Here is an 82,418-nt window from a genome sequence, read left to right as displayed (position 1 = left end):
GTAATTAAATGCAAATCCACTGTTGCCGCTTTGGTTGAACGTGATGGTTAACAATGCCGGGTTATAATTGGCTATGGTGGCAGGGCCGCTAATCTGCACCCCGTTGTAAGAAAGTATGTTGCCATCCATATTGCCCAGGCCGGTAATAACAAAAGTAGCCCCCGTTCCCATGCTGCCCTGCTCGGGGTCGTCGCCATCAAGCGGAAACATGTTCCTGTAGCTGCCATCTATGGGATATGTGCCGCCACGGGTAGGAACGGGGTCTAAAGTGTAATTAAAGCTTGTGGCAGAGGGTTTTTGGTCTATGCCGAAGTTGGCGCTGGTAACCGTAGTACTTACGGCTCCCAGCGGTAAAATGCCGTTGACGGTGCCATCATTACCTGCACCAGGGCCAATATTTTCGCCGGTGTTAGCCCAACCAGCAGGTAAAGAAGCTGCAGGAATTGCTGTTTGCCATAGTGTTGCCGTACTGTTGGTAAGGTACACTGTACTGTTATACCCCGGTAAAGCCCCCAGGCTGTAAGTACCATCTGAAGCCACCGTGGTTATGGCTGATACCTTGCCTGCTGTGTTGTCGTACAGCACTGCTTTAAGCACACCGCCTGCATTGGTGCCTGTACCATTCACTATTCCTGTTGGCAGATCTTTTAAACCATTGGCATCATCATATACATTGCCGCACACATAGGCCCTTATGGTATCAGGTTTGGTTATAACGCAGCCCGTTGTGCCCACAAACCTGGCATACACGGTATAAAAAGCGGGGCTGAGGGTATTAAAGTTTACAGAGCTTTGGTAGCTGGTACCATCAAGGCTGTACTCGTATGATGAGCCAACAGGGTTGGTTACCTGTATGTTGCCGCTGGTATAGCAGCCACCACTGCCATTATTGGTAATGGTTGTGGTTATGGTTGTTTGTGGAGGTACGAGTGAGAAACTGATATCATCCAGTGCAAGGTCATTACCGCTGCCGCCGATGGCGTTATTGGATAATATGAGGTCTATTGATGTGGCTGTGGCGGTAAAGGATAAAGTGTATTGCTGCCAGCCTGATGTGGTAATATTTCCCGTGGTATTGGTTGCAAGGGTATTGTAATTGGTAGGATCCACTACTTTAAAAGTGACATTTGGCTTAATGGACCCGCCGGTATTGATATTGGCTATCCAGGCGGAAAAGTTGTAGGTTGCGCCAATCACCAGCCCGTTAAACCGGCGGCGGAAGAAGTCATTCAGGTCATATCCTGCATCTACAATCATCATATAACCTGTACCGTTGCCGCTGGTATGGTCATTTAAACTAGCGGCACCTCCAAACAAAACATTCGCGTTCCCGGATATTTTATAATAGCCTTCCCTTGTGGCAGTGGAGGTATTCATATAATGGTAGGAGGTCTGTCCTGTTAAAGCAGACCCGTAGCTGCCAGCCGTGCCGCTGCCAAAATCATCCGTATAAGCGTTTGCGCAACTGTTGGTCATGGTAAAGGGATTTACCGCACCATTGGTAAAAACAGCATGTACGGTTTCACCGGTGGATACGGTGAGGGTGGCAGTATTACCCACCACGTTATTGCTTGAGTTTGAGCTGGGATCGTACAGGGTGATACTTTGTAAATCCCAGTTGGCCGGTACTGTTTCAGTAATAGTATAAGTACCGGGTACCACAGCTACCATTTCCGAGTTGCTGTTGGTGGGGCTGGTGCGCACCCGCTCATCATCTATCCACCAGGTGGTGGCGCCATCTGATGAACGGCTGAAGATATTTCCAAAGGGGGCAACGCTCCCGCTCATCACCATCCATACCTGCTTACCGGTACCGCCTGTGAGGGCACCGGCGCTCCTGGAAGTTGCTTCTGCTGCAGACCAGGTGGTGCCGCCTGTCCATTTAAATACATAACCCACATTAGCTGTATTAGCATAGATTGCATAAATATTACCGCTTGCATCAACCCCCACATCGCCGGCGGAAACAGATGCTGCGGCTCCGGATGGCCGGCCCAAGCTGGTTTCCACCCCCGCACTGGTAATAACCGAAACATTATAAGTGGTTTTTGACACAACGACATTACCGGTTGAGGGGTCGGCATCTAAATAAAGGTTATCGTTACTGGTGCCTACCTGCGGCCATGCAGCGCTGCCGGCTGTGCCACTGCCGCTACCGCTGTACCGGTAAAGGCTGTAACCGTTCGCAATGATATAAGGACGGTTATCCCAGGTGCTGGCAACATCAGCTACTGTAGTACCCGTATACAGGGTTGTACTGGTGGTACCATCAAAAGAAATTAGTCCGCCACCCGTAGTTTGCACATAACATATACTATTTGCACCACCATCCACATTAACCGCATTGGTAATGCTGGTAACTGTCCATGTGGCGCTGCCCATATCACGGTAATACAAAATATTGTTGCTGCTCACGGCCCACAGCCGGCCGTTTTGGGAGCTGCCTATATCCCGTAAGGTTACCTGCGTGGGGTTATCGTTCAGGCTGAAATTGGGTACTGTTGTAGAGCCGCCTGAAACAGAAAAGGCAAAATCCGTGCTGGAGGATTCATCAAGGGTCTTCTTATGCACATAAATATATCCCGCCTCGGTAACAGTTGTGTTATTGCTGAACTCACTGGTACTGCCTGTGGCTGTATATTCTGTTGCTGTATTGGTAATTTGTGTAGTACCGGCTACCACTCCTTTACCCGATACATTTAAGGTGCCTGAAAAAAGACCGTTGGCATCTGCCGTTAAAGAGCCCAGGTAGGTTTTGCCTTCGCCATGTGCAACACTTAACCCATCACCACTAATGATAGCGCCATTTTGATCAGCCGGGCTGTTATCGGCTATAAAAAATTCTACCACTGCATTGGCAAAGGTTGTATTTCCGGCGGAGTTGTTACCAATGTACCCTTTAACCAAAAGATTAGTGCCTGCCAGGGCAGCGCCGGTAACTATTCCATAATCCATCAGCCGGTTGGCATTAGCACTGCCGGGCGTGCTGAGGGCACCGTCATTAGGGGTTACAGCTATATCGCCCGAAGATGAACCAATATTAATACCCAGGCCTGCATTGGCATAAATTGAATTTTGGGTAATTGTATTATCATAAACAAGGGAGCCGCTGGTTGAAGGCCTTACATTTATCCCCCGGGACGCATTATTGGCAATGATATTTTTACTTATAGTGTTATTGGTAGCAGAAATTTCCCCCGAAGACAGGTTATTTCCTGTATTGATGTAAACACCGGTACCACCGTTACCTGAGGCAGTAGTTCCATTTGATAAAATGCCTATATAATTCCCCGCAATTGTATTGTAAATGGCAGGATAGGGGCTCGTGGAATAAAATTTTTCACCTGTTATAGTTATTCCATGCGAATTGCTGTTTACAATAACATTCACCATAGCCGCATTGGTAGCAGAGCCAATGCTGTTATAAGTAGTGCCCCTGAGCGCTATGCCTGTCCCATTTTTTAAATCAGCACCTGTAGCAATGCCTGTTATATCGGTGCCTATATAATTACCCGCTATGCTATGATTGCCGTTGGCGCGGTTAACATCAGTGGTAAGGCCGTCATTATAAAAAGTGCCCCCGGATACATTACCGAAAATAACAATCGCGGAAGAACGCATACCTGTAAGCACATTTCTCTCCAGTGCATCAGAAGTGTTATTTCCATCTGTGCCAATTCTAAATCCTATGCAATCCGAAATGGATATACCATAATTTAGGGCTCCGGAAGCAGCAAATGTCTGCAAGGGCGTTACGCCATCTTTTTGTAACCCGAAAATATTTCCGGCAATAATAAAATTATCGGCAAAGAAAAACCGCAGCGGCTCTACATTGCCATAGCCGGAAGCCTGGGTAGGATGTGAAATAAGGTTGCCTTCATTGGCATCATTGGTACCATCGCCATTCGTTCCAATAATCCAGCTTTGCAAATTGGAAACACCGCCGGCAGTTGTTTTGCCATAGCAGGCAAATGCATAGCCGCTGCCGGTTGTAGAATTACCATCCGCCGCAGTATTAACGTAATTGCCCCAAAAATGCAGGCCGCTTACGGTTGCTCCCTGTGCAGCGCCTGAAGCAATCAGGTTTCCATTACCAAATATAGAAAAAGAGATACCACAGATCACCGTATTGCTGGCTTGTATATCGAAAATGTCAGCAATACTGCTGGTTGTTACAATTCTAAGCGTTAATGTTCTGGCGGAGATAGTACCCTGCGAAGCCCCGGGCTGGGTATAACCATTAATAGTTACCTGCCTTGTAATGACAGGCAATGCGGAGCCCAGCGTAATAGTTTGCAGGCCGCTACCGGAAATATTAAAGTTAATGGCATGTGGTACCGATGTATTTGCATTTGCCTGGGTAATACAATACCGCAAAGTACCGCTTGTACCTGAGCCGGTATTGGCATCGCTTATTGAATTGACAGTATAAGTAGTGGCCATTACCTGTAAGCAGGCAAATAAAACGAACAAAAGAAAAAAGACTTTTTTTACAGGAGTATTGAAGGATTTGTTCGTTTTCATAAAAATAAAATTGAATCAATACAACTTTAGTTCTGTTAATGCAAGCATCAACATAAGTGAAGAATAGGTGATTCACTCTCAAAAAACCTAAAGGAGCAAGTTTGGCACAGAATTTTTTGGAAAACTAAATTACATTTTAAGTGCTTCAAAATACAAAAAGCGACGGGTGTATTATTACTTCGTTAAGCAATTTTTAATGACGGCGTGAATGAAGTTACGTGGATGGCTTATTTTTAGTTATTGTATGGTAACTCAACAAAAAAAACCGCGCCCTTGCCATCGCTACTTTCAACCCATATACGGCCCTTATGCTCTTCCACAATTTTTTTTGCAATGGAAAGCCCCAGCCCATGAGATTCTTCGCCGGCAGTGCCCGCCCTCCGGTTTTCGGGGTCCAGCGTAAAAATTTTGTCACGCAGATGGGCCGGTATGCCAATGCCGTTATCGTGAACGGACAAAACTACAGAGGATTGATTCTTTTTCTTAAGCTGCACATTAATAACTGTATTTTCCGGGCTGAATTTGATGGCATTGTTAACAATGTTGCTGATAACCCGCCAGATTTTTTGAGCATTTATCCGCAGCATTATGCTGTCTGCTTCAAGCTTCAAAAGTTGTTTCTTTTCATTTGCTTTGTGCTGCAACATTTCCACACAGTACTCAAGCAGTTTCTCCATATCTGTAAGCTCAGCCTGCATTTTTTGCGCTTTCTTTTCCTGGTCTAGGATGTCTTTAATAAGACTCATAGAATTGATGCAGGCTTCCCTGATAAATTCAAGCGACTCTTTAATTGCTTCCGGCACATCTTTCTTAAGAATTGCATAAGCAAGGTTATTTATGGCGCTTATTGGGTTGCGGAGATCATGTGCAACAAGCCTCGTAATGCGGTTGTTTTCTTTGTGGCTCTCTTCCAGTGAAATAAATGCCTTTTGAAGATCTTCGTTACTCTGCCTTACTTTGGTATTAAGGATCATCAACTGTTTTACGTGGCTGGCTTTCTTTTTTAGATTTTGTAAAACCAGCATTAAAATAATAAAACCCAGCGCACCAATAGTTACTGAAATAACCAGGTACGTTGTTTTTATCTGGTTATCTTTCTGCAAAATATTGTTAAGTACTTTTTGTTCACTCGCTTCAAATTCACTTTTAACATTCATATCCCTGAACTGCCTTTTTCTGTTCTCTACCGTATCCTTAACAGCGTTAAATTTCAACATCGTTATAAAAGCATTGGCAGTGTCTTTAACACTCGTATAATAATCAGTCCTGGTCTTGTAATAGGCCATGGCAGCACTTGTTAAAGGAAAGCTGTCAACCATAGGAGATATTTTTCTCAGCAAAGAATCAGCCTTCCTGAACTGATTATTTTGTATGTAAATGTTGCCTAACCCGGTTAATGTGCTTAAGGTGTAAAATTTGTCCTGTGCATAGGTAACCAGGCTGCTTTCAATAAACAGTTTTTCGGCTTTATTTATTTTTTTCTGCTTACCAAGCACTTCGGCTTTGTTGCTGTAGATAACGGCTTTTGCCAATTTCATAAAGGCGCTATTGGCGGGAAAGTATTTTTTATTGTCCCTGATGCATGTAAGTGCAGAATCGAAATAATGTATTGCACTATCATATAATCCTGCTTTGGAGTAAGCGATGCCTACGTTATCAAGATTACCCTGTAATTCCGCAAACTGCTCAAATGTTGGCTTCCAGCAATACAGTAGTTCACTACAGACCTGTTTGTAATAAGGAACTGCCTGCAAAAATTTTCCCTGTGTAAACAAGAGGCTTGCAATCCTGGCTGTATATTCAAAAGCGTTACAGTTATTTTGCCTGCTTTTTGACAGAACGTTTTTACCGGTCACGAAATTCTCGAAGGCTTTGTCATAATTGAGCATACCAAAATAGGCATCCCCTTTTAGGAAGAATGCTCTGGCAAACAAAGGTGTTAATAAAGGTTCATCCTTCCGTTTTTCAAGTAACTTAACGAGGCTGTCTGTACATGTTAGAGCTTCTTGGTAATGTGTTCTTCGCTGAAGATAAAAAAGCGATTTATGAATATATTTTTTTGCTTTATCAATAACACCTGGTTGCGGAAAAGCATTGAACTCAGCATCAAGCTTTGTTACGGCTTCAATGTTATTTGAAGAGTCGAAGCTGTTGAATACGAGGTCAAAATATTGTGGGTTCTCCTCTTTTTGAGGGCTTCTGCATGAACTTATCGTCAATAAAAAAGCCACAATGGCCACAAATGGCAAGTTCGTCAAGGCAATTCTATGGATTTTTAAAAACATTATACACATTCACAATTGAGCCAAAAACTATCGCATGTAAGTGGCTATGTATGCTAAGTTAAAAATAACAGCCTTTGCAAGCGTATTAAATCCAACGTTTTCTTGTGTACATAAATATAGCAGGGTTGCATAATGCCAAATTGACATTGTTGGTTGAAAGGCTTACCATGCCTAACGATAAGATACTATTGGCGTTCCATCGCTGCCGGTACCAGTACCCAGCTTCTCACCTGTGTTTACATAACCGGAAGGTAAGGTTACCGCCGACACCGCCGTTAGACCTACGCTTACCTGCAATATGTGGACTTATGATGTAACCAAGGATGGGGATTATATGTTCCATGTCCTGAAAAACCAGCTTACGGAAAAGACAACGTGCTGCACTACCGGGTGAGGGATTGAAGCGGTTACCCCGGTGAAGCCATCGCAGCAGGGCCTTGTGCCGGAGTATGAGCGGAAAGCCCGGCCCCTTGCGCAGCTTGGGGACACCCCCAAAAGCAAGTACGAAGTTAGAAGTACGAAGTACTTATGTATGTAAGATGTTAGGTGTGGGATGTACGATGTAAATGTGAAGTGATGTCTTGTTAGGAAGGGCTTACTTACGTTAGATGGGATGTACGCGTAAAGCTTTTTAAAACAGCAAAGCCCCGTTACCGGGGCCTGCTGCTGTTAACTGCTAACATGGGGGGTATTAATAGTTGGGGTTTTGTGTTATGATGCCCTTGCTTTGGTCTACGATAGACTGTGGTATGGGCTGGTAATAATTTTTGGGGCGTGTAAACGTACGTGCCGGAACTATTACCGTACCGTTGTAAGGCTGTAAAGGAGAAGCCGCTTTGGGTTTGTTAACGATAGTATCCAGGTTAACCAACTGCTTTTTATCCCAGCGCAGCAAATCGAAATGGCGTACATTTTCGCCACCCAGCTCTACGCGGCGCTCATGCACCAGGTCAGTAAAAGTAGCGCCGGAAATTTCGCCGAGGCCGGCCCTTTTGCGTACAACGTTTATCTCTGCATCGCCGGCGCCGGGGCCGCTTGTTCTTATCTTGGCCTCTGCTACAAGCAGGTAAATATCCGCGGTGCGCAGCAGAGGTTGTTTAATGCTAAAATCCAACCCGCTGCCATCTGCTTTAAAGCCTGTGTATTTGCGTATGGAATAACCGGTGGGTGACTGGCTGGGCAGCATGCGGCCGGTTAGCTGGCCTTCTTTGCCTGCAAACATCTGGTAAGCGTCTTTGTCTGATATTTCTATCATTTGGTTTTGGTTAGGAATTGAATCGCCCACGGCCAAAACTGTGGCTTCTTTGCGTTTGGTATCGCCGGCCTCGAACGCATCCACAAAATTTTGCGTGGGATGGTGGAAGCCCCAACCGCCCCAGGCACGGTTGGTAAAATAAATATTGGCTACAGCGGAACCGAAGCCATCTTTACTCCAGATGCCGAAGAGAATTTCGGAGTTGTTGATCTGTTTGTCTACAATAAAGTTGTCGGAATATTCCGGCGCCAGCGCATAGTTGGCATTGGTGATAACTTTTTGACCGTATTCCTGCGCTTTATCCAGCTTTTCCCAGGTCATGTACAGTTTGGTAAGCAGCGCCCAGGCAGCGCCTTTGTGTACACGGCCTTTGTCTTCACCACCGTAGGTTTCGGGCAGCAGGTCGGCGGCTTTCAGCAGGTCAGCTTCAATCTGAACCCTAACTTCTTCTTCGGTTTTCTTGGGCTGGTTGTACTCGCCGTTTAATACATTTTCTTCCAGTATCAACGGTACTTCGCCATAGATGGTCTGCAAAGTGTAGTAAGCATGCGCCCTTAAAAAATAAGCTTCGCCCAATGAGCGGTTGCGGATGGCCTCATCCATTACCGGTACCTGCGGCACATAGATAATGGCGTTATTGGCACGGGCTATCTGCTCGTAAGCAAATATCCAGGTAGTGCGTATCTGGTAGTCTGATGCCAGCGGGTTAAAGCTTTCTATGCGCCAGTAATCGGCGTGGTCGCCATCAACGGAAATATCATCGCTCTGGTCTTCAAAAACATAGTTGCCATGGCCCACACCATCTTCCTGGAACATGATGTTGTAAATACCGGCGATACCAGCGAGCACATCCGTTTGGTCCCGCCAAAAGTTTTGTGTTGTATAGTTGCCTACAGGCGCTGTATCCAGTGGTTGTTTTACGCAACCGGCCATTATTACAGCAACACTGATGATACCTGCGGCTAACGGTAAATAATATTTAGGTTTCATAATTGCTTTGTTTTAAAAATTAAGGGATGCGCCTACAGTAAACGTTCTTGCAGAAGGATATTGCGCCACATCCACGCCGCGTTGCCTGTTGCCATCTGTATAACCCAGCTCTGGTGTAAAACCATTGTAGCCGGTTAGGTAAAAGGCATTAAAGCAGCTTACATAAATTCTTGCCTGGGGCAACTGGAAACCTGATACTTTAAGATTAGAGAAGGTATAGCCCAGTGTAATGTTCTTTAGCGCCAGGTAACTGCCGTCTTCAATCCACATGTCTGATGAGCGGTAGTTGTTGTTGGGGTTTCTCCTGGTAAGGCGGGGCACTGTATTGCTGGTACCTTCGCCATGCCACCTGTTAAGCTGCTCTTCGTACCAGTTAAACACGCCTGTAGCGTCCAACCCGGCTACACGGTCGGCATTGTAAAGGCTTACACCACTAACGCCGGCAAAGGAAAAGCTAAGGTCAAAATGTTTAAAACCGGCGCTGCCATTTATGCCATATACCACTTTAGGGTTGGGGTTACCCAGGTACACCCTGTCCTGGTCGTTGATAACGCCGTCTCCGTTCTGGTCAACAAACCTTACGTCGCCGGGTTTTATGTTGGCCTTGTTGCCATCGTTGGCAATGTTGGCATCGTCATCAATTTCTTTCTGGTTCTGGTAGAGGCCATTGGTTTTAAAGCCGTAGAAAGAAGAGATAGGCTGACCTTCGTACGTGCGGGAGGTTTCCAGCAACTGGCGGCCGTATATGGCAGAACCGATGTAATTCTTCTCGTCACCGTACAGCAACGTAACCTTATTCTTGATAAAAGAAGCATTGGCGCCAATAGAGTAAGTAAACTCACCTACCCTGTTCTGGTAATTCAACTCTGCTTCTATGCCCTTGTTGTTAAGTGTACCAATGTTCTGGTTGGGTATGCCGGCAATACCATAGGTTTCCACGATGGAATAAGGTATCAGCATATCTTTGGTATTCTTGTTAAACCAGGTAAGCGTACCTGTTAACCTGTTCTGCAGCAAAGCAAATTCAAGGCTTATATTCGTCATTTCCGCACGTTCCCAGGTAATGGCCGGGTTAGAAAGGCTTATAACGCCAGCGCCCTGTGCCGGGGAGTTGCCAAAATTGTAGTTAAGCCCTGTGCCCAAAATGGCCAGGTATTGCAAATCTGGCACGGCCTGGTTGCCCAACTGGCCCCAGCCGCCGCTAAGCTTTAACTCGTTGATAAAGCTTACACTGTTTTTGAAGAAATCTTCATCAGATATGCGCCAGCCGGCAGAAAAGGCCGGGAAATAACCCCATTGCTTGTTTTTGGGAAATTTGGAAGAGCCGTCTGCACGCATGGTTACCGTAAGCAGGTACCTGTTTTTATACCCATAGTTTAAACGGCCAAAGTAAGAGGCCAGGCCTGATTTAATATTTCTGCTGCCATTGTTGAACTGGTAAGCGGGGTTACCGTTGTTAAGGTTGCGCAACGGGTCAGATGGGTCATCGTACCCGTTTCTCCAGGCATTAAAGTAGCTGCCTTCAAAATTCTGGGCTGAGTAACCGCCGGTAAAGTTTACACTATGGCTTTTTGCAAATACATTGCTGTAGGTAAGCGTATATTCTTCCAGCAGCGAGCTTGATTCATTCTGTCCCTGGCTTAATGATGCCAGCGGTATAGAACGTGTTTGGTTAGGCTCTGCGGGGTTAAAAGTGTAGCCCCTGAACGTGCTGCTGCTGTAGCCGATATTGGCTTTTACCGAAAGGCCTTTTACAATATCCACCTGCAGGTAAGCATTGGTAAGCAGGTTATTGGTGCGGTTTCTTACATCCGGACTGGCGGCGGTAAACACCGGATTGTTAATATCGCCCAGCTCATTGTCCGCTTTGGATGTACCCCAGGAGCCATCTTCGTTATACACGGGTATGGCCGGGTTAAACCGCAGCGCACTCCATACCGTACCGGTTTGTGTGGACCGTGTATCTGTACTGTTTCCGTTGGTGGTTGAATACAGGAAGTTTTCGCCCAGCTTAAATATTTTCAAAAACTTGTGCTCGCTGTTAATACGGGCACTGTAGCGTTTAAAATAGGTATTTACAATCATGCCTTTTTCATCGTAGTAGTTGCCCGAAAAACTGTAGGTAGATTTTTCGTTGCCGCCCCTTACCGCAAAATCAACATTCTTTGTTTTACCGGTACCTATTAATGCACGCTGCCAGTCTGTACGCTGGGTGGCATAGTTAGGGTCGTTCCATATTCCGGATACCAGCAGCCCGTCGTTGGTAAACGCTTCTTTCTTCAGCGTTGCCAAATCCGGCGCGGTAAGTACATCCAGGTATTTGATAGCTTTAGAGCTGCCGGTATAGCCATTCAGCGATACTTTTAACTGCTCGCCAAAATTGCCCTTTTTGGTGGTTACCAGCACTACACCGTTGGCAGCGCGGGTACCATAGATGGCCGATGAGGAGGCATCTTTCAATACTTCGATGGAGGCAATGTCGTTGGGGTTTACATCGTTAAGGCTGCCGGCGGGTACACCGTCAATTACCACCAGCGGGTCGGCGCTGTTGATGGTACCCGTACCGCGGATGCGGATGGTGGGCACAGAGCCCGGCGAGCCATCGGAACGTACAATGTTTACACCTGCCGCACGGCCCTGCAATGCCTGTGCGGCATTGGAAACGGGCAGGTTCTTAAAGTCATCGCCCTTAACACTGCTGATGGTGCCGGTAACATCGCGTTTGCGCTGCGTACCATAACCTACCACCACCACATCTGTTAATGCGCCGGCAGCGGCAGACAGTGTTACATCAAAGCTGGTACCGGAGCTGATGTCAACGGTTTTTGTCTGAAAGCCTACCAGCGAAAATTCAAGCCTGGTGGCGCCGGAAGGTACAGAGAGGCTAAACGTTCCATCCAGGCCAGAGGCGGTGCCGGTTGACGTACCGGCCACATAAATACTTACGCCCTGCAGTTTGGCGCCTGTTGAATCAGACACCGTACCTGTTACTGTTTTTTGCGCATACATGGCACACGCAAAAAGCAGGCTTAGCATAAGCAACAATCCTTTTTTCTTTTTCATAAGCGTTGCTTTTTTTCGAGTTTTTTCAAAGTGGTTACACGAAGCATAATGGTTGTTTTTTTGATATATGCATAAACTTACTAACATGGTTAACCGTTTCTTTAGGGTACCGGCTACAAAGCCCTGTGGCATCTTCGTTGCGTCGCAATCACTTCATCGTTCTGTTCAATGGGCATCTTTTCAGACCCGTTTATCGCTGGTGCGTGAAGACACGCACCAAGGGGAGCAGTGCGTGAAGACACGCACCAGGGAGGAAAAACCCAATGTCAGGTTAAGTATTGTCGTGCTGAGTTTATCGAGGCATTGTCGAAACCGTTTTACGTCCGTTACTTTTTACGCATCCGCCTTCGACAGGCTCAGGCTGACATACTTAACTAAAAGACACTGACTCAGCATTGAACAACCCAACATTAAACCTTGAACCTTGAACAACCGAACATCAAACAACGCCTTCTACTGTTCACTTCTTACCACCTGCACTGCATCCCCGGCCCGGGCGGTTATGAAAAGTTTGCCTTTTGCTGCCGACAGCATCTTTACATCTCTTACATCGCCGGGCATATATAATCCTGTTGATTTATACGGCTGTGGTATAAACCCGCCTTTACCATCCCCTTTAAGCAATACGCCAATGGATGCATCCATGGGGCCGAGCTGCACACGCATTGGGTAAAAGTTGCCTGCCACCAACAGGTCGGTATTGCCATCGCCATCTATATCTGTGGGGCAAAGCCCATTCGCCATGCTTACCTGCGCTTCCATGGGCAAATGCTTTATCTCAAACTTACCGCCCTGTTTCACCAGGTAAACAGAATACAATGTCTTAACGATTGCCTGGGATGCTTTGTCCAGCTTTTCGGCCGGAAACATATCTGCCAATTGCGCATCCGCATAATCTTTATACCTGCCGAACTTTTTTTGCAGCACGGGCATTTGCTCCATCACTTCATCCCGGGAAAAATAGGGGTAGCTGCGGCCCTGGTTGTAATAGGCCAGCACGGGGTCCAGCACGCCATCGCCGTTAAAATCGGCATAAGTAACACTAAGGGGCTCCGCAACAGATGCTTTGAACTGGGTGTTAATGCCCATATTTCCAATAACCAGGTCGCTGTCGCCGTCTTTATCAAAATCGGCGGCGGCAATACGGCACCACCAGCCTTCGGTATCGGCCAGGCCGTATTCTTTTGTTTTGTTAAATAACATACCCTTGTTGTTTTCAAAAACCGTGATGGGCATAAAAAGGCCGGTGACAATAAGGTCTTTCCAACCGTCTTTGTTCAAGTCTAACCACAATGCATCTGTAACAAGGCCGGCGCCTGATAACGTCGTATCTTTTTGCTGTACATCTTTTTCAAACAGCAGGTTGTCTTTACTGCTTTTGTTGGTAAGCAATAAGCTAAGGGGCTTTTCCGGGAAACGGCCCGGCATCAGTTTACTGCCTACAAAAAGGTCGGGCAGGCCATCATTGTTCATATCTGCTGCACGGGCACAACTGCCGCTTTCGGTTTCAGCGGGCAGTGCGTTTCTAGCCCAGGTAAAAACGCCTTTGCCATCGTTTACAAAAATCTTGTCCTGGTAATTTTTGGCGTGCAGGTAATAATCCGCACCACCGCTAACCAGGTACAGGTCATTATCCCCATCCTTATCCGCATCAAAGAAAAGCACATCTGTAATAGTAATGCTCTTGTCCGAATTCCAGGGCTGGTTTGCAGCAGGAATAAACTTACCCTCCCTGGTTTGTAAATAGAGTATGGCATCCTGTCGGGCAGAGGCCCCGATAAATACATCTTCCAACCCATCGCCATTAACATCTCCGGCAGCAAGTGCCGGCCCCGTTTTAGAAGGCTGGAAGGGCAGCAATGGGGATATCTTAAAATCAACAAAAGCCGAGGAGGAATGCACAAAATTAATTCCTGCACCCGCGGTTATATCCTTAAATAAAGAAGCTGGTACAGGTTGCGGGGCTGCAGTACCTGCTAAAGCCCTGGCCTCGTCAACAGTAATAATGGCGTTACCCTTTACATTATCAAGCTTTGAGATTTTACCACCCGGCCACTGCACGGTAATACTTTGTATGATACTGTCTGCACCGGTTCCTATGTGCACCACAGGGTCAACAGACGATTGAAAACCACGGCTGGTAAACTGCTCGTATAACTGGCTGCCCTGTGCCGACTGCACGGTTATTTTAGCGCCAATGCCCATGGTGTTTTTGGCTGCCCCTTTTAATTTCAGTTTCAGGTAATTGGCTGAATCGCTTTTGGGGGCATTGTTTCTTAGTATCAGCGGCCCATCGTTAAGGCGGTTGATAATGATATCCAGGTTGCCGTCATTATCCAGGTCTGCATAAGCGCTGCCATTGCTGATGGCATTATTGCCGGAGCCCCAGCTTTTGGATACGTCGGAAAAAGTAAGGTTATGGTTGTTGCGGTAAAAATAGTTGTTGAGCCTGGTGGAAGGCATTTCCTGTATCAGTTGCCACATTTGCTTTTTATCGCCTTTTTGCCCGGTGAAGTTGTTGCTGTAGCCGGATGTATATTTTACAAAATCCAGGTTGGTAATGTCTTTGTAAATGCCGTTGGAGATGAAGATATCTTTCCAGCCATCATTGTCAAAATCGGCAAAGAGCGGGGCCCAGCTCCAGTCTGTGGCAGGAATACCCGCCAACTGGCCCACCTCGCTTAATATGGGTTGGCCGGCGGTATCGGTACCGTTGTTTAGCTGCAGGGTATTGCGCATTTGCTGCTTGTGAAAGCCGTGCTGCAACCGGGTGTTGTACTTATCGTATGTGTCGGCGCCCTTCAGCAGCTTTTGACGGTGGTTGTCTTCGGGCAGCATGTCCAGCACCAGCAGGTCGGGCCGGAGGTCGTTGTTGTAATCGGCCGCATCGGAGCCCATGGCGAATTCTGAAATGTGCCCTGCAGATTTGTCCAGCACTTCCCTGAATGTGCCGTTATGGTTATTGAGGTAAAGGAAATCGCGTTCATCATAATCATTGGTTACATAAATGTCAGTAAAGCCATCGTTATTGATATCGGTGGTGGTTACGCTTAAACCAAAGTTGAGGCCGCTGCCCGCAATGCCGGCTGAATCGCTGATATCTTTAAAAAATCCCTCCTCATTACGGTACAGGCGGTTGCCGAATTTGGGGTGGCGTGTAGCCCGCAGCTTACCCGTATTATAGAAGGGGTTGTAAAACATATCCGCATGGTTTACCAGGAACATGTCCAGGTCGCCATCATTATCCATATCAAAAAAAGAAGCGGTAGTAGAATATGTGCCCGGCGCATCCAGCCCGTACTCCTTTGCTTTTTCCTCAAAAGAGGGTATGCCGTTTTTAATACCGGTATTGATGAAGAGCTGGTTGGCACGTTCCGCATCGCTGGTGGGGCCGCTGTAACACAGGTAAATATCCAGGAGGCCATCTCCATTTACATCGCTCAATATCACGCCGGTTTTCCACTTTTGCCTGTCAGTAAAGCCAGCTTTTGCAGATATATCTTCAAAAGCCATGTTGCCTTTGTTAAGGTAAAGCCTGGATGCCACCATGTTGCCGGAGAAAACTATATCGGTAAGGCCATCATTATTAATATCACCCACGGCTACGCCGCCGCCGTTGTAGAGGTACTCGTAGGTAAGTATGTTGAAGTCGGGGGTTTCTTTTATTTCATTTTTAAAATCAATGCCGGTAGCTGAAGCTGGCAAGGCAACAAAACGGGTTTCTTCCGCACCTGGTTTACAGCCCTGGCTTAAAAGGCATAGCATGGCAATAAAGTATGGGATAACCCTGGAAGTCATAAGTAGTTTCAGTTTCGCTGCATTTCTAAGCATTGCCGGCCTTTTGTTTTGGGGAAGCCGCCAAGTTAGCGCATCCATGCCATGCGCCAGGTAAAGTTATAGTTATTAAAAGGTTGAGGTTGAAGTGGTTACCACATAACGAAGTGGCTGCCAAGGTTAGTTACAACGGCCAAAGATTACCTGTGTGGTGCACAGGTGCTGATTTTATCATTGGATACTGAAATACTAATTGCGCTTTTTTACCGGTTAATCCTGCACACTTTAATGCCGCCATGAAAACCGGGCCCCTTATTTGCCCGGGGCAGGCTACTGTGGCAATTGGCGAATAGAATTACTACAGTACAAGTGAGTGACACAACGGACCCTTAATTGAAATACCGGACCCCTGTCTCCAAAAAAATTATTTTGATTTGCCGCTTCAGCGGCAGAATACTTCCGGTAAACTGTATGTTTTGCCGGGTATTGGCCTATTTGACAATACATTACCGGCCTCTGCGTTAAAAAAGGCGGTGTATATGGCTAAATAGTGGAGCTTAAATTTCATATTTTTTGTAATCTTAGAGTGTTTTACAGCGACTTTATTTACGAAACCGGTTTCGTAAGAACCCGCATAAACATTGAGTGTATGACTATCAGGAAGCTTGCCGAGGAACTAAACCTATCTGTTGGTACCATTTCTAAAGCCTTAAAAGACAGCTACGAAATAAGTACCGAGACCAAAAGACGGGTGCATGAAATGGCGGTGAGGCTTAATTATATACCCAACCCTTACGCCAGCAGCCTGCGTAAAAGAAAGAGCAAAACCATAGGCGTTGTGGTGCCCGAAATATCAGACAGTTTTTTTTCGCTGGCCATTAACGGCATTGAATCGGTGGCGCGGACAAAGGGTTACCATGTGTTGATATACCTTACCCACGAGGATGTATTACGTGAAGAAGCCATACTGAATGATTTTAAAAGCGGCCGGGTAGATGGCGTTTTATTGTCTGTAACAAAAGATACCCGCGAATACCTGCATATTAATGCCCTGCAGGAAAACGCCATGCCCGTTGTTTTGTTTGACAGGGTTTGCAGTGAAGTGGATACCGCCAAAGTAATGACGAACGATTTTGAAATGGGTTATGTTGCCGCCAGCCACCTGGCGGAAAGGGGCTGTACAAAAATTGCCTACCTGGCCACATCGCCCAACCTGGCCATTACCAACGAACGTATGGCGGGCTACAAAAAAGCGTTAGAGGATTACTGTATAGCCGCCGGCGGCCATGCCATACTTTGCCCCGGAAGCGATACGGCCAACCTGCAGGCCATTGAAGAACTGCTTGACCACCCGAGCCGGCCGGATGGCGTTATTGCTTCTGTTGAAAAACTGGCGATGCCTGTTTACAACGCCTGCAGCCGCCTGGGGTTAACCATACCTGCGGATATAAAACTTGTGGGCTTTTGTAACCTGGAAACAGCGGCATTTTTAAACCCCTCTCTTACCACCATAACACAACCGGCCTACGAAATGGGCGAACGTGCTGCCCAGCTACTGTTCAGGAGCCTGGAGAAGAACTCTTTTATGCTGGCTGAACAAAATGTGGTGATTACCTCACAACTTAATATAAGGGCATCTACGGGAGGCGCATAAGCTTTTAGAATACATTTTCATCCAGGAGGCCCATGTTGATGAGCTTGATTCTTACAGCCCCGGCACTGCGGTTTAGCTCCGCTGAGATTTCTTTAAGTGTTACCCCTTTTTTGTACAGCGCAGCGGCTGTTTTTTCTTCTTCATCCGTCCAGCGCTTGCCATAGTTGGCTTTTTGTATGGTACCGGCCTGGCTGTTTTTACTATAAGCTGATTTGCTGTATGTATCCCAATCTTCGAAAGATTTGTAATGCTGGTAATTCTTTTTGCCATAGCTGATGGGCGCCGGTTCCTGCGCCAGTTCTATATTGCGCAGCGGGTTAATGTCCGGCGGAATTCTCAACCTGCCTTTGGCACGTGTGGCAGCAACGTAGAGTATGTTTACTTCTTCGGCCAGCCGGTTTTTATCCGCTTCGCTAATGTCTTCGCCACCCATCTGCGAGATATAGTTTTGCAGTTTGGTTTCGTTGATAAAGTCGTTCAGCAACGTAACCTCATCATATTCCATGCCCTTGCAGCGGTGCACGGTGCTGAATATCATGTCAGCATCTTCCCTTGCGGCTGTATGGTTGGTCTTCAGGTCGTTAATCAGCGCAGGCAGCCGGTTGCCGAATTCCTTTACCACTTCCACAATCATTGCCAAGCTGTTGTCTTCTGTTTTCTCAATGTATTCCTCCAGCTCGTGCATGGTTTTCATGCCGGCAATCAGCTTGTCTTTTATTTTATCCGGCTTGCCATTGTACAGGCTAAGCACATCGTACAGGGATGCGCCTTCATCCGCAAACGTATAGCTGTTGATATTACCTTCAAAGTGTATGGTTTTAATAACGCCATGCTGCCACTGGGCAATGGCATTTAACAGCAGGCTAAGATTGGTACGGCCAAGCGTGGCTTTTGTTTTTACCAAGTCTGGCGGCTCTCCTGCGCCGGTGAGTTTCACGGCTGGCGGCTGGCTTAACAGCTTTTTCCAGGCCAGTATTTTATTGGCAACTAGAGCTACTTCATCATCAAAGCGAAAACTGTTGCTTAAGTTGTAAACGGGAAAATTAACCTGCTGCAAACTGTTGATGGCATAGCGCCAGCCATATATCTGCTGGTGCATATCGCCTACAATTACCTTAACAGCATTTTGCTGGTTCAAAAAAACATCCAGCATGGCGGCGCTGGCGTCCTGGCCTTCGTCAAACAGTATGTAATCGTAAGGCAGTACAGGCTGGTCTAACTGGAATTTCTTCAAATAAAAATCATGCGTTACGGCAATTTCCCCTTTGTACATTTTGCCCAATGCTTCGCGGGTAAACTGCTCTATCTGTTTATAGAAATTATTTACAAAGTTGTGTGCCTTTGGTTCCGTAACCACCTCCGCGTAATTAAGCTCCTGCACTTTGGCAGCTTTGCTGTTACAGAAATAGCTGATGAACTTGTTTACATGGCTGGCAATAATAAAATCCGTATGCCGGTCTCCGGTTTTAATATCGAGTATTTCGCAAAGCTCATAACTTTTGTAACCCTGCACCACCTGGTAGTTGCTGAATTTAACTACGTAATCAAAAGCAAGTGAATGAGCGGTTTCCACCTTAACATTCATCACGCCGGCAGCCCTGAATTTTTCGATGGCCTCATTCTTAACCGTTTTATTAAAAGCCAGGTAAAGTATGCGTTTACCGGCAGGGCGGGTTTTGGCATATTCAATAAGCGTAGTGGTTTTGCCACTACCAGCCACGGCATTAATAACCAGGTTGCCGTTGGTATTAATAATAGACTGTTGTTCCGGTGTAAGCTGCATGACGCCAGTAAAAATACGATAATACTGTAAGCTATTTTTGGGGTGACAGAGAAGGAATATCGAACAAGGAACAAGGATTGATGAAGGGCGAAGAGGGATGCCCCCTACTCACCACTCACTACTCACCACTCACCCTACTACCTACTGCTTTTTCTGTACATCTTTCAACAACCTCAATGTAAACATCGCCAGCACGGCCAGCACAGCAATCAGTATTGGCCATAGCCATTTTTTCCAGGCGGATGCGCTGGGTAACCCTGCAGCAGGTGGGTTATTGTCAACAATACTTTCAAAGCCAAGTGTTTTTATATCCGCCGGTATGCTGTCGGCAAACTGCTGCAAATCATAATCGGGTTTTACCGCAAGAGAATCGCTGAGCAGCAGGTGGTAGTTTTTGGTTGCCTCAAGATAAGTTACCACTTGTTTATGCTGCTGTTGTGTGGCCACTCTTGTTACCGTAAGCGGCGGGTTGTCGCCATTGTAAATTCTGATTACAAAGTAACGCTGCTTAAAAGAGGATGGATAGAAATTAAAAACCGTATCAGCAGAAATGAAGAAACTGTGCAGCATGCCGCCTGCTTGTATATCAACGGCACGCTTAAAAAATTTTGGGCCTTTTACGTAAAGTACAATTCTGTCAGTATGAAAGGAAGCAGACTGCGTAACATTAATGCAGCTAATGTTGTTGCTGTCCTTCTGTATAAAATCACAAGCGGGGTTGGATACATACATAGCAGCCTGCTGGTTGCCTTCCACAGCGGTAAAATGCCCGGCACTTATGATACTCAATGCATCATTTTTGCCATTATTGATTTCAATTTTAAAATACCTGTAAGAGCTTAACGGAAATTGAAACTGCTGTACATACCTGTCCGCACTATCAGAAAACCGGCTTTCCAGGTTAACATTCTCAGCTATGGCAAACCAGCTTTGGCGGTTATCACTGCCACTTATATTGGCAGTACGGCTAACCACGGCATTGCGAATAACAAGTGTAACCTCTTTAAGCTTTTGCTGCTGGCTGTTTTCAACAATCAAAACGGTTTTACCACTGTCTGTAACGGTATTGCTGATGATGGGAAGCGGCTGGCTTTGCCTTGAAAAAAAATGCTCCACATGTGACCGTATTATGTAAGGTTGGTATTGGCCCTGTTCATCGGCAATGCGCAGGTCGGCAAAATCCAGCGTGCTGAAGCTGCTTAATTGCGGGTTAATATCAATAGCATAAAAGCCCGTAGCCGTTACCGGCTGCAGCGCTGCTTTTTTGCCAAACTGCTGTGCCTTGCCCATGCTGCAGCAGGCTACCAGCAGGCAGAGCAATATATTACGGCTTTGATGCATCATCTATCAGTATTTTTTTAATGCGCTGGTACATAAAAGATACTACCAGCAGCAGCACTCCCAGTAAAATAAAGGCTGCTATTTTACCGCCCGGTGGTATATTTTTTATGTCGTAGGCAAACAACTTAAGCAGGGTAAGGCCAAACAACAGCAGCGCTATTACACGCAAAGTCTTCACCCTTTTTTGCAGGCCCAGCCATATTAAGGCGAATGAAGACAAGCCCCATACTATGCTAAGACCTGCTTTGCTATACAGGTTTTCCGCATAGCTAACAGAAGCCGGATCTTTATACATCATCCATACATACATATTCCTTATTTCAACGCTCAGCAGTATCACAATAGCAATAACTGCAAGCCAGGTAAAAGCGTTTATGAAACCTTGCATTTGCGCCTGCCTTTGCCTTGTATGTTGCACCATGCTATACATAAACCACAGCAGAATGGCGGCACCCAGCCAATGCCCGGCAAACCAGCCCCGGTAACTACCTGTAGAAAGCACAAGTTTTTCCGTACGGTATATATTGGGTATGTTAAGCAGGTAATACAGAAACAGCAGTGCTGAAAGAATAAGCCAGGTATTTGCGCCTTTGATAATCTGCTGCCTGGCAAATACAATAAACAGCACACCAAGAAACACAATACTATACAACTGTAACCATACGTGCTGCATGCCTGTACCGCTAAACCGTTGCGAAAACTGGTAATTGATCTCAAGGGCGCCTGTAACATATAACAGTACCAGGAATGCCGAAAAGTAAAAGCTGCCAACTGCTTTATTGGTGATAGCCGCAGCATAATAGCTGTTGGCTTCTTTTTTAAACAGCAGGTGCATACCACCCATGGCAAATGCGGTAAAAATACCGGTAACAAATCCTTTGTTGGCCACCACAGGCAGTAGCTTTTTGGATGAATAGAAAACCGGATACACCTGCCCCCAATCCATCAGCAAGCTTACTGTTACCAGTATGGTAATAATGGCTGAAGCTATTTTAACGAGCCCTATGCCCGATTTTTGATAGAGCCAGAACAGTACCAGCATTTCTGTTGCCCAAAACAGGGTAATGTAGTTGCCGGTTAGCTGCACAGGCGCTGCCAGTGAAATGTAAGAAAGCGTGAGGCCGATAAGCAGGAAAACAAAGTTCCTGTCTATACTATTACGCCTGTAAAAAGTATAAGCCATCGCCAGGTTAATAAGGCCCAGCAAAGCCGTAAACAACCCCTTGAATTCCGGCGCCCATTCATGCAGCAGAAAAGCGCCTGCCGCATAGTACCAAAGGTTAATGGCCAGCAGCAGGCTTAAATCAACAGCTTTAAGTTTGCTGCCCCTTCCTGCATGGTGTATAACATTCATGGCCAAAAACATCAGGTAAAACACAGTGCCAAACAAAAAGGTGCCGCTGTAAGAAAACCTTTCTGTACCGGTTTCACTTACCACCCAGCCGCCGTAGATAAACATGGTAAAAACAAAGGCTATAAAATTCAGCACACGCCAGCGTTTATAGAGTGCCAGCACAATAAGCCCTGCATTAAGTATGCACAGGTAAGTAAACAGTACAATATAGTTGCCTTGCCCCGTACTTACCAGGAATGGTGTAAGAAAACCACCCACTGTAGCCAGTACGGCAATTTCCAGCCGGTCATATAAAACAGAGAGTGCCACCGCAAAACCTGTTATAACCACCATGATGATGAACGCCGCCTGCTGGCTGAACAACTGGTACTGGTGAAATGCAAAGGCTATAGTAAAATAGAACACCACCAGGCCACCACCCACCAGTACTGAGCTAAATGCTTTATAACTGTTGCGCAGCCAATGTGCCACACCAATTAAAAGTGCACCGCACAGCATACCGATGCACACACGGCCCACCTCGTTAATCCAATCCTGGTCTATGGCGTATTTAACAAAAAAGGCAATGCCCAGCACCAGTACGCCGATGCCTATTTTATTTACCAGGTTCTCTCCAATAAATTTTTCTATGTCGGGGTTATTGCGCAGCCATTTGTCAAACCAGCTTTCTTCAGGGGGTGGTGCCGCATCCGGTTGCTGCTTTTGCGGCTGGGGTGCGATTATTACTACCGGTTTGTCCTGCTGTGGCGCAGGTGTGGGCATACCCGGTTTTTCCTTTACCGGCATAGGTGGTGCCGCATCGGGCGTAATTTCCCGTTTCACCTGCGGTACAGGTGGTGCGGCGGGCCGTTCTTTTTCCGGGGGTTTTTCTTCACCGGGCCTGGGTCTCTGCAGTATTTCCACTTTGCTGTTTAACTCGGTAATTTGCCGGTTAAGCCTTTCTGTTTCTTCCAGCAAGGTATTAATGCCGCCCAGCTTTTTGTTCATGCTGGCAAGAATAATCAGCAGGATAATTACAAGGGTGAGGAGCAGGGTTTCCATAAAGGGTTATAGTTTAATGTCAAGGTATATGGGGCAATGGTCGCTGTGCTTTACATCCGGGTAAATTTCAGCGCCGGTAATTTTAGAAGCTATGTTATCTGTAACGGTTATATAATCAATTCTCCATCCCTTGTTGTTCAGCCTCACGCTGGGGAAGCGCTGGCTCCACCAGCTATAGCGGTGGGCCGCATCAGGGTTAACATGCCGGAAGGTATCTGTAAAGCCATCATTTAAAAACTTATCCATCCATGCCCTTTCTTCGGGCAAAAAGCCTGATGAATTCTTGTTGCCTTTGGGGTCATGAATGTCAATCTCTTTGTGTGCAATGTTGTAATCGCCCGTTACAATAAGCTGCGGCCTTGTTTTGCGCAGCGCATCCAGGTAATCATGAAACTCATCCAGCCATTGGTATTTGTAGGTTTGGCGTATATCCCCACTGGTGCCGGATGGAAAGTAGGCGTTAATCAAAGTAACTTCGCCAAAGTCGGCACGTATTACCCTGCCCTCTGCATCGCTCTGCATAATGCCGTTGCCAAACTGCACATGGTCCGGTTTTATTTTGGTAAAAACTGCCACACCGCTGTAACCCTTTTTTTCTGCGGAAAACCAGTAGGTTTCAAAGCCCAGCGCTTCAATAGAGGCATAGTCCACATCATTTTTATGCGCTTTTGTTTCCTGCAGGCAAATAACATCGGCAGGGTTTGTTTTCAGCCATTCCGTAAATCCTTTCTTAATAGCAGCCCGCAGACCGTTTACATTGTACGATATAATGCGCATAGCAGTTTTCAGTTTAGTATTGCAAAATAAGCCAAATTAAAAATAGCCCTGCATGGTATATGTTAACGTATACATTTATTGCCGCGGCAAGGGTTATCAGTGGGTTATTTAAATACCAGCTACATAGCTTATTTCGCAATCAGTTACTTTATTTTAGTCTAATGAAGGCCGCAATAATTTGTGATACCAACTGCGGCCTTTCATGGCATCGCCTGTTGCGTCGCAATCCGTTCATCGTTCCGTTTTTCATGGCATCTTTTTAGAACCGGATAGAGCTGGTGCGTGAAAAAGCCTGAAAGGCTTTACTGTCAATAGCCCCGGTTGAAAACCGGGGTTGCTGGATGCATGATGCCCCCAACCCTGAAAGGGTTGAACACCTAACGCATTCAACCCTTTCAGGGTTGTTTGTTACGCTACTTTCTAACCACGGGTTTCACCCGCGGCTATTGTCGTTTATGCCCTTCGGGCAATGCATGAATCTATCTATTTAGCACACACCGTTCGGGTGTTTACGAAGGCAAAGAATTCATTGATTTAGCCATTCATGCTAATCTTTGGCATAAACTGTCAACTATTTGCTTATTTTGCCATCAAAAAGTTGTATTCTTGCGGAAAACCTGCACAAAATGATAATTTACTTTAAGGTTGCCAATTTCAAGTCGATTAAGGAAGCTGTCACCTTAAACTTCAACGCTGCATCAATAAGTGAACATACAGAATCGAATGTTATTTATAATGAAAAGAGTTCCTTGCTGAAGTCCATTGTTCTGTATGGTCATAATGCAAGTGGTAAGTCTAAGTTGCTTGACGCTCTAGTTTACTTTAAATGGTTTATAAATAACTCCGCAACGGATAAGCAAAGTAATGAGCCGATTGACGTAGAGCCATTTGAATTTAATGAATCAACAGCCAATAAACCCAGTTTTTTTGAAATGTCGTTTACACTCGGTAAACTAACATATCGTTATGGGTTTGAAGCTGATAAAAATGTGATACACAAAGAATGGCTTTTAGAATCTAAAGCTGCTAAAGAATATCCGGTTTTCTTACGCATAAATCAGAAAGTAGAAATTGATTATAAGAGATTTGGAAATGCCGAGGATTTGGAAAAACGTACCAGAAAAAATGCCCTTTTTCTCTCTGTAGCTTCACAGTGGAATGTTTCAAAAGCACAAAAGATTGATGAATGGATTGAAAGTATTTTTACTGTTCATGGGATGGAAGATAATGAATACATAAAATTCACTATTGAACTTTTAAATGATAAAAAGTATTCAACACTTATAAATAATTTCATAAAAAAGGCGGATTTAGGTATTAATGATATTGATGTTGTTGATATTCCGATTAAGGTTGAAGACATAACAAATAGAGTGCCCGACGAGCTTAAAGATTTTTTTAAAAGGGGATTTAGGGATCGTTCAGAGAAAGCTGTTTTCGCAATCCATAACAAGTACAATGACAAGAATGAGATAGTTGGTAGTGTACCGCTATTACTAAATAAATCTGAATCAGAGGGAACAAAGAAATACTTCAATATAATTGGGCTACTAATAACCGCTTTGCTCGAAAATAGAGTTGTTGTTATAGACGAATTTGATGCAAGGTTACACACCTTACTTACAAAAGCAGTTTTGAAGCTTTTTAATTCTTCCATTATTAAATCTACCGCTCAGCTAATTGTAGCAAGTCATGATACGGCTCTTTTGGATAGAGAAATTCTTCGCCGTGACCAGATTTATTTTATTGAGAAAAATGTTTATGGAGCGTCAAGTGCTGTGTCTTTAGTTGAATATAAGCCAAGAAAAGATTCTCCATATGATAAAAACTATTTAGAAGGAAAGTATGGTGCAATTCCATTTATTGAAGACCTTGAAAAATTGATTGTTAATGGCCAAAGCTAAAAAAGAGACCTTTGCGGATTTCTTAAAAGAATTGAAGCAGAATGCTATTGCCGAACCAAAGCCGGTAGAAGTAATTCCAGAAAGAAAATACTTCTTGATTGTTAGCGAAGGTGAACGAACAGAGCCAAATTACTTTAATCATTTTAAGACATTCTTACCTAAACACTTAATTGAAACTATTAGTGTACATGGCGAAGGTGATAATACCGTAAACATTGTTAGAAAAGCAATTTCTTTAAGAGACGAAAGAAAGAAAAATGTTTTGCTTCCTGACTATAATGAGGTATGGGCTGTTTATGATAAAGATGATTTTCCCGCCAACAGATTTAATACCGCTGTTAGATTGGCAGCTCAAAATAATATAGAAAGTGGACATTCTAATCAATCTTTTGAATTATGGTATGTCCTCCATTTTCAATTTCTCCAAAACGCTCTGCACAGAAGTGACTACATTACAATTTTGTCAAAGACTTTGAAGTTTAAGTATGAAAAAAATGACTTGGATGTCATTAAATTTCTTTTTGAAAAGGGTAATGTTCGTCAAGCGATTGAATGGGCAAGGGTGTTGGAAGTAAACAGCACGGGTACAACACCTGCAAATTCCTGTCCCACTACAAGGGTTTATGTTTTAGTCGAAAGATTGTTAGAGTACGTTAAACATGACACCTAACGCTCTATTAACGGGCGAACATCTTCAATGTGTTCCATCATTGGTAACGTTGCTGGCACAGGCTGCAGCCTGGCCAAAGCCCATCTACCCGGGCCTGAAAAGCCGCCCAATGAACCGAACGATGAAGTGCTTGCGACGCAACAGGCGATGCCATGAAATACCAAACGCTGGTATCTAAATGCTTCCGGCTGTTAACTGCATGGCCAGTTGCCCGCTACGCCTTGGGGCTGGCGGCAGTACAAATGGCATGGATGTGATTAATGGCTGAAAATCAATTGGTATAAGGGTTGCGAAGTTTTTTAAAATCATATTAAATAAAGTGCGCACATTTACAAAACAGCAGCATGGCTGTATTTGTTTTTCCCCGAAATTTGCACCACTTTCTAAAAACTTTTTATGATAGAAATAAAAGTTCCTACGGTTGGCGAATCCATTAATGAAGTTACCCTGTTGAAATGGACGAAAAAAGACGGCGATTTTGTTGAGCGTGATGAAGTAATTGCGGAACTGGAAAGCGAAAAAGCTACGTTTGAAGTTAATGCCGAACAATCAGGCACATTAAAAACTATTGCCAAAGAGGGCGACACACTGGAAGTGGGCGCCGTACTCGCCCATATTGATGAAAGCGGCTCCGCACCATCTGCTGAGCCCAAAAAAGAAGCAGCGCCCGCTGTTGAAGAGGCCCCTAAAAAGGAAGAACCCGCGGCGGCGGCACCGGCTGAAAAACCTGCACCGCAACCTGCGGCTGCATCTGCCGGCAAAGGTGTGATAGAAATGAAAGTTCCGGTAGTAGGCGAATCCATCTCTGAAGTTACCCTGCTGAAGTGGGTGAAAAAAGAAGGAGACCTGGTAAAACGTGATGAAGTGATCGCGGAACTGGAAAGCGAAAAAGCCACATTTGAGCTGAATGCTGAAGAAAGCGGAAAGCTATCTATATTGATAGCTGAAGGCGATGTTATAAAAATAGGCGATGTTATTGCCAAAATAGATACGGATGTGGCCGTTGCAGATAAGCCGGCAGCGCAGCCCGCACCGGCGGCTGAAGCCAAACAACAGGTAAAACCTGCCGTTATTGAAGCGCCGGTTGCGGCAACACCTGCCGATGTTAAAGCTTCGCCCGTTGCAGCAGCCATAATAGCAGACAAGAAAGTTGATCCCAAATCAATAACCGCTACTGGCCCAAGTGGTAAAATACTGAAACACGATGTGCTGGAAGCACTATCCAACCCGGGCAAAAAATCCTTTAACGGGCAGGAGCTTAATACACGTAATGTACGCAAGGAAAAAATGAGCAACCTGCGTAAAACCATCAGCCGCAGGCTGGTGGAATCTAAAAACACCACGGCCATGCTAACCACTTTTAACGAAGTGGACATGACCCGCATTATGGACATACGCAAGCTGTTTAAAGATAAGTTCAAAGAATCGCACGGTGTAAACCTTGGCTTTATGAGCTTTTTCGCCAAAGCCTGCGCTATCGCCTTAAGCGAATGGCCGGCTGTTAATGCTTACATTGATGGAGATGAACTGGTGTACCACGATTACGCGGATATCAGCATTGCCGTAAGCACACCACGTGGCCTTACCGTTCCGGTAATACGCAATGTGGAAAGCCTGAGCATGGCTGACATAGAAAAGAAAGTAATTGAGCTTGCCGGCAAGGCAAGGGACAATAAATTAACCATGGAAGAGCTTACCGGCGGCACATTTACCATTACCAATGGCGGTGTGTTCGGCAGCCTGATGAGCACGCCGATTATTAACCTGCCGCAAAGCGCCATATTAGGCATGCACAAAATACAGGAGCGCCCCATGGCAGTTAATGGCCAGGTGAAGATTTTACCCATGATGTACATTGCCTTAAGCTACGACCACCGCATTATAGATGGCCGTGAAAGCGTAAGCTTCCTGGTACGGGTAAAAGAACTGCTGGAAAATCCTGAACTGCTTTTGTTTGGCAAAGACCCGGTTAAAACCTTGCTGGAATTATAAATAAACCAGTGTTGATAAATAAAAGAGAAGGGGGAGAAGCAATTCATCCCCTTTCTCTTTATGGTTCTTTGCATTATCGCTGCGTGTTTCTGTGCCGGGCACCCCGCAAATAAAATTTTGAATACCCCCTGCAGCCATTACTTTTGCGTTGAATTTGGTTCCCGTGTTTTTCCGGGATGAAAAGGGAAGCCGGTTAAAATCCGGCGCTATACCCGTAGCTGTAAGTATAGTGGGTTGTAAGTAGCAGATAGTTGGTTGTAAAGCTCAACATTCGCTACCCCGCCGCCCACCTGCTGAACAAAATACCACTGCTGATGCCGGTAAACATTGCCGCATCAGTGGGAAGGTGTTCAGCAGTAACAAGCCAGAAGACCTGCCAGGTTCACATACAATCGCTGGGCTTTCGGGTGAAAAGCCGGAGATAATGAACTGGCCAGGGAGTAATGGCGCTCCGCTATACCTGCCGTTTATTTTTTCTGCAAATGTTCCGCGGTTACTATTCATCACTTCAACAATCGCGGCGTTGTTCCAGGTAAATCTCTCATACCGGCAAAAACCAACTTACTGCAAAACAGCGGCAGTTATGCTGTTGGTGGCTGTAGTTCACCTGCTGCCTGCTGCCTGCCTGCACGCACAGGATACGGCGCATGTGCTGGATGAAGTGGATGTGCTTTCCAGGAAACTGCCTGCCACCGGTAAATCCGTAGTGCCTGTACAACAGCTAAAAAAAGAAACCATTTCCAATCTTAACAGCCTCTCTGTGGCAGACGCCGTTAAGTATTTTTCCGGTGTGCTGGTAAAAGATTATGGCGGCATTGGTGGCTTAAAAACCGTTTCTGTAAGAAGCCTGGGCGCCAACCATACAGGTGTAATGTATGATGGCATAATGCTGAGCGACGTACAGGGCGGGCAGGTTGACCTTGGTAAAATTTCGGTGGACAATATTGATGAAATAAGCCTCTACAATGCCCAGCCCGGCAACAACCTTTGCCAACCGGCAAGGGCTTATGCCTACGCTTCTGTGCTGCAGTTAAAAACAGGGCTGCCGGCTTTTAAAAGCCCGGAAAAAGTAAAGCTGAATGCGGGCATTAAAACAGGCTCTTTCGGTTTAATTAACCCATCGGCCACTTTGCATTACAAATGGTCAGGCAAACTATACAGCTCTTTAAGCACCGAGTGGCAAAAGATAAAAGGAGAGTATCCCTTTACGCTGGAAAACGGCGACTCCACCAAAACGCTTAACCGCATCAACTCCAACATACATGCCCTGCGGCTGGAACTGGATAACAGGCTTATCATTACCGACAGTAATAAAGTATCCATCAAAGCATACTACTACGATTCAGAAAGGGGTTTGCCCGGCGCGGTAATATTGTACAGCAACGCTTTTTCAGCCCAGCGCCTGTGGGATAAAATCTTTTTCCTGCAAGGCAACTGGCAAAAACAAACGGGCAAAAGCCACTGGCTTTTCAGCGCCAAATACAATTACATCTATAACCACTACCTGGATACGTTGTACCCCAACAGTACAGGCAGGCAGGAGAATGTTTATACCCAAAAAGAGTATTACCTCTCCGGCGCTTATGCTTATCAGGTGCTGCCTTACATGCAGCTTTCTTATGCCGCAGATTTTATAGCCGGAAAAATGCATGCAGACCTGCACAATTTTGCTTACCCTGTAAGGTACACTGTGCTTAACGCGGCAGCAGCACGCTTTACCTGGCCGCGGCTGGAAGTACAGGGCAGCCTGATGCATACCACAGTAAACGAAAACGTAAAAAGCGGCGCCGAACCGGGCAACCAGGGTAGGTTAACGCCAACAGTAGCATTGTCATGGCAACCGGTAGCGGCATTGCCGTTAAGGATAAGGGCTTTTTACAAGAATATCTTCCGCATGCCAACCTTTAACGATTTATACTATACCAACCTGGGCAATACCAACCTGCGGCCCGAATATGCCAAACAGTACAACCTGGGCATTACCTGGCAACAAAATGTAAAAGGTTTTGTACAGGCATTGTCTGTTACAGCGGACGCTTATTATAACCGGGTAACGGATAAAATTGTGGCGGTACCCAGGCAAAACCTTTTCCTGTGGACGATGCTGAACTTTGGCAGGGTTGACATTAAAGGTTTAGACGCCGCGGCACAGCTATACTTTGCGCCCATCGGTAAAGTGCAGCTTTTTTTAAGAGGCAGCTATACCTACCAGCACACGCAGGATTTAAGTACCCCTTCTTCCGATTCGTATAAAGACGAGCTGCCCTACACGCCCAAACATTCAGGCGCTGTAAATGCGGGCATGGAATACAAAGCCATCACAATTAATTACAATGCCCTGTTCTCCGGCAGCAGGTACAGGCTGGGCGATAACATTGCATACAACCGGTTGCCATCCTGGTCAACCCAGGATGTAACTGTTGCTTACCGGTTGCCTGCACAACAGTATGGTGACTGGAAAATAAGCTTCGAGCTTAACAATATCTGGAACACGCAATACGACATTATTAAATACTATCCCATGCCGGGCAGGTCGTTCCGGCTGGGGTTAAACTGTAAACTGTAACAACACAAAAACAATTGTATGAGGAAACATGTATGGAAATGGCTTTTACCGGTTGTACTGCTGATAAACGCCTGTAGCAAAGACGATGATGGGCCTACCCCGCCAGCGGTTAAACCTACCAGTGGGCTTTTTATATTGGGTGAAGGCGCTTTTGGTTCTAACGGCGCTATGGTTACTTACTATGATCTGTCAACTTCAACCGCCTCTGGCGACATTTTTAAGCAGGAAAACGGCATTGCCCTGGGCGATGTAGCCAACGATGCCATTACCTATGGCGCCAAAATGTATATAGCTGTTAACAACAGCAATAAGCTGGTTATTGCCAATGCGCAAACAACCAAATTAATCATCAGCATTTCCATTACCCTGCCCAGGAATATTATCAGCTATAAGGGCAATGTGCTGGTTACCTCGTGGGATAATAAGGTGTCTGTAATTGATACGGCCACTTTAACTGTTACCAAAACCATTAATACAGGCCTTAACCCCGAAGGGCTGGCCATACAAGGCAACTACCTGTATGTAGCTAATTCCGGCGGTCTTAATTTTCCGGACTATGATAAAACCGTATCTGTGATTGATGTAAACACCTGGGCGGAAACCAAAAAAATAACTATTGGCCCTAACCCGCAAAAGGTAGGCATTAACTCACTTGGCCAGGTGCTTGTTTCAAGCTTTGGAGATTATACCCCGGCCAACCCGCCAAAAATTTATATACTGGATGGCAGCAATAACACGCTGAAAGATTCTATTACAACGCCTGTTTCTGACATGACGGTTTTTAACGATACCATCTATGCCTATTACACGGAATACGATGAAAATTTCCAGATAAAAGGCATTCATTACCCGGTTATTGATTCCAAAACAAAAGCCATAGTACGTAATAACTTTATTACAGATGGTACTGTTATAACCTATCCTTATGGAATTAGCGTAGATGAAAGCAATGGAGATGTGTATATTACCGATGCAAAAAATTTCATTAACACGGGTGAAGTGTTTTGCTTTGACAGGAACGGCAAATTGAAATTCAAATTTTCTGTAAGCCCGGCCGTAGGCCCCAAGAAGGTATTGTTCTTACGATAAAACCCCATCGCTTAATGTAATTAAGTTGGGGCTGTCAGCCTGAGCCTGTCGAAGGCGGATTCGTGAAAAAGCAACTTTTGTAACCCCGGTTTCGACAGGCTGAGCCTGACATTAGTTACTTAACCTAATGACATGGCCCATCGCACAAAAGGAAGTATTATGGGCCCGGCTGGAGGAACACATATTAAGCATCGTTGCGTCGCACTCTTGTACTGTTGAATTCGCTACGCAGCTTTGCCCGCAGGATAGTTTTGTTTCTGCCGCCTCCGGCGCCAGAAACTTTGCCAACAGCCTTGCTGCTAACAAAACAAAGAAACATTCAACATTAAACTTTAAACAATACAACCATGTCTGTTCCAAAATTTAACCCGAGAGGCGTAGTACTGGCACTCTTCATTTTTCTGGCAGCCGCGTTAAGGCTGGCCACTAATTTCAATCCAGATTTTGGCCCCCTGGCTTTATTTACACCTTTGGGTGCAATGTCTTTATTTGGCGGCGCTTATTTTAAGGGTAACATTAAGCCTTATGCGTTCCCATTACTTACCCTGCTTATCAGCGACCTGATTCTTTCCTTTACCATTTACGCACCGTATAGAACTGGGTTTCTTTACACCGGATGGTATTGGGTTTATGCTGCATTCGCGTTAATGACGGTGGCAGGCAAATACCTTATTAAAGAAGTGAATGCAAAAACGGTGCTTGCAGGCGTGATAGCCTCTGTACTTATTCATTGGCTTGTAAGCGATATCGGCGGCTGCCTGGCAAATGAGCAACCATCTTTTGGTGTTTACCTGCAACGGCTGGCAGCAGCCCTGCCTTACGAGTTGCGCTTTTTTGCCGGTACCAGCATCTACAGCGTACTCATGTTCGGGCTGTTTGAGTGGATGCAGCGCAGGTACCCTGTTTTGCAAAACGCTTAGGGCTGCATAAAACTATAAGCTTAGTGCTGTCAGCCTGAGCCTGTCGAAGGCGGGGTTTATTAAAATGCTGTTGCCTCACCCGGTTTCGACAAGCTCAACCTGACATTGATTTTGCGAGGCAGCACCCTACTCGCTATTCACCATTCACCACTCACCACATGAAAGCCTGTTCCTTTCTGCCAGCGGTAACGCAAATGATATACGACATGGGCCTGCAGCATTACCTGCATGGCGTAACTTTTGAGTGCCCTTACATGGCATTGCAGGAAAAGCCCAAAGTGGTACGCTGCGTGCTGGAAGGCAAAGCTTACTCAAGCATAGAGATAGACAGGATATTTTCTGCCAGTAAAGCACAGGGTAAAAGCCTGTATTATGTAGATGAAGAGCTATTACAACAAATACAGCCGGATGTAATATTTACCCAGGATGTTTGTGAAGTGTGCCAGATAGATACACAATGCACCGCGGCGGCCGTTGCAAAATTGCAAAAGCAACCATTGATTATTCCGCTTACACCGCAAAACCTGGATGATGTTTATCAAACAGTGGTTACCATAGCAACCGCTTTGGGTGAAGAAGAAAAAGCTTACCAGCATCTATCGGCACTGCAAAAAAGAACAGATGCTATATTAAACACACTGCGCATAAACAGGATGCCATTGAAAAGAGTGTCACTGCTGGAATGGATAGAGCCCATTTACAACTGCGGCCACTGGATACCTTTCCAGGTGGCGCAGGCCGGCGGCATTGATATGCTGAGTAACCCTGCCGGCGATTCCATTGTTACACCCTGGGAAAAGATGGTAAAATACAATCCTGAAGTGCTGGTGATAGCCCCCTGCGGTTTTGATGTGCGCCGCTCTGTTGAAGAAGTGCATTTGCTCAGCCAAAAAACTGAATGGCAGCAATTGCAGGCGGTGCAAACAGGGCAGGTGTACGTGGTGGATTTTGATTTATTTACCCAGCCCAGCGCCTCTACCCTCGTAAATGGCATAGAGATGCTTGCAGCCCTGTTTCACCCGCGGTTGTTTACCATTCCCGGCCACCTGCAGCATAAAGTAAAGAACATTATAAAACAGCAAGCTTATGCCGGCGCATGAAAGCAAAACCTGCCCCCGCTGCCAGCAGGCATTTGAGTGCCGTGTGGGAGATGTTGCCAACTGCCAGTGCAATGGCTTTACATTTACCGCTTATGAAAAAGCGTTTATCGCGGAGCGCTATTCTGACTGCCTGTGTGCAGCCTGCCTGCATGAGCTAAAGAACAAATCTGTGTTGTTCAGGGAGAAATTTTTGAAAGATGGAAACCGGTAAAAAAGCAATGCTAACTTTTATTACAGGCGGCGCCCGCAGCGGTAAAAGTAGCTATGCCCAAAAAGAAGCGCTGGCAATATCTCCCACCCCTGTATATGTAGCCACAGCTAAACGTTATAAAGACGATGCCGAATTTAGCGCCAGGATAAACCGGCACATTGCAGACAGAGACCACCGCTGGACAACTATTGAAGAACAGCTCTATATTCACCAACATGCCCTGGAGGGTAAAGTTGTAGTTATTGATTGTGTAACGCTATGGCTTACCAATTTCTTCTCCCGGTGCAATTATGAAACCCAGCCATCCCTGGATGCTTTTACCAAAGAGATAGATGCACTATTATTAACTGATGCCCGCTTCTTTATCATCAGCAACGAAATAGGCATGGGTGTACATGCTGAAACGGAAGTTGGCCGCAAGTTTACTGACCTGCAGGGATGGGCCAACCAATACCTGGCAGAAAAAGCAGACAAGGCTGTGTTAATGGTAAGCGGGCTGCCTTTGGTACTGAAAGCATAACCTTAACTTGAGTTTTGGATGTCGCATTTACCTGTATTGAATGACACTATTTTACTTTTTTGTCTTGACACAAAAAAGTAACAAAAAAAGTCAAGGAAGAAACGATATACAGCACGTTTCTTCCATTAACCCTGATTAGGCTTTTCTACTACTGTGATTTCAGCAGCAGAATTTTCATGTGCAAGGCATACTAAACCTGATGATGCAGTTAACATAAATGATTCTATCTGATTTTTATTTGTACATATCTGAATATCAGCATAAAAGATCTAAAACTCACGTTAACCTTGTTGATGTTGCATAACGCTTACTCAGAAAGTTTCTGGCGCCGGAGGCGGCAGAAACAAACTATCATGCGGGCAAAGCTGCATAGCGAATCTAACCGCACAAGAGTGCGACGCAACGATGCCTCATAGTAGTTCCTGCTGCCGGGCTCATAATAACACCCCTTCAGGGGACGGGGGTGTTCCTGCTGCCGGGCCAATAAATAAAAAAACCGCAGGCAAAGCCTGCGGCCAAAAAACCAAACGCACCACATTAGTAAATCGTTATGGTATCTCTCCCTATCTGAACAATACGGTCACGATATTTTTTTTCAACCAGTTCATCTATATACATCTCGCATAATTCATGACTGTCGTACTCTTCAAATTCCTTTGCCAGTGCAAGAATGTTTCTTTTGTATTCCACATCGGTAAGTACTTTTTCAACCGCACCCCTCACCTGCATGGGTAAAGGTGTTTCGGTACCCAGGTTAATGCCCAGTTTAAAGTAACCTATACGTGCGTTTATCTCGTTCTTGCCTTCATGCACGCCGGCCACTACCAGCGGTAACTGGTTTTGAATACCCAGCATAACGCCGCCGTAACCGCCATTGGTTACATACACATCCGCATAGGGCATAATATGCTCAAAGGGTATAAAGTCTTCTATAATCAAATTGTTGTGCGGGTAACGCTTTTTAAGCTCTGCCGTTTGGGAGCCACCTGTGGTAGCCACTACCAGGCAATCTTCTGAACCTTTAAACGCTTCCAGGGTAGGCACTAAAAGTTTCTCCACATCCCGCTCTACAGTACCTTGAGTTACTACAATTACTTTCTCGTAACGGTTAAGGCGCTCATCAAACCAGGGGTTGGTTACGTCCTGGGTTAGCGGCAGCAAGGGCCCGATAAACCGTATGTTCTTGCCCATGTCGCTGCGTTTATATTCAAAGCCCGGCGTACCGCTTTGCAGCAATAGTGATGATTTTTTTACCAGCAAATCAAACGCATTCCAGTTGCCGCATTTAATATCGTAACGCCTCATAATCTGGCGCATTAACTGGTTAGGTTTGCGAAACAAAATGTTATCGGCTACAAAGCGCAGCAGGTCTTGCTTTACCTTGCCGAAGAAAGAGGAGGAAGGCATCATACCAAGTCCGCAGGGGGCCAGGTCTTCCGACGTTTCTACCAGCGGAAGTACACCAATGGCAACCACGGGCACATCCAGCTTTTCTTTAACCAGGGGTATGGCAGAAAAACAGTTGTCTGCAATCACAATGTCAAAAGGAAAGCTGTCGTAGATGTTCTTAATGTCTTCAAAATACTCTGTTGAGCGCAGAATGAAGAAATTGATCAGATCAAAATTCAGCTTTGCAACAGTGCCTTTGTGGCTGGCACGCTCTGGAAAAAGCTGGTCAACATCTTTGTCCGCTGGGTCCATTGCCTTTACAAAAGGATAATGTGGAATGTGCATTTTCTGCAGCTTGGCGCCATATTGGGCAGAGCTGTACCAGCGCACATCATGCCCCTGCTTTTGCAGGTATTTCGCCAGCCCTGTTAAGGGGTTAAAATGGCCATCGGCAGGCACATTGGCAAATAGTATGCGGTATTCTTTTGTTACCGCTGAAGGGTGGGGTATTGCCGTACCCATTGAATGTTTTTTCATGGTTAATTTTTTAGAGCAGGGGTATCGCTAAATCAGGATGCAAGTTTAAAACTTACTTTAACGCAGGTCAACCGGCAGGTGTATGAACTGTACCTTTTGACCCGCGGTGTGGACAAATAGCGCCACCAACTGTAAGCAGTTTCAGGATACCGGCGATATATTTACATGGCAGCCCAATTGCGTCGCAAGCACTTCATCGTTCGGTTATTATGGCATCTTTTCAGCCCCCGGATAGCCAGCCCACCATTTACCCCCCTGTAACAAATATTTATGAAACCGGGCATACCAAAGCCCCGGATTAGCCGTTTCTTTACATACCAACTTAGTTCCCAACTTTAGCCGCTCAACTTTACCTGTTTCAAATATTTATCGCTATGGCTGATACTGTACAATCGCTGGCACAGCGGGGAACATACCGTGCTTCTGTATTTACAAAATTTTTATGGTGGCTTTCCACTGCCGAAGAGGAGTTGCTGGAAGAATGCATAATAGACCGTAACCGCTATGCCATAACCGGCATGACTGTTTTAGGCACCTGGCTGTTTGCTACCCTGGCCTGGACTTTCTTTTTTACTACCGTTACCAGTTCTTTGTTTACATCCATACTGCTTGGCCTTTTTATGGGCGGCATTATACTTTGTATTGACCGTGCGCTGATAAAAGGCATTACTGCCGCCAACAAGCAAAAAATCTGGCCGATGCTGTTCCGCGGGTTACTGGCCTGCACCATTGGTTTTTTTATGGCGCAGCCTGCCCTGCTGTACCTGTTTGATAAGGAAGTGCATCTTCAAATTTCGCTGGATAACGAAGGGAAGAAAAGGGTGAAATCCCAACAGCTTGATTCCCTGTACTTGCAGCAAAAGAATTTTCTGCTGGCGCAAAAACAAACCCTGCAGCAACAGGAAACCGGCCGCTACAGCGAGGTATCCGCTGCCCGGGATGCTTTTATTGATGAAACCGACGGAACAGGCGGCAGCAAAAAACCAGGCCTGAAAGATATTGCCCGGGCAAAAGAGTTGCAATACCAAAAGCTGGATGAAGAATACAACCGGCTTCAACAGCAAAATGCACCCCGGCTGCATGCTATTGACAGTTCCCTTGCCGCGATAGAAACAACCAAACACAAAGAGCAACAGGCTTTTGAAGCATTGCTGAACGATGGTTTTCTTACACGTATTGAAGCATTACAGCACCTGGTGCAAAGCAACAGCGCCGTGCAAATACGCTATTACCTGCTGGTAATGCTGCTGATGCTGATTGAGCTGATGCCCGTAATCGCCAAATCGCTGCTGCCCACCGGCACATACGATGAAAAGATCAGGCTGCGTGAAAAAATGGAGAAAACCATGGCCGAAAACAACTATGACAAAGAGTTGGCATTAAAAGAGTTATACAATCAAACCGCTTTTGAACAGGACAGTGCTTTTATCCGACAGTTTTTTGAGCAGGCGGAGGCGGAACGAAAGGAAAAAATGCGCCAACAGATGCAACAGTTTAAAAAAGACGAAAACCGGAGTTTTGACAGCGTTTGGAAACAAATTAAAGAAGGTATGCTGAGCAAACAGGAAAATTAGGCCTTCCTCGCCGGCGTAAACTGGCTAACGCCTTACTACTCAAAGCTCAAGGCCCAAAACTCAAAGCCTGCTATTATTACCTATTTCGACAAACCAAGCTCGCCAATTGCGCTTACCTTTGCGCAAATTTTTTAGTTTATGGCCGATGCAGTCAAGGAGTTTAATGAGTATCGCACCAAAATGAACGAAGTTATCCTTAGCAAGGACAACCTGGTATTAAAACGCCTCTGGAACCTGGACACCAACACTTACGAAGACGGCGCCCTTGACAAACGCACCAAAGAGATGCTGGGCCTGGTAGCCAGCATGGTACTTCGCTGCGATGACTGCATTAAGTACCACCTGGGCAAATGCCACGAACTTGGTATAAATACAGCAGAGCTGTACGAGATATTCGCGGTAGCCAATATTGTTGGCGGTACCATTGTAGTGCCGCATACAAGAAGAGCGGCTGAATATTGGGAAGCTTTGCAAATATCGAACAACCGCTAACTCAACTAAACAACTTAATTTTGATACGCAATTTTTAAAGAAATGAGTGAAACAAGTGTTGCCCTGCCCACATTAACCGCCAAAGATTTTTCCACCGACCAGGAAGTGCGTTGGTGCCCCGGTTGCGGTGATTATTCCATTTTGGCCCAGGTGCAAAAGATTATGCCGGGATTGGGTTTACCCAAAGAAAATATTGTAATCATCAGCGGTATTGGCTGCAGCAGCCGTTTTCCGTATTACATGAATACGTATGGCATGCACTCCATCCACGGGCGTGCTACCGCTGTGGCTACCGGTTTAAAAGCTACCCGGCCAGAGCTGAGTGTTTGGATTGTTACCGGCGACGGTGACGGCCTCAGCATCGGCGGCAACCATACCATACACCTGCTGCGCCGCAACCTGGATGTAAATATCCTCCTGTTCAACAACCAGATATATGGCTTAACCAAGGGGCAATACTCTCCTACCTCAGAAGAAAACAAGGTTACCAAGAGTACTCCCTTTGGCAGCATAGACCATCCGTTTAACCCGCTGGCACTGGCCATGGGTGCGGATGCCAGCTTTATTGCCCGCACCATGGACCGCGACCCCAAACACCTGCAGGCCATGTTAACCCGCTCCTACCAGCACAAGGGCGCCTCCTTCCTGGAAATTTACCAGAACTGCAATATTTTCAACGACGGTGCTTTTGAAATATTCACCGAAAAAAGCAGCAAACCCAACGAGGCTTTGTTCCTGGAGCATGGTAAGCCGCTTGTTTTTGGCGCCGCCCAAAACAAGGGTATCAGGCTGGATGGTTTAAAACCTGTAATAGCAGAGCTGGGCGATGGCATTAGCACAGATGATTTATGGATACACGATGAAAGGGATTTTTACAAAGCCCAGGTTTTGATACGCATGTTTGATGACCCGAGGATAGAAGGCCATTTTCCCCGGCCATTTGGCGTATTTTATGAAAGTGACCGGGCTTGTTACGAAGATGTAATGTGGATGCAGATTGAAGAAACCATAGCCACCAAAGGCCCCGGTAATTTGGATAAACTACTGCGTGGTAAAGAAGTTTGGGAAATTGCTTAGCTCATTTCTTTGTACATAAAAAAGCTGCTCTTGCAAAAGGCAGCTTTTTTTACGTCCATTCGTTATTGTGTGAAACTGAATTTAGATACCAGCGATATAGTTACATAGCATCGCCTGTTGCGTCGCAAGCACTTCATCATTCGGTTTTTCATGGCATCTTTTCAGACCGCGGGCAGAAAAGGTTTCTGACAATATTTGGCTGCAATAACCGAAGCTACTTTGCAAGGCGTTTTGCTTTTTTAAGTTCTGTAAGGCCGAAATGTTAGTAGTTGTAATGATAAGTTGGCAGTGAGCTTCGTAGAAGCAATATCCTTATTTATCCGGGTCTAAAAAAGTCGCCCAATGAACCGAACGATGAACGGATTGCGGCGCAACAGGCGATGCTATGAAATACTATTGCTGGTATCAAAAATTGTTGTTTTACCCGGCCATATTCGCCTGATAAAACTTACAAACAGTATTCATCAGGCAGATTTCGCATTTAGGCTGGGGCCTGCATATTTCACGGCCCAGGAAAGACATAGCCATGCCTGCATCCCAGTCTTTTTGCGGCAAAGCTTCCATTATTTGCTTTTCAATTTTCTTGGGGTCTATGCCGGTAGCAATGCCCAGCCTTGGCGCCACACGCACCACATGCAAGTCAACAATCACTCCTTCTGCGGGTTTGCCGGCCTCCCGTAAAATAACGTTGGCAGATTTGCGGCCAATGCCCGGCAACGCCGTAAGCTCATCCAGGTTAAGGGGAATATTTTTGTCGGCCTTTATCTTTTGAGACATTTCCATCAGCCACTTTATTTTGTTGCCAAAATTGCGCACACTGCCTATAAGCGGGGTAAGCGTTTCCTCCGTAGCCATAGACAGCGCTTTCATATCAGGATAGGCTTCAAAAAACTTTGGGGCCAGTTGGTTAATGTGCCGGTCAGAATCCTGGGCAGACAAAACCACCATTACTACCAGTTGATAAACACTTTCATAGTCCAGCGGGTGCTTTTTGTTCTTGTACTTTTTAAGCAATGGCTTTATGGCCTCTGGCCAGTTTACTTTGGCAGGCATAATTATATGTTTTAAAGAATAAATCTACAAAAAAGCACCAGTTGGCCGCTACCGCGCATCCATTAGAAAAGGCCATATAAAAAATTTGAGTAACCAATCAGTTACGCATATATTTGAATGTATGTTATTCCTTCAAAGCTTAAATACAACATTTTATGAACAGCGAACCATTTGTTATAGAACGTGTATATAACGCCCCTGTATCCAGGGTATGGAAAGCCATTACAGATAAAGACCAGATGAAGCAATGGTATTTCACTCTTCAAGAATTTATTCTCAAAGTTGGCTTTGAATTTTCCTTTGAAGCCGGCAAAGACAACGAAGCTCCGTATGTACACCTTTGCAGGATAACAGAAGTGATAAAGGAAAAGAAACTTGCTTACACCTGGCGTTATAAGGACTATGAAGGGGAGTCGCTGGTAAGTTTTGAATTGTTTGAAGAAGGGGAAAATACACGCTTAAAACTTACCCACACCGGGCTTGAGACATTTCCCAAACACCCCGATTTTGCCAGGGAAAGCTTTTCCGCAGGTTGGACTCACATTATTGGCACTTCTCTTAAAAATTACCTGCAAAAGGCCTGACATCCATTTATTTGCATTGCAGTTACCACAGGATAAGCTGTTACAGCCGTTGATATATAAAGCGGCTGCCCCAAAACCTTTGCTCGGTAGATTAGGATAAAAAAATGAAAGCCGCTTATATTGTCGCAGCACTTTTATGTATGGCAGGTAAAAGCTACACACAGGCAGACAGCCTGCAACAGCAAATAAACCGGGATGTATGGAAACCATTTATTGCCGCTTTTAACCAATTGGATACTGATGGCTTTATGGCCGTGCACAGCAAAAACATGACAAGGGTTATACAGGACGACAGCCTTGTATGGGATTACCAGCAGTACTATAACAGTAACAGGCAAGGCAATGATTACAGCAAAGAGAACCTGAAAGAACGAACGATTGAACTACGCTTTATACAGCGCATGGCCGCAAATGGAAAAGCCTCTAAAGTGGGTTATTACAAAACCTCTTCCGTTGCAAAGGATGGTACAACAAGGGCAGGGTATGGCAAATTTCATGTGCTTTTGCAAAAAGAAAACGGCTTATGGAAAATACTGATGGATGCCGATGCCCACAACAACACTACCGAAGCCATTTTCAATAGCGCAAAGCCTATGTAACAAAATAGTTTTACCTCTTATACCGGCATGCCAATTGTATTACATGAAGTAAAAACTATGGCAAAAGCTGCAAAAAAGAAAGCCGCCAAAAAAGCGGCCACCAAAAAATCAACCAACACTAAAAATAAACTGGGTGTAAAAAACTCGTTGGTCAACAACATAAACGCAAAGAAGAAAAAGGGAACCTCCCGCTCAAAAAAAGATTCAACCATATCTAAAGAGGCATATAAAAAAATGGAAGATAACTGGGGCAAAGACTGATGCCTTATGTCAACAGCGCATGCGCTGTTGTGAGTAATTTTATGGGCCCGGCGATGGAATAAGCAGGAGGCTTTGGTTGCGTCGCACTCTTGTACGTTCTGTTCTCTATGCAGCTTTTCCCGCATTATAGTAGTTGGTTCTGTCGCTTTTACATTTGGTGTGGCAGCAGAATGTTATCCTCATTAACATTATTTGCCAAACCTGTGGGCTGTGTTATCGCTCTTACTCCTGCCAACCCGGGCAACTAATTATAAGCGCCATGCGTATGATTTTTTATCTTTAGCAAAACTGCTGCTATGCCCCGCTATTTTGTTGATCCTGATATTGCCAGTGCCCGTACCATACACACAGATTATTATACTTCACCTGCATCGTTTGAAAGTTCTAAAGAAAAAATATTTGCCCCATCCTGGCAATACATTGGCGATACCGGCAGGGTTACAGCCAATGGCTCTGCCTGGCCTTTTACACTGCTGGAAGATTATATTGATGAGCCTTTGCTGCTTACGAAAGACAAAGATGGCATTGTACGCTGCATGAGCAATGTTTGTACACACCGCGGTAACCTGCTGGTGTATGAACCCTGCAAGCTTAACCAGTTACGTTGCAGGTACCATGGCAGGCAATTTGGCCTGGATGGCAGTTTTACTTCTATGCCGGAGTTTAAGGAAGTAAAGGATTTTCCAACCGCGGAAGATAACCTGCACCAGTTGCCCGTTTTTAGATGGGGCAACCTGCTCTTTGGTTCTCTGCAGCCTGCTGTGGATGGCAGCCAGGTGTTTGGCGATATGCAGCAGCGCATGCACTGGTTTAACATGGATGCCTTGCAGCTACGGGCTGACCTTTGTAAAGATTATACAGTAAAGGCCAACTGGGCGCTTTACTGCGAAAATTACCTGGAAGGCTTTCATATTCCGTTTGTACATGCCGGCTTAAACCAGGTATTGGATTTTGGTGAATACACTACCGAAATTTTCAGGTACAGCAACCTGCAGTTGGGCATTGGTAAAAAAGGCGATAGCTGTTTTGATTTACCAGCTTCATCGCCGGATTACGGCAAAGAAGTAGCCGCCTATTATTTTTGGGTGTTTCCTAACATGATGTTCAATTTTTATCCCTGGGGCTTGTCATTTAACCTGGTACAACCGCTTAGCGTGGATACCTGTAAAGTATCTTTTATAACTTACGTAAACGATGAACCCAAGCTGAATACCGGCGCAGGCAGCGGTCTTGACACTGTTGAACTGGAAGATGAAGAAGTGGTGGAAAATGTGCAGAAAGGCATCCGGTCAAGATTTTACACGCATGGCAGGTACTCCGTAAAAAGAGAGCAGGGCACCCATCATTTCCACTCACTGTTAGCGGAACACATGAATAAGTAACCAACTTTCTTCAATCATCATTAATGTAAAGCTCCGTATCACCCGCACATGAACCAGCCCCCAAAACTTGAGCGAAAATTAGGCCTCTACAGCTGCATAACCATCGTGGCCGGTACCATCATTGGCAGCAGCATTTTTATGAAGCCGGCAGCTATGGCCGGGCAGGCCCATTTGCCGCTGCTGCTGCTGTTAACATGGGTAATTACCGGCGTGGTTTCCATTTTTGGCGGCATGATTATGGCTGAAGTTGGCAGCATGCTGCCGCAAACAGGTGGCCAGTATATTTATTTTCACCACATGTACGGCCGCTTTTTCGCCTTTCTGTTCGGCTGGGCAGGCTTTATCGTAATCAATACAGGCGCTATAGCCGGCATAGCTTTCCTGTTTGCGCAATACGCGGAATACTTTTTTCCGTTGCCGCGTTTTAGTGCGGCTGTGGAGCACTCCGTTTTTTTTACTATCCCTTTTATTGGCAAGTTTTACCTGCTGGAAAACATTGGCATTAAAATGCTGGCAATACTGGTAATATTTTTTATTACCGCCATTAATGCCCGTAGTGTAAAGGGCGGGGCTGCCATACAGGTGGTGTTTACCGTAGTAAAGCTGTTGGCGCTGCTGCTGTTGGTGCTGGGCATCTTTTTTTCCGGCAAAGGAGATTTCAAAAATTTTTATTCCACCTCAGACAATACCCAGTTTTCCACCTGGCAATTGATCACCGGTTTTTTTGCAGCGGCTTCAGGCGCATTATCCGCCTACGATGGCTGGAATGTGCTTGGCTTTATTTCCGGCGAAATAAAACAGCCGCAAAAAAACATTTCCCGGGGCTTATTCATTGGTATCAGTATTTGTATTGCGGCCTACCTGCTTACCACGCAGGCGTATTTATATGTACTGCCGGTGAGTGAAATGAAAACATCATCTCTGATAGCTTCAGATGCTTTTGCAAAAGCGTTTGGTATTGCCGGGGGAGGGTTTGTAGCGGCATTGGTGATGGTGTCAACATTCGGCGGCGCTAACGGCAATATACTGCCATGTGCAAGAATAACCTTTGCGATGGGAGAGGAAGGCAATTTTTTTCGGGTATTCGGTAAAGTACACCCCAGGTACAAAACACCTGCTAATGCATTATGGCTGCAGTTTGCCTGGAGTGCCGTACTTGTAATGACAGGCTCCTTCGATATGCTGTTTGATATGTTTGTATTTATCCAGTGGATATTTTATGGCTTTCTTGGTATCGGTATTTTTATATTAAGAAAGAAAATGAAAGAGGTGGAACGCCCGTACAAAGTATGGGGCTATCCGTATGTGCCATTAATTTTTATTGCTTTTTCCGCCTTCTATTTTGCAGTTACCATCTACAATGACGTCAGCAATTTTATCTCCGGCCAAACCCGTGTGATTAATTCATTGTTCGGGCTGGCGCTATGTTTTGCAGGTGTGCCTTTTTACTGGTACTGCAAAAGGCGGTATAAAAATAATTAGTAAAAAATATCGACTTTACGCAGTATACTACAGCAATCTTCTTAATGCTTCCGCACCGGGCAGTATTTTTTTCATTTTTTTGGGCACATCGGGGTAGTTTTATAAGTGGCTACACCCATAGCTTTATCTATGGTTTTAAAGGAGTACTCTACAATGGTGTCGCTTTTTTCTTTGAATAAAATAAGCTTTATGCTATAAACACATTATTTACGAAACGGTTGTCAGCAAAGGGTTTCAGCAATGTGATAATTGGGCAGTTGGCAACTGCCCAAATTCAAACACTTGTGGTAAGCAACAAAAAACTGCCCATACGGCATCACATTAAAAGGCTAAAAAACAATTTTCAAGCCTTCCATAAAAAACCAAAAGGAAGCAGTAATTGCCTCCTTTTTAGCTTCATACTATCAAACTCTATTTATCAGGTATGGCCGCACCCTTTTCAATCCACTCCTTCACTTTGGCTACAAATTCTTCATGTGTCATGGGTAGCCTGCTGCGGCCTTCCAATGGTATAAAACTGTTTAGCACCAGCGGTTCTACTTCTACGTGGTGTATCATGTCTTTCTCAAAATCCTTAAACCCTGTGTAATGGTTATCCTTAAAATGTGTGGCCAGTTCTTTGGGGCTCATACCCTGAAAGATCATTTTATGTTTGGCAGGTGGCATAGCCCAACCCGGGCTGCCGGGTGGCATATCAGCGCCGGGCAGGTTGGCATCCTGGTGGCAGTTTTTACATTTTAATGCATACAGGCCTTTGCCATCGGTACCACGTGTTACGTTCTGCGCATGTATATGGCTGTCATCGCCCTGCAAAGGTGCATCGCCGCTTGGGTGACAGTTCATACAACGCGGATGCATAAACACGGTATACGCTGCAAGAAAAGCATCCTTGGATTCCTGCTCTCTTCTTGCCGCATCATCTTTACCATCTGCAACTTTTTCATAGGTTTCTTTTTCGGGCTCTTCTTTTATGCGCAATGGCTGTGCCACGGCGGTTAAAAACCCGGTGGCAAGGGCTACATAAACTATACGCCTTACAAGCTTACCCGGTTGATTCGTATTTTTTTCCATACCAATTTGTTTGATAATGGTTGTTTTAATTAAAAGAATTTTTTAGATACCAGCAGTTGTTTTTTATGGAATCGCCTGTTGCAAACATGGTTTTGTTATTATTTGGTCTTTCAGTGAAAGAACAAATAATAATCAAGCACTTCATCGTTCCGTTCATTGGGCGGCTGCAGGCTGTGGGTTAAACAGGTTTACCAGCACAAACAGCTTTGTTTGTAAAGCGTTAAGCCCCCTTTATGGGGTTGAGGCTTTCGCTGCCCTGTGTATCGCCTTCCTGATTCTCTGGTAAGTACCGCACCGGCAAATATTACCTGCCATACCGTAATCAATATCTTCATCAGTAGGGTGAGGTTTTTCACGTAACAATACGGCTGCTGCCATAATCTGGCCGCTTTGGCAATAACCACATTGAGGCACTTCTTCTGCCGTCCATGCGTCGCGGAGGCGCTGCGCAATGTCATCATTAAGCCCTTCGATGGTGATGATGTTTTTACCTGCCGCCCTTGATAAAGGCGTTACACAACTGCGTACAGCATTGCCATCCATGTGCACAGTGCATGCGCCGCATTGTGCCATGCCACAACCAAACTTGGTACCGGTAAGCTCCAGGTTTTCGCGGAGGGCCCATAACAGGGGCATATCCGGGCTGGCATCTACCTCATAATTTTTGCCGTTTACTTTAAGACTTATCATAGAAATTTTTTGATGGTAAGTTGAATTTTATTCCGCTTAACTGTCGCCATAAAAAACCGAACGATGAACGTAGTGCGACGCAACAGGCGATGCCATGAAAAACTATAGCCGGTCACCAACCTCGTCTTATTCCCTTTACAAAGAAAAGGGAGCCATAATACCTACGTTGTCTTACGCACATCTGCCGGAAACGGCATTTTGCGCAACCTGTTTTTGGTAAGTACAAACACCGCATTGGCTACGGCGGGTGCAGTGGGGGGAACGCCAGGCTCGCCCACACCGCCCATAGTGTCTGTACTTTCTATAATATGGGTTTCTACCACCGGCGCTTCGTTAATGCGCATGATTTTATAATCGTGAAAGTTGCGCTGTTTTACACGCCCGTTTTCAAAACTGATATCGCCATAGAATGCGGAAGTAAGCGCAAACACCACGCTGCCTTCCATCTGCGCCTTTATGGTATCAGGGTTTATGGTGGGGCCACAATCAATAGCACAAACCACTTTGTGCACTTTTATTTTGCCTGTGGCGGTAACAGATACTTCGGCCACCTGTGCGATAAAGCTTTTGAAAGATTCATGAACAGCTATGCCCCTTGCCCTGCCGGCGGGAAGCGCTGTACCCCAGCCTGCTTTTTTAGCGGCAACATCCAGCACATTGCGTAACCTTGGATGTTTATCCATAAGTGAGCGCCGGTATTGGTACGGGTCTTTGCCTGCAGCAAAAGCAAGCTCATCAATAAAACATTCTTTGGCAAACGCAGTATAGCTGTGGCCAACGGAGCGCATCCATAGGGTGGGTACAGCCTCTGTGCCACGGTGCCATTCTATTTGCAGGTTAGGCACTTCGTAGGGCAATTCGGTGGCGCCCTCTACGGCAATCATATCCACGCCATTTTTTACAGCCATTTGCTCCATCGGTGTGCCAATCATAAAGCTTTGGCAAACTACCCTGTGCAGCCAGCTTAGCGGCTTACCATCGGCACCCAGGCTGCCAATCATTTTATGGTGAGAGAACTGGCGATAGTAACCACCCCGCACATCATCCTCCCGGCTCCACATTACCTTAACCGGTTTGGCAATAGCTTTAGATACCTGCACTGCTTCAGCGGCGATATGACCATCCATAATTGCCCGACGGCCAAAGGCACCGCCCAGCAGCATGGTGTGTATTTTAACCTGCTCCGGCTTTAGCCCAGTAATGCCTGCCGCAACCATCTGGTCAATGGTTTGGGCCTGAGTGCCGATGTAAATATCACAGCCATCTGCACGTACATCCGCCACGCAGTTGAGTGGCTCCATCTGTGCATGGTTAAGGTAGGGTGTCTCATACTCAACATCCAGCGCTTTAGCTGCACCGGTAACGGCACTAACATCTCCTTCTTTTAACGCCACCGATCCAGGCTTGTTAGCCATTTCCTTATACAGCTTACGTTGTTCAACGCTATCCAGTAACGGGCCATCTTCCCATTCCACTTCCAGGGCTTCCCGGCCTTGTTTTGCCGCCCAGTAACCAGTAGCCACTACGGCAACGCCACGGTCTATTTGCACCACCTGCTGCACACCGGGAACAGCTTTGGCTTTATCCGCATTAAAGCTTTTTACCTTGCCTCCGAACACCGGTGGCCTTTGTATTACAGCTACCAGCATGCCTGGTATTTTAACATCCATACCAAAAATGCCTTCGCCATTGGTTTTTTCTTTGGTGTCTAGCCGTTTAACCGGTTTGCCGATATATTTGAAGTCTTTAGGGTCTTTTAGTTTTACATCGGTAGGGGGCGTAATGCCCTGCGCGGCTTCTACCAAATCTCCATAAGATATTTTTTTACCGGAGCTATGCAGCACAAAACCATCCTTTGCAGTACAGCCGGCTGCAGGCACATTCCATTTTTTGGCTGCCGCTTCAATCATGATGGCCCTTGCTGATGCGCCTACTTTGCGCAGCCTTTCCCACTCGGAATAAGCGGAGGCGCTGCCCCCGGTAAGCTGCATGCCAAAACCGGGGTTAAAATAGTCCTGGTGGGCCGGCGCAGCTTCTACCACTATCTTGCTCCAGTCTGCATCCATTTCATCGGCTATTAACTGGCTCATGGCGGTGTAAGTGCCCTGGCCCATTTCAGAATGGCCACATAAAATTTTGATGGAATTATCCGCATTGATGCGTATGAATGCATTGGGCGCACAGGTGGCAGGTGCAGGCGGTACACGTTTTAGGCCCTTACCTAAGGCAGGCATATAAAAGCTTAACAGCAGCCCGCCACCGGCCAATGCACCGGTTTGCAGGAACTTCCGCCGGTTGACAGTAGTATTGTCGTTCATGAGTTTCTTTATTTACAATAATATGTTTTGTTACAAGCTTAGAAGAAAAACAGAGGGAATAGCAGTTGATACGAATAACGCCACAGGCCGGCAAATCACGTACGTAAGTTAGAATATTTTATAGCTGAAACCAAACCGCGGTTATTTTTTACTGCGCCAAAAATTTCAGTGCCGCATATTTACCTTATTATAAATATTGCGTATGTAGTTGATGGCTGTATAAAAAAATCAGCCGGTTGCAATTACAGGCAGGCTGTACATAAACCACAACTTTGGCAATTGAAGAAAACATTTACTGATATATTATCCATTTTAAACAAAAGGGAGCGTAAACATTTCTGGGTTTCCGCCCTGCTTAGTTTTTTGCTCAGCGTTGCCGACATACTTTCGCTGGCATTGTTGTTTTATGTAGTAAGCTTATATACTTCCTCAGCCATAAACTATAAAATTTCCCTGCCGCTTAAAAGCCCGTTTGAAAAAAACGGGTTGCTGGCTGCCGGGCTGCTGCTTCTTGTTTTCGCAGCCAAAAGCTGGGGCAGTTACAGGCTGTACCAGTTTCAATACCGGCTTGTAAGCCGGGTAGTATCCAGGATTTCAGCGGCAAGGCTAAAGCGGCACTTGTATGGCAGTTATAACAACCATGTTACTGTAGATAACGCGGTGCTTGTTAGAAGAATACTGTACCAGCCTATTGAATTCGGCAGCTATCTTTTATCCGGCTTTCAGCAGATTATAGCCGAGTGCATGCTTATTGTGCTTGTGATTACGGCTTTGCTGTTGTATGATGCAAGCCTGCTGCTAAGCGTATCCTTTACGCTTGCACCGGCAATAGCTGTTATTACTTTTATTAACAGGAAAAAACTGCAGGCCATAAGAGCGAACATTAAAACCGTAAATGAACAAACACTGCAATACCTTAACGAAGCCTTGAGCGGTTTTACAGACAGCAATGTGTATGGCAAAAACGAAGCTTTTGCGGGCCGGTATGCAAGGTTGCAGGGCCGGTTGAACAGGTACATAGCGGATATACAGGTAACCCAGGGACTGCCCTCCCGCTTTTTTGAATTGTTTTCTGTATTTGGCTTATGCGTTTTAATTGCATACAGCCTGGTGCTTAAAGAAAACGGACAAACGGCAATTATAACCATCGGTGCTTTTGTTGCCGCGGCATATAAAATTATACCGGGCATCTCCCGGATTATTAACCTTAAAAACATGCTGCGCACTTACAGCTATGTGTTGCCTGACCTTACGGTTGAAGAAACGCCTTCACCTACCCCTATACCGCACTACCCCCATATACATAGAATTGAGCTTTCCGGCATTCATCTTTCCTACGATAATAAACAGGTACTCCACGGCTTAACAGCGGTTATTGAAACAGGAAAACTTACCGGTGTAAAAGGTGATTCAGGAAAAGGTAAAAGCAGCATGCTCAACATGCTGCTTGGCTTTGTTGAGCCTGAAAAGGGTGATATACTTTTTAACGGCACAGCAACAACAGCAGAGCAAAGAAGGCAATGGCAAACACAGGTGGCCTATGTTAAACAGCAGGCTTTTGTATTACATGAATCTATCCGCGATAACATTGTTTTGTTTGAGGAAGACCATGATGCCTGCAGGCTTGCATGCGCTGTAGAAAAAGCGGGCCTGCATGAGTTTGTCAACCAGTTTAAGGAAGGGCCGCAGCATGTTATTTCCGAAGATGGAAAGAACATCAGTGGTGGGCAAAAACAACGCATAGCTATTGCCAGGGCATTGTATAAAAATGCATCGGTTATCATTTTGGATGAGCCTTTTAACGAACTGGATGAAGCATCTGAAACAGCATTGCTACAGTATTTTAAGCAGCTTGCCGCACAGGGCAAAATGGTTATACTGGTAACACACAACAGTAATAGCCTGGCAGGCTGCGATACACTAATCAACTTAAATGAAAACTAAAACACTCTGCATATTTTCACCGGCTTTTCCTGACAAAGCAGAGCCCGGCTGGTTGCCGCCCGTACAGGTATTTATAAAGGCGCTCAACAGAAATTTTCCCCAATTAAAATTGGTAATCTTCGCTTTTCAATATCCCTACAGTACCAGCCCTTATACCTGGGAAGGGAATATGGTTATTCCTTTTAACGGTATGCACAAAGACAAAGTGGCAAGGCTGTTAATGTGGCTGCGCATAGCACGCAGGTTTTATGCAGTTCAAAAGACAGAAAATATTATTGGCATATTAAGCCTTTGGTGTGGGGAATGTGCCTTTATGGCCCAATACCTTGCAAAACTGTTTTCCATAAAACACCGCTGCTGGATTTTAGGTCAGGATGCCCGGGCATTAAACCCCTACGTAAAACGCATTAAGCCAAAGCCGGGTATGCTGGCAGCTATCTCAGATTTTGTGCGGGAGGAATTTTACCGCAATCATCATGTACTGCCGGAACATGTAGTTACCAATGGTATTGATACTGCCATGTTTGATGAAATGCCTGCTGCAAAAGATATTGATGTGATTGGCCTGGGTAGTATGAGTTTTTTAAAGCAGTACAACCTCTTTGTTGAAATAATAGCACAAATAAAAAAATCACTGCCGGGCATAAAAGCCATGCTTTGTGGCGATGGTGAGGCCATGGAACAATTAAAAGCACTTATACAGGCAAATGCACTTACATCAAACATAGAATTAACCGGTACGCTGCAACAATACCAGGGATTAAAGATGATGCAAAGGGCAAAAATACTCTTGCACCCTTCCTCTTATGAAGGCTTTAGCACGGCCTGTCTTGAAGCCTTGTTTGCCGGGGCACATGTAGTTAGTTTTTGCAAGCCTATGCGTCACGATATCCCTCACTGGCATATTGTTACCAGCAAAGAGGAAATGCTGCAAAAAGTTTTTGATTTACTTGCCACACCGGGTATCCCTTTTACACCGGTGCTTGCATATTCAATAGACGACAGTGCTAAACAAATGATGCGTTTGTTTGATTATCCGTAACGTAGTAGATAAATCAGGGGGTGCCCCTCGTGCCTCGGGTCGGGCTTTCCGCTATTACTCCGCCGCAAAGCCTCCGCACAATACCTTCAGCGGGGTAGCCGCTTCAATCCCTCACCCGTTGGTATAAAGTTAAGCTGTCAGCCTGAGCCTGCCGAAGGCGATTGATGAAAAAGCGCCGTACATAACCCGGTTTCGACAAGCTCAACCTGACATTCGTTTCCTTAACTTAATGACATTACCCCTTACCCTGTGGCATTCTGCGCTGCTTCATCATTTTACGTTTATCAAAGCATTACTTCAGCCATTTCACTAAGCTCATAATACTCATCCAGCCCATAACCACAACTACCAGCCAGCCTGCCCAACGCATCCATTGGGGGTGATTGTAATTTTTCATCAAGTCTTTTTTATAAGACGCGGTAAGTATAACAGCAAGTGCCACCGGCAGTATAAGCCCGTTAAGGGCGCCCGCCATAACCAGCAGGTTAACAGGATTATCGAACAGTAAAAACAGCAGGGTGGAGCTGAGAATAAACCCGGTAATCAGCAGTGGCTCACGCTTTTGCAACATGGGGTGGAATGTTTTGATAAAGCTAACCGATGTATAGGCAGCACCCGTTACAGATGTTATGGCTGCACTCCACATTACCAATCCAAAAAAACGGTAACCTAACCGGCCTGCGGCAGATTGAAAAACCGATGCCGCCGGGTTTTGGGTTGCCAGTTGTACACCCTTTGCCACAACACCAAACGCGGCCAAAAACAAAACGCAGCGCATAATACCGGTAACAATAATACCGCTTACCGCGCTGCTGTTTACCTGCCGTATGCTGCCAGGCCCTTTAATGCCCGCATCCAGCAGGCGGTGTGCCCCTGCAAAGCTTATGTAGCCGCCTACGGTGCCGCCTACCAGGGTAATAATAGCGGCAACATCAATCTTTTCCGGCATAATGGTATGCCTAAGCACCTCGGCAACAGGCGGCCGGGAGCTTATGGCCACATACAACGTGACGCCAATCATTAAAATACCAAGTGCTTTGGTAAAAATATCCATCATGCTGCCCGCCTCTTTCATCCAGAAAATACCTAACGCTATCACGCAACTTAATATAGCGCCATAAGAGGTATCAAGGCCGGTAAGCACATTAAGCCCAAGGCCGCAGCCACCTATGTTGCCAATGTTAAAAGCAAGACCGCCCAACGCTACCAATACCGATAAAAATGAACCCAGGCCCGGCGCCAGTTGATTGGCCAGTTGCTGTGCTTTTAGCCCACTGGCGGCAAGTATGCGCCAAATGTTTAGCTGGGCGCCAATATCCAGCAGTATGGATATCAGTATCACAAAACCGAAGCTTGCGCCCAGTTGCTGTGTAAATAAGGATGTTTGTGTAAGAAAACCCGGCCCAATGGCTGAGGTTGCCATTAAAAATGCCGCACCGAGCAGTATGCTTTTTTTACCGGGCTGATTGGATGACAATGTTGTTTTCTTTAAAAGCGTGATAAATTTCTTTAGCAAAATTTACCGCATGCTTACCATCGCCATGCAGGCAAATGGTATCTGCAGTTACGGATATAATGGCATCATCAACAGTGTTTACCGTTTGGCGGGTAACCATTTGCAATGCCTGCTTCACGGCTTTATCCGTGCTGTCGTTAAAAGCGTTGGGCTGGCTGCGGGGTGTAAGGCTTCCGTTATTTTGATAGGTACGGTCTGCAAATACCTCCGATGCCGTACGCAAACCTATCGCTTTTGCTTCTGCTATGGAATGGCTTCCGCTAAGGCCGTATAACAGCAGTGAAGCGTTAAAGTCTTTTACCGCCCTGGCGATAACACAGGCCAGTTGTTTATTAGCGGCGCTCATATTGTACAACGCCCCATGCGGTTTTACATGGTGCAACGGTGCATCCAGTTCATCGGCTATCTTCTTAATAGCCCCCAGTTGGGTTATCATAAGCTGGTAATAACCTTCATCAGCGAGCACCTGCTCCTTCCTGCCAAAGTTTTCTTTGTCAGCAAAGCCTGGGTGTGCTCCTATGGCTACACCGTGGTGCAGGCATAGCGCTATGGTATGGCGCATGGTATCAGCATTGCCTGCATGGTAGCCGCAGGCAATGTTGGCCGAGCTGATAAAAGACATCAGCAGGGCATCGTTGGGCAGCCCTTCGCCTATGTCGCAATTAAGGTCTGTGGTAATGGTCATTTCCAGAAAGAAAGTGCTGAAGCTGTAAGTTACATTGCTGTTGCAGTTGCTGCAAATATTGCTGCTGTTTGGTGTAAAGCTGTTCGGCTTCCTCTATGTTAACCAGCGTAAACTGTAGCTGCTGCTGTATCTGCGCCTGTGCCAGCAGGGGCATGGCAGCAGATGTTACATGCGCAATACGCGGGTAGCCGCCGGTAGTTTGGTGGTCGGCCATAAGCACTGTAAGCTGCCCGTCGGGCATAAGTTGCACAGTGCCCTTTGTAACGGCTGTTGAAATAACCTGCCCATTTGCGGCATGCAATACCGGGCCGTTCAGGCGGTAACCCATACGGTCGCTTTGTGGCGAAACCCGGAAGGAGGATGTTTGAAAAACAGCCGTGTCATCCTTGCCCAGCCAGGTAAATTCACGCCCTTTTATACAATGTATAAAGGGCCATGCTTCGTATAATGGCGATGCATCAGCCCGTACCGGCGTAGCTATAACCGAGCCCCCCGGCAATGCGGCAAAAGCAAAGGATTCCATCCTGCTGTGCACCGTATCGCCCTTTCGCAAGGCCAGCCCATGATAACCGCCAGCCTGTACACGCAGGTTGGTACTGTAACTGCCCATCCAGTAACTGGCGTCCCATCCGCCTTGTATGGCAACATAGCACCTGGCGCCCCATACAGGCTTTACAAAAGTTAATACAGAACCTGCTGAAACAATAATGGCTGTATGCAATGGCGCAGGCTCGTTGTTGATAACAGCAGTAAAATTGGCGCCTGCCAGCGCAACCATGCAGGCCTTGTTAAACAGCAGGCTGCAGGCAGGAAAGTGCACTTCAATAACCGTTTCTCCTGCTTCATTTCCTACCAGCATATTGGCAATGGCGGCCGCCGCTGTATCCATAACACCACCGGGATTTATACCCTGGTGCTGGTGGCCATAACGGCCTTCATCCTGTATCGTATCCAGCAACCCGGCCTTTAATACGGTAATGCTCATGCAAGGTTTTTAAGGTGAACAAACTCTTCAAGGCTAATGGGCACAAAGCTAACCGTATCACCCGCGTTTACATAACAGGTATTTTTTTTAGAGGCATCGAACATCTGCACAGGCGTTTGCCCTATAATATTCCAGCCACCGGGGCTGTTTAGTGAGTATATCCCTGTTTGGCGGCCTGCAATACCCACACTTCCTGCTTCTACCATCAGCCGTGGGCGGGCCAGGCGGGCTGTGGCTATACGGTCGTCAACCGTGCCCATGTAAGCAAAGCCCGGTAAAAAACCAAGCATATAAACATGATAAACAGGCGAAGAATGTATGTGTATAATCTCTTCAACAGAAAGACGTTTTTCTTCCGCCATGCGCTCAATATCCGGCGCAATGCCTACATCATAACACACCGGAATTTTCATGTGCGAAGTTGTAACGACCCGATCCCAAACGCAGTTTTCCAAAAGGTTTTCCAGTATGCGGCACATGTGTTGGTAAATGCTGTGTGGCTCCTGCTTTTTTACCTGGCCCATGTTATACAAAACAGTTACAGAAGTATAAGCCGGTATTATATCCTTTACTGCCTCGGGAGCATTGTTTGCAATATGCTGGTACAATGCCATTACCCGCTGGTGCGTTTCAAGGTTAATGGTATCTCCCAACTCAATGGTAACAGCGTTATCTCCACAAGGGTATATCTGGTAGCCTGTCATACATATTTTTTATTGAAGCCGTAGCTGAATATCGTTAAACCGGTATTATAAAAAAGTAAGCATTTTTTGGGGGTGTCCCCAAGCTGCGCAAGGGGCCGGGCTTTTCGCTCATACTCCGGCACAAGCCTATGCTGCGATGGCCTCACCGGGGTATCCGCTTCAATCCCTCACCCGAAAGTCCGTTGCCGGTTACCGGTGTGTTGCGGTTGCTTTGAGGCGATGAAGTGCAAGCGCCGCTAACATTGAACAATAGAACACCAAACAGTTACAGCCTGCTGCCCAATGCTGCATAGCGTACAAAGCGTACAAGTGAGTGACACAACGATGCATCATAGCAGCACTACTGCCCGTCCCATAAATATGCTGCTTAGGCGTATGCGCAGCATTCGCCGCCTATCCTACACAATTTCTTTACCAAAGGGCATCAGCGATAACTCCACCAGCTTCAGGTGCTGCTTTGCAAACGGTATTCCTATAATGGTAATAAACAGCAGGCAGGCAAATACAATGTGTACCAATGCGGTGTACCAGCCCCCACAAAGTATCCAGATAATGTTAAAGAGTACCGGCAGGCAGCCACTGCTGTTGCGCCCGTTTACTACCCGCCTGCCGAATGGCCATAATACCATGGCTGCAATTTTAAAACATTGTAAACCGAATGGAATGCCGATAATGGTGATGCACAGCACAATACCACCGATAAGATAACCGAGGGCGCTTAAAAAGCCGCCGAAAATAAGCCAGATAAGGTTGCCTAATAAATTCATGCGCAAAAGATAAATAAATTTATAAGCAGTTACACGGCAATTAAAAAACAGCAAGGTAACATTGATGCCAATGCCATGCAACAGCGGTATTGATAAACGGTTAAATAATGCCTGCTGTCTTAAATTGGCCTTAATAAAAGGGGCACTTTCTGTGCATGTTTGTAAAAGAATGTTTATTTTGACGGGCAATATCCTTATGTAATACACCTATTTTGAAAAACCCGTGGCGTATATTATTCTTTCTGATTTTTTCCGCAGTGCTTTTCTCCTGCAAAAGGCATGCTGATGAAGCGCCCCTGGCTAAAAAAGGTATTTTAGACTTAACCGGTGCGAACCTGGGCCTGCGGCCCCTTCAACTGGACGGCGAATGGGAGTTTTATTACAATAAATTATTAGGCCCTGCAGACAGCAGCAAAGCCACATCGTACACCAACTTTCCCGCATTGTGGAAAGAGATAAAGGTTAACGGTAAATCATTGCCATCCCAGGGTTATGCCAGTTACAGGCTTACCGTTTTGCTTCCCAAGAGCAGGCCTGTGCTGGCCATAGAAATACCTGATACCTATACCGCTTACAGGCTGTTTGTTAATGGCAGGCTGTATGCGCAAAGCGGCGTGCCGGATACCACCAAAGCCCTTACCAAACCACACTGGCTTACCAACGTGGCGCCGTTTGGCCGAAACATAAGAGATACTTTGCATTTACTGCTGCAGGTAAGCAACTTTCATCATTCCAAAGGTGGTTTATACAAGCATGTGCTTATTGGTGAAAGACAAACACTGATGCTTAAAAGGGACAGAAGGCTAACCGGGGATTTTCTTTTGTCAGGCTGCCTTTTTATGGGCGGGCTGTTTTTTTTAGGCCTTTATTTTTTTGGCAGGCACGATAAAGCCATCCTGTATTTCGCTTTGTTTTGCATTGTTTATTGCTACCGCATTGTTGGCGTATCGCCCTACTCCCTGCATACTATTTTGCCGGAGCTTAGCTGGCAATTAACCATACGGCTGGAATATATTTCATTAAGCCTTAGCGTATTTCTTTTTGTTGGCTACATAAAGCACCTTTACCCGGATGATATTTACAAGCCCTTCTTTCCGTTTATGAGTGCGTTTGCCTTATTTTTTACCGTACTGCCCATAGTTACAGCACCTGTTTTTTTCACCGGCCTCATCAACATTTTTTTGGGGGCCATGTTCTTTTACATTGCCTATGCCATTTACCTTTTTATTAAAGCGGCGGCCAATAAAAGAATGGGGGCAAGCTATGCCCTTATGAGCACAGGCGTTATTATGGCCGTTTTTATTATTATCAATCTTAACTACCTGGTGCTGGTTGAGTTTCCTTACTACCTGGCGGTTTACCTGGGCTACATCTGTTTCTTTTTCTGCCAGTCACTTATACTCTCCTTCAGGTTCGCACAGGCGCTTAAACAGGCCAAACTGCAGGCGGAGCAGGGGCTTAGGGCCAAGTCTGAGTTTTTATCAACCATGTCTCATGAAATACGCACCCCGCTGAATTCTGTAATTGGCACAGCCAACCTAATGCTGCAGAGCAGCCCCACCACTACACAAAAGGAATACCTTGATGTGTTGCTTTTTTCAGCCAACAACCTGGTGGCCATTGTAAACGACATTTTAGATTACAACAAAATAGAGGCGGGCAAAATAGTTTTTGAAAGTATTGAAATGGATATTGCCGCCATTGCCAAAAACATTATCGCAGGCGCAAAAACCAGCGCTACAGACAAGGGTATTGAGCTGCGGATTGAAACCGACCCAGCTTTAAAAAACAAAGTATATGGCGACCCCACCCGCACCAGCCAGGTTATTTACAACCTGGTAAACAACGCCATTAAGTTTACCAACGAAGGCTGGGTTTGCCTGCGCATTAAAATAAAACAGCAGGCAGAACAAAACATAGCCATTTTGTTTGAGGTAGAGGATACCGGCATTGGCATTGAAGCCGCCAAGCAGAAATTGATATTCGAGAAGTTTACGCAGGCAGATTCCTCTACTTCCCGCGGTTATGGCGGCACAGGGCTGGGCCTTGCCATTTGCAAACGGCTGCTGGAGCTGCAAAACTCCAACCTGCGGTTAAGGAGCCTGCCCGGTGTAGGCTCGGTGTTTTATTTTACCCAGGTTTTTCCCCTGGGCTCTGCCATAGAAGATGTAAAAAAAGCTGTTGTTAAAACAGCGCGGAAAGATGCCACACTTGATGGCATTAACATACTGCTGGTAGAAGATAACCAGATGAATATTTTTATAGCCCGCAAAATGCTTGCCCACTGGCAGGCGAATGTAGATGTGGCTGAAAACGGTAAGATAGCCGTTGAAAAAGCAGCCGGCAAGGAGTATGATATTTTGCTGATGGATTTGCACATGCCGGTTATGGATGGTTATACGGCTACCAGGCAGTTGCGGGAAAATGGCTGCAGTGTTCCGGTAGTAGCTTTAACAGCGGCCATACCTTCAGAAGTAGAGGAGAAAGTGTTTGAAGCCGGCATGAACACGATACTTATAAAACCCTACAGTTCCAATGAACTGCTGAATGTTATTTTGCGGGAGGTGGGCAATGTAAAGCAGGAGAGCTAAGAGCATCGAAGCATCTTTTACTATACATTATAGCAAACGGCCCCGCCAAGGGGCCGTTTGCATTATCCTTAAAACATTCAATCATTAAACACCCAGGCTCCAGCCATCGCGGTATTCGCGTTTTACAAACTGGTTGGCATCATCAAAGTTGGTAATTTTCATGTTAGGGCCATCCCACAGCAGTTTAATATGGCGGCCGGGGTAAGTCATATCCTTATCTACCTTCTTTTGAATATTATAGCTGCGTATAGCCAGGTTGCCCATCAGCACGCTTTCAGTAAGCGGGCCGGCAATATCAAAGTTAGAGCTAAGTTCTTTGGCCTGTGTGCTGCCGTAACCGGCAATAGCCGCTTCAACCCAGGCCGCGTAGTGGCCGTCGTCGCCCATGGGTACCCGCTTAAGTGTTTTGGGCACATTGGCTGTAGCTGTTTTTGATGTTGGCAGCAACTGGGGGTTAATACCATACGTACCGCACATCATATTGCCTTTGCTGCCCAGGAAAATAGCGCCGTTGCCGCCATCGCCCATTACTTCGTTGGGCCCAAGTTCTGCTGGCCTTTCGGGTTGTATGCCGCCATCCATCCAGTGCAGCTTCAGATCGGGTTTACCGTTCTGGCCTTTAAACGTGAGAATGATATGAGAAGATATCGGGCCACTGTCCGGGTAGTAAGCCGCATTCCAGTTTTGTATGTATTTGGTAGAAACGCTGCACTCGGCAGAAACAGGGTAACCTAAGCCCAGCACCGCGAATGGCGGGGCCATAATATGGCAGGCCATATCGCCAAGGGCGCCCGTACCGTAATCCCACCAGCCGCGCCAGTTAAACGGCAGCAAGCCTTCAAAATATTCTTTTTTAGGTGCGGTACCCAGCCACAGGTCAAAATCAACTTCAGAAGGCACAGGGTCTCCGCCTTTTGGCCTTTCAATACCTTGCGGCCATATAGGCCTGTCTGTATAGCAGTAAACAGTATGCACGTCTCCCAGCAGGCCGGCATTGTACCATTCCTGTAGCTGGCGTACGCCATCGCCGCTGGCGCCCTGGTTACCCATTTGGGTTACCACTTTATAACGGTGTGCAGCCTGGGTAAGCATACGGGCTTCGTAGATATCGTGTGTAAGCGGTTTTTGCACGTACACATGCTTATTTAACTGCATGGCCGCCATAGCTGCCACAGCATGGGTATGGTCTGGTGTGGAAACAGAAACCGCGTCAATGGATTTTCCTTCTTTTTCCAGCATCTCACGAAAATCGCGGTAATGTTTTGCCTTGGGATACTTCTTCTGCATAGGGGCGGCCTGCCTGTCATCCACATCGCAAAGGGCAGCTATTTCAGCTTTACCGCTTTTGTAAAAGTTATTCAGGTCGCTGGTCCCCTTGCCGCCTACGCCAATACCTGCCACAATTAACTTGTCGCTCGGGGCTACAAAACCCCTGCCCAGTACATGGCGGGGCAGAATATACATTCCCGCAAAGGCAGTGGCCGTATTGCGGATAAAATTCCTTCTTGAGTTGTTAGAGGAATGACCGGAAGCTTGTTCCCTGTTTTTCATGTTTAAAAATCGTTAGTATGAGTAATGAAAGAGTTGTGAAAATAAAGAAATATGCTGTACTTAAATTTTGTTGGGGTAAAATAATAAACATCTTTTACCGAAGAAAAAGGGTATAACGGAGAAAACCAACCGCATGTACCCTGCAGAATAGTTAAAGAAAACAAAATTGTACTGTATTGTTTGCTAAAAAGGTTTTAGCAAAGCAGCCGGCACACCTACCCGGTGGAAAATGCTGCGTAGCGAATCTAACCGTACAAGAGTGCGACGCAACGCAAGCCAATGCTTGTCCTGCTGCCGGGCTCATAAAAACTCTCCTTATGAATGTAGCCGTCAACTTATATTTCAATGGAAGCAATCATGCTTATTTCCACATTTACCCCCTTGGGCAAACCTTTTACTGCTACCGTTTCCCGGGCGGGAAAATCGCCATTAAAATAGGCGCCGTACACTTCGTTTACGTCGGCAAAGAGGCCCATATCACTCAGAAAAATGTTGGTTTTTACCACATGCTCAAATGTAAGCTTCGCCTCGCTGAGTATAGCGCCCAGGTTTTTCATTACCTGGTGGGTTTCTTCTTTTATACTGCCCATAAGCAGTTGGCCGCTGCCGGGGTCAAGCGCTATCTGGCCACTGATAAACAATAAACCGCCGGCCTTAACTGACTGGCTGTACGGGCCTATGGGCGCCGGCGCATTGCTGGTATTAATTACCTGTTTGCTCATGGTGATACAATTGTAAGTGGCAAATGAATGAATTTTTCCTCAACAGAGCAATCTATTTTTGCAGGGCAAAAACGCTTTATGAAGTTAGGCATACGGGCAAACGGGTATCAACAACGGGTATTGCTGGCAAAGGGGTTAAGCCAAAAGGCCGATATTACCTGGCTTACGGCCGGTGGCCACGATGATACCGGCAGTTACAATGCCTGCTTTGATTTTTGTTACAGCAGCGGCCCGCCCGTTATAGGGCAAACCTATGCTCCCGTTTTTGTACATGCGCCTGTTATAACTGCCGATAGCATGCCTGAAAACTTTGTGAGAATGAACACATGGCCCGGCTTTTGGGAAAATAACGGGCTTGAAATAACCGGCAGTGAAAAAATAAAAGAAGCTGCGGGCTTAACACTACAGGCGCTTGGCTGGCCTTTTACCTGGGTGCCTAACCAGCCTGGCATGATAAGCGGCCGCATTGTGGCCATGATTATTAACGAAGCGTATTTTGCCCTGCAGGAGGGCGTTAGTACCCAGGCAGAAATTGACACCGCCATGAAATACGGCACCAATTACCCCTATGGGCCTTTTGAATGGGCGGAAAAAATAGGCCTGAAAGAAATTTATGCCCTGCTTACCAGCATGGGTGTGGGCAATAACCGTTATACTATTGCACCGGCATTACAAAAAGCGGCAAATGAACAGTAATTTTTAAACCTGGCAGAAAAGAAAAAGCATGGCACTGATACTGCATATTGATACCTCTTCGGAAAAATCGTTTGTTATTTTATCGGATAATGAAACTGTGTTGCACAGCGAAACCAACGAGGTTTCTAAAAACCATGCTGCTTTTGTGCAGCCTGCTGTAGAAAAACTGGTTAACAAAACGGGCATACAATTAAGGGATATTGATGCTGTGGCGGTAGTAGCAGGCCCTGGCAGTTATACCGGCCTGCGTGTGGGGCTGGCCAGCGCCAAAGGTTTGTGCTATGCACTTGATAAGCCATTATTAATGCTGAACACACTGGAATTAATAGCTCTTGGAGCCAAGCACAGTATGGCTGGATTAGCTGATAATGAAGAAGGATTGCTTTTTTGCCCTATGATTGATGCCCGGCGTATGGAAGTGTTTACGGCGGTGTACGATGAAATGTTGCAACCGTTGTTAAATCCCCAGGCCATGATTCTCGATGAAAACGCTTTTGGGGAGTATCCCCCAACTAAAAAACTTATTTTTTCGGGCTCGGGATCCCAAAAATTTAAGAATATTAATAAAAATTCAAATGCGTATTTTTTAGAAGAAAATTATTCTGAAAAGTCTATCATACAGCTATCCTGCCAGTTATTCAATAAATATCAATTTGTTAACATAGCTTACGCAGAGCCATTTTACGTAAAAGAATTCTTCACTCCCATTAAAAAATCCTGAATAAACTAAAAATCTATCACTATATCTGCTTAAAATTTACTGTTTAAAAAATTTTATAATATCTTTATATTGTTTTAATTGATATCTAAAGAATTCTACAACCTCATGAACACTCCGAATCAAGTTGTTTTTATAAATAATGGCGCGGATGGTGAAGAGCATATCAAAATTGATTACCTACACCTGAAAAAAGCTTCCCTTATACTTAGGGCCATGAACCATAAGCTACGCCAGCAAATGGTAAAACTGCTGGATGAGCACAAGCGGATGACAGTAACCGAAATTTACGTCAAACTGCGGCTTGAGCAGTCGGTGGCATCCCAGCACCTCGCTATCCTGCGAAGGGCGGGCATCGTGGCTACCCAGCGGGATGGAAAGTTTATTTATTACCACATTAGCTACAAACGTGTAAAAGAAGTGAGCGATTTTGTGGAGGACCTGGTCGGGTAGTATTCCAAAAAAGTTAACCCCTTAACCACCTCCTCATCCCACATCGTACATCATACATGGCAGTTTAGGTATCTTTGCTGTAAATATGTTCTATGTACATACAGCAATTATATACGGGTTGCCTTAGCGAGGCGGCATACTACATTGAGAGCGAAGGAAAGGCCGCCATTATTGACCCCATGCGGGACATTGAGGAGTACCTGAAACTGGCCCAAAAACGCAACGCTTCCATCCAATACATTTTTGAAACACACTTTCACGCCGATTTTGTAAGCGGTCACATTGATTTAAGCAAAGCCACCGGCGCCACCATTGTTTACGGCCCGGATACAAAAGCGGCTTTCTCTTTTCACCTTGCCAAAGACGGAGAAACATTTAAGCTGGGTAAATTAACCCTGCAGGCGCTGCATACCCCTGGCCATACACTGGAAAGCACCTGCTACCTCTTGCTGGATGAAAATGGTAAACAACATGCCGTTTTTACCGGCGATACCTTATTTGTAGGCGATGTGGGCCGGCCAGACCTTGCTCAAAAAGGAGATTCCCTTACCATGAACGACCTGGCGGGCATGCTGTACGACAGCCTGCAAAGCAAAATTGCACCACTTAACGATGATGTGATTGTGTACCCTGCCCATGGCCCTGGCAGCAGTTGCGGTAAAAACCTGGGCCCCCAAACCAAAAGCACCGTGGGAGAAGAAAAGAAAAACAACTACGCATTGCAGGCTGCAACCCGGGAAGAATTTATTAAAGCCGTTACAGACAACCTGGAAGCACCGCCGCAATATTTCCCGATAAACGCTAAAATAAACAAAGAAGGATACGAACATTTAGACCGGATTATGGAAAAAGCACTACAACCACTATCGCTGGCTACATTTAAAGAAAAACTGGATGATGGCAACACCATACTGCTCGATTCAAGGAACGGCAACGATTTTATTAACGGGTTCGTTCCCGGTTCTATTAATATAGGCCTCGAAGGCCGCTTTGCGGAGTGGGCTGGCAGCCTGCTGCCTTTTGACAAAAACATAGTACTGGTAACAGAACCCGGCAAAGAGCGTGAAACCGCGGTGCGCCTGGCAAGGGTGGGTTTTGAAAAAATTGATGGTTACCTGGATGGTGGTTACGGCGCCTGGAAAAATGCCGGCGAACCGGAAGACATGATTATTGAAGTGGAAGCCGACGAACTGGCCATGGACCTGCCGTTTGACAATAACCTGGTGGTAATAGATGTACGCCGCGAAGTTGAATTTGCCGAAGGCCATGTAAAAAACGCCGTTAACCTGCCCCTGGACGAGTTGACAGATCCCGGCAGTATGGCCAATGTAAAAGACACCGATAACCTGTACCTGCATTGCGAAAGCGGTTACCGCAGCATCATTGCCGCGTCTCTCTTTAAAAGACAGGGCATTCACAACCTGTACAACGTGCAGGGCGGCTGGAACAAAATAAAGGAGCAGGGCAAAATTGAAACCGAAAAAAGCGAATCAGTCTTAAACTAACATTTAAACTACCGGTTACCCCGGTAGTTTTTTTATGAGCCCGGCTATTGGAACAAGCATTAAGCATCGTTGCGTCGCACTCTTGTACGTTCTGTTCGCTATTGGGCTTTGCCCACAGAGTAGGTTTGGCCTTGCGTCTCCGGCAGCTTTAGCTGTTCAATATTCCTTTGTTCAAAGTTTAATGTTGGCGGCTGCGCCGCTGTGCGGAATTTACAGCTCCGGAGTTTGTTAACAATAAGCCTGCTCAGGCAGTAACAGGTTTATTTAATGCTTTCCAAAGCAGGTCTTTTAATTCTGTAAGCCCTTTGTTGGTAATAGAAGAAATAAAGCAATGCGGTATATCCGAAGGCAGTTCTTGGCTGATGGCTTCCTTCAGTTCATCATCCAGCATATCAGATTTACTTACCGCTATTACAAAATCTTTCTGCAACATTTCGGCATTGTACTCTTTCAGCTCATTCAGCAGTATGTCAAATTCTTTCCGATGGTTAGCGCTATCGGCAGGTATAAGAAACAGGAGTACCGCGTTACGTTCAATATGCCGTAAAAACCGATGGCCAAGCCCCTTGCCTTCTGCGGCTCCTTCAATAATGCCGGGCAAATCGGCTATGCAAAAAGACTTTGAGTCGCGGTATTCTACCATGCCCAGTTGCGGTGTAAGCGTGGTAAAAGCGTAGTCGGCAATTTTAGGTTTGGCTGCCGTAATAACAGAAAGCAATGTTGACTTACCGGCATTTGGAAAACCTACCAACCCCACATCTGCCAGCACTTTCAGTTCAAGGGTTTTCCAGCCTTCTACGCCGGGTTCGCCCGGTTGGGCATGTTCCGGCGCCTGGTTAGTGGGCGTTGCAAAATGTTGGTTACCCAACCCGCCACGGCCACCCTTCAGCCATATTATTTCCTGGCCGTCTTCCAGTATTTCTGCTTCCTGTTCGCCGGTATCCTCATCTCTTGCCACGGTGCCCAGCGGCACTTCTATCACAATATCTTCCCCGTCTTTACCGGTGCTGTTGTTTTTGCTGCCGCCTTCCCCATTTTGCGCTATCACGTTCTTGTAATAACGCAGGTGCAGCAATGTCCATAACTGGGCATTGCCTTTTAAAATAATATGGGCGCCGCGGCCGCCATCACCACCATCCGGCCCGCCTTTGGCAGTAAGCTTGTTACGTAAAAAATGTTTACTGCCTGCGCCGCCATGGCCGCTTTTGCAAAAAATTCTTATATAATCAATAAAGTTGGTCTTCTCCATTCCTTGCCCGTTTGCAGCGGCAAATATAAGCCTTGCCGGTCATGTGGCTGGCCGGCCGGCATTTAAGGATTAAGCTAAGTATGAAAACCAATAAAAGCAGCAGCCTGGCTGCAAAAAAACCGGTAGCTGCACCCCTGGGTGAGGGATTGAAGCGGAAAGCCCGCAACCACCGTAGCCTTAGCGGAGGTGGTGAGGACTTGCAGCGAAAAGCCCGACCCCTTGCGATAGCTTGGGGGCACCCCAAAAAATTTCCTTAACTATTTTGTAATAGTGGCTTCGCATTTACGTAATAGCAGGTGGGGATATTGCATGATGCGTTTTATAACACTTATACTTTTGTTACTGGCCATTGGCATTTCTTACCGCAATGCCCGGCAAAACAGGAGCTATGCTTTTGTAAAAGAACGCAAAACCATAGAAACCCTGCAAGCTAAAAAAGGCGTTATACGCAATATAGGTTCCAACGAAGACCCCGTTTACATCATCACTTTCCAGGAGCAAAGCATCAACCTCTTTCCATGCAACCTGTCAGCAGAATTTATGCACAACAACAAACCCGTACAATTCAGCGGCAATATGAAATACATGTACCCTCTGGAAGATGAATACGGCCAGTACTTTGAGATAAAAGAAATGAAAGAGGAATAACAAAAAGTACCATACCAGCCTGTTTTTAACGCCGCCAAACCTGCAACTTTACCCGCATTTTTCACCCGAATGCCGTAATTTGGGCACAAACGATTGCTGATATGGAACAATACATTCTGGCGTTCGACCAGGGCACTACCAGCTCAAGGGCCATCATTTTTAACAGGGAAGGAAGCAGCATATCTGTTGCGCAAAAAGAGTTTACGCAAATTTTTCCACAACCGGGTTGGGTTGAACATGACCCCAACGAAATATGGAGTACCCAACTGGGCGTGGCCGCCGAAGCCATTACCAAAGCAGGGCTTACCGTTAACAACATAGCCGCCATTGGTATTACCAACCAGCGGGAAACCACCATAGTGTGGGACAAACAAACAGGCCAGCCCGTTTACAACGCCATTGTATGGCAGGACAGGCGTACCGCCGGCTACTGCGACAGCCTTAAAGCGGCCGGCCATGCCGCGTCTATACAACAAAAAACCGGGCTGGTGATAGATGCCTATTTTTCCGGCACCAAGCTTAAATGGATATTAGATAATGTGGAAGGCGCCCGGCAAAAAGCCGCAGCCGGCCAGCTTTGTTTTGGTACCGTAGACACCTGGCTGCTTTGGAAGCTTACCGGCGGCACTGTGCATGCTACGGATGTAACCAACGCGTCCCGCACCATGCTATTTAATATACAAACCCTGCAATGGGATGATGAATTGTTGCAACTGATGAATATACCGGCCAGTCTTTTGCCGCAGGTAAAAAGCTCCAGCGAAGTGTATGGCCACACACAAAACATCTTAACAGCCAAAAACATACCTGTTGCAGGCATTGCCGGAGACCAGCAGGCGGCGCTTTTCGGGCAAATGTGCACACAGCCGGGCATGGTAAAAAATACTTATGGCACCGGCTGTTTTATGCTCATGAACACGGGAGAAAAGCCTGTTGCCTCAAAAAACAACCTGCTTACCACCATTGCCTGGCAGGTTAACGGCATAACCAATTATGCGCTGGAAGGCAGCGTGTTTATTGCCGGCGCCGTGGTACAGTGGCTGCGGGATGGGCTTAAAATTATCCGCAACTCCGCAGATGTGGAAAAGCTGGCCCTGCAGGTTAACAGCAGCGACGGCGTGTACCTGGTACCGGCTTTTGCCGGCCTGGGCGCCCCTTACTGGAACCAGCATGCACGTGGCACATTTACCGGTATTACCCGCGGTACTACAGGCGCTCATTTTGCCCGGGCGGCGCTGGAAAGCATCGCTTTTCAAACCATGGATGTACTAAAGGCCATGGAAGCCGATGCCGGCGTGGCGGTTAAAGAACTGCGGGTTGATGGTGGCGCCACCGCCAACAATTTGCTCATGCAGTTTCAGAGCGATATATTGGATACGCCTGTTATAAGGCCGGTCATTACAGAAACCACCGCCCTGGGCGCAGCTTACCTTGCAGGGTTAGCGGTTGGGTATTGGAAAAACACAGAAGAAATAAGCAGCCAGTGGAAGATGGATAAGACCTTTACGGCCGCCATAAGTGAGGAGCAGCGAAACAAACTATCTAAAGGCTGGCACAGGGCCATTAAAGCTGCACAGGTTTGGGCGGAAGAAGAATAGCTGCAACTCCCGCTGCTTTGGAGAGGGCGGGGGCGAGGCCGTACAACTGATTAGGGCGCCTGCCCACGCTAAGGCGATGGGCACCGGGCAGAACTTCGTTCGCAACCTTCGCCAAAGCAACATTCAGTTGCTTCTACTTGGTTGTGCTCATACTCCGGCACAAAGCCCTGCTGCTATGGCCTCACCGGGGAGAACTGCGTTCGCAACTTTCGTCAAAGCAACATTCAGTTGCTTTTCCTCAGTTGTGCTTCAATCCCTGGCGCGGTGGTGACGCAGCGTAAGTATTGGCCAGCAGCAAAAATTCATAGCTTTAACAGCGAAGTTGTATATTACCATCCATCATGGCAACCGGTGGTTGCCGTCAGCATAAGCTAATCATGAACAGGCAGGCAGCATTAAACAGGTTACATAACGAGAAAGATTGGGACGTCATCATTATAGGTGGTGGCGCTACCGGCCTGGGCGCCGCTGTAGATGCGGCATCCCGCGGTTACCGCACTGTACTGCTGGAAGCGCATGATTTTGCCAAAGGCACATCCAGCCGGGCCACCAAACTGGTGCACGGCGGCGTAAGATACCTGGCACAAGGCAATATAAAACTGGTTAAAGAAGCCCTGCGGGAAAGGGGCTGGCTGCTTAAAAATGCGCCGCACATAACATCAGACCTGTTGTTTGTTATACCCGTGTACAGCTTTTTTGAAAAGATGTTCTACGGCATAGGGTTGGGCATGTACGATTTATTGTCTGGAAAATTAAGCCTGGGCAAAACAAAATGGTTAAGTAAGAAGCAAACCATACAGCATTTGCCGGACCTGAAAGAAAAAGGCCTTGCCGGCGGCATTGCCTATCACGATGGCCAGTTTGACGATGCCAGGCTGGCGGTAGAACTTGCCAAGACTGCTGTAGAGCATGGCGCTGTTATTGTTAATTACAGCAGCGTTACCGGGCTTCTTAAGCATGGGGAGAAGGTAAATGGCGTTACCGTACAGGACAAGCTTGACGGTACAACCTACCAGTTAAATGCCCGGGCCGTTATTAATGCCACCGGTGTTTTTGCAGACCATGTGATGCAGATGGATGAACAGCAGCACAGCGATATTGTAACGCCAAGCCAGGGCATACACCTGGTAGTGGATAAAAAGTTCTTTACCAGCAATCATGCCCTCATGATTCCCAAAACAAGCGATGGCCGGGTGCTGTTCGCCGTGCCCTGGCACAACAAAGTGGTTATTGGCACTACAGATAATGAAGTGCCTGAAATTAGCCTGGAGCCCAGGCCCCTGCAGTCTGAAATAGAATTTGTATTACAGCATGCCAACAAATACTTTAAAACCAATATTGAGCGCAGCGATGTTAAAAGCATGTTTGCCGGGCTGCGGCCATTGGTAAAACAAAAGAATGCCGAAAACACCGCTGTCATCCGGCGGGATCACACTATCATTGTTTCAAAGGCACACTTAATTACCATTACCGGCGGCAAATGGACTACCTACCGCAAAATGGCCGAAGAAGTGGTTAACCAGGCTGTAATTACGGGCAGGCTGCCAAAACGCACCTGTATTACCAGCAACCTGCCCATTGGCGGTACCGAAGCGCTTTACCCGCGTCAAGACAATAGCCTGCTGCACAAAGACTTTGAGATACAGGAAAAAGACATCGCTTTTTTTGTACAGCACGAAATGGCTGCAACTGTGGAAGATGTACTTGCACGCCGCACCAGGCTGTTGTTCCTGGATGCCGGGATGGCCATAGCAAAAGCCCCAGCCGTGGCCGCAATAATGGCCCGGTACATGAACAAAGATGAAGCCTGGCAGCGTGAACAGGTAGAAGCGTTTAATGCTACGGCTAAAGGGTATATTTTATAATTAATCTTTTTACATGCCCTAAATTTGCAAGCTGAAAACAAACTTAATGCGTGCCATAGAGAACAGTTATGAACTGCAAGAAGACAAATCAGCACATTATCTAACATTTTTCTTCATCAGTAAAGGCTTTCAACACGTAGTTAAAGTAATTCAATATTCGTTAGTACAAGAACTGAAAGGAAGAAATGTCTACAATCTTGGTTTTGGAGATTATGATTTAGAAAACGATATTATTGTCGACAGTATAAATTCAAACAACGGAGATGCCTATAAAGTATTTAATACTGTTCTAAGTACAATTCCACTTTTTTTTGAGAAGCACTACAACGATATATTAATGGTTCAAGGAAGTGATGGGAGACCTGAATTTGTTGAACACTGCAGGTTAACTTGTACAAAAAAATGTACCGTTGAGTGTAAAAATCACAATAGGAGAATTAACATATACCGTGGTTATGTTGACAAAAACTACAAAAAGTTAAGACTTGATTATCATTTTCTTGGAGGTTTTAAAAATGAGCAGCGGCAAACTATTCTTGAACCTTACGAACCTTACAAAAGGTATGATTCGGTCTTTTTATTTAGAAAAGCATAATTTTATACAATGAAACCTAAAACGGTAAAATCTAAGGAATTGGTTAATGTAACTGAATCCGGGCTTTTGTCTTTAGTTGCCTCAAAACTCAAAGACAGAGTTTTGTTTCCTAAAAAGGTTGAAAACGCAAAAAAATATTTGCGAAAAGTAAAACCCCAGGTCTCTCAAAATTTTCAATAGTAAATTAAAGGTGTCAAAAAACGATACCTTTTTTAATGCCGCTTTGCCCTGGGATTTTTCAACTTTTGTTATGTTGTATCCAGATTAATTTATTTCATCGCCTATCTTTACCATTCAAGGAAATGGTGTCTTCCTGTTATAAACCGCTCAACCGGGAGCTGATGGCGCCTGCAGTAACAACATTGTACAATGTGCTTTTAAATTATTTGCAGGCATGAAATCAAAAACCAATTCACCAGAACATCTCCGCATTCTTTTACACCTTTTTAAATGGACGTTATTGGTACTGCCAGTAGCCGCTGTAACAGGCTCTGCGGTAGCCCTGTTCCTTTGGCTGCTGGATATGGCAACCAGCCTGCGCCACAGTTTTGAATGGCTCCTCTACCTGCTGCCGGTGGCTGGGGTAGCTATCTACTTTATGTATAAATATGCCGGTAAAAATGCGGAAGCAGGCAATAACCTGATCATGGATGAAATTCATGAGCCCGGCGGTGGTGTGCCGTTGCGCATGGCGCCGCTGGTACTGGCTGGCACCATTATTACCCACTTATTTGGTGGCTCTGCCGGCAGAGAGGGCACTGCCGTACAAATGGGCGGCAGCTTTGCAGGTTTATTTGGCAAATGGTTTAAACTTACCAGCGAAGACATAAGCATATTGTTGATGGCGGGCATAGCAGCAGGCTTTGGGGCAGTGTTTGGCACACCCGTTACAGGCGCCATTTTTGCGTTGGAGGTTTTGTACATAGGCCGTATTAATCACCGCGCCTTACTGCCCTGTTTAATGGCAGCGGTACTTGCGGATGTTGTTTGTACCGCCTGGGGTGCCCATCACACCCATTACCAGATACTCCTTCACAAACTGGTAGCTGCCAATACGGAAAGCCTCTTTAAAATAAACGGCTTGCTATTGCTGAAGGTAATCATGGCAGGCATTTGCTTTGGCCTGGCAGGTTACCTGTTTGCGGAGGTTTCGCACAGCATAAAAAACATCACCACCCGGTACATTAAAGTATCCTGGTTAATACCGGTAACAGGCAGCGTTATAGTTATAGCATTGGTTTACATTAGTGGCACCACAGATTATCTTGGCCTGGGCGTTACCAATCCTGGTAGTGGCGTAAGTATTGTGTCTTCTTTTCAGCCTGGCGGCGCGGGTTATGCAAGCTGGCTGCTTAAGCTGCTGTTTACGGCTATTACACTCGGCACCGGCTTTAAAGGCGGCGAGGTAACGCCGCTGTTCTTTATTGGCGCCGCATTAGGCAACAGCATCGGTGTTGTTACCGGCGCCCCCATTGACCTTATGGCTGGCCTGGGTTTTATTGCCGTTTTTGCCGGCGCTACCAATACCCCTATTGCATGCACTATAATGGGGGTAGAACTTTTTGGGGCCGAGCATACGCTATATTATGCCGTTGCCTGTTTTACGGCGTATTACTTCAGCGGGCATACAGGCATTTATCATTCGCAAAGGCTGGCATTTTACAAAACCGGCGATAACGATGACAGAACTGAGAAAACACTTAAACAACTGCGTACAGAAAGAATAAAAAAACTTTGGCAGCGCTTTAAAAAATAAACTTCAAATATTGGTCATCGGAGAAAAAAAGGCATTTTTTAGATACCGGCAATAGTTTTTCATGGCATCATCGTTGCGTCGCAAGCACTTCATCATTTTATTCATTGGGCGGCTTTTCAGACCCGGGTAGTGCGGCGGTTGAACACACATTAAGGCGATGAGCACACGCAAGGCGATGTATTGACTTCCCGCAATCCTCCGTGTTTCCGTGGCAAGATTTCTATATTTTTTTACCTACACGGGAAAAAAATTTGGCTGATATCCTATTCATCGTAATTTTACGATATAATATTAATTCAGATGGGAGCTACTAAAACAGCATTGTTTACCAAAGAGCAGAATGAAATAGCCTTGATGGCCAAAGCGCTGGCACACCCGGCACGTATTGCCATACTGCAGCACCTGGTTAAAAAGAATGCCTGCGTTTGCGGAGATCTTGTTGAAGAACTTGGCCTGGCCCAGGCGACCACTTCCCAGCATTTAAAAGAGTTGAAAACCGCCGGCATTATACAGGGAACTATTGAAGGTGTCAGCGTTTGCTATTGCATTCACCCGGATACCTGGAAAAAATACAAAGACCTGTTCAGCAGCTTTTTTACGGAGGTAGATCTTTGCGGCCCGAAATGCTGCTGAGTTTTTTTGCTTTAATTAATCGCAATATTGCAATATACCAATTAAACATTTACAACATGCACACAAACAATCAACTAAAAGAAATGGTAAGGCAGAAATACAGTGAAATAGCCTTACAGGAAAAATCTGTTAACCAGTCATCCTGCTGTGGCAGCGGCAGTTGCAGTACTGATGTATACAACATTATGAATGATGACTACAGCAACCTGGAAGGTTATAACGCGGATGCTGACCTGGGGCTGGGCTGCGGCCTGCCCACCCAGTACGCCAGGATAAAAAAGGGCGACGTGGTGGTTGACCTTGGTAGTGGCGCCGGTAACGATTGCTTTGTAGCCCGTGCGCAAACAGGGGAAACCGGTAAAGTGATCGGTATAGATTTTACCCCGGCTATGATTGACAAGGCACGCACAAACGCAGAAAAACTGGGTTACCACAATGTGGAATTCCGGCAGGGCGACATTGAAAAAATGCCGTTGAATGATAACATCGCTGATGTTATTGTAAGCAACTGTGTATTAAACCTGGTGCCCAACAAAGATGCCGTTATAAAAGAAATATACAGAACACTAAAGCCCGGCGGCCATTTCAGCATTTCAGATATCGTTTTATCGGGTGAACTGCCCAGGGCTATTCAGCGGGCCGCTGAAATGTATGCCGGCTGCGTTTCCGGCGCTATCCAGAAGCAGGATTATATTGAGCTGATAAAGCAGAACGGGTTTGCCAATATAACTGTCCAGAAAGAAAAACTAATTGTTGTTCCTGATGACATACTGAAGGATTACCTGACGGCCGAAGAAATCGCGGAGTTTAAAAACAGTGGCACTGGCATTTACAGCGTAACCGTTTATGCGGAAAAGCCTGGAGCTAAAGAAACCGGCAGCGTACAGCCCAAAGAAGAAAAAGCCGCCTGCTGCGGGCCTGAATGCTGCAACTAATTACTGCCACCTAAAAGCACAATATGTCTGCAAACAACTGCGCCCCGGCGCATGAAAGAAAGCGGTTAGGTTTTCTTGACCGCTTTCTCACACTCTGGATTTTTTTAGCCATGGCGGCAGGTGTTTCGCTTGGATTTTTCATGCCCTCATCAGCCGGGGTTATTAATAATTTTTCCAGCGGTGCCACTAACATTCCTTTGGCTATTGGCCTTATACTGATGATGTACCCGCCACTTGCAAAAGTTCGGTACGAAAAAATGGGGGAAGTTTTTAAAAACACTAAAGTTTTGGGCGCTTCTTTATTTTTAAACTGGGTTGTTGGCCCCATACTGATGTTTCTGCTGGCCATCACTTTCTTAAGGGATTATCCGGCGTACATGACCGGGCTGATACTTATTGGACTTGCCCGGTGTATCGCAATGGTGGTGGTTTGGAATGAATTGGCCGAAGGTAGCCGGGAATATGCCGCCGGGCTTATCGCACTCAACAGTATTTTTCAGGTGCTGCTGTACAGTGTGTACGCGTATGTTTTTATTACTCTTTTACCGCCGCTTTTTGGCCTGCAGGGCCTGGCTGTACATATTACAATAGCAGAAATAGCCAAATCCACGGGTATTTACCTGGGCATACCCTTTGCAGCAGGGGTTATCAGCCGTTACCTTTTAATGAAGCTGAAGGGGGAGGATTGGTTTCAGAAAAAGTATGTTCCATTTATTTCTCCCATTACTTTAATTGCGCTGCTTTTTACCATCCTGCTCATGTTCAGCCTGAAAGGCGAACTTATTGTTCAGATACCAATGGATGTTTTGCGCATTGCCCTGCCACTGGTTATTTACTTTGCGGTAATGTTTGTGGCCAGCTTTTTTGCGGGCAAGTTTTTAGGAGCTGGTTATTCCCAATCAACCTCTATCGCTTTTACCGCTACAGGTAACAATTTTGAACTGGCCATAGCGGTTGCCATTGCTGTGTTCGGCATCAACAGTGGCGAGGCGTTTGCCGGGGTTATTGGCCCGCTGGTAGAAGTACCCGCTTTAATGGCACTGGTAAACCTTGCATTCTGGTTCAGGAAAAAATATTTCAATGCTTAAAAAGTTAACGATATTATCAACTGTTTAAAATAAAGAAATGAAAATTGCTTTATTCTCCGACATTCATGCCAACCTTCCGGCACTGGAAGCCTTCTTTGCTGATGTGGATGCCCGCCAACCCGATGCAATTTATTGCCTGGGCGACATGGTTGGGTACAACATCTGGCCTAACGAGGTTATTAATGCTATACGTAAAAGGGGCATACCTGCAATTGCAGGCAACTACGACTTTGGCATTGGCAGGGCCAGCAATGATTGCGGCTGCGCCTACAAAACCGATACGGAAAAAGCCAACGGCGCGGTTTCTATTGATTATACCAATGAGATTGTAAATGAAATACACAGAAATTATCTGCGTACACTGCCTGCGCATATAAACATAGAATTTCAATTGAACAACGATAAGCTAAACCTGCTGCTGGTGCATGGCAGCCCTCGAAAAATCAACGAATACCTGTTTGAAGACCGGGATGAGCACAGCATGATACGGATTATGGAGCAGGCCAGCGCAGATATCATGTGTTTTGGCCATACGCATAAGCCTTACCACAGGATATTTAACTCCGGTGAAAAAGGCGGGAATTACTACAGGCATGCTATCAATATTGGCTCTGTTGGCAAACCGAAAGATGGCGACCCACGGGGCGGTTATGTTTTACTGCACATTAACAACAACAGCAGCATTTTGGATAAGGAGAGTATTGAAGTTGAGTTTATACGTTTTGAGTATGACGTAGAAAAGGCAGCCATAGCCGTTGAACAAAGCCCACTCCCAGATGCTTACGCAGAAAGCTTGCGCAGGGGTATATAAGACCCGCATAGCTGTGCAGGTTTTACAATTGCTCACGCAAAGAACGCAGAGGCGCAAAGGAGGATAAAAGTTCCCTGGTGGCTTTGCTGTCTTTGCGTGATCAATACATGGCCGCAGGCCTTTGTTGACTAATACCCGCATAAATGCCGCCATGAAAACCAATAGCACAAGGGAGTGACACAAGGGACGATGCCATGAAAAACCCCTGCTTGTCCCAAAAAAATTCTTGCTTTAACGTACCCTATAGCTAAATATTAAATGCATGGGTATGCTTTATTTCCTTGAGCACAAACGTACTGTTCAACGTACCGATATTTTCCAGCTTGGATAATTTGTACTTTACAAAATCGTGGTATTCATTCAGGCTGCCTACATTAATCTTTAACAGGAAATCTATCTGGCCAGCTATGTGGTAACACTCCTGCACTTCTTTTAACTGCTGAATTTCCTGCTCGAATTTCTCTATAAACTCTTCGTTATGGTACCGCATGGATACCTGGCAAAAAGTGGTGATGGGCTGCCTTAACAGGCTTCTGTTCAATACGGCCACATACTCTTTAATGTAACCTATTCTCTCCAGCCGTTTGATGCGGTCGTAAACCGGAGAAACCGTTAGTTGCAGTATTGACGCCAGCTCTTTGGCGGTAATCTTTGAATCCTGCTGCAAATGCCGTAAAATACTTTTGTCTATGTCATCCAGTTCTTCCATAGCGGTTAGCCTGTTTTAAATGTTAACAATGCAGCCCCAGGCTTACTTAAAATACCTGCCTTAACATGCGGCTTAACGCCATCATATTAAAAGCAAGCATCAACGTAAATGGGCAAATTTTTACAGGAAGGATTACTTACCTGGTTTAGATTGTATTTGTAATTAGAGGGTGTTCTTACCGTGTTTTGGGATAAACCAGCAAGATTTATGAAGGTTATGGTGTTACGGCAAATTACCCATTTAACCGCAAAAAACACCGAACGAACGCTTTAAAGCCCCTATAAATCTGCCGGTTTCACCGATTAATCCGTACGCCTGTATTTTAAAAAATACAGCAGGTAGAAACCTGCCGTTATCAATAAAACTTAACAGCTTTTTTATTACTGTGGGTATAAAGTATCCCTGGTTTATGCCCGCTCGTACCTAACAGATAATGATATATACATTGCAATGCCGGCAGCCATTACAGCGAACCCGATATTGCCGTAAAGCCCTGGCCATGCAGCCTTTGTAAACAGCATTTCGCCCAGCAGGGTAAATACAATGGCAGTTACCTGTGTGGCTTCTACGGTTGCCATGGCTATAGGGTTATGCTTTACCATTTGCATGGCTTTGTAAAAAAGCCCTGTGCCCAGTACGCCGGAGAAAAAGGCGGCGCAAAGGGATGACAGAACCTGTACCCGGCCCGGCAGCCCCGAGGAAAAATACCCGTATAACGAGGTAAGAAGCGACACCGGCAGGCTGCCAAGCGCCATACCCAGCACCCGCTGCATGGCATTCATTCGTATTTGCTTTTGCTCCAGGGCCAGTAATAATTTGCGGTTACCGAGCGGCCATAAAAAAGCAGCGGCCAGCGCAGGTAATATGCCGGCTATTATGGTAGCGGGGTTTTCTGTTGCCTTTAGCCTTTCCATTTGCATGATAAGCAAACTGCTAACCAGGAACACCGATAATAACAGCGCCTTATACGGGATAACTTTCCTGCTGTCTTTGTAAATAAAAGGGGAAAGCAGCAGCCCTGCTACAATGGTTGTTTCAAAAGCTGCCGCGGCCAGCCAGCCGGGTGAAAGCTCCGCCGCATATACCAGCAGCGCATAAAATAATCCATAGCCAATACTGCCCCACAACAGAAAAACACCAGGCATGCGCATAAAAGTTGATAGGAAACTCTTTAGTTGCCTGCGGGCAGCCAGTATGCCTGCAAGAAATGGTATCAGCAACAGGTAACGCAAAGAGGCCGTCCAGGCCCAGCTATTACCTTTAAACGCCATTACACTGTTTACCACCAGCCCGGCGGAAAGAAAAAAATTACTCAGGATACCCAAAGCTGTTGCCTGGAATATCCTTTTTACATGTACCATAAAAAGAAAAAATTGCCGCCGCGGGTAATACGCCGTTATGTGTAAAAGAACTTTTAAACCGGCAGGCCAGTATGCTGGTAGCCCGGCCCACCGGCGGGGGGTATATGATATGTCAATAGCTATTTTACAAGCCGGGCTGCATACCAGCAACAGCCCGGCTGCATTGGTTGTATCAACTAATAATTTTCTTCCTCCTCCTCTTGTTCTTCTTCCATGCCGCCAACATCGCCCATGCGTTCGCCTGCATTGTTCATTTTGTATTGCGCCAGGTTAAAGCTGTAATACTTCTTCACTGTTTTGTCCTGCAACAGCTTGTCGAGGGCAGCCAGGTGGCCGGCCAGTTCGGCAGACAACTCTTTAAACACTTTGTAAGCATCATCTGTTGGCTTGTTTTCGCCATTTTCAATAATGCGCTGCAAAGCGGCAATTTTGTTATTCAACCTGATGGGATAGTTGAGCGGGTCCTGGTTACTTTGGTTCTTCACCTGGTAAATGGCCTGTTCAATTACGCTTAGCTGGTCAATAATTTTCTTGTTCTTTTCAGCAACACCGGCCTTTGTCATACTGTCTTTAATATTCCTGATTTTTATTACCGCCTCATTGGCTTTGCTGGTTTCATCACGCACCTGCATGGCCAGCTTGAATTGTTCCTGTATGTCGGCTTCGGTTACGCTGGTAAGCCGTGGGTCTAACCGTACTTCAAATGCCTGGGTAATGGTTTCTCCACCCACAGTTAACCTTGCCTGGTATTGGCCCGGTGTGGCAACAGGCCCCATTTGTGAACGCGCAGCCCACATAATCATGCCTTTAAAACCAGTGGCGCCGGGGTAACGTAAGTCCCATTCAAACTTGTTAAGACCAGCTTTTACGGTAGGAGGCTTGGGTGCGCCGCCAAAAAAGCTTTCTTCATCTCCACCGTCGTCATCAGATTTGGTGGAATCTGCTTTAGGTTTAGGTTTTTCGCCTTTAAAAGTTTGTACCAGCTTGCCGGCGGCATCCAGTATTTCAATTTTTACACTATCCACGTCTTTAGCCAGGTAATACTGGAAAACCGCGTTCTGTACTTTGCGCACAGCATAGTACGGCTTATAAAAATGAACGGCCTTGCTGGCTATCTCCGGCGTATATTCCCTTACAGGGGCTATATCATCCAGGATATACATAGAACGGCCATGTGTAGCAATCGCGAGGTCTTTTTCTGTAACGGCCATATCAGGCACTTGTGCATTGGGCAGGTTCATTTGCAAAGGCGACCAGCTTTCGCCATCGTTGAAAGACACCAGCACACCATGTTCAGTACCTGCGTACAGCAGCCCGGGTTTGGTGATGTCTTCACGAACAGCGTGCACAAAATCGCCTGCAGCAATGCCGTTCACTATTTTTTTCCAGGTTTTACCGTAATCATCCGTTTTCCAGATGTATGGCGCACGGTCGTTCATCTGGTAACGTTTGGCTGCCACATAGGCGGTACCGGCTTTATGGGGAGAAGCTTCAATAATGCTGATGCGTGTGTGCTTTGGCATGTCTGGCGGGGTAATATTCTGCCAGCTTTTGCCATGGTCGCGGGTAATGTGCAGCAAGCCGTCATCAGAGCCGGCCCAAATGGTATTCACTTCTTTTTGAGACGGCGCCAGCGCATACACGGTACCATAAATTTCAGGGCCGCTCATGTCGCGGGTAATAATACCGCCGCTTTCGCCCAGGGTAGCAGTATCGCCCAGTGTTAAATCCGGGCTAATCCTTTCCCAGGTCTGGCCACCATTTTGTGTAAACCAAACATGCTGGGAGCATACGTACATGCGGTTGCCATCAACAGGAGAAAATACGATAGGGAAAGTCCAGTGCACTCTTTCCGGTAAAGTTTTGGCGGCTTCGCCCATGAAATATCTTGGGTAAGGCTCCACCTCCCTGCGTTCGCCCGTAATGCGGTTAATGCGGGTAAGTGTGTTACTGTAACTGCCTGCGTAGAAGATGTCAGGATTTTTAGGGTCCTGGGCTATATAGCCGCTTTCGCCGCCACCCACTTCATACGCGTAACCCATGCCGCCTTTGGTGCTGTTGGTGCGGCTTACCATGTGGCGCCAGCCTTCGCTGGGCACAGCAATAGTAGTATTATCCTGCTGGGCGCCGGCTACGTGGTAAGGAAAATCTTTTGAAGCCGTAATATGGTACAATTGTGCTGTGGGAAAGTCTTCATCCGTCCAGGTTTGGCCGCCGTTAAGCGAAATAGTTCCGCCACCATCGTTGGCCTGTGCCATGCGCATGGGGTCAGTGGGGTCTATCCACAAATCGTGGTTATCACCATGTGGTACGCGTATGGTTTTATCAAACTTAACACCGCCATCAACAGACTTAAAGAAGCCCACGTTAAGCACATATACACCTTCTTTATCCTTTGGGTCGGCATAAATGCGGGTATAGTAAAAAGCACGCTGGCGCAGCTTTCTGTCGCTGTTGGTTTGTTTCCAGGTTTCTCCGCCATCATCAGAGCGAAAAACACCGCCTTCATTGGCTTCCACAATAGCCCATACGCGTTTGTTATCTACCGGCGATACCGTTACACCAATCTTACCAATTGGGCCGGCCGGCATGCCGGGTTTGGCGGTCAACTCTGTCCAGGTTTCGCCGCCGTCTGTTGACTTAAATAAACCGCAGGCGCCACCGCCACCCCACATTTTCCAGGGCGTACGGTACACTTCCCAAATAGAAGCGTATACAATGTCTGGGTTCACCGGGTCAATAATCAAATCAGCAGCCCCGGCTTTATCTCCTTTGTACAATACTTTCTTCCAGCTTTTGCCGCCATCGGCTGTTTTATAAACACCCCTTTCTTCATTAGCGCCAAAAGCGTGGCCAAGTACGGAAACATATACAATGTCAGGATTTTTGGGGTGCACCCTTACCCTTGAAATGGTCTGCGAATTTTTCAGCCCTACATTCTTCCAGGTTTTGCCTGCATCGGTTGATTTGTAAATGCCGTCGCCCTGCATAATGTTACCCCTGAATTCCGATTCACCGGTGCCTATGTACACAATATCCGGGTTAGATTCTGATATGCCAACCGCGCCAACAGATGAGCAGTTTATTTGCCCGTCTGTCACGGGCTTCCAGGTAAGGCCGCCATCAGTGGTTTTCCAAAGGCCGCCGCCAGTTGCGCCAAAGTAGTATTCATTTTTGCGGCTTGATGACCCTGCAATACCCAGCGAACGGCCGCCACGGTTGGGGCCAACGTTTCGGTATTTCATGGTTTTATACAAAGCGGTATCCAACTGCTGCGCATGCAATTGCACACCAACAGCCAGCGCCACCACTATAATGGTAAAGGTTTTGTGCATTTTGCTGAATGCTTTTTTCATTGCTGTTAAATTTTTTTAGCTGTTAATAAAACCTGTCAAATGCACTATCAGCCAGGGTATGTTTATGAATGCAGCGGTATTGCTTTTAAGCTTTTTATTTTTGGTGACAAACTGCGGCATTTCAATTAAGCATCGTTGTGTCACTCACTTGTACTTTCTGTTTTTCATGGCGACATTTAAGCGGGTATTAAACTATCCTTTGTATTCTTCCGTAACCGAACAGGCTATCAGTAAATCTGCAACTGCCAGTAAAACCCTGGCAGGCCGCCGCTCTGCAAAGCGTGGTACTGGTGTTGCGGCCCGCCGGTTTTACTGCTCTTTTTGACACGAACGATAGGAAACGCTTATAAAATGCTTTCTGCTTAATGAATGCCTGCCAATGTCATTAAGTTAAGGTTGTCAGCCTGAGCTTGTCGAAGGCGGATTCATGAAAAAGTAACTTGTATAACCCGGTTTCGACAAGCTCAACCTGACATTCAGAGCTTAACTTAATGACATTGGGATGCCAACTTCGGGCATCCAGGGCTGACAACTTTAGTAATTTTCCTCTTCTTCCATTTCTTCCTCGTTACCTACATCATCATATTCACCGGAGCTGCCGTTAGAGGCGGTC

At 46.1% G+C, this 82,418-nt stretch carries 63 protein-coding genes and 2 riboswitches (1 of these 65 only partly in view); of the genes, 37 read left to right on the top strand and 26 right to left on the bottom strand.

Going from position 1 to position 82,418, the window contains the following annotated elements; genetic code table 11:
* The 5 genes from F0364_RS28825 to F0364_RS03745 form a co-directional block, all read right to left on the bottom strand.
* Positions 1 to 4,524: beta strand repeat-containing protein (locus F0364_RS28825; protein ID WP_207632497.1), on the bottom strand; the 4,524-nt coding region annotated here is incomplete at its 3' end.
* 233 nt (positions 4,525 to 4,757) lie between these two features.
* The gene (locus tag F0364_RS03760; RefSeq protein WP_207632496.1) at positions 4,758 to 6,782 is read right to left on the bottom strand and encodes a tetratricopeptide repeat-containing sensor histidine kinase; all 2,025 of its coding nucleotides are present in this window, start codon (positions 6,780 to 6,782) and stop codon (positions 4,758 to 4,760) included.
* Positions 6,783 to 7,500: 718 nt separating this feature from the next.
* Complete coding sequence (locus F0364_RS03755; protein WP_153796411.1) at positions 7,501 to 9,054, bottom strand: RagB/SusD family nutrient uptake outer membrane protein; 1,554 nt, start codon at positions 9,052 to 9,054, stop codon at positions 7,501 to 7,503.
* Positions 9,055 to 9,066: 12 nt separating this feature from the next.
* Positions 9,067 to 12,117 carry a SusC/RagA family TonB-linked outer membrane protein gene (locus F0364_RS03750; RefSeq protein WP_207632495.1) on the bottom strand — a complete coding sequence of 1,017 codons (3,051 nt, stop codon included), beginning with the start codon at positions 12,115 to 12,117 and terminating at the stop codon, positions 9,067 to 9,069.
* 453 nt (positions 12,118 to 12,570) lie between these two features.
* Positions 12,571 to 15,915, bottom strand: coding sequence for a VCBS repeat-containing protein (locus tag F0364_RS03745; protein ID WP_207632494.1), 3,345 nt, complete (start codon positions 15,913 to 15,915; stop codon positions 12,571 to 12,573).
* Positions 15,916 to 16,540: 625 nt separating this feature from the next.
* Between F0364_RS03745 and F0364_RS03740 the strand changes: the two genes are divergently transcribed.
* On the top strand, positions 16,541 to 17,545 hold the full coding sequence (locus F0364_RS03740) for a LacI family DNA-binding transcriptional regulator (RefSeq protein WP_235921005.1): 1,005 nt from the start codon (positions 16,541 to 16,543) through the stop codon (positions 17,543 to 17,545).
* 4 nt (positions 17,546 to 17,549) lie between these two features.
* On the opposite strand, the gene F0364_RS03735 is transcribed toward F0364_RS03740, so the two are convergent.
* The 4 genes from F0364_RS03735 to F0364_RS03720 all read right to left on the bottom strand — a co-directional run bounded on the left by F0364_RS03735 (position 17,550) and on the right by F0364_RS03720 (position 23,841).
* Positions 17,550 to 19,328 (bottom strand): UvrD-helicase domain-containing protein, encoded by a 1,779-nt coding sequence (locus F0364_RS03735; protein ID WP_153796408.1) that lies wholly within the window; start codon positions 19,326 to 19,328, stop codon positions 17,550 to 17,552.
* A gap of 141 nt (positions 19,329 to 19,469) precedes the next feature.
* The gene (locus F0364_RS03730; RefSeq protein WP_153796407.1) at positions 19,470 to 20,672 is read right to left on the bottom strand and encodes a hypothetical protein; all 1,203 of its coding nucleotides are present in this window, start codon (positions 20,670 to 20,672) and stop codon (positions 19,470 to 19,472) included.
* Positions 20,653 to 23,064, bottom strand: coding sequence for a DUF2339 domain-containing protein (locus F0364_RS03725; RefSeq protein WP_153796406.1), 2,412 nt, complete (start codon positions 23,062 to 23,064; stop codon positions 20,653 to 20,655). The genes F0364_RS03730 and F0364_RS03725 overlap by 20 nt, the downstream gene beginning before the upstream one ends.
* Before the next feature lie 6 nt (positions 23,065 to 23,070).
* The gene (locus F0364_RS03720) at positions 23,071 to 23,841 is read right to left on the bottom strand and encodes an exodeoxyribonuclease III (protein ID WP_153796405.1); all 771 of its coding nucleotides are present in this window, start codon (positions 23,839 to 23,841) and stop codon (positions 23,071 to 23,073) included.
* A 626-nt stretch (positions 23,842 to 24,467) separates the two neighbouring features.
* Between F0364_RS03720 and F0364_RS03715 the strand changes: the two genes are divergently transcribed.
* The 10 genes from F0364_RS03715 to F0364_RS03670 all read left to right on the top strand — a co-directional run bounded on the left by F0364_RS03715 (position 24,468) and on the right by F0364_RS03670 (position 34,813).
* Positions 24,468 to 25,745 (top strand): AAA family ATPase, encoded by a 1,278-nt coding sequence (locus tag F0364_RS03715; protein WP_153796404.1) that lies wholly within the window; start codon positions 24,468 to 24,470, stop codon positions 25,743 to 25,745.
* Complete coding sequence (locus F0364_RS03710) at positions 25,732 to 26,415, top strand: RloB family protein (RefSeq protein ID WP_153796403.1); 684 nt, start codon at positions 25,732 to 25,734, stop codon at positions 26,413 to 26,415. The genes F0364_RS03715 and F0364_RS03710 overlap by 14 nt, the downstream gene beginning before the upstream one ends.
* 396 nt (positions 26,416 to 26,811) lie before the next feature.
* Positions 26,812 to 28,407 carry a 2-oxoglutarate dehydrogenase complex dihydrolipoyllysine-residue succinyltransferase gene (odhB, locus tag F0364_RS03705; RefSeq protein WP_153796402.1) on the top strand — a complete coding sequence of 532 codons (1,596 nt, stop codon included), beginning with the start codon at positions 26,812 to 26,814 and terminating at the stop codon, positions 28,405 to 28,407.
* A 138-nt stretch (positions 28,408 to 28,545) separates the two neighbouring features.
* Positions 28,546 to 28,802: riboswitch (cobalamin riboswitch) on the top strand.
* A gap of 29 nt (positions 28,803 to 28,831) precedes the next feature.
* Complete coding sequence (locus F0364_RS03700; protein WP_153796401.1) at positions 28,832 to 30,973, top strand: TonB-dependent receptor plug domain-containing protein; 2,142 nt, start codon at positions 28,832 to 28,834, stop codon at positions 30,971 to 30,973.
* Positions 30,974 to 30,991: 18 nt separating this feature from the next.
* Positions 30,992 to 32,062, top strand: coding sequence for a YncE family protein (locus tag F0364_RS03695; RefSeq protein ID WP_153796400.1), 1,071 nt, complete (start codon positions 30,992 to 30,994; stop codon positions 32,060 to 32,062).
* A 127-nt stretch (positions 32,063 to 32,189) separates the two neighbouring features.
* Positions 32,190 to 32,429, top strand: a complete 240-nt coding sequence (locus tag F0364_RS03690; protein ID WP_153796399.1) for a hypothetical protein — start codon at positions 32,190 to 32,192, stop codon at positions 32,427 to 32,429.
* Entirely contained in the window at positions 32,410 to 32,982 is a 573-nt protein-coding gene (locus F0364_RS03685; protein WP_153796398.1) for a DUF6580 family putative transport protein, read from the top strand. The genes F0364_RS03690 and F0364_RS03685 overlap by 20 nt, the downstream gene beginning before the upstream one ends.
* Positions 32,983 to 33,140: 158 nt before the next feature.
* Positions 33,141 to 34,082, top strand: a complete 942-nt coding sequence (locus F0364_RS03680; RefSeq protein WP_153796397.1) for an ABC transporter substrate-binding protein — start codon at positions 33,141 to 33,143, stop codon at positions 34,080 to 34,082.
* On the top strand, positions 34,069 to 34,293 hold the full coding sequence (locus F0364_RS03675; RefSeq protein ID WP_153796396.1) for a cysteine-rich CWC family protein: 225 nt from the start codon (positions 34,069 to 34,071) through the stop codon (positions 34,291 to 34,293). The genes F0364_RS03680 and F0364_RS03675 overlap by 14 nt, the downstream gene beginning before the upstream one ends.
* Positions 34,280 to 34,813 carry a bifunctional adenosylcobinamide kinase/adenosylcobinamide-phosphate guanylyltransferase gene (locus F0364_RS03670; RefSeq protein ID WP_235921004.1) on the top strand — a complete coding sequence of 178 codons (534 nt, stop codon included), beginning with the start codon at positions 34,280 to 34,282 and terminating at the stop codon, positions 34,811 to 34,813. Before F0364_RS03675 ends, F0364_RS03670 begins: the two co-directional genes overlap by 14 nt.
* A 537-nt stretch (positions 34,814 to 35,350) precedes the next feature.
* Here the strand turns inward: F0364_RS03670 and F0364_RS03665 are convergent.
* On the bottom strand, positions 35,351 to 36,739 hold the full coding sequence (locus F0364_RS03665) for a glycosyltransferase (protein ID WP_235921003.1): 1,389 nt from the start codon (positions 36,737 to 36,739) through the stop codon (positions 35,351 to 35,353).
* Between the two features lie 374 nt (positions 36,740 to 37,113).
* Here F0364_RS03665 and F0364_RS03660 point away from each other — a divergent pair, with 374 nt between their 5' ends.
* The 3 genes from F0364_RS03660 (at position 37,114) to F0364_RS03650 (ending at position 39,882) form a co-directional block, all read left to right on the top strand.
* Positions 37,114 to 38,313 (top strand): DUF4407 domain-containing protein, encoded by a 1,200-nt coding sequence (locus F0364_RS03660; RefSeq protein ID WP_153796395.1) that lies wholly within the window; start codon positions 37,114 to 37,116, stop codon positions 38,311 to 38,313.
* 138 nt (positions 38,314 to 38,451) lie between these two features.
* On the top strand, positions 38,452 to 38,805 hold the full coding sequence (locus F0364_RS03655; RefSeq protein ID WP_153796394.1) for a carboxymuconolactone decarboxylase family protein: 354 nt from the start codon (positions 38,452 to 38,454) through the stop codon (positions 38,803 to 38,805).
* Positions 38,806 to 38,847: 42 nt separating this feature from the next.
* Positions 38,848 to 39,882, top strand: coding sequence for a 2-oxoacid:ferredoxin oxidoreductase subunit beta (locus F0364_RS03650; RefSeq protein WP_153796393.1), 1,035 nt, complete (start codon positions 38,848 to 38,850; stop codon positions 39,880 to 39,882).
* A 420-nt stretch (positions 39,883 to 40,302) separates the two neighbouring features.
* Here F0364_RS03650 and F0364_RS03645 read toward each other — a convergent pair whose 3' ends face one another.
* Positions 40,303 to 40,935: an endonuclease III domain-containing protein gene (locus F0364_RS03645; protein WP_153796392.1), complete on the bottom strand. Its 633-nt coding sequence runs from the start codon at positions 40,933 to 40,935 to the stop codon at positions 40,303 to 40,305.
* A 155-nt stretch (positions 40,936 to 41,090) separates the two neighbouring features.
* Here F0364_RS03645 and F0364_RS03640 point away from each other — a divergent pair, with 155 nt between their 5' ends.
* The 5 genes from F0364_RS03640 (at position 41,091) to F0364_RS03620 (ending at position 45,243) form a co-directional block, all read left to right on the top strand.
* The gene (locus F0364_RS03640) at positions 41,091 to 41,519 is read left to right on the top strand and encodes an SRPBCC family protein (RefSeq protein ID WP_153796391.1); all 429 of its coding nucleotides are present in this window, start codon (positions 41,091 to 41,093) and stop codon (positions 41,517 to 41,519) included.
* A 104-nt stretch (positions 41,520 to 41,623) separates the two neighbouring features.
* Entirely contained in the window at positions 41,624 to 42,118 is a 495-nt protein-coding gene (locus F0364_RS03635) for a nuclear transport factor 2 family protein (protein ID WP_153796390.1), read from the top strand.
* A 57-nt stretch (positions 42,119 to 42,175) separates the two neighbouring features.
* Entirely contained in the window at positions 42,176 to 42,379 is a 204-nt protein-coding gene (locus F0364_RS03630; protein ID WP_153796389.1) for a hypothetical protein, read from the top strand.
* A 296-nt stretch (positions 42,380 to 42,675) separates the two neighbouring features.
* Positions 42,676 to 43,761, top strand: a complete 1,086-nt coding sequence (locus F0364_RS03625) for an aromatic ring-hydroxylating oxygenase subunit alpha (protein WP_153796388.1) — start codon at positions 42,676 to 42,678, stop codon at positions 43,759 to 43,761.
* A 48-nt stretch (positions 43,762 to 43,809) separates the two neighbouring features.
* Positions 43,810 to 45,243 carry an APC family permease gene (locus tag F0364_RS03620; protein WP_153796387.1) on the top strand — a complete coding sequence of 478 codons (1,434 nt, stop codon included), beginning with the start codon at positions 43,810 to 43,812 and terminating at the stop codon, positions 45,241 to 45,243.
* A gap of 411 nt (positions 45,244 to 45,654) precedes the next feature.
* Here the strand turns inward: F0364_RS03620 and F0364_RS03615 are convergent, their stop codons facing one another.
* The 3 genes from F0364_RS03615 to F0364_RS03605 all read right to left on the bottom strand — a co-directional run bounded on the left by F0364_RS03615 (position 45,655) and on the right by F0364_RS03605 (position 49,322).
* On the bottom strand, positions 45,655 to 46,314 hold the full coding sequence (locus F0364_RS03615) for a hypothetical protein (RefSeq protein WP_153796386.1): 660 nt from the start codon (positions 46,312 to 46,314) through the stop codon (positions 45,655 to 45,657).
* 231 nt (positions 46,315 to 46,545) lie between these two features.
* A complete protein-coding gene (locus tag F0364_RS03610; protein ID WP_153796385.1) occupies positions 46,546 to 47,004 on the bottom strand; it encodes a (2Fe-2S)-binding protein in 459 nt (152 codons plus the stop codon).
* Positions 47,005 to 47,165: 161 nt separating this feature from the next.
* Entirely contained in the window at positions 47,166 to 49,322 is a 2,157-nt protein-coding gene (locus F0364_RS03605; RefSeq protein ID WP_153796384.1) for a xanthine dehydrogenase family protein molybdopterin-binding subunit, read from the bottom strand.
* A 279-nt stretch (positions 49,323 to 49,601) separates the two neighbouring features.
* On the opposite strand from F0364_RS03605, the gene F0364_RS03600 reads away from it, so the two are divergent.
* Both F0364_RS03600 and F0364_RS03595 read left to right on the top strand, forming a co-directional pair.
* Positions 49,602 to 51,266 (top strand): ATP-binding cassette domain-containing protein, encoded by a 1,665-nt coding sequence (locus tag F0364_RS03600; RefSeq protein ID WP_153796383.1) that lies wholly within the window; start codon positions 49,602 to 49,604, stop codon positions 51,264 to 51,266.
* Positions 51,256 to 52,308 carry a glycosyltransferase family 4 protein gene (locus tag F0364_RS03595; RefSeq protein ID WP_153796382.1) on the top strand — a complete coding sequence of 351 codons (1,053 nt, stop codon included), beginning with the start codon at positions 51,256 to 51,258 and terminating at the stop codon, positions 52,306 to 52,308. The genes F0364_RS03600 and F0364_RS03595 overlap by 11 nt, the downstream gene beginning before the upstream one ends.
* Positions 52,309 to 52,600: 292 nt before the next feature.
* Here the strand turns inward: F0364_RS03595 and F0364_RS03590 are convergent, their stop codons facing one another.
* From F0364_RS03590 to F0364_RS03570, 5 genes are all read right to left on the bottom strand, one after another.
* Positions 52,601 to 53,824: an NRAMP family divalent metal transporter gene (locus tag F0364_RS03590; protein WP_235921002.1), complete on the bottom strand. Its 1,224-nt coding sequence runs from the start codon at positions 53,822 to 53,824 to the stop codon at positions 52,601 to 52,603.
* Positions 53,763 to 54,509 carry a 5-oxoprolinase subunit PxpA gene (gene pxpA, locus F0364_RS03585; protein ID WP_153796381.1) on the bottom strand — a complete coding sequence of 249 codons (747 nt, stop codon included), beginning with the start codon at positions 54,507 to 54,509 and terminating at the stop codon, positions 53,763 to 53,765. The genes F0364_RS03590 and pxpA overlap by 62 nt, the downstream gene beginning before the upstream one ends.
* A complete protein-coding gene (locus tag F0364_RS03580; protein WP_153796380.1) occupies positions 54,487 to 55,494 on the bottom strand; it encodes a 5-oxoprolinase subunit C family protein in 1,008 nt (335 codons plus the stop codon). The genes pxpA and F0364_RS03580 overlap by 23 nt, the downstream gene beginning before the upstream one ends.
* Positions 55,491 to 56,198, bottom strand: coding sequence for a 5-oxoprolinase subunit PxpB (pxpB, locus tag F0364_RS03575; protein WP_153796379.1), 708 nt, complete (start codon positions 56,196 to 56,198; stop codon positions 55,491 to 55,493). The genes F0364_RS03580 and pxpB overlap by 4 nt, the downstream gene beginning before the upstream one ends.
* A 398-nt stretch (positions 56,199 to 56,596) precedes the next feature.
* Positions 56,597 to 56,965: a YccF domain-containing protein gene (locus F0364_RS03570; RefSeq protein ID WP_153796378.1), complete on the bottom strand. Its 369-nt coding sequence runs from the start codon at positions 56,963 to 56,965 to the stop codon at positions 56,597 to 56,599.
* A gap of 212 nt (positions 56,966 to 57,177) precedes the next feature.
* Between F0364_RS03570 and F0364_RS03565 the strand changes: the two genes are divergently transcribed.
* Complete coding sequence (locus F0364_RS03565) at positions 57,178 to 59,556, top strand: response regulator (RefSeq protein WP_153796377.1); 2,379 nt, start codon at positions 57,178 to 57,180, stop codon at positions 59,554 to 59,556.
* 84 nt (positions 59,557 to 59,640) lie between these two features.
* Here the strand turns inward: F0364_RS03565 and F0364_RS03560 are convergent, their stop codons facing one another.
* On the bottom strand, positions 59,641 to 61,107 hold the full coding sequence (locus F0364_RS03560; protein WP_153796376.1) for a Gfo/Idh/MocA family protein: 1,467 nt from the start codon (positions 61,105 to 61,107) through the stop codon (positions 59,641 to 59,643).
* A 335-nt stretch (positions 61,108 to 61,442) separates the two neighbouring features.
* Positions 61,443 to 61,829 carry a RidA family protein gene (locus F0364_RS03555; protein WP_153796375.1) on the bottom strand — a complete coding sequence of 129 codons (387 nt, stop codon included), beginning with the start codon at positions 61,827 to 61,829 and terminating at the stop codon, positions 61,443 to 61,445.
* A gap of 78 nt (positions 61,830 to 61,907) precedes the next feature.
* Between F0364_RS03555 and F0364_RS03550 the strand changes: the two genes are divergently transcribed.
* The 4 genes from F0364_RS03550 to F0364_RS03535 all read left to right on the top strand — a co-directional run bounded on the left by F0364_RS03550 (position 61,908) and on the right by F0364_RS03535 (position 65,201).
* The gene (locus F0364_RS03550) at positions 61,908 to 62,525 is read left to right on the top strand and encodes a 3-hydroxyacyl-CoA dehydrogenase family protein (protein WP_207632493.1); all 618 of its coding nucleotides are present in this window, start codon (positions 61,908 to 61,910) and stop codon (positions 62,523 to 62,525) included.
* 28 nt (positions 62,526 to 62,553) lie between these two features.
* Positions 62,554 to 63,246 carry a tRNA (adenosine(37)-N6)-threonylcarbamoyltransferase complex dimerization subunit type 1 TsaB gene (tsaB, locus tag F0364_RS03545; protein WP_153796373.1) on the top strand — a complete coding sequence of 231 codons (693 nt, stop codon included), beginning with the start codon at positions 62,554 to 62,556 and terminating at the stop codon, positions 63,244 to 63,246.
* Positions 63,247 to 63,351: 105 nt separating this feature from the next.
* The gene (locus F0364_RS03540; RefSeq protein ID WP_153796372.1) at positions 63,352 to 63,696 is read left to right on the top strand and encodes an ArsR/SmtB family transcription factor; all 345 of its coding nucleotides are present in this window, start codon (positions 63,352 to 63,354) and stop codon (positions 63,694 to 63,696) included.
* A 92-nt stretch (positions 63,697 to 63,788) separates the two neighbouring features.
* Positions 63,789 to 65,201, top strand: a complete 1,413-nt coding sequence (locus tag F0364_RS03535; RefSeq protein ID WP_153796371.1) for an MBL fold metallo-hydrolase — start codon at positions 63,789 to 63,791, stop codon at positions 65,199 to 65,201.
* A 244-nt stretch (positions 65,202 to 65,445) separates the two neighbouring features.
* Here F0364_RS03535 and obgE read toward each other — a convergent pair whose 3' ends face one another.
* Positions 65,446 to 66,450: a GTPase ObgE gene (gene obgE, locus F0364_RS03530; RefSeq protein ID WP_153796370.1), complete on the bottom strand. Its 1,005-nt coding sequence runs from the start codon at positions 66,448 to 66,450 to the stop codon at positions 65,446 to 65,448.
* 309 nt (positions 66,451 to 66,759) lie between these two features.
* Between obgE and F0364_RS03525 the strand changes: the two genes are divergently transcribed.
* The 10 genes from F0364_RS03525 (at position 66,760) to F0364_RS03480 (ending at position 76,379) form a co-directional block, all read left to right on the top strand.
* On the top strand, positions 66,760 to 67,098 hold the full coding sequence (locus tag F0364_RS03525; protein ID WP_153796369.1) for a hypothetical protein: 339 nt from the start codon (positions 66,760 to 66,762) through the stop codon (positions 67,096 to 67,098).
* 101 nt (positions 67,099 to 67,199) lie between these two features.
* Positions 67,200 to 68,696, top strand: a complete 1,497-nt coding sequence (gene glpK, locus F0364_RS03520; protein ID WP_153796368.1) for a glycerol kinase GlpK — start codon at positions 67,200 to 67,202, stop codon at positions 68,694 to 68,696.
* A gap of 377 nt (positions 68,697 to 69,073) precedes the next feature.
* Positions 69,074 to 70,561 (top strand): glycerol-3-phosphate dehydrogenase/oxidase, encoded by a 1,488-nt coding sequence (locus F0364_RS03515; protein WP_153796367.1) that lies wholly within the window; start codon positions 69,074 to 69,076, stop codon positions 70,559 to 70,561.
* A gap of 46 nt (positions 70,562 to 70,607) precedes the next feature.
* Positions 70,608 to 71,156 (top strand): DUF6934 family protein, encoded by a 549-nt coding sequence (locus F0364_RS03510; protein ID WP_153796366.1) that lies wholly within the window; start codon positions 70,608 to 70,610, stop codon positions 71,154 to 71,156.
* 9 nt (positions 71,157 to 71,165) lie between these two features.
* Positions 71,166 to 71,336, top strand: a complete 171-nt coding sequence (locus F0364_RS03505; RefSeq protein ID WP_153796365.1) for a hypothetical protein — start codon at positions 71,166 to 71,168, stop codon at positions 71,334 to 71,336.
* Positions 71,337 to 71,445: 109 nt separating this feature from the next.
* Positions 71,446 to 71,514: riboswitch (Fluoride riboswitch) on the top strand.
* 36 nt (positions 71,515 to 71,550) lie between these two features.
* Positions 71,551 to 72,912, top strand: coding sequence for a voltage-gated chloride channel family protein (locus F0364_RS03500; protein WP_153796364.1), 1,362 nt, complete (start codon positions 71,551 to 71,553; stop codon positions 72,910 to 72,912).
* A gap of 300 nt (positions 72,913 to 73,212) precedes the next feature.
* The gene (locus F0364_RS03495; RefSeq protein ID WP_153796363.1) at positions 73,213 to 73,545 is read left to right on the top strand and encodes an ArsR/SmtB family transcription factor; all 333 of its coding nucleotides are present in this window, start codon (positions 73,213 to 73,215) and stop codon (positions 73,543 to 73,545) included.
* A 56-nt stretch (positions 73,546 to 73,601) separates the two neighbouring features.
* Positions 73,602 to 74,480 carry an arsenite methyltransferase gene (locus F0364_RS03490; RefSeq protein WP_153796362.1) on the top strand — a complete coding sequence of 293 codons (879 nt, stop codon included), beginning with the start codon at positions 73,602 to 73,604 and terminating at the stop codon, positions 74,478 to 74,480.
* Between the two features lie 23 nt (positions 74,481 to 74,503).
* Positions 74,504 to 75,568 carry an ACR3 family arsenite efflux transporter gene (gene arsB, locus F0364_RS03485; RefSeq protein WP_153796361.1) on the top strand — a complete coding sequence of 355 codons (1,065 nt, stop codon included), beginning with the start codon at positions 74,504 to 74,506 and terminating at the stop codon, positions 75,566 to 75,568.
* 37 nt (positions 75,569 to 75,605) lie between these two features.
* A complete protein-coding gene (locus F0364_RS03480) occupies positions 75,606 to 76,379 on the top strand; it encodes a metallophosphoesterase family protein (protein WP_153796360.1) in 774 nt (257 codons plus the stop codon).
* A 247-nt stretch (positions 76,380 to 76,626) separates the two neighbouring features.
* Here F0364_RS03480 and F0364_RS03475 read toward each other — a convergent pair whose 3' ends face one another.
* The 3 genes from F0364_RS03475 to F0364_RS03465 all read right to left on the bottom strand — a co-directional run bounded on the left by F0364_RS03475 (position 76,627) and on the right by F0364_RS03465 (position 81,805).
* On the bottom strand, positions 76,627 to 77,088 hold the full coding sequence (locus F0364_RS03475) for an Lrp/AsnC family transcriptional regulator (RefSeq protein WP_153796359.1): 462 nt from the start codon (positions 77,086 to 77,088) through the stop codon (positions 76,627 to 76,629).
* 407 nt (positions 77,089 to 77,495) lie between these two features.
* Entirely contained in the window at positions 77,496 to 78,449 is a 954-nt protein-coding gene (locus tag F0364_RS03470; RefSeq protein WP_153796358.1) for a DMT family transporter, read from the bottom strand.
* A 176-nt stretch (positions 78,450 to 78,625) separates the two neighbouring features.
* On the bottom strand, positions 78,626 to 81,805 hold the full coding sequence (locus F0364_RS03465) for a WD40/YVTN/BNR-like repeat-containing protein (protein WP_153796357.1): 3,180 nt from the start codon (positions 81,803 to 81,805) through the stop codon (positions 78,626 to 78,628).
* A gap of 64 nt (positions 81,806 to 81,869) precedes the next feature.
* Between F0364_RS03465 and F0364_RS03460 the strand changes: the two genes are divergently transcribed.
* Positions 81,870 to 82,130, top strand: coding sequence for a hypothetical protein (locus tag F0364_RS03460; protein WP_153796356.1), 261 nt, complete (start codon positions 81,870 to 81,872; stop codon positions 82,128 to 82,130).
* Positions 82,131 to 82,339: 209 nt separating this feature from the next.
* On the opposite strand, the gene F0364_RS03455 is transcribed toward F0364_RS03460, so the two are convergent.
* Positions 82,340 to 82,418, bottom strand: partial view of a VPS10 domain-containing protein gene (locus tag F0364_RS03455; RefSeq protein ID WP_153796355.1) — the 3' end only. Its footprint extends 3,083 nt past the window's final position; only the last 79 of its 3,162 coding nucleotides appear in the window; the start codon falls outside the window, past its right edge; its stop codon occupies positions 82,340 to 82,342.

Source organism: Foetidibacter luteolus (assembly GCF_009650435.1).
Lineage (GTDB): Bacteria > Bacteroidota > Bacteroidia > Chitinophagales > Chitinophagaceae > Foetidibacter > Foetidibacter luteolus.
Note: the sequence above shows the minus strand (reverse complement) of the source record. Positions and strands in the feature narration are given on the sequence as shown.

Excerpts from the sequence above, each read along its gene's own strand:
- F0364_RS03580 (WP_153796380.1), bottom strand. The coding sequence starts at position 55,494 with ATGAGCATTACCGTATTAAAGGCCGGGTTGCTGGATACGATACAGGAT.
- F0364_RS03470 (WP_153796358.1), bottom strand. The coding sequence starts at position 78,449 with ATGGTACATGTAAAAAGGATATTCCAGGCAACAGCTTTGGGTATCCTG.
- F0364_RS03625 (WP_153796388.1), top strand. The coding sequence starts at position 42,676 with ATGCCCCGCTATTTTGTTGATCCTGATATTGCCAGTGCCCGTACCATA.
- F0364_RS03745 (WP_207632494.1), bottom strand. The coding sequence starts at position 15,915 with ATGACTTCCAGGGTTATCCCATACTTTATTGCCATGCTATGCCTTTTA.
- tsaB (WP_153796373.1), top strand. The coding sequence starts at position 62,554 with ATGGCACTGATACTGCATATTGATACCTCTTCGGAAAAATCGTTTGTT.
- pxpB (WP_153796379.1), bottom strand. The coding sequence starts at position 56,198 with ATGACAGGCTACCAGATATACCCTTGTGGAGATAACGCTGTTACCATT.
- F0364_RS03650 (WP_153796393.1), top strand. The coding sequence starts at position 38,848 with ATGAGTGAAACAAGTGTTGCCCTGCCCACATTAACCGCCAAAGATTTT.
- F0364_RS03655 (WP_153796394.1), top strand. The coding sequence starts at position 38,452 with ATGGCCGATGCAGTCAAGGAGTTTAATGAGTATCGCACCAAAATGAAC.
- F0364_RS03740 (WP_235921005.1), top strand. The coding sequence starts at position 16,541 with ATGACTATCAGGAAGCTTGCCGAGGAACTAAACCTATCTGTTGGTACC.
- glpK (WP_153796368.1), top strand. The coding sequence starts at position 67,200 with ATGGAACAATACATTCTGGCGTTCGACCAGGGCACTACCAGCTCAAGG.
- F0364_RS03695 (WP_153796400.1), top strand. The coding sequence starts at position 30,992 with ATGAGGAAACATGTATGGAAATGGCTTTTACCGGTTGTACTGCTGATA.
- F0364_RS03720 (WP_153796405.1), bottom strand. The coding sequence starts at position 23,841 with ATGCGCATTATATCGTACAATGTAAACGGTCTGCGGGCTGCTATTAAG.
- F0364_RS03500 (WP_153796364.1), top strand. The coding sequence starts at position 71,551 with ATGAAATCAAAAACCAATTCACCAGAACATCTCCGCATTCTTTTACAC.
- F0364_RS03610 (WP_153796385.1), bottom strand. The coding sequence starts at position 47,004 with ATGATAAGTCTTAAAGTAAACGGCAAAAATTATGAGGTAGATGCCAGC.
- F0364_RS03665 (WP_235921003.1), bottom strand. The coding sequence starts at position 36,739 with ATGAAAAAACATTCAATGGGTACGGCAATACCCCACCCTTCAGCGGTA.
- F0364_RS03715 (WP_153796404.1), top strand. The coding sequence starts at position 24,468 with ATGATAATTTACTTTAAGGTTGCCAATTTCAAGTCGATTAAGGAAGCT.
- odhB (WP_153796402.1), top strand. The coding sequence starts at position 26,812 with ATGATAGAAATAAAAGTTCCTACGGTTGGCGAATCCATTAATGAAGTT.
- obgE (WP_153796370.1), bottom strand. The coding sequence starts at position 66,450 with ATGGAGAAGACCAACTTTATTGATTATATAAGAATTTTTTGCAAAAGC.
- F0364_RS03670 (WP_235921004.1), top strand. The coding sequence starts at position 34,280 with ATGGAAACCGGTAAAAAAGCAATGCTAACTTTTATTACAGGCGGCGCC.
- F0364_RS03660 (WP_153796395.1), top strand. The coding sequence starts at position 37,114 with ATGGCTGATACTGTACAATCGCTGGCACAGCGGGGAACATACCGTGCT.
- F0364_RS03685 (WP_153796398.1), top strand. The coding sequence starts at position 32,410 with ATGTCTGTTCCAAAATTTAACCCGAGAGGCGTAGTACTGGCACTCTTC.
- F0364_RS03615 (WP_153796386.1), bottom strand. The coding sequence starts at position 46,314 with ATGGAAAAAAATACGAATCAACCGGGTAAGCTTGTAAGGCGTATAGTT.
- arsB (WP_153796361.1), top strand. The coding sequence starts at position 74,504 with ATGTCTGCAAACAACTGCGCCCCGGCGCATGAAAGAAAGCGGTTAGGT.
- F0364_RS03680 (WP_153796397.1), top strand. The coding sequence starts at position 33,141 with ATGAAAGCCTGTTCCTTTCTGCCAGCGGTAACGCAAATGATATACGAC.
- F0364_RS03540 (WP_153796372.1), top strand. The coding sequence starts at position 63,352 with ATGAACACTCCGAATCAAGTTGTTTTTATAAATAATGGCGCGGATGGT.
- F0364_RS03465 (WP_153796357.1), bottom strand. The coding sequence starts at position 81,805 with ATGAAAAAAGCATTCAGCAAAATGCACAAAACCTTTACCATTATAGTG.
- F0364_RS03550 (WP_207632493.1), top strand. The coding sequence starts at position 61,908 with ATGAAGTTAGGCATACGGGCAAACGGGTATCAACAACGGGTATTGCTG.
- F0364_RS03490 (WP_153796362.1), top strand. The coding sequence starts at position 73,602 with ATGCACACAAACAATCAACTAAAAGAAATGGTAAGGCAGAAATACAGT.
- F0364_RS03480 (WP_153796360.1), top strand. The coding sequence starts at position 75,606 with ATGAAAATTGCTTTATTCTCCGACATTCATGCCAACCTTCCGGCACTG.
- F0364_RS03535 (WP_153796371.1), top strand. The coding sequence starts at position 63,789 with ATGTACATACAGCAATTATATACGGGTTGCCTTAGCGAGGCGGCATAC.
- F0364_RS03570 (WP_153796378.1), bottom strand. The coding sequence starts at position 56,965 with ATGAATTTATTAGGCAACCTTATCTGGCTTATTTTCGGCGGCTTTTTA.
- F0364_RS03475 (WP_153796359.1), bottom strand. The coding sequence starts at position 77,088 with ATGGAAGAACTGGATGACATAGACAAAAGTATTTTACGGCATTTGCAG.
- F0364_RS03605 (WP_153796384.1), bottom strand. The coding sequence starts at position 49,322 with ATGAACGACAATACTACTGTCAACCGGCGGAAGTTCCTGCAAACCGGT.
- F0364_RS03725 (WP_153796406.1), bottom strand. The coding sequence starts at position 23,064 with ATGGAAACCCTGCTCCTCACCCTTGTAATTATCCTGCTGATTATTCTT.
- F0364_RS03595 (WP_153796382.1), top strand. The coding sequence starts at position 51,256 with ATGAAAACTAAAACACTCTGCATATTTTCACCGGCTTTTCCTGACAAA.
- F0364_RS03460 (WP_153796356.1), top strand. The coding sequence starts at position 81,870 with ATGAATGCAGCGGTATTGCTTTTAAGCTTTTTATTTTTGGTGACAAAC.
- F0364_RS03675 (WP_153796396.1), top strand. The coding sequence starts at position 34,069 with ATGCCGGCGCATGAAAGCAAAACCTGCCCCCGCTGCCAGCAGGCATTT.
- F0364_RS03640 (WP_153796391.1), top strand. The coding sequence starts at position 41,091 with ATGAACAGCGAACCATTTGTTATAGAACGTGTATATAACGCCCCTGTA.
- F0364_RS03645 (WP_153796392.1), bottom strand. The coding sequence starts at position 40,935 with ATGCCTGCCAAAGTAAACTGGCCAGAGGCCATAAAGCCATTGCTTAAA.
- F0364_RS03750 (WP_207632495.1), bottom strand. The coding sequence starts at position 12,117 with ATGAAAAAGAAAAAAGGATTGTTGCTTATGCTAAGCCTGCTTTTTGCG.
- F0364_RS03620 (WP_153796387.1), top strand. The coding sequence starts at position 43,810 with ATGAACCAGCCCCCAAAACTTGAGCGAAAATTAGGCCTCTACAGCTGC.
- F0364_RS03700 (WP_153796401.1), top strand. The coding sequence starts at position 28,832 with ATGAACTGGCCAGGGAGTAATGGCGCTCCGCTATACCTGCCGTTTATT.
- F0364_RS03505 (WP_153796365.1), top strand. The coding sequence starts at position 71,166 with ATGAAACCTAAAACGGTAAAATCTAAGGAATTGGTTAATGTAACTGAA.
- F0364_RS03510 (WP_153796366.1), top strand. The coding sequence starts at position 70,608 with ATGCGTGCCATAGAGAACAGTTATGAACTGCAAGAAGACAAATCAGCA.
- F0364_RS03515 (WP_153796367.1), top strand. The coding sequence starts at position 69,074 with ATGAACAGGCAGGCAGCATTAAACAGGTTACATAACGAGAAAGATTGG.
- F0364_RS03630 (WP_153796389.1), top strand. The coding sequence starts at position 42,176 with ATGGCAAAAGCTGCAAAAAAGAAAGCCGCCAAAAAAGCGGCCACCAAA.
- F0364_RS03755 (WP_153796411.1), bottom strand. The coding sequence starts at position 9,054 with ATGAAACCTAAATATTATTTACCGTTAGCCGCAGGTATCATCAGTGTT.
- F0364_RS03555 (WP_153796375.1), bottom strand. The coding sequence starts at position 61,829 with ATGAGCAAACAGGTAATTAATACCAGCAATGCGCCGGCGCCCATAGGC.
- pxpA (WP_153796381.1), bottom strand. The coding sequence starts at position 54,509 with ATGACCATTACCACAGACCTTAATTGCGACATAGGCGAAGGGCTGCCC.
- F0364_RS03690 (WP_153796399.1), top strand. The coding sequence starts at position 32,190 with ATGACATGGCCCATCGCACAAAAGGAAGTATTATGGGCCCGGCTGGAG.
- F0364_RS03560 (WP_153796376.1), bottom strand. The coding sequence starts at position 61,107 with ATGAAAAACAGGGAACAAGCTTCCGGTCATTCCTCTAACAACTCAAGA.
- F0364_RS03525 (WP_153796369.1), top strand. The coding sequence starts at position 66,760 with ATGATGCGTTTTATAACACTTATACTTTTGTTACTGGCCATTGGCATT.
- F0364_RS03735 (WP_153796408.1), bottom strand. The coding sequence starts at position 19,328 with ATGCAGCTTACACCGGAACAACAGTCTATTATTAATACCAACGGCAAC.
- F0364_RS03710 (WP_153796403.1), top strand. The coding sequence starts at position 25,732 with ATGGCCAAAGCTAAAAAAGAGACCTTTGCGGATTTCTTAAAAGAATTG.
- F0364_RS03635 (WP_153796390.1), top strand. The coding sequence starts at position 41,624 with ATGAAAGCCGCTTATATTGTCGCAGCACTTTTATGTATGGCAGGTAAA.
- F0364_RS03730 (WP_153796407.1), bottom strand. The coding sequence starts at position 20,672 with ATGATGCATCAAAGCCGTAATATATTGCTCTGCCTGCTGGTAGCCTGC.
- F0364_RS03495 (WP_153796363.1), top strand. The coding sequence starts at position 73,213 with ATGGGAGCTACTAAAACAGCATTGTTTACCAAAGAGCAGAATGAAATA.